Here is a 115343-nt window from a genome sequence, read left to right as displayed (position 1 = left end):
CCGTAGATGATATATTGCGGCGCAAGCCCGTGCCAAACCCCCATCAGCATAAACAGCAGGAAGTACCCGATGTTTGAGACGGCCATACGGTTTTTGATCCACTTTTTCTTTGTCATCCAAAATACGAATCTCATAAACACATAATCTCTGAACCAGAATGATAGAGACATATGCCAGCGATTCCAGAAATCTTTAATATTTTTACTGATAAACGGTTTATTAAAGTTTTCCGGAGATTTAATGCCCATAATGTAGCTGACCCCGACGGCAAACATCGTGTAGCCGGCGAAATCAAAGAATAAATACATGCTGTAGCCGTACATGTACAGCAGATTCCCAAGAATCTTATTGTGCGTGATCGCGGGAAGATTCATGATGAAGTACGTGTTGATTGCGTAGCCGATAATAAATTTGTACAGAAAACCGATAAAGATTTTATGAATCCCTGTATACAATAGGTCGGCGTATTCTTCTTTCGTCCAAGCCTTCTGTTCATCCTTGACGAACCGGCGGTATCTGTCGATCGGACCGGAGGAAATCGTCGGGAAAAACAGGATGAAATACAGCAGGCGGTGCAGCGGCAGCTGTTCTTTCAGCAGGCCGTCTCTTGCTTCCATAATCAGCTGAACGCCTTTAAAGGTTAAATACGAAATCCCTAAAAAGCTGATCAGGTTATGTGGCGGATGATGCGGCTGCGGGTGTGAAAGAAACGGCCATATTTTTGACAGAAATAAAGGCAGAATCGCCGCGATCACAGCTCCGCAAAAGACAAAGCCGCTGTTCGCTTTCTGCCGGTACGCCAGATAGCCGCTGATCAAAAGCACTTGCCATATCGTAAACAGACACAGTGCGATGACCCCGTGTAAGTCGTGCGAAAAAATTAAAGCCAATATGATGATAGATATGAACATGTTGTATGCTTGAAATCTTTTTCCGTTCAGGCCGAGAATGATCGTCGGCAGAAGAAGAATGCCAAGCAGTATAAAAAATAAAAACGAACTGTAAGGCGTCATACAAGAACCTCTTCGCCGATGCGTTTCCGGTCAATTTTGCCGTTGGCCGTCATTTGAATGTGATCCTGATAAATGAATTTTCTCGGGATCATATACGCCGGAAGGGAAGCGGCAAGCTCTTTTTTAATGGCGCTTGTGAGCTGGAATTCCTTCTGGAACTCATGCTCCTCAGGCACAATAGCGGCGATCAGGTACTCGACTGTTCCGTTTGGCTGATACGGGATCACGACAGCAGAGCGAACGTACTGAGACTGTCTGACATGGAATTCGATTTCCTCAAGCTCCATTCGGTAGCCGTGAAGTTTAATTTGGAAATCCAAACGCCCTTGGCAAAAAATCTGACCATCTTGGATATAGCCGGCATCGCCAGTCCGGTATGCCCACTGGCCTTCATAAGAGAAAAACGCTTTTTCCGTCAGCTCTGGCTCACCTAGGTAGCCTCGGCTTACGCTCGGCCCAGCGATGACGATTTCTCCTTTTTCTCCATCAGGAAGCGGCTGTCCCTGTTCATCCATAATGAAAATGTTCATATCAGGCTTGGCGAAGCCCACTGGAAGCGATTCGCTGCGGCTGATGACGTCATCCGTAATTTCAACGGATGTGACAGCCACTGTCGCTTCAGTCGGACCGTACGTATTAAAGATTCTTGCTTTCGGAAAACGCTCAAGCAGCGCTTTTGCAACAGAAACCGGAAGAACCTCTCCGCAAAACATAAATGTGTCCGCTTCAGGCAGCAGCTCCTGTGAAAAACCGGGGTCCATCAGGCACATCTGCACAAAGGAAGGTGTTGATGTCCATACATTCAGTCCGGACTTTTTCAGCTCTTCGAATAAGATTTTCGGCTTATTCACAGCATCCTTTGTCACGCAGTGCAAAGTCCCGCCTGATTGAAGGCACGGATAAAGATCCATGACAGATAAATCAAATGAAAACGGCGCTTGGTTTAAAAATGTTTTTCCTCCGTTGACTGGAAAGTCTGCACAAATCCAGTCTGTAAAGCTCTGAAGATTCGCAGCGGAAATCTGCACGCCTTTCGGATTTCCCGTGCTTCCGGAAGTGTAAATGATATAAAATGTCTCGTGATCCTTGACCCATTGTTCTTGGCTGACAGAGCCGCCTTCGTTTTCCAGCAGTTCTTCTGCTGAAACCGTCTGAATCTGGTAGCTGTCTGCATCAATTGAAAGCCCGGCAGTATGGATCAGCAATTCTGCTCCAGAGCTTTCGATAATTTTCGCAATCCGCTCGGACGGAATGGACAGATCAACCGGAATATAAGGATGTCCCGCTTTGACGCTTCCTAAGAAGGAAACGATCATGTGCGGCTCCATATGGCCGTACACAAGGATCGGAGATTTCTTTTCCCCGCCGGAAATCCGTTTTTGAATCGCGGCAGCCGCGCGGTCAGACTGCTCCCATAATTCCTGATAGGTGAGCGACTGGCCTTGAGAGCGGAAGGCATCGGTTTGCGGATAAGATTCCGCATGTGTTTGAATAGCATGTAAAAGTTTCATCATTATTCTCTCTCCAATTAGAAATCGTTATAAATATATGAACCGGTATTCGCGGTGTGAAAACCATACATAAAAAACAAAACAAGCAGTATCATCAAATAAAATCCTGTATGACATGTCCACTTGACAGCGGGCTTTTCATACAGCTGTTTCATTAATTGCAGCATATCAAAAATTCCCTTCCCGTTTTTTCGACAATCACATGAGTATTTGACGATCAGATGCTCAAAAAGTTTCATTTTTCCCCTAATCTCCCTCAGATTAATATATCGGCGGCTTCTTTTGAAAATGAATCTTTATACCTGCAAGAGCTTGGGCTGATTCATAATAGGGAAAGACCAATGGAGTCAAAAGATCTTTCTTAACTTTTAAAAAGCGTAATGCACTTAAAAAAATTTTTCTGTACCTGTTCGTTCAGACAAAAGCAGAAACCTAATGAAATCGGGGCAGAAAGCGTATAATAAGAAAGAAAACGCCTTCTTCCGGTATCTTGTGAAATGGGGGAGAAGTCATTATGATAGATAAGGAAGCAAAAAGGAGTTTTTATCAAGCTGCCGGCTGAAAAAAAGTAAGCCTTTTAATAGAAAGGAAGAGGAAGATGAACCAAACAAATAAGGGTGAGGGTCAGACAGCGCCGGAAAAAGAAAGCATGGGGCAGATCCTTTGGCAGTTAACCCGTCCTCATACGTTAACCGCATCGTTTGTGCCTGTGCTGCTGGGAACGGTTTTGGCGATGTTTTATGTGAAGGTTGATCTGCTGCTGTTTCTGGCTATGCTGTTTTCTTGCTTATGGATCCAGATCGCGACGAACTTATTTAATGAATACTACGATTTTAAACGAGGGTTAGATACAGCAGAATCAGTAGGAATCGGAGGAGCGATTGTACGCCACGGAATGAAGCCTATAACGATTTTGCAATTAGCCCTTGCATCATACGGCATTGCCATTTTGCTCGGTGTCTATATTTGCGCAAGCAGCAGCTGGTGGCTGGCTCTGATCGGCCTCGTCGGCATGGCGATCGGGTACCTGTATACAGGCGGGCCGCTGCCGATTGCGTACACGCCGTTCGGTGAGTTATTCTCAGGCATTTGCATGGGTTCGGTGTTTGTGCTGATTTCGTTTTTTATTCAGACAGATATGATCAACACGCAAAGCATTCTGATTTCGATCCCGATTGCGATTCTTGTCGGTGCGATTAACCTGTCGAACAACATTCGCGATATTGAAGAGGACAAAAAAGGCGGACGCAAAACATTGGCGATTTTGATGGGGCATAAAGGAGCTGTTACTCTCCTGGCTGCGTCGTTTGCTGTCGCTTATATTTGGGTTGTCGGCTTGGTCATTACCGGTGCCGCAAGCCCGTGGCTGTTTGTCGTCTTTTTGAGCGTGCCTAAGCCGGTTCAGGCAGTGAAGGGCTTCGTCCAAAAAGAATTGCCGATGAATATGATTGTCGCAATGAAGTCAACAGCCCAAACAAATACATTTTTCGGATTCCTGCTCTCGATCGGATTATTGATCAGCTACTTCCGGTAAAAAGAAAGACCGCTTGTTTCGTGCGGTCTTTTTTTGTTACATTCGACCGCATTTTGTAAAAAAATTCATAAAACCATGCTGCAAGCAGGCACGTCTAGTACATGGACAGCGGATAAAGATCCGTTAAAGGAGATGACGAAAATGGATTTATCTGTAACACATATGGACGATTTAAAAACAGTAATGGAAGATTGGAAAAATGAATTATTAGTTTATAAATTTGCGCTTGATGCCTTGGATACAAAGTTCTCAATTATCAGCCAGGAATATAACCTCATTCACGGACACAATCCGATTGAACATACGAAATCCCGTGTCAAAAGCTTTGAAAGCATCGTGAATAAGTTAATGAGAAAGGGCTGCGAGATTACGACGAAGGAAATGAAGGAGCACATCAACGATATCGCCGGTGTGCGTATCATTTGTTCCTTTATTTCTGATATTTACAATGTTGTTAACGTGTTAAAGCAGCATGAAGATTTGAGAATCGTAAAGGTGAAGGATTATATCCAGACGCCAAAACCGAACGGCTACCGAAGCCTGCATTTAATCATTGAGATGCCTGTGAATTTAACGAACCGTGTGGAATACGTCAAAGCAGAAATTCAAATCCGAACGATTGCGATGGATTTCTGGGCGAGCCTTGAACATAAAATTTACTATAAATTGAACAATGACGTTCCTAAGCAATTAACAGATGAGCTGAAGGAAGCTGCGGAGATCGCCCATTATTTAGATGAGAAAATGCTGGGTATTAAGAAAGAAGTGGATTAGAAAAGACGGCAGCAAAGTGCCGTCTTCTTTATTTGATATCTTCATAAATGTCGGAGGCTTTGGCCTTCATTTGTTTTTTAATGGCTTTTTGTTTCTTCTCTTTTTTCACAGCCTGATAGACAGCGGCTGTCACAAGATCGCCGGCTTGCTGAAGGCGTTCTTTGCTGATATGTTCAATCGAGTCTTCAGGGGTGTGGTACCACGGCTCAACTTCTTCGGTTTCAGGGTCTCCCCAAATAAAGTTGGCGGAATCAATGCCAGCTTCGTGGAACGGCACATGATCAGATGATCCTCCCTGTGTGAGAGACAAGCTGTCAAATCCAATTTTTTCAGCCGCCGTATGGCTGGATTCCCAAACAACGTTAGATTGGCCGTCCAATGTGTTGACATACAGCTCAGACGCTTTTTCCCAGCTTGTGCCTACCATGTCTAAGTTGAAGTTTACTTTGCTTCGTTTCAACTCTTTTTCCGATAGATGATCTACATAGTGGGAGGAGCCGAGCAGGCCAAGCTCTTCAGCGCCAAAAGCGATAAAGCGGATTTCTTTATCAGATGGAACGCTTTTTAAGACGCGCGCCATTTCCAGCATGACAGAGGTTCCTGAGCCGTTGTCATTTGCCCCGGGGGAAAAAGGAACACTGTCGTAATGGGCCGTCACGTAGACGATCTCTGGATCTTTGATGTTCTTTGGTTTTTTGATCCCGATGATGTTCTGGGAAGTTTGGTTTGTGAATGCTTTTAGTTTTAAGGTTGCTTCTTTTTGCTGGGTAAGGGTTTCACCGTCTTCTTGCTTAATTCCGACAACAGGAATGCTGACTTTATTTCCCGACAGGTTTGGCGTCACAGGTACTAGGCTTTCTTTGTTGTTATAAATGATGACAGCCTTGGCTCCGGCAGCTTCGGCGTTTTTAGCTTTCTCGTAAAATGTAAGGTCTCCTCTGGAAATCAAGACGATTTTGCCCTTGGCGTCAGCGGTAAAGTCCTCTGGATAGCCCAAGCCGGCATTGTAAAGCGGAGCCGTCAGCCCTTGTCCTTCAGTCGGAGCCGAGCCGGATGCCGCCCGGAGAAGAATATCGCGTCCTTCTGAAGACAGCGTTCCCTCAAGCCGGTCAGGGATTCCAAAACGTTGAACCTTCACATCAAGCTTTAATTTTCTCAAGGATGAAGCGATTAACAGGGCACTCTTTTTTTCAGCGGCAGTTCCGGCTATTCTGGGGCCAATTGTTTCACTAAGCTGAGAAATGGTTGAGTACGCACGCTTTGCGTGAAATGGGAGCTCCCGCTCGTTATCTAATATTTGAACAGCGCGGGCGGCAGGGGTGACACTCTGTGCCGGCATGAGAATCGTACCGGCAGTTAAAACGGCCATTGTCATGACAGTTAAAAGTTTTTTCATCAAAAAGAAACCTCCCCTAATGTATGGATGGGGAATATTTCGGGATGCTAAGGGAATTTCCTGCAAAAAGGAGAGCGTTTTTGAAAAGACAGTGCTTAATACCTGTAAAAAAACGCTTATGAATGAAGGGTCATAAGCGTTTTGGGATATCAATCTATTGGAGTTTTAAAAACTTGCGTTTGCCGACTTGGATGATCATATTCTCTTTTATCTCCGCATTGGCGTGAATATCTGTTATTTTCTCTCCGTCAATTCGGACACCGCCGTTTTGAAGCATGCGGCGTGCCTCGCTCTTCGAAGAGAGGAGCTCTAATGTGACGAGCAGATCGACAATCGATAATGTTTTCTCGCCTTCCCATTGGACAGCCGGAATATCATCAGGCAGGCTGTTTTCCTGAAAGACTGTTTTAAACGAGTGTTCGGCAGCTTCAGCCGCTTCGGCTCCGTGATACATTCGGACGATTGTTTTGGCTAAAAGCATTTTGGCATCCCGCGGATGAACAGCGCCGGTTTCTAGGTCTTTCACGAGCTGTTTTTTCTCCTCAAGCTCTAAGTCCGTTGCCAATTGGATGTACTTTTTCATCAGGCTGTCGGGCAGTGACATCGTTTTTCCGTACATGTCATTTGGATGTTCATCAATGCCGATGTAGTTATTTTTTGACTTCGACATTTTTTCAACCCCGTCTAAGCCTTCCAAGAGCGGCATAAGGATGACGACTTGTTTTTCTTTGTTGTATCGTTCTTGGAAATGCCGCCCCATCAGCACATTGAAATGCTGGTCTGTCCCGCCTAATTCAATATCGCTTTCGAGAACGACGGAATCGTATCCCTGCATCAACGGGTAAAAGAATTCATGAAGCGAGATCGGTTTTTGCATGGCTATTCGTTCTTCAAAATCGTCGCGTTCCATCAGGCGGGCTACCGTTATTTTGCCTGCCAATTCAATGACATCTTCCAGATTCAATGTTTTCAGCCATTTCGAGTTGTAGTGAAGCTCGATTTTTTCTGGATCCAGAACTTTCCCGAATTGCTCAAAGTATGTTTTGGCGTTGTGCTGAACTTCTTCATCAGTCAGCTGCTTTCTGGCTGCCGATTTTCCGGTCGGATCACCGATTTTTCCTGTGAAATCCCCTATTAACAGCTGGACAATGTGGCCGTTTTCTTGAAATTGGCGAAGCTTGTTTAACACAACTGTATGGCCCAAATGTACATCCGGTGCAGATGGATCTAATCCGAGCTTAATTTTAAGCGGTGTGCCTGTGAAAACGGATTTGACGAGCTTGGCCTTTAATTCCTCCGGCGGTATGACCTCATGGGCGCCAGTCATGTATAGCTGAAGCTGTCTTTCGACTTCTTTTTGCTGTGCTGCTGTGAGCTGCTCAAATGTTTTCATGATTCTTCCTCCTTTTTTAGAAACACAAAAAAGAGCCCATCCCGAAAAGGGACGTGGCTCAATGCACGCGGTACCACCCTGGTTGAAGACATCGTCTTCCGCTCATTCGAATAACGGTTTCCCGTTCTTTGCTACTAAGGTTCACAAAGAAAGCTCGGGGAGGTAATTCACGGTTGCCTGTGCGCCGGCTCGCACCTTCCGCCGGCTCTCTGAAACAGGGAGACAAAACGCTACTGGATTCCCGTCAAAGCTTATGTTGTATGAAGATTGTCAGCTACCTTTCTAAGCAGCTCTGTCAATGTTTTCTGTTCGTCCTTCGTCATACCCGCAATGAGCTCTGTTTCCCCTTTGTGAAACTCCGGGTAGAGCTCTTCGATCGCTTGTTTTCCGGAATCGGTGATGGAGACAAACACGAGCCGTCGATCTCTTGTGTCGATGCTTTTGCTGCAAAAATTCTTTCTTTCGAGCGTTTTGATCACGTTGCTTGCTGTAGCTGTTGAAATGCCTGACAGCTCAGCAATTTTTCTCGTTTCGAGCGCCCCCCATACCCATAGATCATAAAGGATGGAGAAAGCGGTCCAAGAAAGGCTATAGGAAGAAAGAACCTCAGTCTCCATTTTGACACGGAGCTTTTGCGCAGACCGATACAGGTTCGTCGCAATCGATATGGCTTCCAGGTTGAGTGACTCAACGGGCATTTGTTTAAGCTTAGAAAGTGTGTCATGTTCTTCTTTCCGAAGCTGCTGATGTTGATAGGAACGTTCCATTTTTTAGGCCTGCCTTAAATTATCAGAATCATTAGCTATGAAATGAATTGTAACAGAGACCTATTTGAACTTCAAGCCTATATATCGGTTGAATAAAAAAGGCCCCCACAACACCAAAATAAACAAAAACTCGCAAACGGGGTGCAATCTTGCAAAAATATGTTCAATCCGTCTATAAACATGATCCATTTCACCTTTTTTCAGCAGAGCATGTGGTAACGTTAACGATCATCGCTCTTTTGGCCATTCTGTTGTTTCTGTTCCGCGAGGCGGTCAAGCGGCCTAAGGTCAGCCGGTTTTTGCGTTATTTGTTTGTGTTTCTGTTGCTTGGTTCGCAAATCGGTTATCAAATATGGATGATCGCCACGGGCAGGTGGTCGGTGCGCACTTCATTGCCTCTCCAGCTTAGTGACCTGTCGGTGTATTTGTCGGCCATCCTGCTGTTGACCAACAGCAGGAAGCTGTTTGTATTTCTATACTTTGTCGGCATCGGCAGTTCGATTCAAGCGCTTGCTACTCCTGATCTCGGTATGTTTTCATTTCCGCATATCCGATATATCCTCTTTTTTATTTCGCACGGGTCCGTATTTTTGTCCTGTCTGCTGATGGCGATAATTGGGACATATAAACTGAGACAGCGTTCTTTATGGGGGACGGTCCTCATTGTCAATGTGTACGGCGTCTGCATTTATTTGCTAGATCGGTGGCTTGGCGCGAATTACATGTATTTAACGAAGAAGCCGGGCGGATCCTCTCTATTGGATGTTCTCGGGCCGTGGCCGTGGTATATCGCTTCGGCTGAAGCCATAACGATCGCCAGCTTTTACATTCTTTTTTGGCTTTATCGCATGTTCAAAAAATGACACCTTTTTTGTTGTATAGCACATTCTGATAAAAAAAATATCGAAGAATAGTGTTTAATTTTCTGAAATCGGGAATGTAACTTGTACAACACAAAGGGAGATGAATACCATTGAAGAAAGATGAAATTATGCATATCGTGTCATGCGCAGATGATAATTATGCTCGTCATTTAGGTGGGATGTTCGTTTCTTTATTGACAAATATGGATCAGGAGAGAGAAATAAAATTATATGTCATTGATGGCGGAATTAAGCCTGATAACAAAAAAAGACTGGAAGAAACCACGTTGAAATTCGGCGTTCCGATTGAGTACTTGGAAGTAGATACCAATATGTATGAACATGCGGTAGAGAGCAGCCATATTACAAAAGCGGCGTATTACCGCATTTCGATTCCTGACTTAATTAAGGATGAGAGCATCAAACGAATGATTTATATCGATTGTGATGCGATTATCCTTGAGGATATTTCGAAACTGTGGGACTTGGATATTGCTCCATATACGGTTGCTGCTGTTGAGGATGCGGGGCAGCATGAACGCCTGAAAGAAATGAACGTCACTGATACAGGTAAGTATTTTAATTCAGGTATCATGATTATTGATTTTGAATCTTGGAGAAAGCAAAACATCACAGAAAAAGTCATCAACTTTATCAATGAAAACCCGTCTGAAGACTTTCTTGTGCTGCACGACCAAGATGCACTGAATGCGATCTTGTATGATCAGTGGTATGAACTTCATCCGCGCTGGAACGCTCAAACCTATATCATCTTAAAACAAAAAACGCCTGCGACGCTGTTAGGCCAGAAGCTTTATAGAGAAACGAGAGAGAACCCGGCCATTGTCCACTTCTGCGGCGGAGAAAAGCCTTGGAATTCAAATACGAAACACCCGTATCGCGATCAGTATTTCCATTATATGTCGTACACGAAGTGGAATACGATCAGCAATCCGGCGATCAACCAATAAATTGAATATAAAAACGCTTTTGATCATCTCAAAAGCGTTTTTTGTTTGCCTCAGCGTGCGACTGACCGTTGGTAAAACCGCTGAATATGCATGGCGATATAGCACAATTCTTTTTCAGGAAACTCAAAGCCGTATTCCTTCTTCACAAATGTGCCGATGCTTAGGGCACACAGGAAGGCATCCTTAAACTTCTCTTTAATAATGTCGATCATTTCTGCATCCAGCTCGTAAATGGATTCACCCGCTTTGATATGCTGAATGGCGAAGCGGAGATGGGTCACAAGCCGTTCATAAGAGATGGTATCTTCAACAATGTTGATCGACAGCTGAATTTCAATAATCTCGATAATATCACGGATCATTGTTGTAATATCAAGCGTCTGTGTCATATCACCGGCATTGTTTCTTGCTGTGTGGATGTGCATGGCGATATTGCCGATTTCATCATCAGGAATGTGAATCCCCAGTTTATCTTTAATCAGCGCTCTGGCCCACAATCCGATCTGGAATTCCTTCGGATAAAGGACTTTGATCTCATTCAGCAGCGGATTTTTAATGACCATCCCATTGCTCAGGCGTTCAATCGCAAAAGAAAGATGATCTGAAAAAGCGACGTGAATGCGCTCGTTGATTTTAATGTTCAGCTCTTTTTCGGCATGGGAGATAATTTGCTCAGAAATCTGAATATGGTCTTCCGGCAATGTTTCTAAAATCTCTTCGAACTGCTTATAGTCAGCTGTATCTTTTCTGACAAAGGTTTTTTCAATTTTTGAAGGATCGACAATATCATTCTTCTTTTTGTCGAACGCAATTCCTGCACCTAAGAGAATCTTCTCTTCATTTTGATCCTTTACGACGATAGCATTATGATTTAAGATTCTTTTAATTTTCATAGCTTTTTTGTCCTTTCATCCCCCGTTTTATGAATGAAATCGAATAAAACCAGTTATTCTGTCTCTTCTTTAAACCCGAGAAACAATGTAGCTATAAAAGCAGAGACGGCTGCGATCAAAAAACCGATCATATAATGAACAAAATTGGCGGCGCCAAATGGCAGCACGATTGAAATCATCGGAATGCCTGTCAGCCCGTAGGAATTTGACACGACATGTACCGCAACCACATATGCTCCGCCAATAGCGCCGCCGATGGCAGCTCCGATAAAGGGACGGATCAGTTTGACATTAACCCCGAATACAATCGGCTCTACAATCCCTAAAAACGCGGTCAGGGAAGCAGGGAGCGCGATTTTCTTCAGGCTTGATTGTTTCGTTTTAAAGAAAACTGCAAGCCCCGCTCCGCCTTGAGCCACATTCGCCATCGACCATATCGGCACTAAAAAGTTCACGCCGACATGCGGATCAGCAAGCAGCGTTGCTTCAATTGCATAAAAGCTATGATGCAAGCCAGATAGAACGATGGTGGAGTAGATGCCGCCGAACAGGGCTCCGGCAGCAATGCCGGCGTGATCATAGATATAGACAATCGACTGTGTCATGATCTGGCCGATGATGGACGCGGCGGGATTCATCACAATCAGCGCAAGGCACCCTGTCATCATGACCGTAATAAAAGGAATGATGACGACATCGAGCGACTTCGGCACAATCGATTTTAACAGCTTCTCGATTTGGCTCATGACATAAACGGAGAGAAGAATTGGAATAATGGAGCCCTGATAGCCCATCATTGGAATATGCAGCCCCCAGATGTCTAAGGAAGCGGGGGTTTTGCTGCCGAGCATAGACGGGTCCAGCAAATCAGGATGCGTCAAAAGCCCTGCTATCACTGCCCCTAAATAGGGATTGCTGCCAAATTGCCGTGCGGCACTGAAGCCGACCAAAATCGGCAGCAAAATAAAGGCTGTGCTGGACACGAGGTCGAGCACTTTGATCCATGGGCTGTCGGCTGCGAACCAGTGAAACACCTTAATCATGCCGATCAGCCCCATGAGAAGGCCGCTTGCTGTAATTGCCGGGATAATCGGCACAAAAATATCAGACAGTGTTTTAGCAAATGCAGCGACAGGATTCAGCTTCCCTCTGGCCTTTTTCTGTTGAACAGGCTCTTCAGAAGGCGCGGCCTCCCACACGTGAACGACTTCTTTATATATTTTGTTGACGACGCCTGCTCCAAAGATAATCTGGAATAACCCATATCGGAAAAAGGTGCCCTGCACACCTTGCAGATTTTCAATGGCATGTATATTTATTTTCGTCTCGTCTTTTACCTCAAAACGAAGACGGGTTGTACAATGGCTGATGCTGATAATATTGCTTTTTCCTCCTGCGAGGAGCAATAATTCTTTTGCAATCTCTTTTTGCAAGCAATCAAAACCTCCTTTGCTGAAGAAAAGTCGGCTTGTTCATCGTATCAAATGAAAAGTTGACAATCAAAATGAAAAAAGTGAGAAATACCGGCTGAAAATGGGAAAAACGTGCAAGGACAACAAAAAATGCCCGCGTCGGTGACGGAGCATTAGAATAGGGATTGTCCATGGCGCCGTGATGAGCCCAACACGAAAAGAAGAGTTAAAATGCCCTGCTTTTTTAGGCACTAATACTCCCTTTGCATCATTGGGTCTTGCCTGCCTGCCAGTCACAATCCCTCCATATGTGGTGATAACTGTAATAACGTTCATTTTATGCTGTTCATGGCTGGATAGCAATAGTAGGAAAAGCCTGTGCGTTTAATGGGAAAAAGGTTGTGTTTGGTGTTTTTTGTAATGGAAAAAGCCTGTGGGACCTAGAATACAAGTCTTACAGGCTTTTTGGTTACTTTTTCGGTTTGACGGCATTCAGCCGTTTTTACAGCTTTGTTTTTTCATTGGATGCTTTTAATTGATTGACTGCAGACTGAGCGGATGTCTTTGATTTTTTTGTTTTGTCTTTTTCCGCTCTCTTCACTTTTGCTTTAGCAGTTTCGACTTTTTTTGCTTCGGCTGCCGCCACTTTTTTCTTCACTTTGTCTAACCGTTTTTGCAATGCCGTTTTGTCTTTGCCTGATTGAAGCTGATTGACTGCTGATTGTGCTTTTGCCGCATTTGCATCAGTTGTTTTCTTTTCAGCTGCAGATACGGATTGTTTAGCTGTTTTCAAATTGGCGCTTTTCACTTTATTAAGGCGTGTCTGCAGGGACGTTTTTTCTGAACCTGCCGACAGCTTGCTCACTGCTGATTGTGCACTGTCGACATCTGTTTTCTTTTTGCTTTTTTCCGCTTTCGCTACTTTCTCTTTCGCCTGCTTTGACGCGATGTAGCGTTTTACTTGGTCTAAGCGTTTTTGCAGGTTCTTTCTGTCTGTTCCATTCGGCAGCTTGTTAATGAAAGTTTGTGCTGTATCAACAGATTGATGTGTTTTATACTTTTCTGCCTTTGCGACTTTGTCTTTCGCATCTTTTACATTTCTGTAGGACTGTACTTTATCAATTCTTTTTTTCAGGGCCGTTTTGGCGTCAGAATCCGGCAGCTGGCTGACGAGTTTTCTCGCTATGTCAATATCGGTTTGTGTTTTTGTTTGTTCCGCTTTTTTCACCGCTTGCTCTGCCGCCGCGTACGCTGAATCTGTTGCCGGTGCTTTATACTGGATTAAGCCGTAGCCAAATTGCTGATCGCGGCCTGCGGTTCCAAGATCAACGATATGTTTTTGCATATCTGCGCGAAGCTGCACGTTTGTCTCGGCAGGATCACGCTGTTTTAACAAAGCAAACATGGCAGCGGCGTGCGGTGTCGCTTGGGATGTTCCGCTTCCAGTTGCATAATATTGGTGTAAATATGTGCTCGTGATGTTTGTTCCCGGCGCCGAAAATTCAACTTCATCTCCAGTAGTTGAGAAGGAGGCAAGCTGGTTCTTTTCGTTTGTCGCTGAAACCGCCACGACACTGCTGTATGCCGCCGGATAGTTTACAGGCTTGCCGTTCCCGTCGTTCCCGCTTGCAGCAACGAGCAGAACGCCTTGTTCATATGCTTTGTCCACGGCGTCATGAAGGATTTTGCTGTCTGACGTCGTGCCAAGGCTCATATTGATGATGTCCATCCCATGGGTGATTGACCAGTCGATTCCTTGGAGAAGGCCTTGAAGATCCCCCGAGCCGTTCTGATCAAGCGCTTTAACCGCGTAAACTTGTGCTTCCGGTGCGATGCCGTCAATTCCGTAGCCGTTATGCTTGGCTCCGATAATCCCTGCGACATGTGTTCCGTGGCCGTTATCATCTTTGTAAGAAGAGGTATAACTGACAGCTGAATACCCGCCGGCAATCGACAGGTCATCGTGGGGGGAGATTCCGCTGTCAATGACTGCAATTTTGACGTTTTTACCTGTCAGTCCTGCCTTCCAAGCCTGTTTCCCCTGAATGGGCTCAAGGTTCCATTGCTCGAAGTTGTCAGAGGTGTCAGTGCCGTCTGACAGCACTTTGAAATCTGTGTTGCCTGCTGCAGTGAATGAGACGTTGTTTTCAACGTACAAAATATCAGGATCCTGTTTTAATTCTTTTACTGTCTCCTGATCTGCTGTGACCGCTACCGCAGGAAGATGTTTATACTGCTGTTCAACCTCAGCATCGCTGTCCAGAACGGTTTCCTTTCCAGCCTTATTTTTATAAACCACAATAACCTCTTTCTCGCTGCTGTTTTGCGCATGCGCGAAAGGGCCTATGGCGAGAAAACTGAAAAACAGAGTGACTGATACAACAAGTTTGCAAGACATGTTTTTCATGATTTATCTCCTTTTTCTATGATGTTTGATATATATATCGGAGAAAAAAGAGAGTTTGACAGTAAGGAGGAAAAATATTTTCATGGACAGGATTGTTCAGTCCATGCAGATTTTTTCCGCAGGAAGAGGAAATTTTCTAAATGAATTTGTAAGCGTTTTCAAAATAAGATAAAGAAAACATTGCGAAGGTTGTTCACAAAGCAATGAGAAAAGGGGGCTTTTCAGATGAGCGCATTCACTCGGGTGATGGAAGAAAAAATTATGCCTGTCGCTGGGAAAATTGCCGGGCAGAGGCATCTCAGCGCTTTGCGTGACGGAATTATCCTGACCATGCCGCTGATTATTATCGGATCTGTCTTTTTGATTTTAACGAGCCTGCCGATTCCGGGTTATGCTGATTTCATGACGAGTGTGTTTGGGAAAGAGTGGGCGGATAAGCTCGGTTATCCCGTTAATGCTTCATTTGATATTATGGCGATGATCGCCGCTTTTGGAATCGCCTATCGTCTTGCGGAAAGCTATGGTGTCGATGCCCTTTCTGCCGGCGCGATATCAATTGCCGCATTTCTACTGGCAACGCCGTTTGAGGTGCCGTTTACGCCGGACGGCTCAACGGAATCCATCATTGTCGGGGGCGGAATCCCGATCACACTGCTTGGTAGCAAGGGTTTATTTGTCGCCATGCTGATCGCTTTGTTTTCAACTGAAATCTATCGGTACATTATTCAAAAAAATATCGTCTTTAAAATGCCAGACGGGGTGCCGCCTGCGGTAAGCAAATCATTTGTCGCGCTGATTCCCGGCTTTATCATTGTGTTTCTAGTGTGGCTGGCACGTCTTCTGATTGAAATGACCCCTTTTCAGAGCCTGCACAATGTCGTAGGAGACCTGCTTGGCACACCGCTTTCCATTCTTGGCGGCAGTCTGGGCGGCAGCCTGATCGCTGAATTTGTGCAGATGCTGCTTTGGTCGTGCGGGATTCACGGAGCTTCAATCATTGGCGGAATCATGGCGCCGATTTGGTACGGCGCGATGGATGCCAACCGTCTCGCGTTTCAGGCGGGCGAGGCGCTGCCTAGTATTTTTACGACTCAGTTTTTTCAAATTTGGATTAATGTCGGTGGAAGCGGTGCGACGCTGGCGCTTGTTCTGACAATGCTTGTGCGCTCCCGGAGCAAACAAATGAAGCAGCTTGGCCGACTAGGGATTGGCCCTGCGCTATTTAATATCAACGAGCCGATCATTTTCGGCATGCCGATTGTCATGAACCCGCTCCTCATTGTTCCTTTTATCATCGCACCACTCCTCACGATAACAGCGACTTATATCGGCATGAGCACCGGACTGGTGGCAAGGCCGGCCGGAATCGCCGTGCCATGGACGATGCCGCCGCTCATATCAGGCTACCTGGCCACAGGCGGAAAGGTATCGGGTGCCGTTATGCAGCTAGTGAATCTGCTGATCACCTGCGCCATCTATTATCCGTTTTTTAGAATATGGGATCATCAAAAATGGAAGGAAGAGAGTGCGGTTGAATCTGGGGGTAAGAATGTTTCGTGATGTAACGTAAAAGGGCTGATGGTCTTCTAACAACTATAAGTAAATGTTAGAATATGTAAAGGAGGTGCGCATGCTAGATTACATATGGTTAGAAGACGAATCACCAATCTTAAAACAAATACCAGTCGAATATACATCAGCTGCTATTTTATTTTCTCCTTTTATTCAAATGCCTGAAGGATGGGAAAAAGCAAAGAGAAAAAATGATTATGAGCATATCTATCCAAATGATGAGGAAATAAGGGAAAAAGGCAAAGCTATTTCATGGAAGAAGGTTATGTCCTCTTGCGGCTTTCAAACACATGCTGAGCTGGCGCTTGCTTTAATGACGTCGATAGGCGCCTTAAGGGACGAGTGCGCGAGAGAGGATTTGGCTGAGGTTTTACATGCAAACATAAATGGAGACCTCTATTATCCCAGTGAGGATCATATTTCGAATTTTCATATTCCGAGTTTGGTAAAAGTGTTTGGTGCGAATGGATCCAATCGGTTTTATTACTCAGAACCGATTGTGGATAACAGCGGCTTTTTGGACATAACTAAGGCTAACTTGCAGACGATACTTGATGAAGCCGCCGCAGAGCTCATTTTGACTGATGAGAAAATGGACTTTGTGTTTATGAGTGTATATGACTCATTCATTAATGTTTTTTTAGCGAAAGATGAAAACATCAATGACTTGGTTCAGCGTATGGGCTGGGAAGCCATGATTTGCGATGAGTCAACGTATATCAGATGGTATAGATAAAAAAAGAACGTACATCACAAAATGTACGTTCTTTATTTTTAACGCTGAAAGAACTCAATCCACTCGCCATCAGGACCTTCGATATAGAAGTAACGGTACCCGTTTGGTAGAGTTGTGATCTCTTCGTCGATAAATTTCGCGTTCATTCTTTCCGCTTTTGTATATTCAGCCGCGATGTCATCTGTCAGCAGGGCAATGTGGTGCACTTTTCCTTCGACGGGAAGCTCGCTGCTATAGCCTTGAATCAATTCGATTTCTGTTTCCGGGCCGTCTTCAAAGCCAAGAAAAGCAAGCTCGATTACACCGTTCGTGTGTGTGATGCGATCCTTCAATTTCATGCCGAGAACCTCTTCATAAAATGTGATGGACGCGTTGATATCCCTTACCATAATGCCTGTATGGTCAATTCGTTTTGCCATGCTGCTCCTCCTCGTAACTCTTTTTGTCTATCGTAGAAAAACCTTTCCTTTCTGTCAATGCAGACATCTTGGCGTTTTGTGGTACGATAAGAGAAAGCAAACAGAAAGAGGACGAAATATATGAAGCTACTCACCCTAAAGAAAGCACATGGTGCAAAAATCAAAAAAGGCTATCCGCTCATCGATAAGGAAGCTCTCGCAGGGAGTGCGGGGCACGTGAAAGAAGGAGACCTCGTTGATATCGTGTCAGAGAGCGGCGAGTATCTCGCGCGGGGCTATTTCGGCCTGCAAAACAAAGGGGTCGGCTGGACGCTTACCCGCAATAAACAAGAACAGATTGACCAAGCCTTTTTTCTCAGCAAATTATCAAAAGCGGTCCAAGCGCGCGCCAAACTATTCGCCGCCCAAGATACAACGGCATTCCGCCTGTTCAATGGTGAGGGCGACGGGGTCGGCGGCGTCACGATCGACTATTATGGCGGCTACCTGCTGATTCAATGGTACAGCAAAGGCATTTACACCTTTAAAGACATGCTGATTTCCGCTTTGGATGAACTGGATCTTGATTATAAAGCGATTTATGAGAAAAAACGCTTCGACACGGCTGGACAATACGTTGAAGATGATGACTTCGTGAAAGGGAAAAGAGGCGAGTTCCCGATTATCGTTCAGGAAAATGGCATTCAATACGCGGTGGACCTGAATGAAGGCGCCATGACGGGCATCTTTTTGGATCAGAGACATGTGCGCAAGGCGATCAGAGACCGATATGCAAAAGGAAAAACAGTGTTAAACACGTTTTCTTATACGGGTGCATTCTCCGTGGCAGCGGCGCTTGGCGGAGCGGAGAAAACAACAAGCGTGGACGTGGCAAACCGGAGCATGGCCAAAACGATCGAGCAATTCAGCGTGAACAAGCTTGATTACGAGGCACACGACATTAAAGTGATGGACGTGTTTAACTATTTTTCGTATGCGGCGAAAAAGGATCTGCGCTTTGATCTGATTATTCTCGATCCACCTTCCTTTGCACGTACAAAAAAACGCACCTTCAGCGCGGCCAAGGATTATAAAAATCTGCTGAAGGAAACGATCGCCATCACAGCTGACAAGGGTGTTATCGTTGCTTCCACAAACAGCAGCGCCTTCGGCATGAAGAAATTCAAAGGTTTTATCGATGCCGCCTTTAAAGAAACAAATGAACGCTACACCATTATTGAGGAATTTACGCTGCCGGAAGATTTCAAAACGATTTCGGCGTTTCCGGAAGGCAACTACCTAAAAGTAGTTTTTCTGCAGAAAAAATAAAGCAAAAAGCTGCCCTGTTCAGGAGCAGCTTTTTTTTATGTAGAAATGATTTGCTGGACGCGGCCGATGCGGCCATCTTCAAGCCGGACTTTAATGCCGTGAGGATGAAAGCTTGATTTCGTCAAAATATCCTTCACTGTCCCTCTCGTCAATTTTCCTGTTTTTTGATCTGCTTTCAATACAATATCCACCTGTAATCCTTTTGAAATGCTGCTTCGCTCTTGCCCGTTCATAGCGCACATCCTTCCTTTTTGTTCATTATAGTCATTATGGTTTAAAAGTAACAGCCGGCTGATGAACTGTATTTTTGTTTTTTTCAGCCTTCATTAAATATAATGTCAGCCCAAAGCCTGCTATGCTCAGAATGCCAAAAAGCAAGTAGACTGCGAAAATGGACACGTAGTCAAAAATGTACCCGCCCGCAAATGTACAGAACCAGTTGCCGAATCCATTGCCGATGGCCGCGTACATGGTTAACGCCGTCGCCTCAACATGGCTTGGAGTGATTTTTTTCACGTATTGAAGCGCCGCCGGGATAAATAAACCGATGGCCACTCCCTGAAGAAAGACCGTCGCATAAATGATCCATAGTGAAGGCGCTGTGAAATAGAGCGCCCACCTGAATAATGAGACCCCTCCTGACAACATAATGACGTTGAGCAACCCCATTTTATCTATAAATGTTTGGGCGAATCGCATAAATGGAATTTCCGAGATCACGCCGATGAAAAATAACATGCCAATAGCGGAAAGTGACGCGCCGCTTTTGTCCAGAAAAAGACTGAAATACGTATTGTTCGCTAAGTTTGGAGCAAATGTCGTAAAGGTGATGATCATAAAGATGAGGAACGATTTGTTGCTGATAAGCTCCCGGAATCCTTTGCGGATATTGACCTTTGTTTTGGTTTTCTGCTGGCCGGGCATTTGAGAGGCCAATATGGCGGCCATGCACAGAAAGCCACAGCCAAAGATAAAGATCACATGAATGGGGTAAAGCTGATTCGTCAACTGTCCCATGGCAAACACTGCGACCCCAAAGCCGAGTGAACCAAACAGGCGGATTCCGCCGTAGTTGCCGTTTGTTTCTTGTGTGTACCTTAGTGAAATGCTGTCCGATAATGGAATAATCGTGCTTTGAAATGCTGCAAAACAGGCTGCAATCAAAATAAACAGGGGAAAGCTGTCAAATGCAATATAGCCTAATCCAATGATACCTGTGATTGATGTGCAAACCGCCAGCAGACTTTTTGTTTTTTGCGTATAGTCACTCAGCATGCCCCAAAACGGCTGAAAGAAAATCATCACAATCGGGCCGAGTGACATGATCATTCCGACCTGTGATCCGCTTACATGTTGTTCTTTCGTTAAATACATACTGAGTAAGGGAATAATGCTGCCCGTGCCGAGAAAAGCAAACAAATAAAATCCTTTTAACGCGGCGTAATGCCGCCTCACCTGCAAGTTGTGCATGGGGTGCCTCCTTTGGTATCCACAAATTCCATTATATTGGAATTCGCCAGCTTTTCAATAAGGGATAGCACATAAAAAAAACTGCCCTTGAGAGGACAGTTTTTTCTTACATAAATGATAGTAACAACGGCGCTGCGCAAAGTGTCATAATCGCTGCTAAGATCATTGACACGCTGGATATCGTACCGGACACAGAGCTAAGTTCAAATGCTTTTGACGTTCCCGCTCCGTGTGCGCTTGTGCCGAGCAGCACGCCCCGCGCAATTTCATTATCAATGCGGAAATAGCGGATGACCATCGGGCCGATTACTGTGCCTAACAAAGCGGTCAAAATCACAAACACGGCTGTGACGGCAGGCATTCCGCCGATCATTTCCGATACGTTCATTGCGATCGGTGTTGTCACTGATCTCGGGACGAGGCTATCAATTAAGCCGGTGCCGAGGTGAAGCCATTTCGCAATCAGAGCGGTTGAAATAATCGCGATGCATGAACCGACGGCCACGTTCAAAATAATTTCCACTGCGTATTTCTTTAAAACAGGGAAATATTTATATAACGGGATCGCGAATGCCACGGTAGCCGGCTGAAGCATATCGGTCAGCCATTCGCCGCCGAGATTATATGACTCGTACGGGACATTCACCAGCAGCAGCAGACCGACTAACACAGCGGGCGTCACCAATAGCGGCGACGTATAGACACGCGGAAAACGTTGATATACTTTTTTTGCTCCTACATACACCAAAACCGTTAAAAACAAACTTACAATTCCGATGAACACGTATGCTTTTTCTCCTTTCTTTTTGCAATGATTTGTGTAAGCGTTCCTGTAGACACCATCACGACAAACGTGCTGATGATGACAACAAGAAGAATGCTGACACCAAATTTCGACATAATGTCTCCGTATTCAATCACTCCGACGGCAGACGGGATAAAAAATAAAAGCAGCTCCCCGAGAAGCCACGCTGCGCCAAGCTCTATCCATTCAAGCTTGATGATCTTAAAGTGTAATAATGTGAAAAGAATCACAATCCCAATTATACTGCCGGGAATATTTATATGAAGAAGGGCTGTCACCGAATTAATCAGCCGAGCAAATATAAATAACAGAGCGATTTGAATAACGGTTAGCAACAGTTTTTTCATATTGATGCCTCCCTTATATTCATATTGTACATAAGGTCTCGCTATAGGTAAAATATATATAAAGAATAATAAGTATTCCTTTTGTCTATAGAAAGGGTGAAGTACATGGATATCCGCCATTTAACATATTTTCTGGAAGTCGCCCGTTTAAAAAGTTTTACGAAGGCTTCCCAATCCCTATATGTTTCTCAGCCAACGATATCAAAAATGATCAAAAATTTAGAAGAAGAGCTCGGGATTGAACTGTTTTACCGCAACGGCAGGCAGGTGGAACTGACTGACGCCGGCCAGAGCATGTATGTACAGGCGCAAGAAATTATTAAATCATTTCAAAACCTGACGTCAGAATTAAATGATATTATGGAGGTCAAGAAAGGACACGTGCGGATTGGACTGCCGCCGATGATTGGATCGGGATTTTTCCCGAGAGTGCTCGGCGATTTTCGTGAAAACTATCCGAATATCACCTTTCAGCTAGTCGAAGACGGTTCTATAAAAGTCCAAGAAGGTGTCGGGGACGGTTCACTTGATATCGGCGTTGTCGTTCTTCCCGCAAACGAAAACATCTATCATTCGTTTACAATCGTAAAAGAAACCTTAATGCTTGTCGTTCACCCTTCCCACCGGCTGGCAGACGAAAAAGAGTGCAGGCTGCGTGAGCTGAAGGACGAGCCTTTTATTTTCTTCAGGGAGGATTTTGTCCTGCACAATCGAATTATGACGGAATGTATCAAGGCTGGATTCCGGCCCCATATCATTTATGAAACCTCACAATGGGATTTTATCAGTGAGATGGTGTCAGCCAACCTCGGAATCGGGCTTTTGCCGGAGCGAATCTGCCGTGGGCTTGACCCGGAAAAAGTGAAAGTCATTCCGCTTGTCGATCCGGTTATCCCTTGGCACCTCGCCATTATTTGGAGAAAAGACCGCTACTTGTCCTTTGCGGCCAGAGCTTGGCTCGAACATACGAAATCTTATTTATGGGACCCGAAAAAAGAGAGTAAAGGATGATGCAAACATGGATGCACAATCAGCAGCAAAATGCCTTACTGCTGTCCGCCAGCATAGCCCTCTGGTGCACAGCATAACCAATAATGTCGTAACGAATTTTACAGCAAACGGCCTGCTCGCCCTCGGTGCATCACCCGTTATGGCATATGCGAAAGAAGAGGTCGCCGACATGGCGAAGATTGCGGGTGCACTTGTATTAAATATCGGAACACTGAGCAAGGAATCAGTCGAAGCGATGATCATTGCGGGAAAATCAGCCAATGAACATGGCGTCCCTGTCATTCTTGATCCTGTCGGTGCCGGCTCAACACTGTTCCGCACTGAATCGGCGCGTGACATCATTCGTGAGGTGCGCCTCTCTGCGATCAGAGGAAATGCTGCGGAAATTGCCCATACCGTCGGCGTGAACGATTGGCTGATCAAAGGCGTTGATGCGGGAGAAGGCGGAGGCGACATCATCCGGCTGGCCCAGCAGGCGGCACAAAAACTAAACACGGTTATTGCGATTACTGGAGAAGTTGATGTCATAGCCGACACATCAAACGTATATACCCTTCATAACGGCCACAAGCTGCTGACGAAAGTGACAGGCGCCGGCTGCTTGCTGACATCTGTTGTCGGTGCGTTTTGTGCTGTGGAAAAAAATCCATTGTTTGCGGCTATTGCTGCCATTTCTTCGTATGGGGTCGCAGCTCAGCTTGCCGCGCAGCAAACAGCTGACAAAGGTCCGGGAAGCTTTCAGATTGAATTGTTGAACAAGCTTTCATCTGTTACTGAACAAGACGTCCAAGAACTGGCGACAATAGAAAGGGTGACTGTCTCATGACACGTATTTCTCGGGAAATGATGAAAGAGTTATTATCTGTTTACTTCATTATGGGGTCAAACAATACGACAGCCGACCCTGTCACAGTCGTACAAAAAGCGTTAAAAGGTGGCGCCACTCTGTACCAGTTTCGTGAAAAGGGCGGGGATGCGCTGACAGGAGAGGCACGGATTGAATTTGCTAAAAAAGTGCAAGAAGCCTGCCGTGAAGCCGGGGTTCCTTTCATTGTCAATGATGATGTGGAGCTGGCTCTGAAATTGAAGGCTGACGGTATCCATATCGGCCAGGAAGACGCGAACGCAAAAGAAGTAAGAGACGCTATAGGTAATATGATTCTTGGCGTTTCCACCCATACAATGTCTGAGGTGAAGCAAGCCGAAGAAGATGGCGCGGATTATGTCGGACTCGGGCCAATCTACCCGACAGAAACGAAAAAGGATACGAGAGCTGTGCAAGGTGTATCTCTTATCGAAGCGGTCCGCCGCCAAGGCATCGACATTCCAATTGTCGGCATCGGCGGCATCACAATCGAAAATGCCGCACCTGTTATCCAAGCGGGGGCCGATGGTGTCAGTATGATCAGCGCGATCAGTCAGGCGGAGGATCCAGAGGATGCCGCACGCAAGTTTCATGAAGAAATTCAAACGTATAAAACAGGAAGATAAACGTTCTTCTTCCTACAAAAGACTGTTCTATAAAGGACAGTCTTTTTGCGTTATATCAAGGTTTTTAGACCTTCAAATTTTAATTGACAAAGAACAGGAACTGGCTATGATTATGTTATACAATGATAATCATTTTCAGTTATAGGAGGAGCATGATGAATCGGGGGCTGGCACTTATTTTATTCAGCTTGTTGATGGTTTGCAGTTCTGCGGTACATGCGGAAGACGATCCGATTGCTGCGCTGATTCAATTAAACAAGCAAATGATCGAATCCATAAAAGACGGAGATATGGACTCGGCACAACAAACGTTTGAAACATTCAAGGCAAAGTGGAAAAAAGAAGAACCTTCTATTAAGAAGGAAAACCTTTCTTCCCACAGCAAAATGGACTCGAATATCGCGATGATTTCTCTTTCTTTCATCAATCAAGACACAGACAAGCTCAAAACACAGCTTGAAGAGCTTTCTTCTCATTTAGAAACCTATCAGCAGGGTGTCGTGCTGAAAAAGACATCCTCGGGTCAATCAAGGGCGTCCTTAACAGCCTATATACAAAGCTTGAAAGACACAAAACAGTTAATAGAAAAAAGCCAATTGGATGAAGCGTCATCAGCAATCGACAATTTAATTACATCCTGGCTCGCTGTTGAGGGAGACGTCGTTTCCCAATCGAAAGAAGCCTATACGAGATCAGAGGAAAATCTGGCGCTGATGAAGGCTGAGATTGGCAGCCATCCCGAAAAGGTATCAAAGCAAATTGACGAAATGATTCAATTGCTCGAGCCGATCGCTTCAAGCAGCTACAGCTGGTGGGATGCGGCGCTGATCCCGATTCGTGAAGGGATGGAGGCCCTGCTAGTCATCGGAGCGCTTTTAACCATGACAAAGAAAGCCCTTGTTACGCGTTCCTCGGCATGGATCTGGAGCGGGGCGTCCGCCGGCATGGCTGTGTCCTTGGCAGCCGGCATCGGTGTCACGCTACTGTTTTCCTCCAGTGTATTCGGAGAAAACAATTTCTTGCTTGGCGGGGTCACCGGCGTACTGTCCGCAGTCATGCTTTTGTATGTCGGAGTATGGCTGCATAGAAATGCCTCAATGGATAAATGGAGAGAAAAAATCAATATCCAGAAGTCACAGGCACTGAAAAAACAAAGCCTGCTTTCCTTTGCGCTCATTGCATTTCTGGCAGTTGTAAGAGAAGGGCTCGAAACGGTCATCTTTTTCATCGGGCTTGTTGGGAAGCTTCCGCTCACTGAACTGATCGGCGGAACTGCCGCGGGGCTTATCGTCCTCGTCATCGTCGGTGTTCTGATGATCAAGCTCGGAATGCGTATTCCATTGAAACCGTTTTTCCTTCTGTCCATGGCTGTCGTCCTGTATATGTGCGTGAAATTTCTCGGAACAGGCGTTCACAGCCTGCAGCTGGCGGGCATTCTCCCGTCTGATGCAGAAAGCTGGCTGCCGTCTGTATCGGTGCTTGGAATTTATCCGTCCGTGTACAGCACGATTCCACAATTGCTGATTTTACTCTTTTTACTGATTGCGCTTGTCTCAGAAGCGGCAAAACATTTTACAAACGGAAAGGAACTGACAAAATGAATTTTACAAAAATCGCTGTATCAGCCGGATGTATCCTTGCACTGTGCGCAGGCTGCGGAGCCAATGACACATCCTCAACCAAAGAAAAAGCTTCAGCTGAAAAAAGCGGGGTCAGCAAAAAGATCACTGCATCCGTAGATAAAATGGAAACCATCATTTCCAAGCTGAATGATTCAGCTGAAAAAGGCGACCAAAAAGAGATTGAAAAGAAGGGGGAAGAGTTAAACAGCTACTGGCTTTCCTTTGAAAATGATATTCGCAGCGATTATCCGTTCGAATATACAGAGATCGAAAAGCACCTTCAGCCCATCTACACAGAGGCTCAGAAAGACAAACCGGATACTGACAAAATCAAGACAGAATCCGAGTCACTGAAAGCATCCTTAGAAGACCTGACAGAAGCGAAGAAGAGCAGCAAAAAGGCAAGTGATCAGCTGGCAAAAGCAGCGGATGAGTATAAAGGCTATGTCAAAGAGCAGAGCGATCAGCTTGTAAAAGCAACTGAAGCATTTACAAGCGCTGTTAAATCCGGCGATATCGAAAAGTCTAAAACATTATATGGGAAAGCACGTGTTTATTACGAGCGAATCGAACCGATCGCTGAAAGCCTCGGAGATCTTGATCCGAAAATTGACGCCCGTGAAAACGATGTAGAAGAAGGGGACAAATGGACAGGTTTCCATAAACTTGAGAAAGCCATTTGGAAGGATCAAGATATTTCCGGGGAAAAGGCAACGGCTGACCAACTAATCAAGGATGTAAAAGAGCTTGACGGTTCAATTGAATCGCTGAAATTAACACCTGAACAAATTGTAGCAGGCGCGATGGAACTTCTAAACGAAGCCGGCATTTCGAAAATAACGGGAGAAGAAGAGCGCTACTCACGAATCGATTTAGTCGACCTCATGGCGAATGTGGAAGGCTCCGAGGCAGTTTATCAAACAGTAAAAAGCGCGCTTGTTAAAGATCACTCTGACCTGACGGAAAAACTGGATACGGAGTTCAGCGAATTTGAAGTTTTAATGGCAAAATATAAAACAAATGATCCGTCCTATACGTCTTATGATAAATTAAGTGAAGATCAAATCAGAGAGCTGAGCACAAAGCTGACGACTCTTTCTGAAACCATGTCGAAGATTGCGAATGTACTATAAAAGGAGTTTTGTAACAGCATGAGCGATGAACAAAAAAAGCCTGAACAAATTCATAGACGGGACATCCTAAAATGGGGAGCGATGGCAGGTGCGGCCGTTGCGATCGGTGCCAGCGGACTTGGCGGTCTCGCTCCGCTTGTTCAGACCGCGGCTAAGTCATCAAGTGAGGATGAAAAAGAGGATGAGCATGTCGTTCCGTTTTACGGAAAGCATCAGGCCGGAATCACAACTGCCCATCAAACGTATGTCTATTTTGCTGCGCTGGATGTAACAGCAAAAGAGAAGAGCGACATCATTACATTATTCAGAAACTGGACAAGCCTGACACAGATGCTGACGTCAGGAAAGAAAATGTCAGCTGAGCAGAAAAATCAATATTTGCCGCCGCAGGATACAGGTGAATCCGCTGATTTATCCCCTTCCAACTTAACGGTCACATTCGGATTCGGGCCTGGCTTTTTTGAAAAAGACGGAAAGGACCGCTTCGGCCTGAAAAACAAAAAACCGAAGTACCTTGCCGCTCTTCCAGCAATGCCGAATGACAATCTGGATGAAAAACAGGGAGGCGGAGACATCTGCATTCAAGTATGCGCAGACGATGAACAAGTGGCGTTTCACGCGCTGAGAAACCTGCTGAATCAAGCGATCGGCACCTGTGAGGTCCGCTTTGTGAACAAAGGCTTTTTAAGCGGGGGACAAAATGGTGAAACGCCGCGCAACCTCTTCGGGTTTAAAGATGGAACAGGCAACCAGAGCACGAAGGATGATACCTTGATGAACTCGATCGTGTGGATTCAGTCCGGTGAGCCTGACTGGATGACGGGCGGCACCTATATGGCTTTTCGAAAAATCAAAATGTTCCTTGAGATATGGGACCGGTCTTCCCTCAAGGACCAAGAGGATACCTTCGGCCGCAGAAAAAGCTCGGGGGCGCCTTTCGGTCAGAAAAAGGAAACAGATCCCGTGAAGCTGAATCAAATCCCGTCAAATTCACACGTCAGCCTTGCGAAATCTACGGGAAAACAAATTTTGCGAAGAGCTTTCTCTTACACGGAAGGACTTAATCCGAAAACAGGCTATATGGATGCGGGTCTCCTGTTTATCAGCTTTCAAAAAAATCCCGACAATCAGTTCATCCCCATGCTGAAGGCCCTTTCGGCAAAGGATGCGTTAAACGAATATACGCAAACAATCGGTTCTGCTTTATATGCATGCCCAGGCGGCTGCAAAAAAGGAGAATATATTGCCCAGCGTTTGCTGGAATCATAAAAGAAGCCTTTATCGGCTTCTTTTTTAAAAAACAGTTGTAACTTTTATTGTTACAGTTTAAAATCAATCTATACGAAAGGAGATTATCATGACAGTACACATTAAAGTTTATTCAGATTACGTCTGCCCATTTTGTTTCATAGGAAAAGCCGCTTTTGAAGAAGCGATAAAAGGAAAGGATGTTGACGTCGAGTGGATGCCTTTTGAACTGCGACCAAGCCCATCTCCACAGCTTGACCCGGTCAATGACCCTTCCAAGCAGTACATGTGGCAGACATCCATTCAGCCAATGGCGGACAAACTAGGAGTCGAGATCAATTTTCCAAACGTCTCGCCTCATCCATATACAGATCTGGCGTTTGAAGGCTTCCACTTTGCAAAGGAATACAATAAAGGACATGAATACAACACCCGTGTCTTTCAAGCGTTTTTCCAAGAGGGCCAAAATATCGGCGACATTGACATCTTGACGAAGCTTGCTGAGGAAGTGGGACTAGACGGAGCCTCATTCAAATCCGCACTGGAATCAAGAACATATCAGGACGTACAGCGCCAAGCCTTAAAGCACGCCTATGAAGAGGCTGACATCACAGCCGTTCCAACTTTTATCATTGGCGACACTGTCATTCCGGGAGCAGCCGGCAAGGACGTATTTGAAAAAGCAATTTCTGACGAACAGCAGAAAAAGTAAGAAAAAGCTCTCTATACAAGAGAGCTTTTTTACTCCTGCTCCATATGAATGCCAGTATGTGCCTTCACCTGTATTTCTGCAAACGTATCTTCATCGACCGTTTTATTTGACGACAGCACTGTTCCGAGCCATGCACCGAGGAAGCCGAGCGGGATGGAAATAATGCCCGGATTAGAAAGCGGAATAAGCGGATCGCCTGTAAAAATAGCACCTCCGGACGGATCCCACACACTAGGGCTTATCGACACTAGCACAAGCGCGCTGATCAGGCCTGTCAGGCTGCCCCACAAAGCGCCTGTAGCATTAAATCTCTTCCAGAATACCGTAAACACAATCAGAGGGAGGTTTGCGCTGGCCGCCACCGCAAACGCAAGTGCGACAAGGAACGCCACATTTAAGGACTGTGCAAAAATTGCGAGGAGAATCGAGAGCACCGACACGGCGACAGAAGCCCACCTGGCCGCTTTCATCTGTTCTTTTTCAGTTGCTTCTCCCTTTCTGATAATCTGGCTGTAAATATCATGGGCAAATGCTGAGGCGGCAGACAGCACCAATCCTGTCACGACAGCTAAAATGGTAGCAAAGGCGATGGCTGACACAAACGCGAACAGAAAATCTCCCCCGAGCGCTTTTGCTAAAAGCGGAGCCGCCATATTTCCCGCTGGATCAGCCGCCGTAATCGCGTCAAAACCGACAAACGCAGCAGCGCCAAAGCCGAGAAATACCGTCATAATGTAAAACACACCGATAATCCATGTCGCTGATACAACGGATGTCCGGGCCGTCTTGGCATCCTTAACGGTATAAAACCGGATCAAAATATGCGGAAGCCCGGCAGTTCCCAGCACGAGTGCCAAGTTTAACGACAAGGTCTCTAGCGGCACCTTGTACTTATTTCCGGGATTTAAGAAATCAGCGCCAAGCGGCGTCGCTGTTTTCATCTGCTCAAACATGGTATTGAGGTTAAAGCCGAATTTCGAAAACACGATGATCGAAATCACGAGTGTGCCGGCCATCAGTAAAACCGCTTTTATAATTTGTACCCAGCTTGTCGCGATCATGCCGCCAAACACGACATAAATGGTCATCAGCATCCCGACGATGAGAACCGCCATAGTATAATCCAGCCCTAGAAGCAGTTTGATCAGCGCGCCCGCCCCCACGAGCTGGGCAATCATATAAAAAGTAGAGATGGCAATGGTATTCAGAGCCGCGACGCCGCGGATTTTCTTTTCTTTAAAACGAGCCGCAATCATGTCCGCCATCGTATACTTCCCAAGATTCCGAAGCGGTTCCGCCACGATGTACAAGACAACGAGATAAGCCACCAGAAAACCGATGCTGTAAAAGAATCCATCAAATCCATATAAAGCAATCATTCCGGCAATCCCGAGAAACGAGGCCGCGGACATGTAGTCGCCGGCAATTGCCAGTCCATTCTGAACACCGGTGAGACCGCCGCCCGCTGTATAAAACTCACTCGTCGTTTTCGTCTTCTTCGCGGCAAAATACGTGATAATAAGCGTCAGGCCGACAATCGCTAAAAATAATAGAAAAGCAGTCATATTCATGTCTGTTCACCCTTCAGATCTGCCTTTAAAGCGCTTGCATAACGATCGAAATGTGCCGCCCTTCGGGAATACACGGTACTCAGGATCCAGGTCATGGCGAATTGGGCGATGGCAAACAGCCAAGCCCATGAAACAGCTCCAATGGCCGGCGCATTCAAAAAGGTGAAATAAGACGTCAAAACAGGAAGTGAAAAATAAAAGACAAAAAAGAAAATCGCAGAAGGAACAATAAAAGCGCGTTTCTGCTTTAAAAAAGCTTGAAAAGACGGCGTTGCAGCAATCTGTTTGTAATCAGCTTTGTACATGGATTTCCTCCTTTTGTTCGCTAAACGTAAGCAAAAAGGTACACCAATAGGTATGTACTGAAAGTCTGATTTATGCTGAATAACATCTGGAGGATGAAAAAAGAAGGAAGTCGTGAAGAGGTGAACATAACGGTATAAAGACAGGCGAAGGTTTTCCAGCTCGGCCGCGTTACGCGAGTTTGCTATCAAAACCTCACCGAATGCAGCTTGTTCTCTGCAAAAGCTGCTGTTTACCAGAGCCCGGTTAATAGATGTTCGCATCACCTCTTTATGACAATGCATGTGCCAAGAGGTGACCGCATCACCGGCTGTCTGTCGTATGTTAGCTGACACACCGTTTGTCCTCAAGCTCGGGCGCAGCAATCGCTTTCGAATAGAGGATATGGTGAAAACTCAGATCAGATGATAGAAAAGCCAGAGGTAATAGATCCGCCTGCTCGGATTAGTCTTGGCGGACGGTTTTTTTGTGGTTATTCTTTCTCAATGCTGTCTCAGAATCTAAAAACTGCCTCACATCACGAATGCCTAACCCAATGGATCTAGCTTCTTGTATTAACATATGCCAATCTTTGTCCAAATCTTTTTTAACATGAGTTTTCATAGTAACCTCCAATTGTATAAAATGTTTCCTGCAACATGCGGGCCATAAGGCGAGCCGGCGCGATGATGAGGCGAGTACAACAAATTTCACACATAGTTGCTCGGTGTTCACAAACTGAAGGAAAAACCACCTACCTATTCCCTAAAAAAATGACTAATATAACCAATGAATCTTATTTATAATAATAAACAATTAAATACTGACTGGATAGTATGCAAATGAAAATAAATCATTCAGCCTATTAAAAATGACCCCGGGGTAACCGAATAGCACAAGCTTTCAAAGAAATAAATACCGCTAAAGATTGATCCGTTGTAAGATAAGGGTAATCATATCGCCTGGAGAAAAATATGAAAAAAAACAAATTTCAAATGAAAAGAGAAGCAACATTTGAAAGTTTTATAGACGCTGGCTTAAATTTGTTGATTGACCGAGCGTATGATCCGGTTTCTGTAGAGGACATCAGCAGAGCGGCCGGATACAGCAAAGGAGCGTTTTATGTTCATTTTGTCAGCAAGGAGGATTTTCTGCAGCATCTTCTCGAAAAACGCCAGATGAAAAAAGCGATCATCGTAGGGTATCTTGATCAAATGGAGCAAATCTCAGTGAAACCGCTGACATTGGACGAGGCTTCAAAACATGCCGCAGAGCTGCTTTATTCCTATTACATAAATAAGCCGTCGTGGGAGATTACCTCATTTGCCATGAATATGCCGACGTATAAAGTCCTTCAGAAATGCAAGGCCTATGTTCGGCTGTACGAATTGTGGGTGGAAGAAAATGCATTATATATTAAGTGGCTGAAGGAGAGAAAGCTCATTGACGCCTGTATTGATCCGGAATATACGGCTAAAATAATATGTGCAGTGCTCGACGGAATCATCAAACAATCGTATGTATTGGACAAGCCTGCCACATTCCGCAGCTTTTTAGACGCACTATCGGTTTTCATTACTCCAGAAAGAGAGCATGTGAGGCCAAGAATTTTGAAAAGTTTTTCAGAAAGCGAGGAACATCAGTGAAGTATAGAGAAATGATTATGTATATCATTATGGGGGTTTTCACAACCATTGTGAACATCGCCAGCTTTTATATATTGGTAGAGATCATAAATATGGATTACAAAGCCGCTACTGTCGCCGCTTGGATTTTGTCCGTGCTGTTTGCTTACATAACAAATAAATTATATGTATTTCAGCAAAAAACACATGACCTGCAAAGCCTGATGAAAGAGATCACAGCCTTCTTCAGCGTTCGGGTCCTGTCTCTTGGCATAGATTTAGGCATGATGATCATTCTTGTCGGCCAGTTCAATACAAATGAAACATTGGCCAAAATACTAGACAACGCGGTCATTGTTGTCGTCAACTATGCCGCAAGCAAATGGCTTGTCTTTAAAAAGACAAAAGAAGAAGGGGTATGACAGGGAACAGCAGCATATGATCTATCGTTTTCGCTGAAGAAATAAGGGGAAGTAAAAAAATAAAAACCATGAAAGGTGATTGCACATGCGGGAAGAGCTAAAGGGGATATTTGCAAGTGTATTCGGAGAAAAAGAGGGATTACGGTTTTTTTTCGCACCTGGAAGAGTGAATCTGATTGGGGAGCATACAGACTATAACGGCGGGCATGTGTTTCCGTGCGCGCTGACAATGGGTACATATGCTGCTGTTGCAGAAAGAAACGACGGGCTTGTCCGGATGTATTCAGATAACTTTAAAGACGCAGGCATCAAGGAATGCAGCCTCGACGACATTTGCTATCAAAAGGAAGACGACTGGGCGAACTATCCGAAAGGCGTCATTTATGAATTTCAGCAAAGGGGCTATTCAGTTCCCCATGGCTTTGACATTATATTTTCAGGGAATATTCCAAACGGGGCGGGGCTGTCGTCCTCTGCTTCTATTGAATTGCTGATGGGAGTCGTGCTCCAAAGCTATTTTCATCCTGAAGTGGATGCGCTTGAGCTTGTAAAAATGGCGCAGCATGCAGAAAACACATTTATCGGTGTCAATTGCGGGATTATGGACCAATTTGCAATCGGAATGGGGAAAAAACATCATGCGATGCTGCTGAATTGCGACACGCTGGACTATGAATATAGCAAACTCGATGTCTCAGGACTCGCGCTGGTCATCGCGAATACGAACAAAAAAAGGGCATTAGCAGATTCGAGCTATAATACAAGACGCCAAGAGTGCAATGACGCATTGCTAGATCTGCAAAAAGCACTCGGTATTGCCTCGCTGGGCGATATCAAGCCCTCTGATTTCGACGCGCACTCCAGCCTGATCAAAAATGAAACGAACAGACGCCGGGCAAAGCACGCTGTATACGAAAATCACCGTGCTATCAAGACGGCCGATATGTTCAAGGAAAACAATATAGATGAAATCGGGCGGTTAATGAAGGAATCCCATCTTTCACTGAAGGATGATTATGAAGTGACATGCCCAGAACTTGATGAGCTTGTGTTTGCAGCGTGGGACCACGAAGGTGTGATTGGTTCAAGAATGACGGGAGCGGGCTTCGGCGGCTGCACGATCAGCATTGTAAAAGATGCGTTTGTTGATGATTTTATCCAAAAGGTTGGAGATAGATATCAAGAAAAAACAGGGCTCAAAGCGGATTTTTATGTCGCTGATATCGGAGAGGGAGCGAGAGAGCTAAAGGGGGAGTGACACATGAGTATTGTTGAACATCTGGAACATCTGCTGGAGTATGGCCTTGAACGAAAACTGATTTCGATCTGGGATCGGGAATATACGAGAAACCGCCTTTATGAAGCGTTGGACATCAAACATCCCGAGCCGGACTCCCACACTTGCACTAAGCAGGCCCAAAGCCTGCCGGACTTGCTTTCTCCCATTTACAAATGGGCTGTGGAAAACGGGCGAATGGAAGCGGATACAGACACATACCGCGACTTGCTCAGCGCAAAGCTGATGGGATGTTTCGTACCTGCTCCGTCTGAGGTCATTCGCAAGTTTGAAGAGACAAAAGCCTTATACGGCCCAAAACAGGCAACAAAGGAATTCTATCAATATTCAGAGGATGTCTATTATATCCGGTCAGACAGGATCGCAAAAAATGTTCATTGGACGGTGCCGACCGAATATGGCGAGCTGGAAATGACCATTAATCTATCAAAGCCCGAAAAGGACCCAAAAGCGATTGCAGCTGCAAAAGAGCAGGCGCAGACAAATTATCCGATGTGTTTGCTGTGTAAAGAAAATGTCGGGTTTGAGGGAAGCGTGAATCATCCGGCACGCCAAAATCACAGAATCATCCCGGTCATTCTTAAAGACGAACAATGGTACTTGCAGTTCTCGCCATACGTCTATTATCCAGAGCATTGCATCGTTTTAAAGGGTGAGCATGAACCGATGGAGATCAGCAGAAAAACATTTGAAAGGCTGCTGTCATTTCTCGGGCAATATCCGCATTATTTTATCGGTTCAAACGCGGATCTGCCAATTGTTGGCGGCAGCATCCTAAGCCATGATCATTTTCAAGGCGGGGCGCACGATTTTCCGATGGCACGTGCAGAAGCGGAAGATGTTTATGATTTAAATGGTTATCCCGGCGTGACGCTGGGCTTGGTGAAGTGGCCGATGTCCGTGCTCAGGCTCCAAGGAGACAAACCGGGCCATGTTGCCGAAGCTGCTGATCATATATTCCGCACATGGCAAACGTATTCCGATGAAAAAGCCGGCATAGCCGCCTATACAGGTGATACTCCCCATAATACGGTTACGCCGATTGCGCGGCGAAGGGGAGACTTGTATGAACTCGATATCGTGCTGAGAAACAATCGGACGGATGAGGAGCATCCATTAGGAATATTTCATCCTCATCAGGAAGTTCACCATATTAAAAAAGAAAATATCGGCCTGATTGAGGTCATGGGATTGGCGATATTGCCGGGCCGTTTACAGAAAGAAATGAAAGAAATGGCAGCGGCGCTATGCTCTGCTGATCCGAAAACAGCTTTAGAACAAAATCCGCTCACAGCAAAGCATCAGGAGTGGGCTCTTCGGATGATGGAAAAAAGAACGATAACAAAAGAGAATGCGGATCTAGTCATAAAGGAAGAGCTAGGACATGTATTCGCGCGCATTCTTGAACACGCTGGTGTATTTAAACAGACAACGGAAGGAAAACAGGCCTTCAGAAGATTTATCGACCATTTAGGCGTCAAACCAGTAAAAAGCCTCAACCTCTAGGGTTGAGGCTTTTTCGTTATCCTTCGCAAAACAAATGCCCAAAGCGCTGATGCTTTGGGCACTGTTGCTTTTATCCTCTTTTTCTGGCTAACAGGCTTACTAGAAATACAACAATGGCTGCGCCGATCACCGCTGGAATAATGGCAAATCCCGCTAGGTTTGGGCCCCATGTTCCCAGCAGCCCGTGCCCGATCCACGCACCGATAAGACCCGCGATCATAGACCCAATAATTCCGCCAGGCATATCTCCTTTAACAAACAGGCTGCCAAGCCATCCGATAATAATGGCGACGATAAGGGAAATAATAAAACTCATTATGCAACACATCCTATTTTATATTTATTTGCTTATATCATTCCTCTTTTTTGTATAGGATAAACAATTGGATGCTCTCTTAAAAAATGGGAACAGTTCAGAGCATATCGCCGCTTTATTAAGCCTTTTCATTCAAAATTGGTTGCGTTAAAATGGTAATCGCGTGAAAAGATGCTAGACAAGGAAAAATTAATTCCTTTCTAGAAAGTTTAACAAAATGAAATTTTTGATTGACCTAAGTTTTTTATTGTGGTAAACCTTTATTTGTCAGAATTAGTTCTTCATCATCTTTCTTTACTTATATGCGGAAATAACTAGAAACTTTTCATCTTAAGCGATAGATGTGAATAAAGTTGGAGCAATTTTTGTCGATTTTATGACATTTAAGCGAAAATGGGATGAAGTTTATAAAAAAATAAAGCTAATAAGTGAACTTTTTGATAGCATAACAAAGTAGAGAAAAGATTTTGAGGAAGTATGCACTTCAGATTTATTACATCAATAGGAAGGATGGTGATCTTCTTGTTCAGAGCATTAAAACCGTTGCTTGTATTAGCGCTGTTAACTGTGGTTTTCGTCCTTGGGGGATGCAGCAATGCTTCGGTACTAGATCCAAAAGGGCCGGTAGCTGAACAGCAAAGTGATTTAATCCTGTTATCTATCGGATTTATGCTGTTTATCGTCGGGGTTGTCTTTGTTCTATTTACCATTATTTTAGTAAAATACCGCGACCGTAAAGGCAAAGATAATGGATCTTATAACCCAAAAATTCACGGTAACACGTTTTTAGAAGTAGTCTGGACAGTGATCCCAATTTTAATCGTCATTGCACTTTCTGTGCCAACCGTACAGACGATATATTCGTTAGAAAAAGCTCCTGAAGCAACAAAGGACAAAGAACCTCTTGTTGTTTATGCTACTTCGGTAGACTGGAAATGGGTATTCAGCTACCCTGAACAGGATATTGAAACGGTCAACTACTTAAACATTCCTGTCGACCGCCCGATCTTGTTCAAAATTTCATCTGCAGATTCAATGGCTTCGCTTTGGATTCCTCAGCTTGGAGGACAAAAATATGCGATGGCAGGAATGCTGATGGATCAATACTTACAGGCTGATGAAGTGGGAACTTATGAAGGCCGCAACGCGAACTTCACTGGTGAACATTTTGCAGACCAAGAGTTTGATGTGAATGCAGTAACAGAAAAAGACTTTAACAGCTGGGTGAAAAAGACTCAAAACGAGGCTCCTAAGCTGACAAAAGAGAAGTATGATCAATTAATGCTTCCTGAAAATGTGGACGAATTAACGTTCTCTTCTACTCACTTAAAATACGTTGATCACGGACAAGACGCAGAATACGCGATGGAGGCCCGCAAACGCCTTGGCTACCAAGCCGTTTCACCGCACTCTAAAACAGATCCGTTTGAAAACGTAAAAGAAAATGAATTTAAAAAGTCTGATGATACAGAAGAATGATATTGATCAGGAAAGGAGGAAGCCTGCATGAAATTCAAATGGGACGAATTTTTCGTAACTGGTGACCCATTAATTCTGGGCGCACAAGTTTCCATTGCGCTTTCAACCATTGCCATTATTTTTGTACTGACTTACTTCAAAAAGTGGAAATGGCTGTGGTCTGAATGGATAACTACTGTTGACCATAAAAAACTCGGAATCATGTACATTATATCTGCTGTAATAATGTTATTCCGCGGCGGTGTCGACGGTCTGATGATGCGTGCCCAGCTAGCGCTTCCGAATAACAGTTTTTTAGACTCAAACCACTATAATGAAATTTTTACAACTCACGGTACAATCATGATCATCTTCATGGCGATGCCGTTCCTAATCGGTCTTATCAACGTTGTTGTACCTCTTCAAATCGGTGCTCGCGACGTTGCGTTCCCTTACTTGAACAACCTGAGCTTCTGGACGTTCTTCGTAGGGGCGATGCTTTTCAATATTTCTTTCGTTATCGGAGGTTCTCCGAACGCAGGCTGGACAAGTTATATGCCGCTTGCAAGTAACGATATGAGCCCTGGGCCGGGTGAGAACTACTACCTCCTCGGACTTCAGATTGCCGGTATCGGTACCCTGATGACAGGGATCAACTTTATGGTAACAATCTTAAAAATGAGAACAAAAGGCATGACATTAATGCGTATGCCAATGTTCACATGGACAACACTGATCACAATGGTTATTATCGTGTTTGCGTTCCCTGTACTTACAGTAGCTTTAGCACTTTTATCATTTGATCGTTTGTTCGGTGCTCACTTTTTCACATTGGAAGCAGGCGGTATGCCGATGCTTTGGGCGAACTTGTTCTGGATTTGGGGACATCCTGAAGTATATATCGTTATTCTTCCGGCATTCGGTATTTTCTCTGAGATTATCTCAAGCTTTGCAAGAAAACAATTGTTTGGTTACACAGCGATGGTTGGTTCTATTATCGCCATCTCCGTATTGAGTTTCCTAGTTTGGACCCACCACTTCTTCACAATGGGGAACAGTGCGTCCGTTAACTCTTTCTTCTCAATTACGACAATGGCTATCTCGATTCCGACCGGGGTTAAAATCTTTAACTGGCTCTTTACCATGTATAAAGGCCGAATCAGTTTTACAACGCCTATGCTGTGGGCGCTTGCGTTCATTCCTAACTTCGTAATCGGCGGGGTTACTGGGGTTATGCTTGCGATGGCAGCAGCGGATTATCAATACCATAATACGTACTTCCTTGTATCTCACTTCCACTATGTGCTGATCGCAGGTACTGTATTTGCTTGTTTCGCCGGATTTATTTTCTGGTATCCAAAAATGTTCGGCCACAAGCTGAACGAAAGAATCGGAAAATGGTTCTTCTGGATCTTTATGATCGGGTTCAATATTTGTTTCTTCCCGCAATATTTCTTGGGGCTTCAAGGCATGCCTCGCCGTATTTACACATACGGACCGAATGACGGCTGGACAACATTGAACTTTATTTCAACTGTCGGAGCTTTCATGATGGGTGTAGGATTCTTAATCCTTTGCTATAACATCTACTACAGCTTCCGCTACTCTACTCGTGAAATCAGCGGAGATTCATGGGGTGTGGGACGCAGCCTTGATTGGGCGACTTCATCTGCGATTCCGCCGCATTACAACTTTGCGGTGCTTCCTGAAGTCAAATCTAAAGATGCATTCCATCATATGAAAGAAGAAAAAACCGAGTTATACCCTGAAAGCAAATTCAAGAAAATCCATATGCCAAGCAACTCAGGCAGACCGTTCTTTATGTCTGTTGCCTTCGGTATCGCCGGCTTTGGACTTGTCTTTGAATGGTACTGGATGGGCGTAGTTGGATTGATCGGAGTCCTGCTCTGCATGGTTCTGCGTTCATTCGAATACGACAACGGCTACTACATTAGTGTTGATGAAATAAAAGAGACGGAAAGAAAGATTTCCGAATAAGGAGGCGTGAGTTATGGAACATGCAGAACACGGCAATTCTAACGCGCCTATGGAATATCAATCTGAAACCGGCAGACTTAATATTCTCGGGTTTTGGATCTTTTTAGGGGCAGAAATTGTGTTGTTCTCAACACTATTTGCAACCTTCTTCGTTCTTAAAAACAGAACAGCAGGAGGTGTCTTACCGGACGAACTGTTTGAAGTGAATCTGGTAATGATTATGACGTTCTTGCTGCTTATCAGCAGCTTTACCTGCGGGATCGCTGTTCATGAAATGCGCCGTGGAAGTTTAAAAGGCGTAGTCATTTGGACAATTATCACTCTTCTTCTCGGCGCTGGCTTTGTCGGTTTTGAGATTACAGAGTTTGTCCACTATGTACATGAAGGAGCTTCTCTCGGTACAAGTGCGTTCTGGTCTGGATTCTTTGTTTTACTAGGAACTCACGGAACTCACGTAACAATCGGTATTTTCTGGATCACAGGAATTCTGATTCAGTTGAAGAAACGCGGCCTAACTCCGCAAACTTCATCTAAAATCTTTATCTCAAGCTTGTACTGGCACTTCTTAGATGTTGTATGGATTTTCATCTTTACAGGTGTCTATCTCATGGGATTGGGGGGTCTGTAAAATGGCAAACAAATCTGCTGAACACAGTCACTTTCCATGGAAGCACATTGTAGGCTTTGCACTGTCTATCGTTTTGACCCTGCTGGCTCTATGGGTTGCAGTATATACTGACCTGAGCTCATCAGCAAAACTTTGGATCATTTTCGGCTTCGCCTTCATCCAGGCGGCGCTGCAGCTTCTCATGTTCATGCACATGACAGAGAGCGAAAACGGAACCATCCAAGTCGGAAACACGCTGTTCGGATTCTTCGGCGCGATCGTTATCGTACTTGGATCCATCTGGATTTTCGCAGCTCACTATCACCATGGTGACCATATGGACGGAAATCCTCCTGGAGGCGCTGAACACTCAGAGCATTCAGGCCACAACGAATAATACAAAAACCCTCTTCGTTAGAAGAGGGTTTTTTGCTGTCTTCAGCTGCTTCGCTTTCTGCGAAGATACGGAAGACCGTAAATGATAAACGCGGCGATATGAGCGACAATGACGTTGACGGCAAACAAGATAATCATGAGAGTGTGTCCTAGTGGAGAAAGGCTTTCAGTTGCGTAAAAGAAGAAGAATACCCACATTAAGATGATTGGCGGAATAGCTGAGAGTGCGACCTTTTTGTTATCTAGCCAAATAAAAAGAGGAGTTGCGCTGGCAACCAATAAATAAGCAAAAAACATGTCCATCATACCCGTCTCCTTTCATTTTGTGACAGCGTTTACAAAAATGAAATAGAGGAACTGAGTTGTGTCTGTTTTATGATTGTTTTGTGAACATTCTGTTACAATTATTATACCATGTTTTCCAAAAATTGATACACGTTTTTGCGGAAATGGTCTGGCCCTATCGTCTTATTTTTTAGATCAATTCGCTAGGAGAATATATAGACACGGAACTCTGATTCTATATGAGGAAACACCGATTTGAATAAACGATTTGGGATTGAAACACGTAAATTATATTAGGTTTTAACCAAACCCTTTGGAATGGGGGTTTTTTTCATTTGAAAAGTTTTGTGTCAATCGAAACATTTCGGTTTATGATACGTCATATTTCGTGTAGCAGAAAAAGCGCCGCAAATGCGCAAAAAACAGAAAAGGAAGCGAGCTTCACGTGTCATCTTGAACTTGGTTCATGTATAATAAACATTAGTGATTTTCCGATGAAAATGTAAGGCGGGATAGAATGAGTCGATATAAGAAGCAGCAAAGTCCCTTTTACCAGGGGGATTTGATTTTTATATTTGGTGTGTTTTTTATTATAAGCGTAGTATCAATTTATGCTGCTGGTCAGTTTGGGCAGTATGGGAACACGGATTGGATACAGCAAATTGTCTTTTATCTTTTAGGAGCTGTTGCGATTACAGTTCTGTTGTACTTTGATTTAGAGCAGCTTGAAAAGTTAAGTTTATATATTTTTATCATTGGTATATTATCTTTGATTATTCTTAAGATCAGTCCTGAGTCCATTGCACCGGTCATTAAAGGGGCAAAAAGTTGGTTTAGGTTTGGGAGAATAACTATACAGCCGTCAGAATTCATGAAGGTTGGTTTGATTATGATGCTAGCTTCAGTCATCGGAAAAGCCAATCCTAAAGGAGTGCGGACACTTAGAGATGATATTCACCTTTTATTAAAGATTGCGGGTGTCGCAGTTATCCCTGTTGGTCTTATCCTGATGCAAGATGCTGGGACTGCGGGAATATGTATGTTTATCGTCCTTGTAATGGTTTTCATGTCGGGCATCAATTGGAAACTGATAACAATCATTGCTGGTTCAGGTATCTTACTCATTTCATTAATTTTATTAGTAATGATAAACTTTCCCGACGTTGCTAAATCAGTCGGAATACAGGAATATCAAATTAAGAGGGTTACTTCTTGGGTTTCTGATTCAAATGAAACACAGAATGATGATAGCGGGTGGCAAGTTGATCAAGCTATCATGGCTATAGGATCTGGTGGCATTTTAGGAAACGGTATTTCTGATTTAAAGGTTTATGTTCCAGAAAGTACGACTGACTTCATTTTCTCTATAATAGGTGAATCCTTTGGGTTTTTAGGCTGTGCCTTTGTCGTCATCATGTTCTTCTTCTTAATCTACAGGCTTGTCGTTCTGATTGACAAAATACATCCGTTTAACCGTTTCGCTTCTTTCTTTTGCGTTGGCTATACGGCGTTAATTGTGATTCATACATTCCAGAATATCGGAATGAACATCGGCATTATGCCTGTTACCGGGATTCCGCTGCTGTTTGTCAGCTACGGAGGAAGCTCAACACTTTCCACGCTGATTGGTTTCGGGATTGTGTATAACGCAAGTGTGCAGCTGACGAAATACAGAAGTTATCTCTTTAATTCTTAATGTGCAGACAGCCTTGAAAAAGGCTGTCTTTTTTATTACAGAGCATTTCGCTTTTGAGTTCACTTTTTTTCGGATATGATAAAAACAGATAAGGAGGTTCTTGTGATGAATAACACAATCGAAACCATTTTAAATCATCGGTCGATCCGATCTTTTACTGATCAGCTTTTGACAGCTGAAGAAATTGATACTTTAGTGAAAAGTGCGCAGGCAGCGTCTACGTCCAGCTATGTGCAGGCATATTCGATTATCGGGGTTTCCGATCCTGAGAAAAAACGTGAGCTGTCTGTGCTTGCAGGAAATCAGCCTTACGTTGAGAACAACGGACACTTTTTTGTATTTTGTGCGGACTTACACCGCCACCAAAAACTGGCTGAGGAAAAAGGCGAAAATATCTCTGAGCTGCTCGAAAATACGGAAATGTTTATGGTCAGCTTAATTGATGCTGCGCTGGCAGCGCAAAATATGAGTATTGCCGCTGAATCTATGGGGCTTGGCATTTGCTATATCGGCGGCATTCGGAATGAACTGGACAAGGTGACAGAGGTGTTGCAAACGCCTGACCATGTGCTTCCGCTTTTCGGTCTGGCAGTAGGCCATCCTGCAAACCTATCCGGCAAAAAACCGAGATTGCCAAAGCAGGCTGTCTATCATGAGAATACGTATAATGTAAATGCAGACGATTTCCGTGAAACCATGAATGCGTATGATCAAACCATTTCTGATTATTATAGAGAAAGAACAAACGGACAGCGGGAAGAAACGTGGTCTGATCAGATTCTGAACTTTATGAAGCAGAAGCCGCGTACGTATTTAAATGACTATGTGAAAGAAAAAGGCTTTAATAAAAACTAAAGTAAACCTCTCCGCTTCGGAGGGGTTTTTATGTTTCACGTGTAACATATTCCGACAAATAGAGACATGCTGTCACAAATAAATGGCGAATGATTGGGAGACACTGATAAGCAGTGTGAGCGGCTTTGGAGAAAAAATATGGGATCAGTGATACGATGAGGATGAGGTGGTAGGGATGATTTCATTAAGTATATTAGATCAATCTCCAGTATCAGAGGGCAGCAGTTCAGAAACAGCCTTGCAGCAAACCGTTGCGCTTGCGCAAGCTGCTGAGGGCTTTGGATATAAGAGATTTTGGGTTTCTGAGCATCACTTTTCAAGGCGGCTGGCAGGGTCAAGCCCTGAGGTGCTGATCAGTCATATAGCGGCACAAACGAAGCGAATCCGTGTTGGATCAGGCGGAGTCATGCTGCCGCACTACAGTGCTTATAAAGTAGCTGAGAATTTCCGTGTGCTGGAGGGGCTGACACCGGGAAGAATTGATCTAGGGCTTGGCAGGGCACCGGGGGGAATGCCGATTGCATCATGGGCGCTGAATGACGGCGGGAAGCGCAATGCTGATCAGTATCCGCAGCAAATCAAGGAACTGACCATGTATTTGCATGATTTGGCGGATGACAAACACCGTTTTCCGAATTTGACGGCTGCGCCGCATATTTCCACCGCGCCGGATGTGTGGCTGCTTGGCTCATCTGGAGAAAGCGCGTTGCTCGCCGCTGAGTCAGGTGCTGGCTATATGTTTGCCCACTTTATCAATGGAGAGGGCGGAGAGGATACTGTCAGACAGTATAAGAGACGATTTAAGCCGTCTGTGTTAGGGGACACGCCCCGAGCGGCAGCTGCTGTTTTTGTTCTTTGTGCTGACACGGAGGAGAAGGCAGAGGAGCTTGCGGCAGTGCTTGATTTTACGCTTTTGGCAGGGGAGCAGGGCATTCCTTTAGAAGGAGTCCCTTCGTATGAAGCTGTTCGGGAAAATACGTACTCCCCCTATGAACAGAGACGAATTGCTGATAATCGAAATCGAATGATTGTTGGCACGAAAGAACAGGTGAAGGAGCAGTTGTTATCTTTGAGTAAGGCGTATGGAACAGAGGAAATCATGGCGGTGACCATTACGCATCATTTTGAAGATAAGCTCCATTCTTATCGTTTATTGCAGGAGGCATTTGCGAATTAATCTAAAAAGCCCTGCCGAATCGGCAGGCTTCTTATTATTCAACTGTAAAAGGCTCTTCAGTCAGAACCTGGCTTGATTTGCCTTTGTTTGCAGCATAGGCGAGCAAGTAATATTCTCCAGCAGGAAGCTTGGTTCCGCCATTGATCGTGCCGTCCCAGTCAAAGTACTGATAGCCCTTATCTTGATTTTTATAAATGCCGGCTTGGCCTGCAAAATCAAGGTTGCTGTCATAGACGAGGAACGCCAGCTCTTCTGCTCCCGCAGGAAGGTAGGTTTCAATTTGATAGGTGCCTTGTACAGATCCTTCGCTGACGGAGACAGATGTTACTCTCGGATAATCCGGCTCTTTAACGATCAGCAATGTAGGGACCTTGGCGACGGTTTTTCCGCCTTCTCTGACGATAACCGTTCCTTCATAGGTGCCGGCTTTTGTTTTCTTTGTATTGACTTTTACTTTTGCAGTGGCTTTTCCGGTCTTATGTGCCGGAATCACAACACGGCTTGTGCCGGATGTGGAGATGCCGCTGCCGTTAAATGAGTATTCAAGTGTGTATGACTTTCTAATGGAAGATTGGTTTTCAATCGTAAACGTTTCTTTTTTCGTTTCGTTTCCGTTTTCCTTCAAGAATGTACCGTATGAATAGCTTCCAGGTGAGACGAGTGAGTCAGCTTTGATCGCGTTCATGATTCTCGCGCTGCCTGCACCTTGGGCGTTATGCGGATACACTTCTCCGTCGCCATCCTTTAAGGTGACAGCGGTATTCATGATCGCGGCTTTGATCTGTTCTACGCTCCACTTTGGTTTGGCTTGTTTGATAACGGCAACCGCTCCGGCAATATGAGGTGATGCCATGCTTGTTCCTTGTTTTGATCCGTACCCGTATGGGTTGTTAGGATCATGTGTCGGGATGGTGCTGACGATATTGACGCCTGGTGCGGAAATATCCGGTTTAATCATCCACGTATCCATAACAGGGCCGCGTGATGAGAAATCAGCCACTTGTTCACCGAGCGCTTTCGAGACCGTCAACTTGAATGTTGTTTTTGACTCGCCGGCTTTCATGGCGCTGACGAGTTTTTCGCCGTCTTCTAATGAAAGCTTAATCGTTGGCACAGACATGCCTGGCACATTGGCTTCAATTTCTCCAGAGAGGTTGTTATACACAACCATGCCGATGGCGCCGGCTTTTTTAGCGTTATCCGCTTTATCCACAAATGCAATGCTGCCTCGTTTGACAACGGCGACTTTGCCTGTCAGGTCTTTTCCTTCAAAATCCTTGGCTTCGCCGATTCCCGCTTCAACAAGCTCAACCTCTTTGTTATTGAGCGCTTTGACGTCGTCCTCTATGTTATAGCCCATCACTTTTGCTGAAGAATAGTTGCCGAATGTGACGGCGTATTCATTGAGCGGCAGCTGGGTAGCACCGACGGAAATCGCTTCTCTTGATGTGCCAGGTGATCCGACTGTCCAGCCGTTCGGTCCGCTGTTGCCGTTTGACGTAACCGCAACGACGCCTTCTGACATGGCCCAATCAAGCGCTGTGCTCGTCGCCCAGTCCGGGTTGTTTAATGAGTTTCCAAGAGACAGGTTCATCACATCTGCTCCGTCCTGTACAGCACGTTCCACGCCGGCAATGACGTTTTCCGTTGTGCCGCTTCCGCCAGGGCCTAACACGCGGTAAGCGAGAAGCGTGGCATCAGGCGCTACGCCTTTGATCGTTCCATTTGCGGCCACAGTTCCGGCTACGTGTGTTCCGTGGTCAGTTGCTCCGCCCCTCGGATCGCCCGTTGGTGTTTCTTTTGGATCGTAATCATTGTCTACAAAATCGTATCCTTTATATTGTCCGAAGTTTTTCTTCAGATCTGGATGATTGTATTCAACTCCGGTATCAATAATGGCAACCTTGACGCCTTTTCCTGTGTAGCCTAAATCCCATGCATCGTTCGCTCCGATATACGGCGCGCTGTCATCCATTTGCGGAGATACAGCGTCTTTGGAGAGCGTAACGTCTTTATCCTTTATATTGTCTGTTTTATACGTGACGTTCGGGTATACTGCCTTTACGTCTTTTACTGCAAGAAGTTTTGGAATCTCATTAGCTGGGAGCTTCATAGAAAAGCCAGAGAATACCTGCTCATACTCCCGATTTACTTTTCCGTTTTTCACCGCTTTGAGGGCTTTGGTTTTTGCAGTGGTACGAGCGGTTTTCAGCTTGCTTTTCGTTTGCTTTTCTCCCGTTTCCTTCGCCTCTGCCAAGGATTTTTCTTTTAATTCCACGATAACGGTTGTTTTTTTGTTTGTTGTCATATCGATATCACCGAATACTTCAGCTTTTTCCAGGTCAGCTGATTTTATTGAAGAAGCCGGAGCTGCCTGTACTCCTGTCATACCTGTGGATAACGTAAAAAATACAACAAAACTTAAAAGCAGAAAGCGAATGATCCCATTTTTCAATGTATTTCCCCCTTTGTGTTTAGAAAAAATGTTATAGATCTAGTATATATTTCTTGAAAATTCAAAAAAATCCTTGTGTCATTTGGACCATTTATTGGATTTTGTTTGTGAATAAGGAAGGAGTTATACACAGAACCCTGTGTATAAGTGAATAAACCTGTGTATATATATAGTTGGGAATATATGTTCCTATACAAAATATAGATAGAGTTTGTGGACATGTGGATATCTATTGTGATTAAGTTGTTCTTATCTTTGGGATAACTTGTGTATAAAATTTTTAAAGCGGTTCTCCAATTTTCATTTCATTTCTTTCAGCTTTCAACAAAACTTCTAAAAACTAGTTGGTTTTTTCACTCATATTGTGACAAAGAATTCTCTTTCCACGGTCTATCATAGAGTCATGAGTTTTGCTAGAGCTGCTAGTTTGCGGGAAAAGAAATCGGCCGCTTTTCCCGCGGGCTGCGGCTGAAAAAACGGGCTGCTAAAAAGGCTGCCTGCCAAAAAGAAGCGGAGGGATGTTTTTCTATGAAACGTTTGCTTGTATCTTTACGGGTGTGGATGGTCTTTTTGATGAACTGGGTGACGCCGGACAGAAAAACTGCGGCTGCCGCGGTCTATTCGGCTCAGCGTACATACCAAAGAAAAGCGGCGGTGCAAGCCGCAGGGCTTGTTTCGTTTTATGAATGGCGGATGGCTGTGAATGATGAAGAAAAACAGAAAGCGAAAGCCGCCGCGCTTTATAAGAGAAGGTGTCTGCAAGCCTTCAAGGAATCGCCAAAGCAGGAGAGAGCTGGCCCGCATCTTTACATGGCGGTCAAAAGGAGGTAAAATCCCAGTCAAAAGCTAATTGGCGGGAGAGGTAGCCTCTTGAAAATCTATAAAGTATTAAACAACAATGCGGCTTTAATAAAAGAAGATGATCAGGAAAAAATCGTGATGGGACCGGGAATCGCTTTTCAAAAAAAGAAAAATGACCTCATCCCTATGAATAAAGTGGAAAAGATATTTGTCGTGCACGATGAGAATGAAAAGTTTAAACAAATCCTGCAAACGCTGCCGGAGGAGCATATTGAAATAGCTGAGGATATCATCAGCTATGCGGAAGGGGAGCTCGCGGCGCCACTGAGCGACCACATTCATATCGCGCTTTCTGACCATTTATCCTTTGCGATCGAAAGGATTCAAAATGGGCTGCTTGTGCAGAATAAATTGCTGCATGAGATCAAGGCGCTTTATAAAAAGGAATATGAGATTGGCCTGTGGGCGATCGGACATGTAAAAGAGACATTGGGTGTGTCTCTGCCTGAAGATGAAGCTGGTTATATTGCCCTTCACATCCATACGGCGAAGATGGATGCGGAGAGCATGTATTCAGCGCTGAAGCATACGACCATGATCAAAGAAATGATAGAGAAAATAGAACAATACTTTAATCGAAAGGTGGATGAAAACAGCATTTCCTATCAACGCCTTGTCACGCATTTGCGATACGCGGTCAGCCGGTTGGAATCAAATGAAGCGCTCCATCGTATGGACGAGGAGATGCTTTATTTCATCCAAAAAAAGTATTCATTTGCCTATCAATGTGCGCTGGAGCTGGCGGAGTTTTTGAAAAATGAATATCAATTACATTTGCCGGAGTCCGAGGCCGGCTATATCACGCTGCATGTCCAGCGTCTTCAAGATCTCTCGGAATAACCGCATTGACTTGCAGGGAGTGATCTCTGGAAGTTTTTTTTATTTATCGGGATTGAGCGTGTAGTACATCCAGCCCATCATTACCATTCCCGCGGTCAGATTGCCGAGCGTCACAGGAATTAAGTTTCTGACTGCCCCCATCAGTGTCAACGTATCAGGGTGCTCGATCAAAAGGGAGATGGCGAATGTGCACATATTGGCAATGCTGTGCTCAAAACCGGAAATAAAGAAACAGAAAACGAAAAGCATCATGGCAAACAGCTTTGCTCCTTCGTCTTTGAGAGACATCGGAATAAAAAAGGCGAGGCACACAAGCCAATTGCAAAGCATTCCTCTGAAAAACAGCTCAGAAGCGGGCGGCTCCATTTTGTGCTCTGCCAGATGAATCAAAAAGGAATGAATAGAAGCCTCCTCAAAAAGTCCTGTCGCGCTGATCAGAATGGCAAATAGAATGGCGCCGATCAAATTGCCGGCATAGCTAAACATCCACAGGTACAGGGTATCGCGCCAGCGGATTTTTTTTCGGAGCGCGGTATAAGTGAAATAAAAGGTGTTGCCGGTAAATAAATCCCCGCCCCCGTAAGCAATCAGCAGTATTGCGGCCCCGAATGTGACAGCGGCTGCCGGAAAGGCAAACGGAGAATCCGCCATGGAGAAATAGCTGCCTGTTTTACTTGCGGCTGTAATGCCGAAACCGATAAACATGCTGGCTAAAATGGATCTGAGCACATAACGGATTTTGCTAGAAACAAATATGTTTTGTTTTTTCAAAGCGTACTGTTCAACCTTTTGCAATGCTTGAGCTTCCATTGTCTTTTCCTGCTTTCTTTTATGGTTGAGCATAGTATAGCATGATATTGTGAAATAATTCACAATTAATTTTTACGAATTTATGTCTATATGTTTTATCAAACTATTTAACTAAAAAACAGTTGACGAAAACGCTATCATGATTTATGATGAAAGCGTATTCTCAATCTAAATAAGCGGGATTGTGACTGGTAAAGCAGGCAAGACCTAAAATTTGCGTAAATGAAAAAGGATCGCTGTGTCCTTTATTCGTTGGCGAATTTTAGGTCTTTTTTGTTTAAATAAAAGGGGGAGAAACAAATGGATTACAAAGAGACTGCAATACGCCTCATTGAGCTTCTCGGTGGGAAGGAAAATATTATCAGTGCGGCTCATTGTGCAACAAGACTGCGTTTAGTGATTAAAGATGAATCAAAGATAGATCAAGCACAAGTAGAAGAGCTTGATGGCGTCAAAGGCGCTTTCAGCAGCTCTGGCCAGTACCAGATCATTTTCGGAACGGGCCTTGTGAATAAAGTATTCGATGCTTTTTCTAAAGAAGCTGATATTGAGCGTGAGGAACACGTAAATCATCAGGATGCGGCAAAAGAAAAGCTGAATCCCGCTGCTAGATTTGCGAAAACGCTTTCTAATATTTTTGTCCCAATTATCCCGGCTATTGTAGCCAGCGGCCTATTAATGGGATTGCTGGGTATGATCAATGCGTTTCATTGGATGAGCAAGGATTCTGCAGTTTTTCAGCTGCTTGATATGTTTTCAAGTGCAGCATTCATTTTCTTGCCGATTCTAATCGGAGTAAGCGCTTCAAAAGAATTTGGCAGCAACCCGTACTTGGGAGCGGTCATCGGGGGAATCATGATTCATCCAAACCTTTTGAATCCATGGGGTTTGGCTGAAGCGACACCTGATTATATGCATCTTTTCGGATTTGATATTGCGCTTCTAGGCTATCAGGGAACTGTCATCCCTGTTCTGCTGGCGGTTTATGTAATGAGCAAGGTAGAGAAATGGACAAGAAAAGTGGTTCCGCATGCGGTAGATTTGCTTGTTACACCTTTTGTTACTGTAATTGTCACCGGGTTTGTTGCTTTTATTGCGATTGGCCCTCTGGGAAGAGCGCTTGGCTCCGGGATTACGGTTGCTTTAACTTATGTATATGACCATGCCGGTTTTGTTGCGGGTCTGATTTTCGGTGGCACGTATTCACTTATCGTGCTGACAGGCGTTCATCACAGCTTCCATGCGATTGAGGCAGGGCTTATTGCAGATATAGGCAAAAACTATTTGCTGCCGATCTGGTCAATGGCGAATGTCGCACAGGGCGGGGCAGGCCTTGCCGTCTTCTTTATGGCGAAAAAGGCAAAGACAAAAGAAATCGCGCTTCCGGCTGCATTTTCCGCTTTTCTCGGCATTACTGAGCCCGTCATATTCGGAGTTAACCTTCGCTACCGAAAACCGTTTATCGCCGCGATGATCGGAGGCGCATTGGGCGGTGCATATGTCGTCTTTACTCATGTTGCTGCAAACGCTTATGGGTTAACGGGTATTCCAATGATCGCCATTGCTGCGCCGTTTGGCATGGGCAACTTGATCAACTATCTGATTGGGATGGCCATTGCGGCAGTGTCAGCGTTCATTGCAGCGTTTATCATGAAGATTAATGAGGATGAGGGGAGAAAAAAATGACAGCATATGATCACGAGCTTCGCCGCCGGGCTTATGAAGAAGTGGAGAAAAAAGAGCCTATCGCTGACAGTGATCCGCATCGCCAGCATTTTCACATCATGCCGCCGGTTGGGCTGCTGAATGACCCGAATGGCGTGATATATTGGAAGGGCAGCTATCATGTATTCTTTCAGTGGCAGCCGTTTCAGACGGGGCACGGCGCGAAATTTTGGGGGCATTATACGACACAGGATGTTGTGAATTGGAAGCGGGAAGACATTGCGCTCGCTCCGAGTGATTGGTTCGATAAAAACGGCTGCTACTCGGGCAGCGCTGTCACGAAAGACGATCGGCTCTATCTGTTTTACACAGGAAATGTCAGGGATCAGGATGGGAATCGGGAAACATATCAGTGCCTTGCTGTATCTGACGACGGGCTTACCTTTGAGAAAAAGGGTGTCGTCGCCCGCCTCCCAGAAGGATACACGCCCCATTTTCGCGATCCGAAGGTATGGGAGCATGAAGGCACATGGTACATGGTAATCGGTGCACAAACGGAGAATATGCAAGGACACGCTGTTTTGTTTGCTTCTGATAACCTGATAGAGTGGAGATTTCTCGGCCCGATAACTGGCGCGGGCTTTAACGGGCTAACCGATTTCGGGTACATGTGGGAATGCCCTGACTTGTTTTCTCTTCAGGGATCCGATGTGCTGATTGTCTCGCCTCAGGGTCTTGAGGCTGAGGGTTTTCGTTATCAGAACGTGTATCAATCAGGTTATTTTGTCGGGCGTCTCGATTATAACAAGCCTGAACTGAGGCATGGCGCTTTTGCAGAGCTTGATCAAGGTTTTGATTTTTATGCGCCACAAACACTTGAAGACGATCAGGGAAGGCGGATTTTGTTTGCATGGATGGCTGTGCCTGATCAGGATGAAGGGTCTCATCCGACGATTGACTATCACTGGATTCACTGTATGACGCTGCCGAGACAGCTGACGCTATCAGGAGAGAAGCTGATTCAGCAGCCGCTGCCTGAGCTGAAAGCCATGCGCAGAAATGAGAAGAAAATACAAATCAACATGCATGAATCATCTGGTGCGCTTCCGGTTGAAAACCCTGAAAGAGCTGAGATCTTGATTGAAGATATTGATACAGAGTCTGGCTTTTCAATCAGTATCCGCGGTACGGCTGCGTTCTCCTTTGATAAGAACAAGGGGGTTGTTACGCTGGAGCGAATGAGCTTCGATGGAAAACGAACAGAAGCGAGACATTGCCGCATCAAGGATTTGCATACCGTGCACATGTTTATCGATGCGTCATCTATAGAAATCTTTATCAATAATGGAGAAGAGGTTTTCAGTGCGAGATATTTTCCTTTCCCGGGAAATCATGAAATAACGGCCAGATCGATCGGAAAATCTGAAATGAACGTCGGAATTTGGACACTTATGTAGGAAATCCTTCTTTTTTCTTATGTGAAATCTGTGCCATCTGTGCTATTCTTCAACGATAACCTACTATTTTTTTCAGTAAAAGGAGTTGTTTTCTTGAATATACATGAACAGAAGATAACACCGGAATGTTTGGAAAAGGCTGCGGACCAAGTTGAAGATAAGCGTGAAGAATATAAGGATGTGCTGCTGCAGCTGAAAAAAATGCTTGGCGGGACAACACCGCACAGTGAAACAGCGGAAATTCTTTCGCGAGCATATGAGCAAATGAAGGAATATGCACTTTTTGTCCAGTCGATAGAAGCATTTTTGAGGAAATCTGCGAACAATTTAAAAGTCAAATAAACAGGCTGCCGATGGGATCGGCAGTTTTTTCTGTGAAAAGTCTTCGGGTGTATAAAAAAGCTGCCTCTCTGTAAGGCAGCCTTTTTTGTTTATGATTGTTTAGTCAGGCGCAGCGCAGAATGCTTCGTAGGTCCGACATACTGGTTTAACGGGAAGGATTCTTTAATGGCAGCGGTAATGAATTCTTTCGCTGCGTAAATGGCTTCTTTGACTTCGGCACCTTTGGCGAGCTCCGCAGTCACGGCTGCTGAGAAGGTACAGCCTGCACCATGTGTATAAGGCGTATCGATCATTTCGCTTTCAAGGACTTCCGCTGTTTCTCCGTCATAGAGAACATCGACGGCTTTTTCGTGTTTGAGTTTGCCTCCGCCTGTAATGACAACGTATTGAGCGCCGAGTGCGTGAATTTTTTTCGCGGCTTCGATCATATCGTCAACTGTTTTTAATTCATCCATGCCGCTGAGCTGGCTGGCTTCAAACAGATTCGGTGTAATGACAGTGGCTAGCGGCGCTAATTGTTCACGGAGGGCTTGGGCGTGCTCTGGATAAAGGACTTCATTAGCCCCTTTGCAAACCATAACCGGGTCGATTACAATATTTTTTAATTGTTTTTCTTTGATCGTTTTTGCCGCAAGTTCGATAATGTCAACGGTTGGCAGCATCCCTGTTTTCATGGCGTCCACACCGATGCCATCCGTAATCGTTGCAAGCTGGGCGCGGATTGTATCAGTATCGATCGGGAACACTTGATGGTCCCAGCTGTTGTTTGGGTCCATCGCAACGATCACCGTTAAGGCGGTCATCCCGTATACATTTTTTTCTTGAAATGTTTTTAAATCGGCTTGAATCCCAGCACCGCCGCTGGAATCTGAGCCGGCAATGGTGAGTGCTTTATGCATAGACATGTCTTGAACCTCCATCGTGTTTTGTCTTTCATTATAGTTAGATTTTCTCTGTATCACAATATAGAAGAACGATAGGAATCATTTGACAATACCAAGAGGGGTTTGCATGTAACCAGAAAATGCGCCTTTTGATGTTCAATTGGGGTCCTTTGTGCTGCTGGCCTTCATGATATCTTTGTTTTTATTAGATGGATCTAGTATGACAGACATCTTGAGGAATTGGGACGATGAAGCCTTTGCTTTTTTGTGTCTTTCTTATGCGCTTGTGCTGCAGCCGGTCTATCAATCTAAGCTCTGGCACTGATCTTGATGCTTTTGATCGGTGCCGCATTACTGTTTCGGTAGGATATTCCCACTGATCTCCCGTCCAATATATGTTTTAATAGTACATGACTATGAAAATGAGAAGGAGAGCATCATGAAGATTTCTATCGTAATTGTGACCTATAATCGGATTCCGGCTTTGTGTGAGCTTCTGGAGTCGATTTCGCAGCAGACCATGAAGCCGTATGAAATTATTATTGTGAATGATGCCGGTGAATCGGTCGTGCCTGTCAAAGCACTGTATCCGGAACTGCCGATTGCCGTCATCAATTTAGAAAAGAACTCGGGGCATGTGGCTGCGAGAAATGCCGGTGTAAAAGAGGCGTCAGGCGATTGCATTATGCTTTGTGATGACGATGATTTCTTTACACCGGGGCATGTGGAAAGAATGGCGAAGGAAATAGAAACGGCAGATTTCGTTCATTCTGATGCAGAAATTGTCTCGTTTGAAGAGAAAAACGGAACAAGATATCCAGTTTCGCGGAAGCTGTTTGCTTATACCGCTGACTACGAGGATATGAGAGTGTTCTCTACATACGTGCCGTCGGGCAGCATGTATAGACGTTTTCTGCATGATGAAATCGGGTATTTCGATGCTGATGTGCATAATTATTGGGATTGGGATTTTTATTTGCGCGCTGCAAAGGAGTACCGAGTGAAGCGTGTCCCTATTGCCAGTGTAATTTATGCCTTCAGTGACGCGGGAGACAATCAGTCCGCGGACCTTGGCGCCAAGCGGAAACAATATTTGGATCGTTTAAGTGAAAAGCATGGACTCGGGGAACTGCCGACGAAAAACTTTGCCGTCCTGCTTGAAGAGCCTGAGATGAAAAGACGGGAAGTACAAAGTGAGATCGTTTGGGATGGCAAACCTGTCTATTCCAGACTACATCGTTCGTAAGGGAGGCCTGAATCTTGAAACAGCTTTTACAAGACAGCTGGTGGAATCAGCTGAAGGAAGAGTTTGAGAAACCGTATTATCAAGAGCTCAGAGAAATGCTGAAGCGGGAATACAAGGAGCAAACGGTATATCCGGACAGCCGGGATATTTTTAATGCGCTGCATTATACCCCATACGATGATGTGAAGGTCGTCATTCTCGGCCAAGATCCATATCACGGGCCAGGACAGGCTCAAGGCTTAAGCTTCTCCGTAAAGCCGGGTGTGAAGCAGCCGCCTTCATTAAGGAATATCTTTCTTGAGCTGCAGCAGGACATCGGGTGCAGCATCCCGAATCACGGGTCGCTTGTGAGTTGGTCAAAGCAAGGGGTTCTTTTGTTGAATACTGTGCTGACCGTAAGGCGCGGACAGGCGAATTCCCATAAGGGAAAAGGCTGGGAGCGTCTGACGGACCGGGTTATTGACGTTCTGAATGAAAGGGAGCGGCCGATTGTCTTTATTTTATGGGGCCGGCATGCTCAAATGAAAAAAGAACGGATCGACACGTCCAAGCATTTTATCATTGAATCCACGCATCCCAGCCCGTTTTCGGCAAGAAACGGATTTTTCGGGAGCAGACCGTTTTCCCGGGCGAATGCGTGCTTGGAGAAAATGGGAGAGGCACCGATTGATTGGTGTATAAAGGATTTGTAAAAAAGCGCAGATCATCTGCGCTTTTTTATTTAAGTATTTTCCGAATCAGTCGCAGCCCGTTTTTGGAGGAAGGATAACGAAAAGCGAAGTCGAAGCGGTTCGTTTGTTTGACGACGCTTTTTTTGTGCGTAAATGTGTTAAAGCTGTCAAATCCGTGATAGCTGCCGATGCCGCTTTCTCCGACGCCGCCGAATGGCAAATACGGTGTCGCGACGTGCATTAACGTATCATTGACACAGCCTCCGCCAAACGACAGGTTCTCTAAAACAGCCCGCTCGATTTCTTTATTTGTAGTGAAAACATACAGAGCAAGTGGCTTTGGGCGCGATTGGACTTTCTCAATGACTTCATCGATATTACCGTACGTAAATAACGGAAGAATCGGCCCGAAAATCTCCTCCTGCATCACTGGAGAGTCTTCCTTCACTTGCTCAAGAATTGTCGGCGCTATTTTGTGGTGATCATGATCAAACTGTCCGCCTATGAGGGGGACGCCATCGCTCAGAAAGCTGAGCAGCCGCTGGTAGTGGCGCTCACTGACGATTTTGCCGTACTGCGGATTACGTTCGGGCTGAGAGCCGTAAAATTCACTAATCGCACGCTTCATTTCTTCTGTGAGCTTTGTTTTGATGTCTTCGTGGACTAATAAATAATCCGGTGCGATGCAGGTTTGTCCCGCATTCGTGAATTTACCGAAGATAATGCGTTTGGCGGCAAGCTGTATGTCAGCATCTTTATGGACAATGCAGGGGCTTTTGCCGCCGAGCTCCAAGGTGACGGGAATTAATTGTTTAGCGGCAGCCTCCATGACGATTTTTCCCACGGCAACGCTGCCGGTGAAGAAAATATAGTCAAAGGGCTGCTGTAATAATGCTGTGCTGACGTCGGGCCCGCCTTCCGCCATAGCGACATAATCACTCGGAAAAACATTGCTGATGAGTTTGGAAAGAACAGCGGAAACAGCCGGCGTATATTCTGATGGTTTGAGAACGACCGTGTTCCCGGCGGCAATGGCTCCAATCAAGGGAGAAAGCGCCAGCTGCAGGGGATAGTTCCATGGCGCAACCACCAAAACGGTTCCATACGGCTCAGGTATGATGATGCTTTTGGAGCCTAGATGGGTCAGCGGCGTTTTGACTCGTTTCGGCTTGGCCCATTTTCCCAGTCTTTTCATCACAAAGCTGATTTCCTCCAACACGATTCCGATTTCCGTTGTGTATGCTTCTTGTTCGGATTTGTGGAGATCTTGATAGAGAGCAGCTGTGAGATCGGCTTCATGTGTTTTGATGGCTTGTTTCAGCTTCTGCAACATGTCCAGTCTCGATTCTAGCGGTCTCGTATGCCCCGCCGCAAAATATGCTTTATGCTTGCTGACGATAGAGGGTATGCTGTTCATTCCATCGCTCCTTTTTCGTAAGGTATGGCGATTTATTATGTGAAAAATCTCTTCTGCTTGTCAAATGCGAAAGGTTTGTTAGAAAAAATAACAAACTCATATCTGCGTTTGCAGCAGGAATTTGATAAAATGCAGGAAGACGACATTTATTTTTTGGAGGGTTCTTGATGAACATTCATATATCTGCTTTGATTCAAAAGATGGAAGAGGAGCTGAAAAAAGCAAAGACAGCTGAACGGGATGAGGAGCTGAAGCGTTACGTAGCGGTTGTCCGTTCTTTGTGTGACGTCGTGCTGGATCAGCCAGAGACGAGCGCGCCCCGCATACAGCCGAGCAGCACGCCAAGTCCTGCCGCACCGCCATCGACAGACCAGCTGATGATGGAAAAAATGATGGGAAGCGCGGGATTAAACAAATATCGAAAACAAGAAAAAGAGAAGCAGGAAGAGGACGGAAACGGAGAGTCTTTATTTGATTTTTAATGAGAAAGGTTGAGCTACGTGAAATTGGTTCTTGGTGCGCTGCAATGGACAGCGTTTATCATTGCTGCGGCGATTGTTGTTCCGGTGGCGGTTGCCCAGTCGTTTCATCTGGATCACTCTGATTCTGCGAGATTGATCCAAAGCACTTTTTTTGTACTGGGAATTGCCGCCGTCATTCAGTGTTTGAAAGGCCACAGACTGCCGATCAATGAAAGCCCCGCGGGCTTGTGGTGGGGAGTGTATACGATCTACGCCGGGCTGACGGGAACTGTGTTTGCGACATATGGGGACACACTGCGCGGTTTGCAGGGAGCTCTTCTTGTAAGCGCTGTATGTTTCTTTTTGTTAAGTGTCTTCAAGGTCATTGACCGGCTTGCCGCCTTGTTTACCCCAGTTGTAACGGGCGTCTATTTATTGCTTCTAGTGATGCAGCTGAGTCAGCCCATTATAAAAGGAATTCTTGGAATCGGCTATCGTAAGGACAGTGTGGACGGTCTTGTATTTGGCTTGGCACTTGTTGTGATCGCTGCCGCCTTTATGATGACAAATTCGAACATCATGTTTTTCAAGCAATATTCGATTCTATTGGCCCTGTTTGGCGGGTGGGTGCTGTTTGCGGCTGCCGGGGCTGCAAAGCCGATTGAAATGCCGGATCGGCTGTTTCAGCTGCCTTCCCTGTTTCCTTTTGGCACCCCGTTATTTAACAGCGGCCTGATCATCACCTCAATTTTTATTACCATCTTGCTGATCGTGAATATGCTGGCAAGCATGAAGGTTGTGGACATCGCTGTGAAGAAATTCGGCAAACAGCTGGATGAACAGCATCACGAACGACATGCAGGTTTTGCCGCCTCATTCAGCCATCTGCTTAGCGGTTTGACGGGAGCCATTGCTCCGGTTCCGATTTCGGGAGCCGCAGGTTTTATTGAGACGACTAAAATGTCTTCTAAAAAACCGTTTATGATCGGCAGTGTTTTGGTTGTCTTGATCAGCGTGATCCCGTTTTTTATGAATGCGTTTGCGAGCCTGCCGTCACCCGTTGGATTCGCGGTAAATTTCGTTGTGTTCTCCGCAATGGGAGGTCTGGCATTTGCAGAGTTTGATTCATATGAGAAAGCAGAACTGAAAAGGGTGCGGTCTGTGATCGGCATCTCGCTGCTGACAGGGGTCGGCATCATGTTTGTTCCTGAAACTGCATTAAAGGGATTGCATCCGGTATTTATTTCTTTGTTAAGTAACGGGCTAGTATTAGGGACGCTTGCTGCAATAGCTGCAGACCAGTTTCAGCTTTGGCGCAGGAGAAAATCCGACAATCTCGTGTCATCGGAGAACAAACGTTGAATTTTGGTACAGGTGCGATAAGATAAATGATATGAGTTTAACGAAAAGGCGGGAGAGATAAATGAAAGTTTTTATCATATTAGGGGCTATTAACGCCTTGCTTGCCGTGGGGCTCGGGGCATTTGGCGCTCACGGATTAGAAGGGAAAATTCCTGATAAATATCTTCAGGTTTGGCACACAGGCGTGCAGTATCATATGTATCACGCTCTTGGGCTTTTCGTTGTCGCGTTTCTCGCCGATAAATTATCCGGCATCGGAAGTGTCACGACGGCCGGCTGGCTGATGTTCGCGGGAATCGTGCTGTTTTCCGGAAGCTTATATATTCTCAGTCTGACGCAAGTCTCCATTCTTGGGGCTATTACTCCGCTCGGCGGTGTGGCGTTTATTATTTCTTGGATTATGATCGTTGTCGCAGCCGTCAAATATCTATAAACAAAAAAGCCAATCCTCATCATATGAGTGATTGGCTTTTTCTTTATCTTGGCGAATAGGACGACATGGTATATGGATACGTATACGCAATTTCTTCATCAAATGTAATGTAATCGAGGTAGATTGTCAGGAGCAGGTAGCGTGTTCCTGATTTCGGGTCGCTGAGGATAATGTGATCCCGTCCCGCTGCCTCGATGACGCCGCGAAAGATCTTCGAGCCCCATTCCTTGCTGTTTTCAAATGTCATATAAATGGTGGCCGTTTTTCCCCGGTTCAGGCGCAAAATATTCTCAATGTAAGATTCCTCAACAGGCAGCATGCCGGGAACGCTTTGGCCCGGCGCTGACGGTGTCGGCCCTGATGGAATTTGAAACCCGCCGCCTTGCTGCTGGCCCGGGAATCCGAAGCCCTGCTGTCCTTGCTGCCCCTGCTGCATTGTTGGCATCATTGGCTGCATCCCCATCATCTGCATTTGTCCGCCTTGGCCTTGCTGCGGGTACGGATTGGCGCCGTACTGAGGCTGATACCCCTGCATATTATCAAATCCCTGCATTTGCTGATATTGATTTTTTTTCGGTTTCATATCGTTCCTCCTTTTTATGAAAACCAATCAAAACATGTTCCGGATGTATAGATGAACGCTCCGCGATGACTCACCTCCGATGGAAAACGATCTTAGTCGCTGGTGCGATTTTTATCTCTTTCACCTTATGAGGCTGATGCTTGGAATATGCGGAAAAGAACAGCAGACGGCACAGATTTCGTTCTGGGCAGTTGCTGTTTTTCATAGACATACACAAACTTTTCGCATATTGGTTTGTATCCCTAGCGCAACTTGCGCATAAGCAACATAAGATAACGTTAGTTTCAGGTGTGAAGTTTCAAGAAGGAGGTGTAGGATTTGCCGAAAGTATCAGTTATTATGACGAGCTATAACAAAAGCGATTATGTGGCAAAGTCCATTTCTAGCATACTCTCACAAACGTTTTCAGATTTTGAATTGTTTATTATGGATGACAACTCCAATGATGAGACGCTGAATGTAATCCGTCCTTTTTTGAATGATAACCGAGTGCGTTTTTATCAAAGTGATGTATCTGGAGTAAAGGAAAGAACGGAAAAAACGAGGTACGCGGCGCTGATCAATCAGGCGATTGAGATGGCGGAAGGTGAATATATCACCTATGCAACGGATGACAACGTCTATATGCCGGACCGGCTCCTGAAAATGGTGCGGGAGCTCGATGCCCATCCTGAAAAGGCTGTGATTTACTCAGCCTCAAAAACCTATCATTTAAACGAAAATGGCGACATTGTAAAAGAAACTGCCAGGCCTGCCGCTCAAGTGACATGGAACGCGCCGTGCGCCATCGATCATTGCTCGGTGATGCACAGGTATTCTGTGCTTGAGAAGGTAAAGGAGAAGTTTGGCTCCTATTGGGATGAAAGCCCGGCGTTTTACCGGATTGGAGATGCCCGGTTCTTTTGGAGAGTCAACCATTTTTATCCGTTTTACCCGCTGGCTGAGGAGCTGGATCTGAACTATATTACCGACCAATCGATTCACTTTCAGCTGTTTGAATCAGAAAAAAATGAATTTGTCAGGAACCTTCCTACGCAGCGCAATTGCCGCGAGCTGCGTGAATCATTAAAAAAGCTTGGAATGGGGTGAGAGCTTGTCGGCCTATTTAAGCAATTATTGGGTGCTGTACCGGAAGTATGTGGAGCTTTTTGACAGACTTCGTTACAAGGGGATTCCGCTGGGACTTATCAGTAATTTTTATCAATACATCAGCCCTGAGCTGAGGGTGATGATGGAAGAAGAACCGGAGTTATTCGGATCGGTGGATCAGCATATCGATGAAGGGCAGATTCAGCCGTTTTTTGAAGAGAAAATACAAAATATAGTCAAAACAAACGACGGACCTGTTAAGGGGAAAGTCATTTTGCACTTTGATTACCTGCGTTTTTCAAACGAAAATTACTATCAATTTGATCCTGAAAAAACAGCTGTTTTGGCCAGATGGAGTTTGCCGCATTATTGTGATCTGCCTGTGATTAACAAGCGTGAGATTGCGGAATCATGCCAAAAAGGCGATCCGAAACCGTATCTCGAAACAGCCTGTTCGATTCTCGCCCCTTTTGATGACCACCCGGCATTCGGTGATCAAGCGTTTCGCGACCGGCTTTATAAAGATATTCCTTTATTTATGGAAGCCATTGATACGGTTGATTCGCTGTTTAAGCAGGAGAAGATTTCTGCCGTTATCGTCGGAACCGCAGAAGATATTTACAGCAGGGTGCTCGCTCTCATGTGTCAGAGGAGAGGGGCCGTCAGCATTTGTCTTCAGCATGGCGCATTGATGGGAGATGAAGCCTTCATTCCTGTTTTTACAACCTATCAAGCTGTTTTTGGTGCGTATGAAGCGGAATGGTTCATACGAAAAGGCTGTAAACCTGAGCAGATTCTCGTAACGGGGCACCCCCGCTTCGATCAAATCTTTAACAGAACCCCTATAGACATGTCCACATTCTATCGAAAACTTGCTTTTCATCCGTCTAAAAAAATTGTGCTCATTGCAACCCAGCCCTTTTCGGAAGACTTTTATTCCGGTGTGCTAGAAGGGCTTTCTGATCAGAAACAACTGCAAATTATCATTAAACCTCATCCTTGGGAAATCGGAAAAAACAAACTTGATCTGTATCACGCTGCGGCGAAAAAACATAATGCATGCAGAGTCATCAAAAAGGAGCTGGATCTGTATGATTTGCTGCCGTATGCTGACGCGGCAGTGACGCAAACCTCAACAGTAGGACTAGAAGCCATGTTGTTTCAAAAGCCTGCGCTGATCGGGAAATCATCCGGAAACCGCTCGTATCCGTATTATGAGTCTCTTGGCGATTTTATGTTTGATCAGCCGGATGAACTGGCGCGCACGCTTATTGAGGTTCTTCGAAGTCCCGCCGTGCATCAAAAAGCAGAAGAGGTGCGTCTGGCATTCACAGCAGCCAATTATCCGGTGGCAGAATCAACAAACGCTTTATTTGCGGTACTGAAGGCCAAAACAGGGGTTGATTACAGGCAGGATGATACTGAATAAAATGATAGGAGCGCAAAGAAATGGTGCAAAAGAGAAATCATTTTCTTCCTTACTCATTGCCATTAATCGGAAAGGAAGAAATTCAGGAGGTTACAGAAACGCTTGAATCGGGATGGCTCTCCAAAGGCCCGAAGGTTCAGCAGTTTGAGAAAGAATTTGCCGCGTTTGTCGGGGCGAAGCACGCCGTGGCGCTGAATTCATGTACCGCTGCTTTATTTTTGGCTTTGAAAGCAAAAGGGATCGGGCCGGGTGACGAGGTCATTACCTCTCCGCTTACGTTCAGCTCGACCGCCAATACGATTATTCATACAGGAGCGACGCCTGTGTTTGCGGACATTGACGAAAACACGCTTAATATTGACCCGGCAAAGCTTGAGGAGGCCATCACACCGCGTACGAAAGCAGTTGTACCCGTCCACTTCGGCGGGCAGTCCTGTGATATGGATGCGATATTGGCAATTGCCCAAAAGCATGGCTTATTCGTGCTGGAGGATGCGGCACATGCGGTGTATACGACTTATAAGCAAAGAATGATCGGTTCTATCGGAGACGCGACAGCATTCAGCTTTTATGCCACTAAAAACCTGGCGACAGGGGAAGGCGGCATGCTGACGACAGATGATGAGGAGCTTGCAGATAACATCCGGGTGCTGAGCCTTCACGGCATGAGCAAAGCCGCATGGAACCGTTATTCTTCAAATGGCAGCTGGTATTATGAAGTCGAATCGCCCGGCTATAAGATGAACATGTTTGATTTGCAGGCGGCTCTTGGTCTTCATCAGCTGAAACGGCTGGATGATATGCAGAAACGGAGAGAAGAGATTGCCGGCCGCTACCAAGCCGCTTTTCAGCAGATTCCGGGGCTGATCACGCCGTTTGTTCATGATGACGGCAGGCACGCCTGGCATTTATATGTTCTGCAAGTTGATGAAAAACAGGCCGGTGTCACGAGGAGCGAAATGATTACGGCTTTAAAGGATGAATACAATATCGGCACAAGCGTTCATTTTATTCCGGTACACATTCATCCGTACTATCAAAAGCAATTCGGGTTTAAGGAAGCGGACTTCCCGGTCGCGATAAATTACTATAAACGAACCCTGTCGCTCCCGCTCTATCCATCGATGTCTGACGAGGATGTAGATGATGTCATTGAAGCTGTGCGGGATATCGTAGAAGGGGCTGGTTAAGTGTATACGGTAAAAGAAGATGTCTCCAAAGAGGCGATTGAGGAATTTCTCCAAAGCAGGCAGCTTACACTGGACGTTCCGTATCAATTTTCTCTCGGCCTTTTTGAAAACAGCAGGCTCCAAGGCGTCTTGCTTTTTGAAAATTCTCTGTGGGAAAGCCAGGTGCTTCAGAAGAAAGTCATGAACGTCAAGCTTCTGGCGGCAAACAGCACCGGGCAGCTGAAGAGGCTGTTTCAAGCTTTTTATTCTGTACGCCAAATGGATGAAACGGATTTTATCTTTGTTCGTATTCCGGCTGAAGATATCGGAGCCGCGCATGTGATACAGCAGCAGCCATCCTCTTACTTTGTCGGCAGTTTGCTGAAGCTGGCGAAGCCCCCGTCTTTTTATGATAAAACACCGCCTTTTTTTGAACTGGGTCCGCCTGAGCCTGGAGACACAGAAGCAATATGTGAGCTGGCCCGAGACTCGTTTACAAAAAGCAGATATTTTCAAGATCCTCATCTCAGCCGCGAAGCAGCAAACAAAATTTTTCAGGAATGGACACGAAACAATCTGAATGGAAGGGCGGCTATAAACATTGCCGCTAAGCATAATGGCGAGGTCATCGGCTATCTTCAGGGCTTATCAAGAGACGATGAATGTATTCTCGATTTGATGGCTGTGAAGCCGGGGTTTGAAGGAAAACGTATCGCGTTTCATTTATTGGCGAATCTCCTAGAACAACCGGAGACCCAGAAGCATAAAACGGTAACAGCGGGGACGCAGCTTCACAATGTAAGGGCGATCCGTCTTTATGAAAGAATGGGCTTCACCGCTGAACAATCATATTATTATTATCATATTTGGCCGGGCAAGGAGGCGAAATAATGGCAGAGTTTCAGATCGCGAATAAAACTGTAGGCAAAGACGCGCCTGTATTTATTATCGCCGAGGCGGGAATTAATCATGACGGAAAGCTTGATCAGGCATTTGCGCTAATTGATGCAGCGGCGGAAGCTGGAGCGGATGCCGTGAAATTTCAAATGTTTGAGGCTGATAAGATGTATCAGAAAGATCCTGGTTTGTACAAAACAGCGGCGGGTAGGGACGTCTCTATTTTTTCTCTGATTCAATCTATGGAAATGCCAGCAGAGTGGATTTCTCCGCTATTGGATTACTGTCGAGAAAAGCAGGTGATCTTTTTAAGCACAGTATGTGACGAAGGGTCAGCCGACCTGCTTCAGTCCACCTCGCCGAGTGCTTTTAAAATTGCATCCTATGAAATTAACCATCTTCCGCTGCTCAAATATGTCGCCCGTATGAACAGGCCGATGATATTCTCGACAGCCGGAGCGGAAATTTCTGATGTTCATGAAGCTTGGAGCACTATCAGAGCAGAGGGCAACGATCAAGTTGCCATTATGCATTGTGTGGCGAAATATCCTGCGCCGCCGGAGTACAGCAACCTCAGCGTCATTCCGATGCTTGCCGCCGCTTTTCCTGATGCGGTAATCGGCTTCTCCGATCATAGCGAGCATCCGACAGAAGCACCGTGTGCCGCGGTTAGGCTCGGAGCAAGACTGATAGAAAAGCATTTTACAATCGATAAAAACCTGCCGGGCGCCGACCACTCGTTTGCGTTAAATCCGGACGAATTGAAAGAAATGGTCGAAGGCATCAGGAAAACCGAAGCCGAGCTGAAACAAGGGATCAGGAAGCCGGTCTCTGAAAAACTTCTTGGCAGTTCATACAAAACAACGACCGCCATCGAAGGAGAAATCCGAAATTTTGCATACAGAGGGATCTTTACAACAGCTCCGATTCAAAAAGGTGAAGCCTTTAGTGAAGACAATATCGCAGTGCTTCGCCCCGGACAAAAGCCGCAGGGGCTGCACCCGAGATTTTTTGAGCTTCTAACCGGCGGCATTCGGGCTGTGAGAGACATTCCGGCTGACACAGGCATTGTCTGGGATGACATTTTAATGAAGGACAGCCCGTTTCGTGAATGACATTCTCTTTATCATTCAAGCCAGAATGGGTTCAACACGGCTTCCTGGAAAAGTGCTGCGTCCGCTCGGGTCGAATCGTTTACTTGATGTTCTCGTCCACCGCGTCCGGCAAAGCGCGTTTTATCAAAAGGATCAGGATAATCTTGTCATTGCCACGTCTGACAGAGAAACTGACGACATATTAGAGGCGCACTGTATCAAACATGGCTTTCGCGTTTTCCGCGGCAGCGAGGAACGTGTTCTCGACAGGTTTGTAGAGCTCATTGAGGCTGTCAAACCAACAGTTGTTATCCGGTTAACGGGTGATAATCCGTTTGTCGATCCGGAGTTGCTCGATTTGGTGATTAAGGCGCATCTTGATCAAGGAGCAGATTATACGTATATCCTGAATACCCCGTTAGGGATTTGCGGTGAAGCGGTCAACGCCAAGCTGTTAATAGACATCAGCCGTATTCAGGCATTGGAGGATCTATATCAGGAGCATGTCACGTTATATGTAAGGGATCATCCCGCTCTTTATCGCGTTCAGTTTTTAGAGGCGCCGGAACGATATCGCGCCCCTCAATATCGGCTGACCATTGACACAAAGGAAGACTATGAATCGATAAAGGCCCTTTATCAAAAAGCAGGCGAGCGCCCCGATGTATCCGCCTCAGAGCTCATCAGCCTGATGAACCGTAACCCTGATGCGGCGATCGAACGAGAGGCTGAATAGCCATGCATATTGGGATCGTTGCAGACGGCGGTTTTGAAAAAGGAATGGGGCATGTTGTCCGGATGAAGAGACTTGCGGAAGAACTCAAACAGCGCTGCTTGATCACGTTTTACACGAATCAGGAGTCTGAACCATTTCTTCATGAAGAGCATTGGCATGTCATCGTAATGCCGGAGCTGCAGCAGCACGAATTTATTCTCCGGGAAATAAAAAACAAGAAACTTGATCTGCTTTTGTTTGATATTCTGGGTGCGCCTGCTGAGCTATTAAGAAAAATAAAGGCGGAAACATATGCAAAAATCGTACTCTTTGAAGAGAAAAATGAAAAAGCGATTCAGCTAAGCGACGCAGTCATCAACGGAATTTACGGCGATATCAGAAGCAGGGTGTATGATCAGGGAAACACCCGAATCTATGAAGGGCCGGATTATCTTATTCTTCACCCCGGCTTCCTGGCCGCAAGAAATGATTACACACTTAAGAAAAAATGCTGCAATATTGTTGTTGCATTAGGAGGAAGTGATCCGAAGCGGCTTATTTTTAAAGTGTTGGCTGCTGCCGATCAAGTCCCCGCCATGAATGACAAAAACATGATGTTTGTGATGGGGAGCGCTTCACCGCATCAAGAGGCGGTCCGGAGGCATATTCAAAAGAAGCCGCAGTACACGGTGATCGGGCAGACAAATGATATGGCGGGTATGATGAAACAAGCGGACGCCGCCATTGTCGCCGGCGGCATCTCTTTGTATGAAGCCATTTGCATCGGTGTGCCGTGCCTTGTTCTTTCTCAGGTGGAGCATCAAACGGCAACAGCCAAAACATTCGCTGAACAAGGGGCCGCTCTTGATCTCGGCTTGGGAGAGCTTGTATCAGATGAAACGCTTATCTATCAGATGTCACGAATCATCAGCAGCTATCCTCTTCGCCTTTCATTGCACAAGGGAGGAAGGCCGCTCGTGGATGGCAAAGGCATCAAACGGGTATCAGCTATTCTTCAAGATTTATATGATCAAAAGGTATAAAAATGCATGTAAGGAAGTGTTAATGTGAAAGGTGTTATTTTAGCCGGAGGAAACGGCTCACGCCTTATGCCCTTAACGAAAGCCGTCAACAAGCATTTGCTTCCTGTAGGCCCGTATCCGATGATTTACTGGTCGATTATGAAGCTGGAGGAAGCTGGAATAAAAGACATTTTACTCATCAGCCAAAAAGAGCATATGCCGCAATTTTTCAAACTGCTTGGGAACGGAGAAGAGCTTGGCGTCACAATCACTTATCAGGTCCAGCCAGCCGCATCGGGCATTTCGGATGGGCTGTCTTATGCAAAACGCTTTACGAAAAAAGAGCCTTTCATTTTATTATTAGGTGATAATATATTCGAAGATTCATTAAAGCCTTTTACGGAGCGTTTTGAACAGCAGGGAAAAGGAGCAAAGGTGCTGCTGAAAGAAGTTGATGATCCGGAACGCTTCGGAATTGCTGAGATTGATGAGAAAAACAAGCGGATTCGTTCCATTATCGAGAAGCCTGCACATCCGCCGACCAACCTTTGTGTAACCGGCATTTATATGTATGATGCGGAGGTATTTTCGTATATTGAACAAATATCACCGTCGAAACGCGGCGAGCTGGAAATCACCGATGTGAATAATCTATACATCGAAAACAGCCAGCTTACGTATGATGTGTTATCAGGCTGGTGGGTCGATGCCGGAACTCACGAATCGCTTCATCTCGCCTCCCAGCTTGTACACCAGGCTTTACAGAAAGGACAGGACGAAAAGTGATGGCAAAATCATATTTAATTACGGGCGGGGCCGGCTTCATCGGGCTCACGTTTACAAAGCTCATGCTGAAGGAAACGGATGCGCGCATTACCGTTTTAGATAAACTGACGTATGCCAGCCACCCGGAGGAAATGGAAAAATTAAAGGGAAACAGCCGATTTCGCTTTGTAAAAGGGGATATCAGCGTTCAGGAGGATATCGACCAGGCGTTTGATGAGACCTATGACGGCGTGATTCACTTCGCTGCGGAATCGCATGTGGACAGAAGCATTTCCCAAGCGGAGCCGTTTATCACCACGAATGTCATGGGGACATACCGTTTGGCAGAAGCGGTCTTGCAGGGAAAAGCCAAAAAGCTGATTCATATCTCAACAGATGAGGTGTATGGGGATTTAGAAGCGGATGATCCCGCGTTTACTGAAACGACACCGCTTTCCCCTAATAACCCATACTCAGCCAGCAAAGCGAGCTCTGATTTGCTCGTGTTATCGTATGTGAAAACCCACAAGCTTCCGGCCATTATTACAAGATGCAGCAACAATTACGGCCCCTACCAGCACAGCGAAAAAATGATTCCGACGATTATCCGCCATGCGAAGCAAGGTCTGCCGGTTCCGCTGTACGGCGATGGGCTCCAGATCCGAGATTGGCTGTTTGCGGAGGATCATTGCCGCGCCATCAAGCTGATTTTAGAAAAAGGAACCGACGGCGAGGTGTATAACATCGGAGGCGGAAATGAACGCACGAATAAGGAGCTGGCGAGCATTATCATGAAGCATCTGGGCTGTGAGGAATTGTTCGCCCACGTAGAAGATCGAAAAGGGCATGACCGGCGCTATGCGATCAATGCATCAAAGCTGAAAAATGAACTGGGCTGGCGGCAGGAAGTGCCATTTGAAGAAGGCATTGCGCGTACGATTCGCTGGTATACAGACAATGACCGATGAGAAGGTGATCCGATTGACAAAGGTATTGGTGACTGGTGCGGGAGGACAGCTTGGCCTGGAACTGTGCCGCCAGCTGAAGCAAGCCGGATATGAGGTCATTGCGTTAACAAAGAAGATGATGAACATTGCTGACCAGCGCTCAGTACAGCATTCGTTTGGACATTATCAGCCGGATATCGTGGTCAATACGGCAGCGTTTACGTCGGTTGATAAATGCGAAACAGAACTTGATAAAGCGTACTCGATTAACGGAATCGGCGCTTATTATACAGCGCTGGAGGCTACCCGCATCGGCGCTCAATATGTTCATATCAGCACGGACTATGTATTCGACGGGAAAGGAACCCAGCCATACAGGGAAGATGATCCCCTTGATCCGAACACCATCTACGGCAAAAGCAAAAAGCTCGGAGAAGAACTGATTCGATTAGCAACAAAAGACAGCACGATTATTAGGACGTCGTGGGTGTACGGACATGGAGGCAGCAATTTCGTTCATACCATGCTGAAGCTTGCTGAAACGAAACAAGAGCTGCGGGTTGTAAGCGATCAAATTGGTTCGCCGACCTATACGAAGGATTTGGCAGAAGCGGTCATCAAGCTGTTCTGCCATCCGCCGGGCATCTATCATGTCAGCAATTCAGGCATATGCAGCTGGTATGAATTCGCGAAGGCCATTATGGAAGAAAGCGGACTGGCCACAGTTATATTGCCTGTCACGACAGAAGAATACGGGAACAAAACGCCCCGTCCGGCTTACTCTGTGCTGAGCCATCAGGCCATTGAAGAAGCCGGCATTCGCCCTCGCCATTGGCGCGAAGCGTTACGGGAGTATTTGCAGGAGAGGAGCAGTGCGCGTGATTGATGGAGTCAAGGTGAAAAAATTGACGAAGCATAGTGACGACAGAGGTTTTTTTGCTGAGCTGGTTCGGGATGATGAGAACCTTCTTGAGCATTTCGGGCAGGCCTCTTGGTCGAAAAGCTATCCGGGTGTGATTAAAGCATTTCATTATCATGAGAAGCAGGACGATCTCTGGTTCTTCCCAACCGGCCACGCTCAGGTTGTCCTTTACGATTTGCGCGAGGACTCGAAGACTAAAGGAGAAACTGACGTCTATTATATGGGCGAAGACAACCCGATGCTATTATTGATCCCAAAAGGGGTCGCCCACGGATACAGAGTGCTGGGAGAAACACCGCTGACGATTATCTACTTCACCACCCTGTCGTATAACCCGGATCAGCCTGATGAAAAAAGAATTCCGTGGAATGATGAGACAATCGGTTTTAACTGGAATACTGAATTTAGATAAAGATAGGAACGTGATCAATTGAAGAGCGGAGGCATCTTCGCCTTTTTTTTGTCCTTTTTTCGAAATAGGATAAAAGGTAGAAATCAACAGGTGGATGTGACTAGAAAAAAAGAGAAAATCGTCCATTAGAACCTTGTATAAGCAGGATGAAATTCTCAAAGTATTCCAAGTGTTAATATTCCTAAAAAAGCATTTACTTCCATGGGAAATGATGATAGATTAACTTTTAAGAAAAAGTAAGATAATTCGCGAATTACGGCAAAACACTTTTTCTGCAGAGGACGCTCTGGCCAATTCCGACAACTAATTGAGGGGGAAATGTCATGTTAAAAAGAACTTCATTCGTATCTTCATTATTCATCAGTTCAGCTGTTTTACTATCAATCTTGCTTCCTTCAGGCCAAGCTCATGCGCAGTCTGCATCAATTGAGGCTAAAACGATCAACAGCACAAAAGAGTGGACCACTTCTGATATTGAAGTAACATATAAGCCAAATGCTGTGCTTTCTCTCGGAGCGGTAGAATTTCGTTTTCCTGACGGGTTTCATGCTACGACAAGAGATTCAGTGAATGGAAGAACGCTGAAAGAGACACAGATTTTAAATGATGGAAAAACAGTCAGACTCCCGCTTACGCTTGATTTGTTAGGCGCATCCGAATTTGACCTCGTCATGGTGCGTAAAACCCTTCCGCGCGCAGGCACTTATACAATTAAAGGCGACGTTGTAAACGGTTTGGGAATCGGCAGTTTTTATACTGAAACGCAGCTGGTGATTGACCCTCGTTAATAAATAGATTTGATCAGAGACTGAGTTATTCTCAGTCTCTTTTTTTTGTTGATTAAAAAATTGGTACGGATCTTGCATAATGATAAGGGTGAATCCAATGCAGAAGGAATTGACCGGCAGAAATTTTTAAAGCGCTTACAATTTTAGCTGGTCAAAAAAACAATGAGGTGAAAAAAAATGTCAGCAAAGCAAGTCAAGAAAGATGAGGAAAAAGAGGCTCTTAACTTATTTCTGTCTACCCAAACGATCATTAAGGAAGCCCTTCGGAAGCTGGGCTATCCGGGCGATATGTATGAACTCATGAAGGAGCCGCAAAGAATGCTCACCGTCCGCATCCCGGTAAAAATGGATAACGGCAGCGTTAAAGTGTTCACAGGCTACCGGTCGCAGCACAATGATGCGGTCGGTCCGACAAAGGGAGGCGTTCGCTTCCATCCTGAAGTCAATGAAGAGGAGGTCAAGGCATTATCGATTTGGATGACGCTCAAATGCGGGATTGCCAATCTTCCTTACGGCGGCGGAAAGGGCGGTATTATTTGCGATCCGCGCACAATGTCATTTGGAGAACTGGAAAGGCTGAGCAGGGGATATGTCCGTGCCATCAGCCAGATCGTCGGCCCGACAAAGGATATTCCGGCTCCCGATGTGTACACCAACTCGCAAATTATGGCGTGGATGATGGATGAGTACAGCCGGCTGCGGGAATTCGACTCTCCGGGCTTTATTACAGGAAAACCGCTCGTATTAGGCGGATCGCAAGGCCGGGAAACAGCAACGGCACAGGGCGTCACGATTTGTATTGAAGAGGCTGTTAAGAAAAAAGGGATCAAGCTGCAAGACGCGCGGATCATCATACAGGGCTTTGGAAACGCCGGAAGCTTTCTGGCCAAATTCATGCATGATGCAGGTGCGAAGGTGATCGGGATCTCGGATGCCCATGGCGGTCTCTACAACCCGGACGGACTTGATATCCCTTATTTGCTCGATAAGCGGGACAGCTTTGGCATGGTCACCAACTTATTTACAGACGTCATCACAAATGAGGAGCTGCTTGAAAAGGATTGCGATATTTTAGTGCCTGCGGCAATCGCCAATCAAATCACAGCCAAAAATGCACATAACATTCAGGCGTCAATCGTCGTCGAAGCGGCGAATGGACCGACAACCATTGATGCCACAAAGATCCTCAATGAAAGAGGCGTGCTCCTCGTGCCTGATATTCTAGCGAGTGCCGGCGGCGTCACGGTTTCTTATTTTGAATGGGTGCAAAACAACCAAGGATATTATTGGCCAGAAGAAGAGGTCGCAGAAAAACTGAGAAATGTCATGGTCAATTCGTTCGAAACAATTTATCAGATCGCTGCAACACATAAAGTCGATATGCGCTTGGCGGCTTACATGACGGGCATCAGAAAATCAGCAGAAGCCTCAAGATTCCGCGGGTGGGTTTAAATTCGGAAGGGGAGATATCCCCTCCTGGCGCAAAAAAATTTTGCATATATCCTTTGCGGGGAGAGTGGAACCTGCAAATAAAATTTGCATTTCATGGGCGGAGAAAGAGAATTTTGTCGGCTATTAGACAAATTTCCGTTAAATTCAACAAGTTTTTTCAGCAAAAGACAAAAAATGGCATGGTTCTTGCATTTTTATTCATGCGAAAACATTCATGACATGAGGGGGACTACATATGACAGTTTCATACGCGCACGAACCATTTACTGATTTTACGGAAGCAAAGAATAAAACAGCATTTCAAGAGTCATTGGCATTTGTAAACACTCAGCTTGGCAAGCATTATCCGCTTGTCATAAATGGAGAAAAAATCGAAACGGACCGTAAAATCGTATCCATTAACCCGGCAAATAAAGAAGAGATCATTGGGTACGCGTCCACAGCGGATCAAGAGCTTGCTGAAAAAGCGATGCAAGCCGCATTGCAGGCATTTGAATCTTGGAAAAAACAAAGACCGGAGCACCGCGCGAATATTCTCTTTAAAGCAGCAGCAATTTTGCGCAGAAGAAAGCATGAATTTTCAAGCTATCTTGTAAAGGAAGCGGGAAAACCGTGGAAGGAAGCAGATGCGGACACGGCTGAAGCGATAGACTTTTTGGAGTTCTACGCGCGCCAAATGTTAAATCTTAAGGAAGGGGCTCCGGTGAAGAGCCGTGCTGGCGAGTTCAATCAATACCATTACGAAGCGCTAGGCGTTGGCATCGTCATTTCTCCATTTAATTTCCCGCTTGCGATTATGGCAGGAACAGCGGCGGCTGCAATTGTGACAGGCAATACGATTCTCTTAAAACCGGCTGACGCGGCCCCGGTAGTAGCAGCAAAATTTGTCGAGGTTATGGAGGAAGCGGGCTTGCCAAACGGCGTTCTGAATTACATCCCGGGAGACGGAGCAGAAATCGGTGATTTCTTAGTAGAGCATCCGAAAACGCGGTTTGTCTCATTTACAGGTTCCCGTGCAGTCGGCTGCCGGATTTATGAGCGTGCTGCCAAAGTGCAGCCGGGCCAAAAATGGCTGAAACGGGTAATTGCAGAGATGGGCGGAAAAGACACGGTGCTTGTCGACAAGGACGCTGATCTTGACCTAGCTGCATCTTCTATTGTGTATTCAGCGTTTGGATATTCAGGACAGAAGTGTTCAGCAGGCTCCCGCGCTGTCATCCATCAGGATGTTTATGATGAAGTGGTGGAAAAAGCAGTGGCGCTGACGAAAACACTGGCTGTCGGCAATCCGGAAGATCCAGATACGTATATGGGTCCCGTGATCCATGAAGCGTCCTACAATAAAGTCATGTCATATATTGAAATCGGCAAATCTGAAGGCAAGCTGTTGGCCGGGGGCGAAGGCAATGATTCAAAAGGCTACTTTATTCAGCCGACGATCTTTGCAGATGTTGATGAAAATGCGCGCCTGATGCAGGAAGAAATTTTCGGCCCGGTTGTTGCGATCTGCAAAGCGCGTGATTTCGATCATATGCTGGAGATTGCAAATAACACGGAATACGGCTTAACAGGCGCTCTGCTGACGAAAAACCGTGCGCACATTGAACGGGCGCGCGAGGATTTCCATGTCGGAAACCTATACTTCAACAGAGGCTGTACCGGAGCGATTGTGGGCTATCAGCCGTTCGGCGGTTTTAATATGTCCGGAACAGACTCAAAAGCAGGCGGCCCGGATTATTTAATTCTTCATATGCAAGCCAAAACAACGTCCGAAACTTTTTGATTTGAGAGAAATAAAATCGTGCGATTCTTGAGCGGATCGCACGATTTCAACGAGCAGAGGCGCAATAGAAAAAGCTCTCCGGAAAACCGGAGAGCTTTTTACGTATTGTGCCTGATAAGAAATAGGTTTTTAAATTGAAATATAGAAACCTATATTGGTATTTAAATGAAAATAATAAAAATAATAAAGGTTTCGTTCGTATTGTGAATTGTGAAAAAACAATGCTAAACTATAATTCAACTTTACAATAAGAAGATTATGGAAGAGGTGTTTGAGGGAGAATGAACAGCAAACAAAACAATGACATCAAAACAAAACATCATTTTCCGCTATTGTTAGCACTGGCTCTAACGATGGGGGTATTTGCGGCCGGATCTGAAGAACTTGTGATCTCACCGCTGCTGCCGGATTTAGCAAAAGCCTTCAACTCAGATGTCAGTATCCTTGCGTTATCTATCAGTATTTACGGCGTTATGATTTTTATCGGTGCGCCGCTACTGGTTCCTTTAGGTGATAAATACTCCAGAGAACTAAGTTTAATGGCGGGACTTATGATCTTTATCATAGGCACAGTGATATGCGCTTTGGCTCAAAATATCTTTTTCTTCTTTTTAGGCCGTGCGCTGTCGGGTTTGGCTGCGGGAGCGTTTGTACCGACCGCTTACGCAGTTGTCGGGGATCGTGTTCCTTATACATACAGGGGCAAGGTGATGGGACTGATCGTTTCAAGCTGGTCGCTGGCACTGATCTTCGGTGTGCCGCTCGGATCATTTATCGGTGGCGTCCTGCATTGGAGATGGACATTTTGGATTTTTGCCTTGATGGGTGTTCTGGTTGTTCTGCTGATCCTGCTTGAAATGCGCCGTCATGCTGAACATAAAAACAGTGCCAAGGAAGAACAAGAAGAGCCGGCTGGAACATTCATGGATGCGCTGAAAGTCCCGCGCGTACCCGTTTATATCACGATAACCCTTTGTAATATGATTGGTTTTTACGGTATGTATTCATTTTTAGGCTCCTATCTTCAGGACGTTTTTACCGGAGGAAATACCGCTGCGGGCTTATTTATCATGATTTACGGCATCGGGTTTTCAATGAGTGTCATTACAGGCAAGATTGCCGACCGCATCGGAAAAATGCGCTCTCTGTTTATTGCACTGGGGGTCATCAGCGTGCTGCTGGCATGTTTAGCATATGCGCCGGCTTCAATGATTCTGTTAATTGTAAGCCTGTTTATTTGGGGATTAATGCAAAGCTTGACGGTGACGCTGCTCAGCACCATTTTGAGTGACTGTTCAGAGCGTCATCGCGGGAAAATCATGGTGTTTTACAGCCTCGCCTCGAATTTGGCTGTGACCCTAGGATCTGCTTTGATGGGACCTGTATATGTGGGGTACGGTTACGCAGCCGTTGGGTTGATATGTGCTGCTATCACAGTGTTCGGATTTGTGCTCAGTGTATTCGCATATAAAAAGTACGGCAAGCACGAGCAGAAAGCCGATCATTCCTTATTCCAATAAACAAAGTTTCTAAATTCCTATAATAAAAAGCCCTTTCTTAAGGGTTTTTTTGTTTGTATGGGAATAATTATCAATATTTTCAAAAAATGTTGACAGTTCAATCGTCGCTGGATAAAATTTACTTAAAATTTTAAAAGATTGGTTGGTGCTCATGATTATATTGGATAATAGCATTCAGACAAAAAAAAGAACTGATTCAATATCCAAACTCATTACAGTCAACACGCTCGGCCCTGAGGGGACAAGCAGTGAGTACGCAGCAAAACACTTCATCTCCAATTTTACTCTTCAACAAGGGCTGAACAGTAAATTGTCCTTGCATGATACGTTTGAATCATGCATCGAAAGGACGCTTCAAAGCCCGCTGGAATATACCATCGTCCCACACGCTTACGATGGCATTAAGCATTTCTACATGAGGCCGGATTTACAGCTATTGCAGATCTTCAGGTGCGATACACCGATGTACGGCCTGGCTGTTCGTCCTGACTTTGAATTCAGAGACGATATGCTTGATTCATCTGTTATCGTTTCACATCCTTCACCCATTAATTTAATCAAATATTTTATCCGCAAAGATGTACGTTTCAAACTGGTCAATTCGACTAGTCAAGCTGCAAGAAAAGTAAAAGAAGGCTTATATGACATTGCCTTAACCAATGAGCTTGCACGGCAAAAGTACGGGCTTACATTTGTAAAAACATTTAAAAGCATTCCTATGAGCTGGTCATTATTCGGAAAAGGAGACGTTGATTATGAAAACTAAAGAAGATATGCAGGAGCTTTATTTCCCGACACCGAAATTAATAGAATGGGAAAACGGAGTGAGGCAGTATTCAACCGTGCGCGGTGATACTGAGGTATTAATGTCTTACGTGCCGCCGCATACCAATGTTGAACCCCATCAGCATAAGGAAGTCCAAATCGGCATGGTCATTTCTGGCGAGCTGATGATGACTGTCGGAGATGTGACGAGAAAAATGACGGCCTTGGAATCTGCCTATATTGCGCCGCCACATGTGCCTCATGGGGCAAGAAACGATACAGACCAAGAAGTCATTGCGATTGATATCAAGCGGCTGAAAGCTGATGAAACATATACAAGTCCTGCGGATTATTTTTTGAATATTTTCAAAACAAGAGACCTATTGCCTGGCATGGAAGTCACGTTCTTTGTTGAGGACTGGGTGGAAATCATGCTGGCCAAAATTCCTGGAAACGGCGGAGAAATGCCTTTCCATAAACACCGGAATGAACAAATCGGCATCTGCATCGGCGGCGGTTACGACATGACGGTCGAAGGCTGCACGGTGGAAATGAAATTCGGCACAGCCTATTTCTGCGACCCTCGGGAGGATCACGGCGCCATCAACCGTTCCGAAAAAGAATCAAAATCAATTAACATTTTCTTCCCGCCGCGCTACAACAGAGCAAAAGCAAAAAAAATAAAGGCGGATGAGTGATCATGAACCTTACCGATAAAACCGTCCTCATAACAGGAGGCGCATCAGGAATTGGTTATGCGGCGGTTCAGGCTTTTTTGAACCAGCAGGCTAATGTGGTTGTGGCGGATATTGACGAGGCACAGGGAGAAGCATTGGTTCGGAAAGAAAATAATGACAGGCTGCACTTTGTGCAAACGGATATTACAGACGAAGATGCCTGTCAGCACGCTGTTCAATCAGCGGTCAATACATTTGGAAGGCTGGATGTATTGATTAATAATGCGGGCATCGAAATCGTGGCTCCCATTCACGAGATGGAGCTCAGCGATTGGAACAAGGTGCTGCAAGTCAATTTGACCGGCATGTTTTTAATGAGCAAGCACGCACTCAAGCATATGCTGGCTGCCGGCAAAGGCAACATCATTAATACGTGCTCAGTCGGCGGACTCGTGGCATGGCCTGATATCCCTGCTTATAACGCCAGCAAAGGAGGCGTTTTGCAGTTGACGCGGTCAATGGCCGTTGATTATGCGAAACATCAAATACGCGTCAACTGCGTATGCCCGGGAATTATCGACACACCGCTAAATGAAAAATCATTCCTTGAAAATAATGAAGGCACACTTGAAGAGATCAAAAAGGAAAAGGCTAAGGTGAATCCGCTGCTAAGGCTCGGGAAACCCGAAGAAATTGCAAACGTGATGCTGTTTTTAGCCTCAGATTTATCAAGCTATATGACCGGAAGCGCCATCACCGCAGACGGAGGATACACCGCACAATAGAGAAGGAGTGTTTTACATATGGAGAGAAAAACAGTATTGGTCATCGCTGATCTTGGAGGCTGCCCGCCGCACATGTTTTATAAAAGCGCTGCTGAAAAATATAACCTGGTTAGCTTTATTCCAAGACCTTTTGCAATTACAGCCTCTCATGCAGCACTGATTGAAAAATACTCGGTCGCGGTCATAAAAGATAAAGACTATTTTCAGAGCTTAGCTGATTTTGAGCATCCAGATTCAATTTATTGGGCGCATGAGGATCATGACAAGCCTGAAGAAGAGGTCGTCGAGCAAATCGTCAAGGTTGCCGAAATGTTTGAGGCGGACGCCATCACAACAAACAATGAGTTATTCATTGCCCCGATGGCAAAAGCCTGCGAACGCCTTGGCCTGAGGGGCGCCGGAGTGCAGGCAGCCGAAAATGCCAGAGATAAAAATAAAATGAGAGACGCTTTTAATAGAGCGGGAGTTAAATCGATCAAAAACAAACGAGTCACAACCCTTGAGGATTTTCGTGCCGCACTAGAAGAGATCGGCACACCTCTTATCTTAAAGCCTACATACTTAGCGAGTTCAATCGGCGTAACGCTGATTACCGACACTGAGACGGCAGAAGATGAATTTAACAGAGTTAATGACTACCTGAAATCGATTAACGTGCCGAAAGCTGTCACGTTTGAAGCGCCGTTTATTGCTGAAGAATTTTTACAGGGTGAGTACGGAGACTGGTATCAAACAGAAGGCTACTCCGACTATATCAGCATAGAAGGCATTATGGCTGATGGTGAGTATTTCCCGATCGCCATTCATGACAAAACGCCGCAAATCGGATTTACAGAAACATCACATATTACACCGTCCATTCTGGATGAAGAGGCGAAAAAGAAAATTGTCGAAGCCGCCAAAAAGGCAAATGAGGGGCTTGGACTGCAAAATTGCGCAACACATACAGAGATCAAGCTAATGAAAAACAGAGAACCGGGTTTAATAGAATCCGCAGCGAGATTCGCCGGCTGGAATATGATTCCTAATATTAAAAAGGTTTTCGGCCTTGATATGGCGCAATTATTATTAGATGTTCTCTGTTTCGGAAAAGACGCCGATCTGCCGGACGGATTATTAGATCAAGAGCCTTACTACGTCGCTGACTGCCATCTGTACCCTCAGCATTTCAAACAAAATGGCCAGATTCCTGAAACTGCAGAGGATTTGGTGATCGAAGCGATCGATCTGCCGGACGGGCTATTGAAGGGAGATACAGAAATTGTTTCTTTTTCGGCTGCGGCACCAGGGACGTCAGTTGATTTGACACTGTTTGAAGCCTTTAACTCCATTGCTGCATTTGAACTGAAAGGCAGCAATTCAAAGGATGTGGCTGACTCAATCAGACAAATTCAGCAGCATGCGAAGCTGACGGCAAAGTATGTGCTGCCAGTATGAAACAGTTAAAACCCAACTCTAAATACTTGCTTTATGGGCAGGCGCTATCGTTTATGGGAGACTATTGTGTTCTCCCTGCCCTGCTCATTTTGTCTACATATTATCACGATTATTGGGTGACGTCGGGGGTCATCGTGGTCAGAAGCATTCCGATGGTGTTCCAGCCGTTTTTGGGGGTTCTGGTCGACCGGTTAGACAGAATTAAGATCATGCTGTGGACGGATATTATCAGGGGTATCATCTTTTTGGGGCTCACATTTCTTCCAAAAGGCGAGTACTCGCTGATTTTTCTGGCCTTGCTGTTTATTTCTTATGGAAGCGGCGTGTTTTTTAATCCAGCCCGTCTCGCTGTCATGTCATCATTGGAATCAGATATTAAAAGCATCAATACGTTATTCGCAAAAGCGACGACCATCTCGATCATCGTCGGGGCGGCTGCCGGAGGGCTTTTTCTGTTAGGAGGGTCTGTAGAGCTGGCTGTTGCCTTTAACGGTGTGACATACCTGATTTCGGCATTATTTATCAGCCGCATCAAGCTCCAATTCGTGCCGATTCAATCTGAAAACATAAAAGAGGCCTTTCAGTCTTTTAAAGAAGGGCTCAAGGAAATCAAAACAAATTCTTTCGTATTAAACGCCATGTTTACGATGATTACGATGGCTATGCTGTGGGGAATTGTGTACAGCTATTTTCCGATTGTCAGCCGGTTTTTGGGTGACGGGGAAATCGGCAACTTTATTCTCACATTCTGCATCGGCTTCGGCGGGTTCATCGGAGCGGCGCTTGTCAGCAAATGGGGCTTTAACAACAATAGAGGACTGACGTACTTTACCGTTTTATCCATTGTCTCGCTGGCGCTGTTTTTATTCACGCCGATTTTCGCTGTCTCTGTCATCGCCGCAATCCTCTTTTTCATCGCGATGGAATACGGGGAAGTGCTTGCAAAGGTGAAGGTTCAGGAAAATGCGGCGAACCAGATTCAAGGGCGCATTTTTTCGGTGGCGGAAGCGTCTATCGGATTGTGCATTTCTGTTGGTTCGATGTTAATCAACGTCTTAAACGCCCCGGTCATTATGGGGCTGATTGTTGTGATCGTAAGCGGATTATTTCTGCATACGAAGCTCGTCAACAAATCGTTTTTGGAACGGGATAACAAAACGGAGCAAAAAGGAGTCTTTTAGATGGAAATAACACCGTCAGACGTCATCAAGACACTTCCAAGGCAAGAGTTTTCTCTCGTTTTTCAAAAGGTGAAGGAATTGGAAAAAACGGGAGCCCATATCATTAATCTCGGACAGGGAAACCCTGATCTACCGACTCCGCCGCATATTGTGGAGGCTTTACGGGAGGCGTCTCTGAATCCTTCGTTTCACGGATACGGCCCATTCAGAGGCTATCCTTTTTTGAAGGAAGCGATCGCTGCTTTCTATAAAAGAGAATATGGGGTGTCAGTCAATCCTGAAACGGAAGTTGCGCTCTTCGGCGGGGGGAAAGCCGGCTTGTATGTGCTGACGCAATGCCTGCTCAATCCGGGAGACATCGCTCTGGTCCCGAATCCAGGCTACCCTGAATACTTGTCAGGAATTACGATGGCGCGAGCTGAGCTGCACGAAATGCCGCTGTATGAAGAAAATGGCTATCTGCCGGATTTTGAAAAGATTGATCCCGCCGTGCTGGAAAAAGCAAAGCTCATGTTTTTGAACTATCCGAATAACCCGACAGGAGCTGTGGCCGATGCGGCTTTTTATGCAAAAGCGGCTGCTTTTGCGAAAGAGCACAACATCCATTTGATTCATGATTTTGCGTACGGCGCGTTTGAATTTGATAACAAGCCGGCCAGCTTTCTTGAGGCAGAGGATGCCAAAGCTGTCGGAGCAGAGCTTTATTCATTTTCAAAAACATTTAACATGGCCGGCTGGAGAATGGCGTTTGCCGTAGGGAATGAAAAGATCATTCAGGCCGTCAATGAATTTCAGGATCATGTATTTGTCGGCATGTTCGGCGGATTGCAGCAGGCGGCGAGTGCCGCGCTTTCAGGAGATCCGGAGCAAACAGAATCCTTGAAACGAATCTACGAGGAACGAATCGACTTTTTTACGGAGTTGTGTGAAAAGGAACTGGGCTGGAAGATGGAAAAGCCAAAAGGAACGTTTTACGTATGGGCTGAAATTCCGAAAGCCTTTGAGACATCTCACCAATTCTCCGATTACTTGCTGGAGCATGCCCATGTCGTTGTCACACCGGGCGAAATATTTGGAAGCAACGGAAAAAGGCATGTCAGAATATCGATGGTGTCGAAGCAGGAGGATCTGCGGGAATTTGTCATGCGGATTCAAAAGCTGAACCTGCCGTTTGCATCATTACAAGAAGTATCCCGCTAAAAAGCGGGATTTTTTATATGCTTTTCATGCTGCCGCCGTCCGCGGAAATTTGCTGTCCTGTGATATAGGAAGCTTCCTCAGATGCGAGAAACGCGGCGAGCGATGCGGTTTCTTCAGCTGATCCGACACGTTTCATCGGAATCCCGGAAGCAATCTGTTCTTCTGCTTCTTGTTTGGATATGCTGTTCTTTTTCATCACATTTTCCACAAATTGATGGTAACGGTCTGTAGCGATAAAACCAGGATTCAGGCAGTTGACAGTAATGTTGTGAGGAGCTAGCTGGATGGAAATATTCTTACTGGCGTTAATTAAAGCAGCATTCATCATACTGTTCGTGAACATATTGGCGCCGGGTTCTTTCCACAGATTTCCGACAATGTTGATGATTCTGCCAAACTCGTTTTGTTTCATCAGTGAGGCGGCGCGCTTGATAGCGTCAATATAGGCGACGGTTTTCTGTGTAAACGTAGCCGTCATATCCTCTATATTACAATTATCAAATGTGTCAGGTGAGCCACCCGGGATATTATTAATCAGAACATCAAGCCGTCCGCATTGAGATTGGATTTTTTGAAAAATGTCGGCTCTCGTATGCTGGTCAGACATATCACCCGCAAGGACAATGACACTCGCTTCAGGATGCTTGGCCAAAATGTCTTCTTTGACAGGTTCAATATTGTCCAAGTTTCGTGAATTAATGACGACGGAAAAATGCTGGTCTGCTAATTTCAGAGCGATTGCTTTTCCGATCCCTTGACTGGCTCCCATAATAAATGCGGTTCGTTTTGACAAATAACTGCACCCCTTTGAAAAAATTGGATTATTATCTACATCGTAAGAAAAAACGGAGAAAATAGCAAATTTTATTTAAATTCTGATAAAGGAGGGTCGAAAAACTCCCGCCGATTAGGGCGGGAGGAGATATTATACATATAGGAATTGAGGAAGCGTATCAAGCGAAAGGCGGTTGCCGACAAAGAATGAACCAAATTCGCCGTAGCGAGCGCTGACTTCGTCAAAACGCATTTCATATACAAGCTTTTTGAATTGAAGCACATCATCACTGAATAATGTAACGCCCCATTCGTAATCGTCAAAGCCGACTGAGCCTGTGATGATCTGTTTGACTTTGCCCGCATAGCTGCGGCCGATTAAGCCGTGGCTTCTCATCAAGTTTCTGCGTTCTTCCATTGAAAGCATATACCAGTTGTCGTTGCCGGATCTTCTTTTATCCATTGGATAGAAGCATACATATTTTGATTCAGGCAGTTCAGGGTAAAGGCGCGCACGCACATGCGGATTTTCGTAAGGGTCGCCGTCACCGCTTGCCAAGTAGTTGCTTAGCTCTACCACTGATACGTAGGAGTAAGCCGGAATGGTGAACTCAGCAAGTCTTGATTTGTTGAATTCGAGCTCAATTTGATTTAATTCTTCCATTGTAGGACGAAGAATCATCAGCATAAAATCTGCTTTTTGGCCGACGATGCTGTAAAGGGTCTGCGATCCTTTTCCTTCTTTTTGGGCTATACCCCATTTTTCAAGCAATCCTGTGAATTCATGTATGATAGATTGGCGCTCATCACTGGACAGCAGCTTCCAAGAAGTCCAGTCCATTGTGCGGAAATCATGAAGCGCATACCAGCCGTCAAGCGTTTTCGCCGCTTCATTGGTCATTTGCTGTTCACTCATTTATCTTCACTCCTATTATCTTTTCATGATTGCCTTCACTATATCATAGTTTATCCGATTCTACTGTGGAGAAACCTTGAACATCCCTTTCGTATAACTCCATAAAAAATAAGAGAAGCTATAAGGAAAGAATGAGTCACTTAAATTAGTTAGAAAAATAAGATTTTTTTATGAAAGCGCTATAATGAAAGTTGGCTGTTTGAATTTGATTGGAAGAAGAGTATGCTAGTAAAAGAAAGCGTTTTTGTAACATTTTGAGGAGGTTTTATTGTGGCAGATTTATTTTCAACAGTGCAAGAAAAAGTAGCTGGAAAAGACGTTAAAATTGTATTTCCTGAAGGCTTAGACGAGCGTATTTTAGAAGCGGTCAGCAAGCTTGCAGGAAACAAAGTGCTGAATCCGATTGTGATCGGCAATGAAAATGAGATCCAAACAAAAGCAAAAGAACTGAACCTGGCGCTAGATGGCGTTGAGATTTATGATCCTCATACATATGAAGGCATGGAAGACCTTGTACAAGCATTTGTAGAACGCCGTAAAGGCAAAGCAACAGAAGAACAGGCTCGAAAAGCATTATTAGATGAGAACTACTTCGGTACAATGCTGGTGTACAAAGGGCTTGCACACGGACTTGTTAGCGGAGCGGCTCATTCAACAGCCGACACTGTCCGTCCGGCTCTTCAAATCATCAAAACAAAAGAAGGCGTGAAAAAAACTTCCGGCGTGTTCATCATGGCTCGCGGAGAAGAGCAATACGTATTCGCGGATTGTGCGATCAATATTGCGCCTGACAGCCAAGATCTTGCCGAGATTGCGATCGAAAGTGCCAATACGGCAAAAATGTTCGACATTGAGCCTCGCGTGGCAATGCTCAGCTTCTCTACAAAAGGCTCAGCAAAGTCTGACGAAACAGAAAAAGTAGCGGATGCTGTGAAAATCGCGAAAGAAAAAGCGCCTGAACTGACACTTGACGGCGAATTCCAATTCGATGCTGCATTTGTTCCATCCGTAGCCGAGAAAAAAGCGCCGGATTCCGAGATCAAAGGGGACGCTAACGTATTCGTATTCCCAAGCCTTGAAGCAGGAAACATCGGCTATAAAATTGCTCAGCGTTTGGGCAACTTTGAAGCGGTAGGACCAATCCTGCAAGGTTTAAATATGCCTGTAAACGACCTTTCAAGAGGATGTAACGCTGAAGATGTTTACAATCTCGCATTAATCACAGCGGTGCAAGCTCTGTAAGAAAAATGAAGACGATGGCAGCTCTCTTCCGGAGGGCTGCCTTTTTTGCGTCTCCGTATAGCCTTCTTTACCAAGACAGATGATATGAGTACAATAAAGAAAACTGATCATAACCATATATTTTATTAATGACGGGGGTGGGGTTTTTGTATTACGACGTGCTGAAAACGTTTATAGCGGTAGTAGAAGAAAAAAACTTCACAAAAGCGGCGGAAAAGCTGATGATCTCCCAGCCCAGCGTCAGTCTGCATATCAAAAATCTTGAGAAAGAATTTCAAACCGCTCTTTTGAACCGGTCGCCAAAACACTTTACGACAACGCCGACAGGAGACATTTTGTATCAAAGAGCAAAGCAAATGGTATTTCTCTACGAGCAAGCCAAGGCCGAAATCTATGCGCATCATCACTATGTGAAGGGCGAATTGAAAATAGCTGCCAGCTTTACGATCGGAGAGTATATTCTTCCGCCGCTTCTGGCCCAGCTGCAAAAGCTGTATCCAGAGCTGAACCTCGATGTCATGATCGGAAATACAGAGGAGGTCAGCGAGCGTGTGCGGATGCTTCAGGCTGATATCGGACTGATTGAAGGACATACAAACGAGAATGAACTGGAAATTGAACCGTTCATGGAGGATGAAATGTGCATTGCCGCGCCGAACCAGCATCCGCTGGCCGGACTGAGAGATATTTCGATCAGCGACTTGCAAAACGAAGCATGGGTGACAAGGGAAAAAGGCTCCGGGACGAGAGAATATCTCGATCATGTGCTCAGCTCAAACGGACTGCGGCCGAAGTCGATGTTCACCATCAGCAGCAATCAAGGGGTTAAAGAAGCGGTCATCAGCGGCATGGGGCTGTCTGTTCTATCCAGAAGCGTGCTGCATAAGGATTTGATCCACCGTGAAATTTCAATTCTCCATATAAAAGATTTCTCGTTAAAGCGAAAGCTGTCTTACATTCATTCTCCTCTCATGGAGAATACAAAAAATAAAGAAATTTTTATTACGATGCTAAAAAGCAATTATCAATCACAGCGGCTGAAATGATATAATAGTTTTCGTTCATAAGCCTAACATGAAAGGGTTTTACATAGATGGCAAACCAACCGATTGATTTACTGATGCAGCCGACATGGAGAGTCATTGACCAATCCAGTCTCGGCCCTTTATTTGATGCGAAGCAATCCTTCGCAATGGATGATACGCTGTGCATGTCCGTCGGAAAAGGCGTGTCGCCGGCGACAGCGCGCTCATGGGTGCACCATAATACGATTGTCCTTGGAATACAGGATACGCGTCTCCCGTTTTTGCAGGATGGAATCTCCTTGCTGGAAAACGAAGGATACCGTGTGATTGTACGCAATTCCGGCGGTCTGGCAGTCGTTTTGGACGAGGGCGTTTTAAATATTTCTCTCATCTTCGAGGACGAAAAGAAAGGCATCGATATAGACAAAGGATATGAAGCGATGGTTGAGCTGATGAGACGGATGCTGAAACCGTACAATGCAAAGATCGAAGCCTATGAAATTGAAGGATCATATTGTCCCGGCAGCTATGACCTCAGCATAAATGGCAAAAAATTCGCCGGCATCTCTCAAAGACGCGTTCGCGGCGGAGTTGCTGTTCAAATTTATCTATGCGCGGATAAAAGCGGCAGTGAAAGAGCTGACTTGATCAGACGATTCTACCAGGAGGCGCTGAAGGACAAACGAAACGATAAAAAAGGCGTCTACCCGGAGATACGTCCGGAAACAATGGCGTCTTTAAGTGAGCTACTGCAAACAGACATCTCTGTACAAGACTTAATGTTCGCTTTACTGACAGAATTAAAAGCGTTAAGCACTCACCTTTACTCAGCAGGACTGTCCATTGATGAGGAATTGGAATTTGAGAAAAACCTTGTCCGGATGGCTGAGCGGAATGCAAAGGTGTTTGGGTGAACGTTCTCCGCATGCCAGCCGTATCCGGGCGGCATGCATTTTTTATTTCAAGCGGTATTTTATCCCCCAACAATCTTATTTTTAGATAAATCCTTCTTATATACAGATAACCATGACAAAAAGAAAAACGATAAAATGACATCAGCATCCATAATACAAAGGGGAGAGGCAGATGAAAGGGAATGTTTACAGCCTGTTTGTGCTGATTGCGGCTTTCTTCTGGGGAACCACGGGAACCGTTCAGGCGATGGCTCCGGAAGGCTCCACACCGCTGGCATTCGGAGCGTTCAGATTATTAATAGGAGGAAGCGCGATGCTGGTTGCGGTGTGGATCAGCCGGGAGCTTCACGTGAAAAATTGGTCATGGCCGCTCGTGTTATCGGCAGCGATTTGTATGGCGTGTTACCAGCCGCTGTTTTTCACAGCCGTTAAAGAAACCGGAATCGCTGTGGGGACTGTGATTGCGATCGGCAGTGCGCCTATCATTGCCGGAAGCATGGAGTGGGCCGTATTGAAAAAACGTCCGCGAAACTCTTGGTGGATCGCGACTGTGCTGGCTTTAGCCGGTTGCTGGCTCCTGTTTTCCGATGGTTCCAATGTTCGGATTGATGTTGCTGGCGTTCTTATGGCGCTCGGAGCGGGTGCTTCTTTTGCGGGCTACACGCTCATCAGTAAATCGATGATGAAAACTCAGCCTCCGCGAGCGACTTCCGCCGTTGTCTTTATGATAAGCGCCATCCTATTGACGCCGCTTTTATGGCAGTCAGATGTCTCGTGGATATTGACCCCGAGAGGATTGGGAACGAGCCTTTACATCGGTTTAATAGCAACATGCGCCGCATACTTCTTGTTTGCGAAAGGGCTTACTGGGGTTCCGGCCTCGGCGGCGGTCACGCTGTCTTTAGCTGAACCGCTGACGGCCTCATTGCTGGGCGTGTTTTTCATAGGTGAAATGCTTTCACTCTCCTCGTGGCTCGGCATTGCACTGATGATGCTTGGGCTTCTGGTCATTTCCGCTGTGCCTCGGAAACAAAAAGCGGCCGAGGCAGCTCACATGTCTTAATAGATTCACATAAGCTTGGCCTCATTTTACAAGAATAGCGAGGTTCGCTGCAAAAAGTTAAAATCCTCTTTTCTCTATAGAAAAGGGGATTTTGCACATGGCGAAAATCCCAAAACCGGCTGCTGTTTTGGGATTTTTCTAACTTACTCTGCCATTTTTTCTAAATTGCCGTTTCGGTCCATTTTGAAGGACGGAGAGGCATGTTCATCTTCTTCAAATAAAACTAGCTTTCTGGCTCTATTCATAATTTTCACCAAGGTTTCATAATCTTCTTGGATCGTTTTCTGGTCTTTTTCAAGCTTTTGTACTTCTGCCTCAAGCTGTTCCGTTTTGCTTTGCAATTCCTGATTTTCTTTCTTTAAACGTTCATTTTCCATTTTTAAAGCTGATGATTGCTCGTTATTGCCATCGTAATTCTGCAGGAAGCGGATCACATCATTCATTGTCATCTCAGGCGCAGCTGCAGGTGTTTGGGGAGACAATAAGTGTGATAGACTAGCTAACTCTTCCTTAAAGCTTTCATCTACAAAAGGCATGTGTTCGCCTGACATTAAAGGCTGCTGCTCATTCTCAGCTGATGGTGCGTCTGTTTTAACCGGCTCCTCTGCAGCGGAATCTTGAATGATTTCAGGATCAACCGCAGGAGGCTGATATAATAGCCTTTTTTTCGCAGACTGTCCGTTTCCGAGCGCTCTCATCCGCTGTTTTCGCTGTTTTTTCGCAAGCTGCAGCGCTTTTTCATATTGGTGGCGGACTACCGCGTTCCATCTGAATCCGCAGGCTGCAGATGTCCGGTTTAATTTATCGCCGACTTCTTCAAAGGCGTTCAGCTGAGTGCTGCCCTCCCTTACATGCCGAAGCACTGTTTCGGCTAAAAGCAGATCATTTTCTTCTGACCAAGCGTCTTGTCGCTGTTTTGTCATTTATCTCAACTCCCATTTTTCTTTTCATGGTATTAGAATGTCCAGGTTGGAAAATATTTATACAAATTGGCTGAAAGAATAGGAGATACGAAGGATGGAGCGGCTTGCAGGAACAGTCGAATCCTTGTAAAATGAAGAGTGATGTGATTTTTTTGAAAAGCATTTTAGGTTATTCACATAGATGAACATAGAAATGAAGGGAAGCGTACGTCATGGCTAATGAATTTCGAGTGTGTGATGATTGCCAAGCCACTAATATCAAAACCTTGCTGCCGCGTTTAAAAGAAGTGGACCCGGACGCAAAGGTTGAGGTAGGATGCCAATCTTATTGCGGGCCCGGACGGAAAAAATCATTTGCTTTTGTGAACAATCGCCCGCTGTCAGCTCCGACAGAGGATGAGCTGATTGACAAAGTAAAAAAGAAAATAAAAAAGTAAAAACATATTTTTTCTTAGCCTAGGCCTTCGGGTCAGGCTTTTTTGCTTCACATCATGTGTTTTTCGTGAAGATGGAACAAATCGCCGGGCAAATTCAAGGATGTTTTCAAAGAATAGAGTCGATATAATAGAAACACGGCTAAAAAAAAGAGGGAATGACGATGGCGTATCCAAATGGAAAATTATCAGAAGAAAAAGTGTTTAAAGATCCGGTGCACCGCTATGTTCATGTACGGGACAAGCTGATATGGGATTTGATCGGGACCCGTGAATTTCAGCGTCTCCGCAGAATCAAGCAGCTCGGCACGACGTATTTGACGTTCCATGGCGCTGAGCACAGCCGGTTCAACCATTCTCTCGGTGTCTATGAAATTGTCAGGAGAATGGTTGATGACGTCTTTAAAGGCCGCCCTGAATGGGATGACAGTGAGCGCGAACTCTGTTTGGCCGCGGCGCTGCTTCATGATCTCGGGCACGGGCCGTTCTCGCATTCATTTGAGAAAGTCTTTCACCTTGACCACGAAGATTTTACAAGAGATATCATTTTGGGGGATACAGAGGTCAATCAGGTGCTTAGAAAAGTGAGCCCTAGTTTCCCGCAGGATGTTGCTGAAGTCATTGCCAAAACATATAAAAACAAGCAAGTGGTCAGCCTGATTTCGAGTCAGATAGACGCAGACCGCATGGATTACCTGCAGCGCGACGCTTATTATACGGGCGTCAGCTACGGCCATTTTGATATGGAGCGGATTCTTCGGGTGATGCGCCCGCGCGAGGATCAGATCGTCATTAAAGAAAGCGGGATGCACGCTGTCGAAGACTATATCATGAGCCGCTATCAAATGTATTGGCAGGTGTATTTCCATCCTGTGACAAGAAGCGCAGAGGTTATTTTAACGAAGATTCTTCACAGGGCGAAGCAGCTGCACGATGAAGGCTATGTCTTCACTCACGCTCCGGTCCATTTCTATTCTATTTTTGAAGGGAAATTGACACTGGAGGATTATGTGAAGCTGGATGAATCTATTATTTTGTATTACTTCCAGGCCTGGGAGGATGAAGAAGATTCGATTCTATCCGATTTGTGCCGCAGATTCATTAACCGCCAGCTGTTCCAATACGTTGAATTCAATCCGAATGAAGAAATGTCGGCTTATTTTGAGCTGACCTCATTGTTCAAAGAGGCGGGAATCGATCCGAGCTATTATTTGGTCGTTGATTCTTCTTCAGATCTGCCATACGATTTTTACCGTCCTGGAGAGGAAGAGGAGCGTCTGCCGATCCATCTCTTGACGCAAAACGGCCAAATTAAAGAGCTGTCCAGACAATCGGCTATTGTGGAATCCATCTCCGGAAAACGGCGGACGGACCACAAGCTGTACTATCCGAAGGACCTGATTTGTGACGGCTCTGAACATCCGGAAGCGAAAATGAAAATCCGGCAGCTGCTGGGACTGACATAGAAATTGGAAAGAAGGAAAAAGGAGATGTCGGGAATTTGTTGAAAGAACATGCAAAACTGATGAAGGTGTTCTCGGATTCTGGAGAAATCATCGGGCGGAAGAAGCTGCAGAAAATGATTTATATCGCAAAGAAAATGCAGTTTCCTTTCTATGAGAAATATGATTTTCACTTTTACGGACCGTATTCAGAGGAACTGACGCTCCAGATTGAAGAGCTGTGCAACCTTGGATTTCTGCATGAGGTGAAGGAAAAAAAGGGCGGCTACTTTCAATACCGTTATTCCCTGACTGAGACAGGCTCTGAATTTTTAGACCATGCTGATTTAGATATGCCAGATATCAAAGGGTATATCGAAAGTGTAAACAACCGTTCATCACGATTTTTAGAGCTGGTTTCCACGATCCTTTACTTTGACGGGCTTGAGGATGAGGAAAAGAAAGAAAAAGTCTTTACAATCAAAAGCAAGCAAAAGTATACAAATGAAGAATATGACGAAGCGCTTCAATACATAGAGGAACTGAAGCAGATTTGTTAACCATACCAAGCAAAAGAAATGAACCGTTTCTTTTGCTTTTTTTAACAAAACAGATTGCTGTATCAGGAAATGTATTGTAAAATATATGAAATCACCAAACGATCAGTAATGTATACAGGCGCTGATAAGGACATGAGATGCTTTTTACGGTTTCCAGAGAGGGAAGGACAGCTGAGATCTTCCTAACGCAGGGAAAGCAGCTTACCGCCTTTGAGCCGTATCGGGGAAATCAAGTATCTGATACCGTCATGCTGCGTTACAGCACCTTAAAGCCGATACACCATGTGTGTTGATCGGGAATTTGGGTGGAACCACGGATAATAAACACATTCGTCCCTTTTAGAGGGATGGGTGTGTTTTTTTATATGAACTAAATACATGCGAAGAAAAGGACATGAATGATATTTACGGTTTTCAGAGAGGGAAGGAAAGGTGAGAGCTTCCCAGCTTAGGAATATCGTTTACCGCCTTGGAGCAGCATTGGTGAACTGAAGTATCCAATGCCGTCTATGCTGCGTTACAGCACCAAGCCGACAACATAGCGTTTGTCGGGAATTTGGGTGGAACCACGGGTTAATCACACACTCGTCCCTTACAGCGGGACGGGTGTGTTTTTTTATGAATTGAATACATGCAATGAAAAGGACATGAATGATTATTACGGTTTTCAGCGAGGGAAGGAAAGGTGAGAGCTTCCCAGCTTAGGATGATCATTTACCGCCTTGGAGCAGCATTGGGGAACTAAAGTATCCAATGCCGTCTATGCTGCGTTACAGCACCAAGCCGACAACATAGCGTTTGTCGGGAATTTGGGTGGAACCACGGGTTAATCACACACTCGTCCCTTACAGCGGGACGGGTGTGTTTTTTTATATAAACAATTATGAAGGAGTGTTTAAAAATGAGTAAACATGTACACATTCAGCTTCCGGACGGACAGATCAAGGAATATCCGAAAGGCATCACAATCAAAGAAGCAGCTGGTTCTATCAGTTCCAGTCTGCAAAAGAAGGCGGCAGCGGGTCAGGTTAACGGCAAGCTCGTCGATCTCAGTTTCAAGCTGGAGGAGGATGCTGAGCTTTCGATTATCACACTTGATTCCCAAGAAGGCTTGCAGGTGCTTCGCCACACATCAGCGCACGTACTGGCTCAAGCGGTGAAACGTCTGCACGGCGAAGTGTCATTGGGGATAGGTCCAGTGATTGAAGACGGCTTCTACTATGACATGAAGCTTGAGCAAAGCTTGACATCAGGAGACTTAGAAACCATCGAAAAAGAAATGAAAAACATTATAAATGAAAACTTGGAAATTAAACGAATTGAGGTTTCCTACGAAGAGGCTGAAGAGCTGTTTGCCAAAAAAGGTGAGCCGTTTAAGCTGGAGATTTTGAAGGATATTCCGCGCGGAGAGGATATCTCGCTGTATCAGCAGGGAGAATTCATTGATCTGTGTCGCGGGCCGCATCTTCCTTCTACAGGAATGATCAAGGCGTTCAAACTGACAAGATTATCGGGCGCTTATTGGCGCGGAGACAGCGAAAATGAAGTTCTGCAGCGGGTGTACGGGGTTGCGTTTCACAAGAAAAAAGATCTCGATGCGCATCTGCATATGCTGGAAGAAGCGGCAAAACGAGACCACCGCAAGCTGGGCAAACAACTAGGGCTGTTTATGTTTTCTGAAGAAGCGCCGGGGATGCCGTTTTACTTGCCGAAAGGGCAGATTGTCCGCAATGAACTGGAACGCTTCTCGCGTGAGCTGCAAACAAAGGCCGGCTACGATGAGGTGCGTACGCCGTTTATGATGAATCAGCGGTTATGGGAGCAGTCAGGACACTGGGACCATTATCGCGACAATATGTATTTTTCAGAAGTGGATGATACAAGTTTCGCAATGAAGCCGATGAATTGTCCCGGACATATGCTCATCTTTAAAAACAGCCTGTATTCGTATCGGGATCTGCCGATTCGCATGGCGGAATTTGGCCAGGTGCATCGCCATGAATACAGCGGCGCTCTAAACGGAATGCTTCGCGTCCGGACGTTCTGCCAGGATGACGCCCATATCTTTGTTCGGGAGGATCAGATTGAGAGTGAGATCAAAGAAGCGATTGGATTGATTGATGAGGTATATCGTACATTTAGCTTCGAGTATTCTGTCGAACTCTCGACTCGCCCGGAGGATTCGTTAGGCGATGACAGCCTTTGGGAAGCTTCGGAACGTGCCTTGGCAAACGTCCTTGAGGAGCTCGGTCTGCCTTATGAGATCAATGAAGGCGATGGAGCGTTTTACGGTCCGAAAATTGATTTTCACATAAGGGATGCCCTGAAACGAAGCCATCAATGTGCGACAATTCAGCTTGATTTTCAAATGCCGGAAAAATTTGATTTAACATATATTAATGAACACAATGAAAAGGTTCGTCCTGTTGTCATACACAGAGCGGTATTCGGCTCAATCGACCGTTTCTTCGGCATTTTAATCGAGCATTTCGGCGGGGCATTCCCAGCCTGGCTCGCACCGATTCAGGTTCAAATCATACCGGTTTCGCACGTTCATTTGGACTATTGCAGAAAGGTGCAGGCAGAGCTGAAGCAGCTGGGGATAAGAGCTGGCATTGATGAGCGCAATGAGAAGCTGGGCTACAAAATCAGAGAGTCACAGGTGCAGAAAATCCCGTACGTGCTGGTGCTAGGGGATCATGAAGAACAGGAAGGCGCAGTAAACGTCCGCCAATTCGGAGATCAGCAGAATGAACACGTTCCTTTTCAGACGTTTAAAGATAACCTTGTCAAACAGGTGAAAAATCGAAGGATCTAGGAGAAAAGCTGTGAATTCTCATTTTGCTTTTTTGACTTTCCCTATCCGGAATCAGTAAAATAATAAGTAAATCATATCGTTCGTATGTTATGAATGCATCTCGAAATGGGGAAATCTACATGGACCATGACAAACTGGAAGCAAATTTGCTGGATCACGCACTTACAAAATATTTGAAAAGCACGAAGCAATTAGATGAAGCCACCGTTCCGAAACACGTAAATAATGTAAGAGGATTTATTTTGCGGATCATATACAGACATGGGAGCTGCACCATAAAGGATATTCTGAAGGAAGTCACACTGTCTCCCTCTGCCACAACAACCGCTCTGAACCATTTAGAACAGGAGGGGTTTATTGAGAGATCCAGAAATAACAATGACCGCCGTACTGTATGGATTACGCTTTCTGAATCGGGCCGGGGAGCGGCTGAGCAAATGATCGAAAACCGCCAGCAGCTGATTGACGGCATGTTTGAACGTTTGACAGCCGAAGAGAAAAAGACATTCTTAGCGATTATTGAGAAGCTGACCCAATAGGGATAGAAAAAGCCGGTGCGCAAAGCCCCGGCTTTATAGAGACTATTCCATATCACTCAGGCGTTTGCCTGCGACTGCATAATGGTCTTTTCTCATTTCTTCTATAAATACAACAATTTTTTCTTCAGAAGCACCTGTAGTTTCCTTTACAGCTTCTGTTACTTTCTCGACAAGATTGCGTTTTTGCTCGTCTGTACGGCCTTCGAGCATTTTGACGGTTACGTATGGCATGGGTGCTGAATCCTCCTTTATCTCGTTTCCTCTCTTTAGAAAAAGAGGCTTCTTATAGTATACTGAATAAAGTAAATTCTTGCATTTTTAGAAAGAGGGATATCTCACTTGGACCGTTTTTTATATTATCCGTTATCTTTAATGCCATACCTCGTCATCACGTTAATTGTGTCGTTTACGATGCACGAGCTTGCCCACGCTTATGTCGCATACAAATTCGGTGACGATACGGCGAAAAGACAAGGAAGGCTGACGCTCAATCCCATTAAACACCTTGATCCGTTCGGAACCATTTTGATCTTGGTGGCCGGCTTCGGATGGGCGCGCCCTATTCCCGTTAATCGCCGCTTCTTTAAGAAACCGCGGCTTGCCGGTGTGCTCGTATCTATCGCCGGACCCGTCAGTAACCTGATTCTTGCGTTTATCGGTTTCTTTTTGTTAGTGTTGATGCATGCATACGGAATGGAGCTGTTTGCGGCGTTCAGCACGGGGCTGGATCAGTTTTTTTCCATTTGGATACAGCTGAACCTTGTCTTGTTTTTATTTAATCTGCTGCCGCTTCCTCCGCTCGATGGTTATCGGATTATTGAAGATCTAGTTCCGCCGGGGGTCCGTGCCAAGATGACGCAGGCGGAAAGCTACGGCTTTATCGTCTTTTTGGTTCTGTTTGTGACACCGCTCGGATCTTACGTGCTTTGGCCGATGCTCAATGCCGGAAGAGATTCGATTTTAAAGCTGTTTTCAGCAATATTTCAACCGCTTTTGTAGGAGGTAGAACTCATGGAAGAAAAAAAGAAAAAATCAATCGGGTTTAATATTATCAAAAGTGACCCGACAGACGGACACGGCGGCTTCGGTGTAGGGGCACTCAGCCTCGATAACATTTCTCCCGTATTCGTAGACGTAGAGGAAAAAGAAGCATTCGTTGATATTGGCGCCATGCACGCCCGCAGCACCGTTGAAAAAGGAATTAAATTTCTGCCGAATAAAGAAGAAGTTCCAAACGGCAAACCATACTGGCTTGTGTGGGTGACGATTGACAGAAGAGAAGAGGGGCCTTATTACGCAGGGGTGACAGCCTGTGAAATGACGGTCGACAGAAGCATCAGAAGAGGCTACAAATCGCTGCCTGAGCATGTGAATCTAATGGATAAATCAATGAAACGGAAAATTATCATTGATAAAATGGACGACAGCTCGAAGCGTGTGCTCGGCGAGTTTTTGAAAAATCATGATCAGGGCCTATGGGACCGGTCTTCAGATGAATTAAAAACAGGCCTGCTTCCGGAAAATAATTAATTTGTGAACTTTCTGTGAACTTTTAGAAAATTTGAACTATTTTTTGTAAACATTGAGTAAACTGGTGATACAGAAATAGGACATGGAAAATCCCGAGCCGAAACAAGACTCGGGGTTTTTCATTTTTAGGGAGATATGATGTCGAAACCGGTGACTGGATTTGATTGCGTAACATGGCTTCCATGGATGATGAAGGAACCATACGAATAACCCGGCCTCTGAGGAGCCGGGTTATTTCAATGATTCCGCCCCAGCCATTTGTCCCACCATTTTTTTGGGGAAGCGGGCTTCTCTTTGACTGGATGCAGCTCTTTTGTTTGTTTTGCTGGTTCTGCCCCATAGCATACGTTTGATGGCTCAGTGCCTTTCACAAAATACGTGTAATGTTTGGCTGCACAGCCGGGGCCGGATGTGTAGCCTGTTGCCGGATCAATATACACGCCGGTTACGCCTTTTGGCGGTTTGAATGCAGTTTCCGGTTCTCCTTTGAGCGCATCTTCCATGAAGTCAGCCCAAATCGTTTTGGCGTAGCTTTTTTCTTCGACCGAGTCGATGGTGCTGTTTTTGTCATAGCCGGTCCATACACCTGCGGCCAGCCTAGGATTGAAGCCGATCATCCAGCTGTCTGCGCTGGTGGTTCCTGATTTTCCCGCGTACGTTCTTGTCAGGCGGTTGGCGATCGTTCGTCCGGTTACCGACGTATAGCCGTTTAAATCCGTATCAAACATGCCTGTCATCATACTCGCCGTGACAAAGGCGGCTTTTTCATCAAGCACCTGTTTATGTTGATTCGGGTTTTCGTACAGCACATGTCCTGCCGCGTCCGTAACTCTTGAAATAAAAGTCGGTTCGATTTTCTTCCCGCCATTTGCGAGCATGGCATAAGCGTTAACCATCTCAATCGGGCGAACGGGTTCGGTGCCGAGCGCCAGGGACGGCAGTGCTTGAAGATGCGCAGTGATGCCGAATTCCTTTGCTGCCTGTACGAGCTTATTCGTGCCTAGAAAGAGATGTGTTTTCACAGCGTAAATGTTGTCGGAAAGCGCCAGCGCCTGCAGAAGCGTAATCGGCTTGTTAGCGTAGTATCCGTTATAGTTGCTTGGAGAATAGGTTTCTCCCTTTGCATCAATTTGAAACTCAGTTTCTTCGCTCTTCATCAAGGTGACTGGCGTAAATCCGCTCTGAATCGCTTTATAGTACAGCAGTGGCTTGATCGTCGAAGCAGGCTGTCGCTTCGCCTGTGTCGTCCGGTCAAACGGGCTTTTTTGATAATCCCTGCCGCCAACAAGAGCGAGAACGTTTCCTGTGCGCGGATCAATGGCTGAAAATCCGACTTGAATGTCAGAGCCGGCGTTGACGGTTTCGGTAATGGTCTCCTCGGCGATGCGCTGCATCCGTTTATCTACTGTTGTATAAACGTTTAACCCGCTCGTTTCAATTTGTTCCCGCGTCATGCCGAGCTTTTTCTCCAGCTCTCTCATCGCATTGTCATAGAAATAAGGGGCCTTTCTCTTGGAAACTTGTTTATTCAAAGGCTGATAGGAAAGAGGTTCCTTGATCAGTTCATCCGCTTTCCTATGGCTGATCATTCGCTGTTTTTCCATCATCCGCACAATCGTTTTCTGGCGCTCCTTGGCCTTTGTTTCATTGACATACGGCGAATAGCCGGAAGGGCCTTTCGGGATCCCCGCCAATAACGCGGCTTCCGCATCCGTCAGGTTTTTCGCATGCTTGCCGAAATACAGGCGGGAGGCGGCTTCAATGCCGTAGGCGCCGTGGCCGTAGTAAATCGTATTTAAATAGCCTTCTAATATCTCGTCCTTAGAATAGTTCTGTTCCAGACGGATTGTGTAGAACGCCTCATTCCATTTCCGTTTCCACGTTTTATCGTGTTCAAGGTATAAGTTTCTCGCATATTGCTGGGTGATGGTGCTTGCGCCCTGAACCTTGGCAAATGCTTTCAGGTCAGCAAGCGCCGCACCCGCCATACGTTTATAATCAAAGCCGTGATGATCGTAGAAATTCTGGTCTTCAACCGCCACTGTCGCTTTTACAATCGTCGGATTCATGTCCTTTAAGGGGACCCAATAGCGCTTTTCGCCGTAATTCGTTTCCCCGAGCTTTGAGCCGTCACTCGCATACAAAATCGTGGATTGCGGCACTTGCACCGAGGGAGCGCCCTGGTATTTGGCTATCAAAATGACAGTCATAAACACAGCAGCTGCCGCAAAGGCCGCCAAAGCCCCTAAAAAGATAAAGGCGCGAACGGTTTTCAGCGTCAGTCTCAGCCGTTTATTTGTCATTGCATCCACAACGGGTTCCCCCTTTTTTTATGTTTCTACTATTATGAGAAAAAAAGACCGTTTTTAAACATCGCAGAACAAGGACGTATCTTTACTTTTTCCCCGTCATCCTCTATACTTTTTCCTTAGGTGAAAATGAGATTTCAACCGAGAATAAAAGCTGATAAGACGCTTACAATAAATGAATACAGCCTTGAAAGGGAGATGACAATTGAGCGAACTTTGGTACACAGAGAAGCAGACAAAAAACTTTGGCATTACATTGAAGGTTAATAAAACGTTACATACAGAACAAACGGAGTTTCAGCATTTAGAAATGGTGGAAACAGAAGAGTTCGGCAACATGCTGTTTTTGGACGGCATGGTGATGACATCTGAAAAAGACGAATTCGTTTACCACGAAATGGTGGCGCATATCCCATTATTTACGCATCCAAATCCGGAGCACGTTCTTGTTGTCGGCGGCGGTGACGGCGGCGTCATCAGAGAAATCCTGAAGCATCCGAGCGTGAAAAAAGCGACACTTGTTGATATTGACGGCAAGGTCATCGAATACTCTAAAAAATTCCTTCCTTCTATTGCAGGTAAACTGGATGACCCGCGCGTTGAGGTGCAGGTGGATGACGGATTTATGCACATTGCGAAATCTGAAAATCAATATGACGTGATCATGGTTGATTCAACTGAACCTGTCGGACCTGCTGTAAACCTGTTTACAAAAGGATTCTACGCGGGAATCGCGAAGGCGCTGAAAGAAGACGGCATTTTCGTCGCTCAGACGGACAACCCATGGTTTACACCGGAATTAATCACAAATGTACAGCGCGACGTGAAGGAAATCTTCCCGATTACGAAACTGTATACGGCGAACATTCCAACATATCCAAGCGGTTTGTGGACATTTACAATCGGCTCGAAAAAATATGATCCGCTTGCAGTGGAAGACAGCCGTTTCTTCGATATTGATACGAAATATTACACAAAAGATATTCATAAAGCGGCGTTTGTTCTGCCGAAATTTGTGAGTGACCTGATTAAATAATGAAGGTATGGCGCAGGAGCGAATCTTGCGCTTTTTTACAGGAAAGCGAGGGTATTATAGATGAGATTTGATGAAGCTTATTCAGGAAAAGTATTTATCGCGAGCCGTCCCGAGTGGGAAGGGGCGGACGCCATCCTATACGGCATGCCGATGGACTGGACGGTCAGCTATCGTCCAGGCTCACGCTTTGGTCCAAGCAGAATTCGCGAGGTGTCAATCGGCCTTGAAGAATACAGCCCGTATTTAGATCGTGATCTGGCCGACCTGAACTTCTTTGACGCCGGCGACATTCCGCTGCCGTTCGGAAATCCGCAGAGAAGTCTTGATATGATTGAAGAATATGTGGACAGCATTTTAGAAAAAGGGAAATTCCCAATGGGCATGGGTGGGGAGCACCTCGTGTCATGGCCTGTCATTAAAGCGATGTACAAGAAATACCCAGACCTGGCGATTATCCATTTTGACGCACATACAGATCTTCGCGTTGATTATGAGGGAGAACCGCTTTCTCACTCCACGCCGATCCGCAAAGCGGCAGAATTGATCGGACCGCAAAATGTGTATTCATTCGGAATTCGTTCCGGCATGAAAGAAGAGTTCGAATGGGCAAAGGAAAACGGCATGCACATCTCTAAGTTTGAAGTGCTTGAACCGCTGAAAGAGGTACTTCCGAAGCTGGCAGGCCGTCCAGTATATGTCACAATCGACATTGACGTATTAGACCCTGCGCACGCACCGGGAACAGGAACGGTTGACGCCGGGGGGATCACGTCTAAAGAACTGCTTGCATCCGTCCATGAAATCGCGCGTTCAGAAGTAAACGTGAAGGGCGCTGATTTAGTGGAAGTCGCACCGGTATATGACCACTCAGAACAAACGGCAAACACAGCCAGCAAAATCATCCGTGAGATGCTGCTTGGGTTTGTGAAATAAGTAAACATCCAGACTATGTCTGGATGTTTTTTTATTCCCAGTCTTTGCAAACATCAATCCACTCTTTTGAGAAAGAAATTCGAATAATTCTTCCAGTGTTAATTCAATAGCGGAGTTTGACGCATGCGGGGAAAACAGTCTCAAACCGTTTCAGCGATACAACAAGATAAACCTCAAGATCATGAGCCAATTCAAACGGGCAAACTCCTCCAATTTCATGGCCTGTCTGCTCCAGTACCTCATTAGGAGAGAGCATTCTTGCTTTAAAGCCAAATGTTTGCCTGAACTTTTTGTTGTCGATCTTGGCGATCCTTGCCGGAATCACGCCGATCGTCTCAGCCGCTTGTTCAACTGTCGCGCTTGACGTTTCGAACTCCATGACATCATTTTCTCGATGCCACTGTTTAAAGTGGGTTTTCACACTTTCCAGAGATATAATACCTTGCATCCTCTCCAATGATGTATTGAAAAAATGATAGCGTGGAATGGAAGGCTGAGCAAAGAGGGGACAAAAAAACCGCCGATGGACGGCGGGTTTAGATCATGGCGCGTTGTGCAACATCAAAATGTTCTGTTGATGAATTTGATACTTCGACTGTGATAAATAGAGCACTCACAGCTAAACAAGCGAGTAATAATTTATACTTCCATTTCATATAAATTCACCCCCCCTTGAATGTGCTGTCTTGCCTCTTCAACCTTTAAAAAGTAATTAGATGCTTTTTTGTAATCTTCCTGCTGATGATAATATTTAGCAACATCAAGTGCGAAATCTTCAATATCAGCATACATCATTTTACTTTCAAGAAATACAAAACATTTTTCTATCCGATCCTCATCTGGTCCAGACAAGTATAAAGATTCCAAAAATTCAAACTCCGTTAAGTACACAGTGTCTCCCGCTGCTGTTGAATATTCTTTTCCTTTTATATGATATTCACAAGCGTTATCCATCTTACCTAATTTAAAATAAATTTGTGTAATGAGGAAAAAGGCTTGTGGCAGAGAAGGGAGCATTTTAGATCTTTCAAATACTTGAATAGATTTTTTTACATACTCGATCGCTGATTCAAAACTGTTTTGATTTTGCTTGCAGAGCGCTATGTTATAAAGCGTTCTTCCCATTAATTGGGGCTGCTGCTCTGCTTCAGCAAGTGAGTAAGCTTTTTGAAAATGGGCAATTGCTTTCTCATATTGTTTTAAATCCAAAAAGTTAGCTCCGAATAAGGACTGGCATTGAATCATTCTAATATCATACGTAGTCTGTTCACTGTATATTTCGAATGCTTGACGTGCATAGTCCATGGAGACATAAGTTTGTTTCATATAGTAATAGACTTCTGACATTTTGAAAAAGAATTCAGCTTTATCAATTTTGTCTTTTACAAAAATCAGTTTGCTCTCTGCTTTTTTAAAAAACTGAATGGCTAATACATATTCACGGCGTTCCAGTTCATACATGCCTCTGAAGAAATTAAAGTAGTACTCAAGCAGCCCAGTTAAACGAGCCTGTTTTTTATCAATCTCAAGCAGCAAATCAGACAGTCTCGGCTGTTCCTCAATCCTCATTTTTTCTAATGGTTCAAGGTACTCAAGCATCAGGTTGTGCCGAAACTCCATCAGTGAATAGTACAAATGAAGATCTTGATCTTCTCCCATTTGATCCAGCTCTTGTTTGATTTCTCTTCGCAAATATTCTGCATCGGGTATGCTGAATCGGCGTATGTACATATACCATTCGTTAATCTTTTCTCCGACGGAAGAAGAAGATATGACACTTGTCACGTTTGCAAATCCCTCCCTTCATTATTCTATATATGTCATATTTTATCATCATCATTCTTATGAGAAGCGCAAAAAAACCGCAATCTTTTCTTTCGTTACACCGCATGTTGAGGATATATTTCAAAAAGAAGCTTTTACCCTCGGCAATTTGTACAAGCAAACACAACAACCTTCCATATTCTGTTATATCTGCGCGAGCAGTGTATGTCTAAAAAGGAAGTGAAGGTATGAGAAAAAACAAGCTTTCCTTTAAAGAAAAAGCAGAAGCCGCACAGGAAGAATGTTTATGTTTTTGTGAGGGAGAAACAAGCCGCGAAGCCATGTTTCAAGCACCGATTGAATTGCCTGAGGGGTTTGTCGTTGATCCGGCTGAAGCTGTTGCAAATGTCACGTGGAATGCAGACAGCCTTTCTTGTGTCAGTGAACGTTGCTTAATTCAGACAGAACCCGAGCCTGATGAGGTCGGTGTCCAATTTGCAGTGCGCCTGCAGGGAACCGTTACGCTTCTCGTCAGTGTCTCACCTGTGCGAAATCAATATGGACAAGGGAACGGGGCTGTTTCCGTTATTCACAATGCAGAGATCAACCAAATCGTCTATTACTCTGATGAACCGGAGGATTGCCCGGATTTCAGTGACATCACGATCGAGAACCTTGTTGTTGTTCCGCCCTTTTACGGCAGTCCTTTATCTGTGACGGGAACGATTGTGCTTGTACCAGAAACGGAACCCGAACCCGTTTATGCGTTTACAGCGAATCCAAGTGATCAATCAGTTTCTGTGATTAATACAAACACTCATACTGTTGTGACGAAGATTGCTCTTCCGTACCGGCCGACAGGTATTGAAATAACTCCAGATAAAAGCTCTGTGTTTACTTTACATCCCAACAATAATGTGATTTCTGTCATCGATTATGACACATTAACAGTGACAGCATCTATTTTGCTGGATCAGCCGCCTCGATCGATTAGATTTATCCCTAATCATGAATTTGCTTATGTTTTCGCCGGTACTGTGATTTATGTGATTGGAATTGATACGTTAGCTGTGGATAGGTCGATTCCTGTGGAGGGGTATGATATTGCAATTGATCCCAATGGGTTATTCGCCTATGTTCTTAATTTTGGTATAGTGCAAAAAGTGGACCTATCCACCGGTGAAGTCATAGGAACGATTGAAAGAGACCTTATCGTATCATCCATAGAAACAGATTCTCCGGAGCGGTATGCGTATGTATTAGAACAAGAATTCTTATTCAATTATCTGACGGTTATTGATTTAAATTCGTTTACGCTCAGCAATACCCAAGAGCTGGAGCCTGACGGCCAATATGTAATGTTTACGAGTGGATCAGAGGTGTATTTACATGACAGCTTCACTGGCAATTTATATTCTGTCAGTCCGAATGGAGCAGGCGTTATAGGAAATGTTCCACAATCAGCAAGAGACTATGCGTTTACCCCGAATGGCGAATTTCTGTATGCAACTCATGTTCTGGAGCAGAGCATCACTGTTTACAACACGGATGATTACTCTGTGGAGACTGTCATATCTCTTGGGGTTTCACCGGGAGCTATCGCGATTTAATCAACTGCATGCTGTGTATTTCAAAAGGACGTGAAATCATGAAAAAGAATGATCTTTCTGCTTTACAGGAAAATTGTTTCTGTTTTTGTGATAAGGAAATCAGCCGAGAAGCACCGTTTCAAGTGCCGATTGACATTCCGGAGGGGTTCACTGTTGATTCTGCCGAAGCAGCTGCGGCGGTTACATGGAGTACAGATCATTTATCATGTATCAGTGAGCCTTGCTTAATCCAGACTGGACCGGAAACAGAAGATATCGGTGTTCGATATGCTGTGAGAGTACAAGGGACCGTTACGCTTCTTGTCAGTGTGTCGCCTGTACGAAATCAATATGGACAAGGGAATGGGTCGGTTTCTGTGATTCATACTGAAGAGATTGATCAAGTCGTTTATTATGCAGCAAAGTTTGACCGCTGTCCTGATTTCAGTCAAATGACAGTGGAAGATCTTCTCATTGTGCCGCCTTTCTACGGCAGTCCGCTCACGGTGACCGGGACACTTGTTTTACCGCCATCGCCAGACCCTCAATCGTATGTCTTTACAGCTAATTCAGGGGACAGCACAGTTTCGGTCATTGATGCGGCAGCTAGCATTGTTGTTGCAACTATTCCTTTTACGTCTGTGCCAACTGATCTGGGGGTCACGCTAGATAAAGCTTATACGTATGTCCTCCATGGAAATACTAATCTAGTTTCTGTGGTTGATCATCAAACATTAACCGTGGCAAATACAATAACCGTCGGCACTGGGCCGAGAAAGATTCAATTTGATCCTGCAGGAGAATTGGCATATGTGATGACTGCCGGCTCTATTTATACGATTGATCTTGCGATTCAGGCAGTCAGTGATGTTTTTTCAGTACCCGACGCCGCAGACTTTGCCCTAGATCCAAATGGGCAATTTGTCTATACTGCTAATACGAGTAGTTGGTCGGTTGATAAATTTGATGTGAATACCGGCCAGTTGGTAGCAAGTATCATCAATACGTTTGAATATCCTAGTTTAATTCAAACCCCTTACGCTGGTAATTTTGCTTACGTGATGAATGGTGAACTATGGCCGAAGGGTGTAACGGAAATCAGTTTGTCACCGTTATTCAGAGGAGAAGACTTTGACCGTCAATTTGAAACTCTGAGGACGATTGTATTTTCTCCGGATAGCACTAGAGCTTATTTTTTAGAGCCTTATAGTGTACCGTTTCTCATTGATAATTTATATGTCGTTGATACCGCTACACAAAACATCATTGCAAACGTATCATTTCCTAATGCCTTTGATTTAACCGTAACACCCGACAATCAGTACATTTATGCGGCACAGCCCAACGACAATACTGTGACTGTGTACCGCACGAGTGATTATGCAGCCGTGACGGTGATTCCGGTTGGTACGGGTCCGTCGGCGATTGCGATGTAGCTATTTTATAGATCAAGAGAAGCGGTGTTGCGATAAGAGAATCGGTTATAAATAAATGATCCGATCTGCTGGATCGCAGCCAGAATGATCAGAAACAGCAGTTCACTTATGGTAAAACTGAGCATCCACCAAATCCCGGCTCCTGTCAGCGCCCCCGCAAGAATTTTTTTGAATAGGGTGCCATGCTGGAAAAGCTGCAGCAAGTACGTTCGCATGTAAAACAATAAATACAAAATCAGTAACACCGCAAGTCCCATTGAAACGGCAGAGGGCGCATGAAGGCGGAAAGGGATGGCTTTGACGATTTCGAACATGCAGCCGAATATGAGGACTTGGCATAATAAAGCAGCCATCACGTATGTTTGGCGGATGTTTTTATAGCTGTTACGCAGCGATTTGACATCTTCTGCATAGCGGCTGCACAATCTGTGATGCTGGAAGTCACAGCAGCTTTGATGAGACTGTGTGAGTTTCTGAAAAGCTGCTGTCATGTTTTTCACAGATTTGGTGACATAGTGAAGGTAGAGAAAAGCGGGCAGCATCAAAACGGAAGCAATACAAGCCAGCAGTCCGAGCCGCAAAGCATCATTATTAATTATCTGTACATATTGCGCTGCGGCTTCGGCAACGGCCTGAACCCAGCCGAAGGAATAAGCCGCCATACCCACGAGCAGTAACAATACGGTAAAGAAAGCGCTTTTTGTCATTGTCCGATCGCCTCTTTCTGAGAAACGTGAATGACCGCTTTTTTAGAAGATGCCAATACATCAATGAGAGACAAGAAATCCTGACTATTCATATCATGAATGATTCTGTACATGTCGAGAAATGTGCAATCGCACCTGTCACACTCGGCCGCCCATTCGAAACATTTACGAACATAATCGCTGTCATAAATGATCGCGTCCGTCAAAGAATCCTTGCCGTATTGGAGCCAGGCCGCAATCTGTTGTTTTTGCTGTGTGACAAAGTAGGAAGCGACATCGATATAAGCCGAAGAATGCGCCCCTTGACTGTGAAGGATCAAAAAACCGCCATCCTCATATATGTGAGCCTCAGCTGATAAGCAGTCGATTTCCATTCGGTACGTTTGCTGAATCTCTTGAAAAAAAGGTGAATCTAATTGAAATAGAATACGAGATGCGATGTCCCAATAAAGCCTTAATGTCAACAGATCGTTTTGCTCGGGAATTGCGCCGACCTGTAATCCGGTCCATGTGTCTTCCATCCGCTCCTCATCACCCAGCACCATTTTTTGTGAGAGGGATGGTGGAGGGCATGCGGAGATGATTCTTCTTTCTGCTTTATGATCTGGGCGCTTTTCCAGCCGGAGGTGAGGAGGTAAAAGGGTTTCTGTGTCTTCTGAGCCTCCAATCAAAAACAGCGTCATCCGCCGGGGCTGATAGGCGGCCTTGTAGGCTTTTTGTAAATCACGAATGTCCAGCGCCTCAATATCCTCGATTCTGCCTGCGGGGAAGACGGCAGCAGGTGAGGCGGGAGAAAGCATGCTGATCAGCTGATAACGGTAAGAGAGCTGATGATTGAGGTGTGCTGTTTGAATTTCGTTTATAATCACAGCTTTTTCCTGAGTGATCATCTTCTTGTCAAATGAGTGGTTCCATAGCGCATCAAGCAGGATGGGGATCGTCTGTCTGAGCCGATCCGGCAATGCGGTAAACATGAAATTGGTATCAGTGTAGGTGGTAAACGCGTTTAAAAGCGCGCCATGCGCAAAAAAATCACTGTACAGATTGCGGCCATTGTGCCAGAAAAGAAGATGCTCTAAAAAATGCGCTGTGCCATACGGAAGAAGCGTGTCGTCTGATTCTGCCTGTAAGCAGACATCCCGGCTTCCAAAATCGATTTTCACATTGCACAGCCGCAGATGGGCGGGGGGGAATTTTAATCTGAATATTCTCAGCCCGCTGTCTGTGTATCTGATATCGGTTCGTTCATCCAGCTGTTGAAAAAAGGCCTTCTTTTCCATCTCTTCATCCCCTTACTACATGAGCTCCGATATAATTGATAATCGCTATGAATTGCAATACATCGCGGCACGTAACCGCTGAGATGCCATTCAGCAAGTCTTCTTTTGTGCAGGAGAAGCGGCGCAGGATTCCCATATAGGCTAAAAGCCCTTCGGGAGAATCGAATTGCAGCAGCATTTCATTGCGTAAAAATTGCTTTGCCTGTTCTAGTTCCCGTTCATCGGCTGAAAAATGTGAGACAGCTTCCAAAACGCGCGGGGGAATCTCTTTCTCATGAAGCTGATCCGTACATATTGAAACAAGCAGCAAATTGTTCATGATGTCATATCGGGTGATGACGTGATAGACTGCCAAATCCTTCTCGCGAAAATGCTTGAATAAAGCGGAATGACCGTATTTTCCGAGTAATCCGTCTATCAGCTGGATTTTGATATAATCGCTGGCACTTTTCATTTCTCCGCAGTCAAATCCGAGTGTCAAAACGGAAGGACCTGCTGCGCTGCGTGTCTCTGTTTCAAAAACATGTCGGTTCACGAGGATTCTTCCGGCCGTCACGGTGGACGTTTGCGAGGCATGTCCAGGAATATCACATGCTTGTACATGTCCCAATATGTTCAGCTGTTTTTGCTGGGACAATAAATCAACGATGAAATCCGTTGCGTCGAGAAACCGTTTAGGATGGATCGCCTGTATCCTGTCTTTCCGGCCAAACATGGCTGTGCCGTACATCGGGTTTCCAAAGGCCTCCTCTGCCAAGCGGGCTGCCGAGTAGGAGAAGGGATCAGCAAATTTCCTTTCGATTTTGAGCAGCAGTTCATCCTTTGCCTTTTCAACAGCTTCGGCTGAGAGAGAGGAAGGGAAGGCCATGTCTGCAAATGTCTTCATCAGGGCATCAACATGAAAATACTTGTTACATGATGGGTGAATTAAACGGGTTCCGCAGGTTTTCAGCTGCTGGTCAAAAAAGAGATTCGCTGAATACATAAAGCGGCTGCCGGCGGCATAACCGAAAGCGTCAATGATTTGCTGCTTCAGATGTGCAGCCGCGCCGTAAAAATAGATTGTTTCTTCTTCAGGATCCGCCGTGCTTTCGATCGGCTTCAGAAAGCTCGCGGCGATTGAGACTGTTGAAAATTGATGTGTCTTCAGCAGGTTAACTTCCAAGCCATTCTCTTTTGCTTGTATCAAAGAAACCACCATCCTGTTTTTGCAGGTAATAGACTATGATCAGCCCGGCAATCGGAATAACCGCTAAGGAGACAGCGGTGCCGGCTAATGTGGCTAAGAAAAGGGGAAGACAAAATAGATAAGACCGGTATTTTGAGAATCCGCTCCAGAGCTGCTGCTCCGTCTGCCAGCCAAAGGACGGCCTTTTTTCATCAGCGGTTAAACGGATAAATGCTCCCGCAAGCAGCAATTCCATACACTGCACAAAAGTAAGGGCTGAAATCGGGCGGCCGCTGATGAAGCCCACAATGATAACGACAAGGAGAAATCCGCCTGCCAATAGGCCTGAATAAAAGCGATATTTCGCCCAAAACATCGTTCTTCGCTTAATTGGAAGCGTGATGAGCAGCATCCGATCGTTTTTTTCAATAGAGTACAAAAGGGCGATCGGCGAGCATACCAGCAAAAGGGCGGAAATCACAATATAAATCACTTGCTGATTGAAGATGCCAGTGTTCATCATCTGGAACGAAAAGAAGCCGCTGAATGCCGCCATCACCACATAATTTAACAGCATCGCTTTAGAAGAAATAAATCGGTTCCATTCTCTTTTGTAAAACGAATATTCAGATCGCCGCATAAAAGAATGCATCTTGCTTTGCTGCGGAGGCGCCTGCAGAAAGACCGGAAAGTCAATGATCACCGCCCAGAGCATGTGAATTACGCATAGCGGAGTAGTGAAGGCCGGCATAAAAGCGGCGCTGAGGCATACGCAGGCGAATACCGCCGCATGCAGCAGAAACATTGAGTTCTTCTTTTTGACGAACTGGTTGCTTAGAACAACTCCGAATATAATCGAGTAAACGGTAAAAAACGAAAATCTGCCAACCCAAAACAAGGTTTGCGCCCCTGACAGCGTTCCGTTTCCAAATAAGAACAGCGGTAAAATAAAAAAGAATAACGTTCTTCTCAAACACGTGTCGACAAACAGAACGACACTCTGGGCGAGCCAAAAGCTTCGTGAGGAAATCGGCAGCAGACAGCTCAGCTTCATATAAGATTCCTTCCATTGTGATGTCACGGAAAGAAACACCATATAAGCGTTCATCAAGAGAAGCGCGAGTATGATATACGTTTTTCCCAACACCGATTCGTCAATGCCGGCCTGGCGGATCAGCCCGATTTCAAACACGGCCAGAATCACAAGACCTGCGGCAATGCGGATGGCGTCCTTTTTTCCTTGCCGGCTGTAAAGCTGTTTGAACAGCAAAGACATGATGGGGACTATGTTATTCATGGCCAATCACCTCAAAAAATTCCCGCCGCAGATCGGTCTCCTCTCCAATCGGAATGACCTTTTGGATCTGTTTGTTGTGCAGAATGGCCGCATAATCACAAAATCTCTGCACGACATCGAGCAGATGGGAAGAAAACAAAATGGTTCCGCCTTCTTCACAGTACTCCCGCATTTTCTGATAAAAGACCTCTATTGATTCCACATCTAAACCGACGAGTGGCTCATCCAAAATAAACAGGGGAGCTCGCAGCAATAGCCCTGTCATCAACACAACCTTTTGCCTGTTCCCAAGGGACAGCTCTGAGATTCTCCTGTTGATGTATTTTGAAAAATGAAAGGCCTCAGCCAAACTGGCAAACTGATGCTCTGAAAAGTCCTTTTGATAAAGTGAATGGACGAAAGACACATAGTCCTTCGCCGTAATTTCTGTAAACAGCAGCGGATAATCGGCAGCGAAGTAACGGTGAGTCTTCAGTTGATCTGATGTTTTCTGCGGCATGCCGGCCTCCGCTTCAATGCCGCACAGCGTAAAGCTCCCGCTGTAATTACGGTTCACTCCTGTCAGCGTATTGATCAGTGTCGTTTTTCCGGCGCCGTTTACCCCAAGCAATCCGTAAACAGCGCCTTTTTCTAAGTGTAAGTCCACGTGCTCTAAGATGACGTTGTCCCGTTCATACCAAACGGATACATCGTGTATATCCAAAATGCTCATCGCGAGTCAGCCTTCCGCGCGCGCATCCCGAAAAGAATGGCAATGGCAATGAAAATCAGCGTAAATAAATAATCGCTTTTGATAAAATAGACGACCGCGCCGATGACAAAGATAAATGAAAGGATATACAGTAAAATTCTTCTTTGTGCTGGTGACAAATCGTTTCCCTCCTAAATAAGCTGGACCACGTCTTCTAATTGTTCATTTTTCGCCCAAGAGCAAATGTTTTTCCGGTGATATTTGTTAGAGTTCAGCCCTTTTAAATAACAGCCTCCGCAATAGCCGCTGAACGGGCATTTGTCTTTCATGCAATGCTCGCTGAACCGGGGTGCCTGCGCTTGCCACAGTTTATGGACGAGAGGGGAGTTAAAGATGCTTTCATACGAATCATGAAAAATATTTCCCAATGAAAATTCCTTCGGAAAGAGTGCGCACGGACGTACTTCTCCGAACGGGCTGATCACGATTGACTTCCAGCCAGCACCGCAATTTGCCGCGCGTTTTCTCTCATAAGGAATAATCGGAATCAGATCTTTAAACTCATCAATGATATTTTGCTCGTATTCCATAAATTTGCGATGCTGCTCGGCATTTTTTGTGGGGTGGACGATATCTCTGCCTCTTCCGAAGTCATCAACCCAATTGTAAGAGAACGCCTTCGCCCCGAGATCCCGAACCTTTTGGGCCATATCGTGGATTTCCCACATGTTTTTTTCGAAAACGGACATGGCGACTCTGACAAATATCCCGTGGTCACTCAACAATTTTATCGTTTTACAAGTTTGGGCAAAAGAGCCTTTTCTCCCTCTAAAGGAGTCATGGACCTCGGAATTGACGCTATCGAGAGAGATGCCGACGATGATTTTTTGCTTGTAAGTCTTCAGCAGCTCAAGGCTCTCTTTTCGCATGAGTGTTCCGTTTGTTAAAACAGCGACCTTTTTGAACTTTTTACACACATAGTCAAGAATCTCATTGGCGTTCGGATGGACAAAAATTTCTCCGCCCGTGATTTCACATGTCAATACTCCGTTGTCAAACAGCATATCAGCCGTTTTCTTGAATTGCTCAATCGACACGGTGCCGAGTGCTTCCGGTGAGCTTTCCAAATAACAGTGGGCGCATTTCAAATTACAGCGGTGCGTCAGCTCAAAGGTGGCGTGCAGCGGCATCGGAAATTCATTGCTTCCGCTCGTGGTGATCGTGTGGCGGCTGGACTGATTCCCGAGCTGGATGACCTGCTTCTTCAGGAGCATGTTGAGCATGTCGTAATACCAGTCCTTATGGTCTTCCGGTGATTCATCGTACACTGCGCATTGTTCCGCTAATATCTGTGCAGCCGTTTTTTGCCCATCCATTCGCATGCAAAGCTCGTAAGCTGTTTTGTTGAGATCCAAATACTCAAAGTCAGAAATGGAGACATTATCGCGCAAGTAGTCGATTTCTAACACGCCACCCTCAGGAAGCTGGTGAACTCTTACACTTTCATTAATAAATGGAAACATCTGCTCTATAAACAAAATACCATCCCCTATACATATGATTCAAATGTAAAACGGTTGTGTATGTATAACCAAGAGGTAGATTTTAGTTAAAAATTGTAATTTACTAAAAAGGGCATAGTAGAATGACTATGCCCTTTTGGAGAATCTTATCCCCATAGACCGAATAGACCTGTAGCACCGGCAATTTCAAAATCAGGGATAGGACCGTCCACTAGACAAGCGGCTCCGATCGAGCAAGTTGCACAACCTTTGTTTTCTACAATGACAGCTTTTTTCATAATTGAATCCTCCCTTTTTTTGTTTTTTCTAGCAGATCTATGCTGTGCTTTTATGATAAAACTAATAAATTACCAATTCAATACATATATTTTGAAGAAAATGTGAAATAGAAATGATAGATTTCGGAAAAATGTAACATTTCCTAAAGGCAATTAGTGATATCATTTTCTCTTCTATTAAGGAAATGCTTTTTATGAGGTTTATCTTCAAATCTGATGAGCAATGATGGTAAGATAGAAGCAGTTGAAGTTTACAAACTGAATGATTATACTATTCAAGTCAAAGTGGAATGATGAAAAGGACGTGTCAAAATGAAGCAAGAGACACCGATAGCACTCCATGTGAAGTCTGTGATCGGCGATGACGGAAACCAGGAAGTCATCGAATTCCGCACCACCGGATTTTACTATGTAAAACAAAATAAAGTGTATCTATCTTATTATGAAGAACACGACTTAGGTAAAGTAAAAACGATTGTGAAAGTAAGCGAAGGCGAAGTGCTGGTCATGAGGTCAGGCGCTGTCAAAATGAATCAGCGCTTCATAACGGGAGCTTCCACAATTGCTAAATATAAAATGTCATTTGGTGAGCTTGAGCTGGAAACAAGCACAAAATCGATTCAATCTGATCTCGGTGAAGAAAAAGGCCGTATCAGCATCGCATATGACATGCATGTCGGAGACGAACAGCAGCATTTACATCATATGACGATCACGTATGAGGGAGGAACTCACGCATGAACATTGCGGAACAAATGAAGGACGTGCTGAAAGAAGAAATCAAAGCGGCCGTTCTGAAAGCGGGGCTGGCTGAAGAAAGCCAGATTCCTAATGTCGTTTTAGAAACACCGAAAGATAAAACACACGGCGATTATTCAACAAATATGGCGATGCAGCTGGCAAGAATCGCAAAAAAAGCGCCGCGCCAAATTGCTGAAGAGATTGTCGCTCATTTTGATAAAGGAAAGGCTTCAATTGAAAAACTAGATATCGCTGGCCCGGGTTTTATCAATTTCTATATGAACAATCAATATTTAACAAAGCTGATTCCGTCTGTATTAGAAGCAGGGGAAGCATACGGAGAAACGAACATCGGAAACGGTGAACGTGTCCAGGTAGAATTCGTATCAGCGAATCCGACGGGAGACCTTCATCTCGGCCATGCCCGCGGTGCGGCTGTCGGTGATTCTTTGTGCAATGTGCTTTCAAAAGCGGGCTACGATGTGAGCCGCGAATACTACATTAACGATGCCGGAAACCAAATCAACAATTTGGCGCTTTCTGTGGAAGTCCGTTACTTTGAGGCGCTCGGCTTGGAAAAACCGATGCCGGAGGATGGCTACCGCGGCGAGGATATCATTGCGATCGGAAAGCATCTCGCTGAGGAATACGGCGACCGTTTCGTCAATGAAGAGGAAAGCGAGCGCCTCGCATTTTTCCGTGAATATGGTCTGAAATACGAGCTGGAAAAGCTGCGCAAGGACCTGGAAAACTTCCGTGTGCCGTTTGATGTGTGGTATTCCGAAACTTCACTGTACCAAAACGGAAAAATCGATACGGCACTTGAAGCGCTCCGCGAAAAAGGCCATGTTTATGAAGAAGACGGCGCGACTTGGTTCCGCTCCACGACATTCGGCGATGATAAAGACCGCGTATTGATTAAGAAGGACGGCACGTACACGTATCTGCTGCCTGATATCGCGTATCATAAGGACAAGCTTGACCGCGGCTTTGATAAGCTGATCAACGTTTGGGGCGCCGATCACCACGGCTACATCCCGCGTATGAAAGCGGCAATCGAAGCGCTGGGCTATGAAAAAGGAACGCTTGAAGTAGAAATCATTCAGCTCGTTCATCTTTACAAAAACGGCGAGAAAATGAAAATGAGCAAACGGACGGGTAAAGCGGTAACGATGCGCGACCTGATTGAAGAAGTCGGCTTGGATGCCGTGCGTTACTTCTTCGCGATGCGCAGTGCTGATACGCATATGGATTTTGACTTAGATCTTGCTGTATCAACATCTAACGAAAACCCTGTGTATTATGCACAATACGCACATGCCCGTATTTGCAGCATGCTTCGCCAAGGGGAAGAGCAGGGACTTAAGCCGGCGGCGGATCTTGATTTCAGCCATATTCAATCAGAAAAAGAATATGACCTGCTAAAAACGATCGGCGCCTTCCCAGAGGCAGTGGCGGAAGCGGCGGAAAAACGAATTCCGCACCGTGTCACAAACTATATTTATGATCTGGCTTCTGCTCTGCACAGCTTCTACAATGCAGAGAAAGTCATCGATCCTGAAAATGAAGCGAAAAGCCGCGCGCGCCTGGCTTTAATGAAGGCAACGCAAATTACGCTGAACAATGCGCTTCAGCTGATTGGCGTATCGGCTCCGGAAAAAATGTAAATGTTGATCAAAGGACAAAGCCTTCGGGCTTTGTCCTTTTTTTATGAAGAAAACGTGTGATGTAATTCACAATCCTGTTTGCTGAGTTTTTGTATGATAAGACTGATTATTGAATCATTGAAAGGGGCAAGCCAAATGATCAACCGTCAACACATTCAATTATCGTTACAGTCATTAAGCTTGGTGGCAGGGTTTATGGTATGGGTGCTGATTTCATCACTCATTTCCCAAATTACATTAGATATTCATTTAAGCAAAGGTGAGATTTCTCTGGTGACGGCGATTCCCGTGATCCTCGGGTCGCTTCTACGCATTCCTTTAGGGTATTTAACGAACAGGTTTGGCGCAAGGCTGATGTTCATGATCAGCTTCATCTTGCTTTTACTTCCTGTGTTTTGGATCAGTATCGCGGATTCTCTGTTTGATTTAATCGCGGGCGGTTTTTTCTTAGGGATCGGGGGAGCGGTATTCTCCATTGGGGTGACATCCCTTCCGAAATATTATCCGAAAGAAAAGCACGGTGTCGTCAATGGGATTTACGGGGCCGGAAACATCGGAACCGCTATTACCACATTTGCGGCGCCGGTTATCGCTCAAGCGGCGGGATGGAAAGCAACCGTGCAGATGTATCTGGTCCTGCTGGCCGTTTTCGCATTGCTGCAGGTATTATTCGGCGACCGGCATGAGAAGAAAGTGAATGTTTCCGTAAAAACTCAAATCAAAGCCGTTTACCGAAATCATATCCTATGGTTTTTGAGCCTGTTTTATTTTATTACGTTTGGCGCCTTTGTCGCTTTCACCATCTATCTGCCGAACTTTCTGGTTGAGCAATTTGGGCTGAATCCTGCGGACGCCGGTTTGCGGACGGCTGGCTTTATTGCCGTCTCCACGCTGCTCAGGCCTGTAGGC

The 115343-nt window shown here is 45.3% G+C and carries 113 protein-coding genes, 3 pseudogenes and 4 other annotated features (2 of these 120 only partly in view); of the genes and pseudogenes, 76 read left to right on the top strand and 40 right to left on the bottom strand.

Annotated features, from left to right (window positions below; genetic code table 11):
- The 3 genes in view from dltB to M0696_RS19550 are tightly spaced (at most 17 nt apart) and all read right to left on the bottom strand, a layout consistent with a single transcriptional unit that may run on beyond the window.
- On the bottom strand, positions 1 to 1013 hold the 5' portion of the coding sequence (dltB, locus tag M0696_RS19560; protein ID WP_166846831.1) for a D-alanyl-lipoteichoic acid biosynthesis protein DltB. 175 nt of this gene lie to the left of the window's left edge; the window shows 1013 of its 1188 coding nt (coding positions 1-1013); it begins with the start codon at positions 1011 to 1013; the stop codon falls past the left edge of the window.
- On the bottom strand, positions 1010 to 2524 hold the full coding sequence (dltA, locus tag M0696_RS19555) for a D-alanine--poly(phosphoribitol) ligase subunit DltA (RefSeq protein WP_166854567.1): 1515 nt from the start codon (positions 2522 to 2524) through the stop codon (positions 1010 to 1012). Before dltA ends, dltB begins: the two co-directional genes overlap by 4 nt.
- 17 nt (positions 2525 to 2541) lie before the next feature.
- Complete coding sequence (locus tag M0696_RS19550; protein ID WP_003227330.1) at positions 2542 to 2691, bottom strand: teichoic acid D-Ala incorporation-associated protein DltX; 150 nt, start codon at positions 2689 to 2691, stop codon at positions 2542 to 2544.
- A 135-nt stretch (positions 2692 to 2826) separates the two neighbouring features.
- Here M0696_RS19550 and M0696_RS19545 point away from each other — a divergent pair.
- The 3 genes and pseudogenes from M0696_RS19545 (at position 2827) to ywaC (ending at position 4832) form a co-directional block, all read left to right on the top strand.
- Positions 2827 to 2960, top strand: a pseudogene (locus M0696_RS19545) (hypothetical protein).
- 162 nt (positions 2961 to 3122) lie between these two features.
- Positions 3123 to 4058 (top strand): 1,4-dihydroxy-2-naphthoate polyprenyltransferase, encoded by a 936-nt coding sequence (locus tag M0696_RS19540; RefSeq protein ID WP_166846836.1) that lies wholly within the window; start codon positions 3123 to 3125, stop codon positions 4056 to 4058.
- Positions 4059 to 4199: 141 nt separating this feature from the next.
- Positions 4200 to 4832 (top strand): GTP pyrophosphokinase YwaC, encoded by a 633-nt coding sequence (gene ywaC, locus M0696_RS19535; protein ID WP_003222250.1) that lies wholly within the window; start codon positions 4200 to 4202, stop codon positions 4830 to 4832.
- Positions 4833 to 4860: 28 nt separating this feature from the next.
- Here ywaC and M0696_RS19530 read toward each other — a convergent pair whose 3' ends face one another.
- From M0696_RS19530 to ywaE, 3 genes are all read right to left on the bottom strand, one after another.
- Positions 4861 to 6228 carry a M28 family metallopeptidase gene (locus tag M0696_RS19530; protein ID WP_248602308.1) on the bottom strand — a complete coding sequence of 456 codons (1368 nt, stop codon included), beginning with the start codon at positions 6226 to 6228 and terminating at the stop codon, positions 4861 to 4863.
- Positions 6229 to 6382: 154 nt separating this feature from the next.
- Positions 6383 to 7624 carry a tyrosine--tRNA ligase gene (gene tyrS, locus M0696_RS19525; protein WP_248602790.1) on the bottom strand — a complete coding sequence of 414 codons (1242 nt, stop codon included), beginning with the start codon at positions 7622 to 7624 and terminating at the stop codon, positions 6383 to 6385.
- 41 nt (positions 7625 to 7665) lie between these two features.
- Positions 7666 to 7878: a binding site (T-box leader), on the bottom strand.
- Positions 7873 to 8388: a tyrZ transcriptional regulator YwaE gene (ywaE, locus tag M0696_RS19520; RefSeq protein ID WP_063093892.1), complete on the bottom strand. Its 516-nt coding sequence runs from the start codon at positions 8386 to 8388 to the stop codon at positions 7873 to 7875. (Overlaps the previous feature by 6 nt.)
- A gap of 149 nt (positions 8389 to 8537) precedes the next feature.
- Between ywaE and M0696_RS19515 the strand changes: the two genes are divergently transcribed.
- Together M0696_RS19515 and M0696_RS19510 are read left to right on the top strand one after the other, a co-directional pair.
- The gene (locus tag M0696_RS19515; RefSeq protein ID WP_166846842.1) at positions 8538 to 9251 is read left to right on the top strand and encodes a YwaF family protein; all 714 of its coding nucleotides are present in this window, start codon (positions 8538 to 8540) and stop codon (positions 9249 to 9251) included.
- A gap of 110 nt (positions 9252 to 9361) precedes the next feature.
- Complete coding sequence (locus M0696_RS19510) at positions 9362 to 10222, top strand: glycosyltransferase family 8 protein (RefSeq protein WP_166846845.1); 861 nt, start codon at positions 9362 to 9364, stop codon at positions 10220 to 10222.
- Positions 10223 to 10272: 50 nt separating this feature from the next.
- Here M0696_RS19510 and sacY read toward each other — a convergent pair whose 3' ends face one another.
- The 3 genes from sacY to epr form a co-directional block, all read right to left on the bottom strand.
- Positions 10273 to 11115 carry a transcription antiterminator SacY gene (sacY, locus tag M0696_RS19505; protein WP_166846848.1) on the bottom strand — a complete coding sequence of 281 codons (843 nt, stop codon included), beginning with the start codon at positions 11113 to 11115 and terminating at the stop codon, positions 10273 to 10275.
- A 53-nt stretch (positions 11116 to 11168) separates the two neighbouring features.
- Complete coding sequence (gene sacX / locus M0696_RS19500; RefSeq protein ID WP_222142272.1) at positions 11169 to 12548, bottom strand: SacY negative regulator SacX; 1380 nt, start codon at positions 12546 to 12548, stop codon at positions 11169 to 11171.
- Between the two features lie 481 nt (positions 12549 to 13029).
- Positions 13030 to 14934, bottom strand: coding sequence for a minor protease Epr (gene epr, locus M0696_RS19495; protein ID WP_248602307.1), 1905 nt, complete (start codon positions 14932 to 14934; stop codon positions 13030 to 13032).
- A gap of 225 nt (positions 14935 to 15159) precedes the next feature.
- Here epr and celB point away from each other — a divergent pair, with 225 nt between their 5' ends.
- A complete protein-coding gene (gene celB, locus M0696_RS19490) occupies positions 15160 to 16494 on the top strand; it encodes a PTS cellobiose transporter subunit IIC (protein WP_248602306.1) in 1335 nt (444 codons plus the stop codon).
- 70 nt (positions 16495 to 16564) lie between these two features.
- Positions 16565 to 17242 (top strand): DUF2711 domain-containing protein, encoded by a 678-nt coding sequence (locus M0696_RS19485; protein WP_248602305.1) that lies wholly within the window; start codon positions 16565 to 16567, stop codon positions 17240 to 17242.
- A 38-nt stretch (positions 17243 to 17280) separates the two neighbouring features.
- Here the strand turns inward: M0696_RS19485 and glxA are convergent, their stop codons facing one another.
- Positions 17281 to 17661, bottom strand: a complete 381-nt coding sequence (gene glxA / locus M0696_RS19480; RefSeq protein ID WP_003236077.1) for a glyoxalase GlxA — start codon at positions 17659 to 17661, stop codon at positions 17281 to 17283.
- A gap of 120 nt (positions 17662 to 17781) precedes the next feature.
- Here glxA and M0696_RS19475 point away from each other — a divergent pair, with 120 nt between their 5' ends.
- Entirely contained in the window at positions 17782 to 18969 is a 1188-nt protein-coding gene (locus tag M0696_RS19475) for a class I SAM-dependent rRNA methyltransferase (RefSeq protein WP_248602304.1), read from the top strand.
- A gap of 35 nt (positions 18970 to 19004) precedes the next feature.
- Here the strand turns inward: M0696_RS19475 and M0696_RS19470 are convergent, their stop codons facing one another.
- The 4 genes from M0696_RS19470 to M0696_RS19455 form a co-directional block, all read right to left on the bottom strand.
- Positions 19005 to 19202 carry a YwbE family protein gene (locus M0696_RS19470; protein ID WP_003236073.1) on the bottom strand — a complete coding sequence of 66 codons (198 nt, stop codon included), beginning with the start codon at positions 19200 to 19202 and terminating at the stop codon, positions 19005 to 19007.
- Positions 19203 to 19236: 34 nt separating this feature from the next.
- Positions 19237 to 20439, bottom strand: coding sequence for an MFS transporter (locus M0696_RS19465; protein ID WP_222142268.1), 1203 nt, complete (start codon positions 20437 to 20439; stop codon positions 19237 to 19239).
- Between the two features lie 106 nt (positions 20440 to 20545).
- Positions 20546 to 21223, bottom strand: a complete 678-nt coding sequence (locus M0696_RS19460; protein WP_222142267.1) for a CidB/LrgB family autolysis modulator — start codon at positions 21221 to 21223, stop codon at positions 20546 to 20548.
- Positions 21205 to 21591, bottom strand: coding sequence for a CidA/LrgA family holin-like protein (locus M0696_RS19455; RefSeq protein WP_222142266.1), 387 nt, complete (start codon positions 21589 to 21591; stop codon positions 21205 to 21207). The genes M0696_RS19460 and M0696_RS19455 overlap by 19 nt, the downstream gene beginning before the upstream one ends.
- 105 nt (positions 21592 to 21696) lie before the next feature.
- Between M0696_RS19455 and cidR the strand changes: the two genes are divergently transcribed.
- From cidR to M0696_RS19420, 7 genes are all read left to right on the top strand, one after another.
- Complete coding sequence (gene cidR, locus M0696_RS19450) at positions 21697 to 22602, top strand: cidABC operon transcriptional activator CidR (RefSeq protein ID WP_166846870.1); 906 nt, start codon at positions 21697 to 21699, stop codon at positions 22600 to 22602.
- Between the two features lie 7 nt (positions 22603 to 22609).
- The gene (thiM, locus tag M0696_RS19445) at positions 22610 to 23428 is read left to right on the top strand and encodes a hydroxyethylthiazole kinase (protein WP_166846873.1); all 819 of its coding nucleotides are present in this window, start codon (positions 22610 to 22612) and stop codon (positions 23426 to 23428) included.
- Complete coding sequence (gene thiE, locus M0696_RS19440; protein WP_166846877.1) at positions 23425 to 24093, top strand: thiamine phosphate synthase; 669 nt, start codon at positions 23425 to 23427, stop codon at positions 24091 to 24093. Before thiM ends, thiE begins: the two co-directional genes overlap by 4 nt.
- A gap of 155 nt (positions 24094 to 24248) precedes the next feature.
- Positions 24249 to 25694, top strand: a complete 1446-nt coding sequence (gene efeU, locus M0696_RS19435) for a ferrous ion permease EfeU (protein ID WP_248602303.1) — start codon at positions 24249 to 24251, stop codon at positions 25692 to 25694.
- Entirely contained in the window at positions 25691 to 26848 is a 1158-nt protein-coding gene (efeO, locus tag M0696_RS19430; RefSeq protein WP_248602302.1) for an iron uptake system protein EfeO, read from the top strand. Before efeU ends, efeO begins: the two co-directional genes overlap by 4 nt.
- An 18-nt stretch (positions 26849 to 26866) precedes the next feature.
- A complete protein-coding gene (gene efeB, locus M0696_RS19425; protein WP_248602301.1) occupies positions 26867 to 28117 on the top strand; it encodes an iron uptake transporter deferrochelatase/peroxidase subunit in 1251 nt (416 codons plus the stop codon).
- A gap of 88 nt (positions 28118 to 28205) precedes the next feature.
- On the top strand, positions 28206 to 28808 hold the full coding sequence (locus M0696_RS19420; RefSeq protein ID WP_003236051.1) for a DsbA family oxidoreductase: 603 nt from the start codon (positions 28206 to 28208) through the stop codon (positions 28806 to 28808).
- 29 nt (positions 28809 to 28837) lie between these two features.
- Here the strand turns inward: M0696_RS19420 and M0696_RS19415 are convergent, their stop codons facing one another.
- From M0696_RS19415 to slrA, 3 genes are all read right to left on the bottom strand, one after another.
- Positions 28838 to 30379 carry a solute symporter family protein gene (locus M0696_RS19415; RefSeq protein ID WP_248602300.1) on the bottom strand — a complete coding sequence of 514 codons (1542 nt, stop codon included), beginning with the start codon at positions 30377 to 30379 and terminating at the stop codon, positions 28838 to 28840.
- On the bottom strand, positions 30376 to 30684 hold the full coding sequence (locus M0696_RS19410) for a DUF485 domain-containing protein (RefSeq protein WP_166846890.1): 309 nt from the start codon (positions 30682 to 30684) through the stop codon (positions 30376 to 30378). The genes M0696_RS19415 and M0696_RS19410 overlap by 4 nt, the downstream gene beginning before the upstream one ends.
- A gap of 442 nt (positions 30685 to 31126) precedes the next feature.
- Positions 31127 to 31285 (bottom strand): transcriptional regulator SlrA, encoded by a 159-nt coding sequence (gene slrA / locus M0696_RS19405; protein ID WP_248602299.1) that lies wholly within the window; start codon positions 31283 to 31285, stop codon positions 31127 to 31129.
- A 350-nt stretch (positions 31286 to 31635) separates the two neighbouring features.
- Between slrA and M0696_RS19400 the strand changes: the two genes are divergently transcribed.
- From M0696_RS19400 to galT, 4 genes are all read left to right on the top strand, one after another.
- Positions 31636 to 32307 carry a TetR/AcrR family transcriptional regulator gene (locus tag M0696_RS19400; protein ID WP_166846893.1) on the top strand — a complete coding sequence of 224 codons (672 nt, stop codon included), beginning with the start codon at positions 31636 to 31638 and terminating at the stop codon, positions 32305 to 32307.
- Between the two features lie 17 nt (positions 32308 to 32324).
- On the top strand, positions 32325 to 32708 hold the full coding sequence (locus M0696_RS19395; protein ID WP_166854570.1) for a GtrA family protein: 384 nt from the start codon (positions 32325 to 32327) through the stop codon (positions 32706 to 32708).
- An 85-nt stretch (positions 32709 to 32793) separates the two neighbouring features.
- Positions 32794 to 33966 carry a galactokinase gene (locus tag M0696_RS19390; protein WP_222142260.1) on the top strand — a complete coding sequence of 391 codons (1173 nt, stop codon included), beginning with the start codon at positions 32794 to 32796 and terminating at the stop codon, positions 33964 to 33966.
- A 3-nt stretch (positions 33967 to 33969) separates the two neighbouring features.
- The gene (galT, locus tag M0696_RS19385; RefSeq protein ID WP_222142259.1) at positions 33970 to 35511 is read left to right on the top strand and encodes a UDP-glucose--hexose-1-phosphate uridylyltransferase; all 1542 of its coding nucleotides are present in this window, start codon (positions 33970 to 33972) and stop codon (positions 35509 to 35511) included.
- 70 nt (positions 35512 to 35581) lie between these two features.
- On the opposite strand, the gene M0696_RS19380 is transcribed toward galT, so the two are convergent.
- On the bottom strand, positions 35582 to 35827 hold the full coding sequence (locus M0696_RS19380) for a GlsB/YeaQ/YmgE family stress response membrane protein (RefSeq protein ID WP_003222176.1): 246 nt from the start codon (positions 35825 to 35827) through the stop codon (positions 35582 to 35584).
- A gap of 513 nt (positions 35828 to 36340) precedes the next feature.
- On the opposite strand from M0696_RS19380, the gene qoxA reads away from it, so the two are divergent.
- Genes qoxA through qoxD form a run of 4 tightly spaced genes read left to right on the top strand, consistent with a single transcriptional unit; the run spans position 36341 to position 40287 of the window.
- Complete coding sequence (gene qoxA / locus M0696_RS19375) at positions 36341 to 37306, top strand: cytochrome aa3 quinol oxidase subunit II (protein WP_079287695.1); 966 nt, start codon at positions 36341 to 36343, stop codon at positions 37304 to 37306.
- Positions 37307 to 37333: 27 nt separating this feature from the next.
- The gene (gene qoxB / locus M0696_RS19370; RefSeq protein ID WP_003222173.1) at positions 37334 to 39283 is read left to right on the top strand and encodes a cytochrome aa3 quinol oxidase subunit I; all 1950 of its coding nucleotides are present in this window, start codon (positions 37334 to 37336) and stop codon (positions 39281 to 39283) included.
- Between the two features lie 13 nt (positions 39284 to 39296).
- Complete coding sequence (gene qoxC, locus M0696_RS19365; RefSeq protein WP_166846902.1) at positions 39297 to 39911, top strand: cytochrome aa3 quinol oxidase subunit III; 615 nt, start codon at positions 39297 to 39299, stop codon at positions 39909 to 39911.
- 1 nt (position 39912) lies between these two features.
- Entirely contained in the window at positions 39913 to 40287 is a 375-nt protein-coding gene (gene qoxD / locus M0696_RS19360; RefSeq protein WP_015384989.1) for a cytochrome aa3 quinol oxidase subunit IV, read from the top strand.
- Positions 40288 to 40328: 41 nt separating this feature from the next.
- Here the strand turns inward: qoxD and ywcE are convergent, their stop codons facing one another.
- On the bottom strand, positions 40329 to 40592 hold the full coding sequence (ywcE, locus tag M0696_RS19355) for a spore morphogenesis/germination protein YwcE (RefSeq protein WP_003227411.1): 264 nt from the start codon (positions 40590 to 40592) through the stop codon (positions 40329 to 40331).
- 496 nt (positions 40593 to 41088) lie between these two features.
- Here ywcE and rodA point away from each other — a divergent pair, with 496 nt between their 5' ends.
- The 3 genes from rodA (at position 41089) to M0696_RS19340 (ending at position 44299) form a co-directional block, all read left to right on the top strand.
- Positions 41089 to 42267 carry a cell shape-determining peptidoglycan glycosyltransferase RodA gene (gene rodA / locus M0696_RS19350; protein WP_166846904.1) on the top strand — a complete coding sequence of 393 codons (1179 nt, stop codon included), beginning with the start codon at positions 41089 to 41091 and terminating at the stop codon, positions 42265 to 42267.
- 105 nt (positions 42268 to 42372) lie between these two features.
- On the top strand, positions 42373 to 43122 hold the full coding sequence (nfsA, locus tag M0696_RS19345) for an oxygen-insensitive NADPH nitroreductase (RefSeq protein WP_222142258.1): 750 nt from the start codon (positions 42373 to 42375) through the stop codon (positions 43120 to 43122).
- 175 nt (positions 43123 to 43297) lie between these two features.
- On the top strand, positions 43298 to 44299 hold the full coding sequence (locus tag M0696_RS19340; protein ID WP_248602298.1) for an LLM class flavin-dependent oxidoreductase: 1002 nt from the start codon (positions 43298 to 43300) through the stop codon (positions 44297 to 44299).
- 34 nt (positions 44300 to 44333) lie between these two features.
- On the opposite strand, the gene vpr is transcribed toward M0696_RS19340, so the two are convergent.
- Positions 44334 to 46754 carry a serine protease Vpr gene (gene vpr / locus M0696_RS19335; protein ID WP_248602297.1) on the bottom strand — a complete coding sequence of 807 codons (2421 nt, stop codon included), beginning with the start codon at positions 46752 to 46754 and terminating at the stop codon, positions 44334 to 44336.
- 528 nt (positions 46755 to 47282) lie between these two features.
- Here vpr and M0696_RS19330 point away from each other — a divergent pair.
- Both M0696_RS19330 and sacT read left to right on the top strand, forming a co-directional pair.
- A complete protein-coding gene (locus M0696_RS19330) occupies positions 47283 to 47585 on the top strand; it encodes a hypothetical protein (RefSeq protein ID WP_087992814.1) in 303 nt (100 codons plus the stop codon).
- A 39-nt stretch (positions 47586 to 47624) separates the two neighbouring features.
- Positions 47625 to 48455, top strand: coding sequence for a sac operon transcriptional antiterminator SacT (gene sacT / locus M0696_RS19325; RefSeq protein WP_166846933.1), 831 nt, complete (start codon positions 47625 to 47627; stop codon positions 48453 to 48455).
- A 39-nt stretch (positions 48456 to 48494) separates the two neighbouring features.
- On the opposite strand, the gene M0696_RS19320 is transcribed toward sacT, so the two are convergent.
- Complete coding sequence (locus M0696_RS19320; RefSeq protein ID WP_166846936.1) at positions 48495 to 49265, bottom strand: formate/nitrite transporter family protein; 771 nt, start codon at positions 49263 to 49265, stop codon at positions 48495 to 48497.
- A 300-nt stretch (positions 49266 to 49565) separates the two neighbouring features.
- Here M0696_RS19320 and scrA point away from each other — a divergent pair, with 300 nt between their 5' ends.
- From scrA to M0696_RS19305, 3 genes are all read left to right on the top strand, one after another.
- On the top strand, positions 49566 to 50951 hold the full coding sequence (gene scrA, locus M0696_RS19315) for a PTS system sucrose transporter subunit IIBC (protein ID WP_166846939.1): 1386 nt from the start codon (positions 49566 to 49568) through the stop codon (positions 50949 to 50951).
- The gene (sacA, locus tag M0696_RS19310) at positions 50948 to 52387 is read left to right on the top strand and encodes a sucrose-6-phosphate hydrolase (RefSeq protein WP_166846942.1); all 1440 of its coding nucleotides are present in this window, start codon (positions 50948 to 50950) and stop codon (positions 52385 to 52387) included. Before scrA ends, sacA begins: the two co-directional genes overlap by 4 nt.
- 93 nt (positions 52388 to 52480) lie before the next feature.
- Positions 52481 to 52729, top strand: a complete 249-nt coding sequence (locus tag M0696_RS19305) for a hypothetical protein (protein ID WP_014115608.1) — start codon at positions 52481 to 52483, stop codon at positions 52727 to 52729.
- Positions 52730 to 52818: 89 nt separating this feature from the next.
- On the opposite strand, the gene M0696_RS19300 is transcribed toward M0696_RS19305, so the two are convergent.
- Positions 52819 to 53634 (bottom strand): bifunctional hydroxymethylpyrimidine kinase/phosphomethylpyrimidine kinase, encoded by an 816-nt coding sequence (locus tag M0696_RS19300; RefSeq protein ID WP_166846944.1) that lies wholly within the window; start codon positions 53632 to 53634, stop codon positions 52819 to 52821.
- A 101-nt stretch (positions 53635 to 53735) separates the two neighbouring features.
- Between M0696_RS19300 and M0696_RS19295 the strand changes: the two are divergent.
- The 3 genes and pseudogenes from M0696_RS19295 to M0696_RS19285 all read left to right on the top strand — a co-directional run.
- Positions 53736 to 53932: pseudogene (locus M0696_RS19295) on the top strand (hypothetical protein); the annotation flags it as partial.
- A gap of 120 nt (positions 53933 to 54052) precedes the next feature.
- Positions 54053 to 54859: a glycosyltransferase family 2 protein gene (locus tag M0696_RS19290; protein ID WP_222142255.1), complete on the top strand. Its 807-nt coding sequence runs from the start codon at positions 54053 to 54055 to the stop codon at positions 54857 to 54859.
- A 14-nt stretch (positions 54860 to 54873) separates the two neighbouring features.
- Positions 54874 to 55551 (top strand): uracil-DNA glycosylase, encoded by a 678-nt coding sequence (locus tag M0696_RS19285; protein WP_222142254.1) that lies wholly within the window; start codon positions 54874 to 54876, stop codon positions 55549 to 55551.
- Between the two features lie 25 nt (positions 55552 to 55576).
- Here the strand turns inward: M0696_RS19285 and M0696_RS19280 are convergent, their stop codons facing one another.
- On the bottom strand, positions 55577 to 56947 hold the full coding sequence (locus tag M0696_RS19280) for an aldehyde dehydrogenase (protein WP_222142253.1): 1371 nt from the start codon (positions 56945 to 56947) through the stop codon (positions 55577 to 55579).
- Between the two features lie 167 nt (positions 56948 to 57114).
- Between M0696_RS19280 and M0696_RS19275 the strand changes: the two genes are divergently transcribed.
- The 3 genes from M0696_RS19275 to M0696_RS19265 all read left to right on the top strand — a co-directional run bounded on the left by M0696_RS19275 (position 57115) and on the right by M0696_RS19265 (position 59203).
- Positions 57115 to 57429 carry a YwdI family protein gene (locus M0696_RS19275; protein ID WP_166846956.1) on the top strand — a complete coding sequence of 105 codons (315 nt, stop codon included), beginning with the start codon at positions 57115 to 57117 and terminating at the stop codon, positions 57427 to 57429.
- An 18-nt stretch (positions 57430 to 57447) separates the two neighbouring features.
- The gene (locus M0696_RS19270; protein ID WP_248602296.1) at positions 57448 to 58770 is read left to right on the top strand and encodes a purine/pyrimidine permease; all 1323 of its coding nucleotides are present in this window, start codon (positions 57448 to 57450) and stop codon (positions 58768 to 58770) included.
- Positions 58771 to 58831: 61 nt separating this feature from the next.
- Positions 58832 to 59203, top strand: coding sequence for a DUF423 domain-containing protein (locus M0696_RS19265; RefSeq protein ID WP_166846962.1), 372 nt, complete (start codon positions 58832 to 58834; stop codon positions 59201 to 59203).
- A gap of 43 nt (positions 59204 to 59246) precedes the next feature.
- Here the strand turns inward: M0696_RS19265 and gerQ are convergent, their stop codons facing one another.
- Entirely contained in the window at positions 59247 to 59786 is a 540-nt protein-coding gene (gerQ, locus tag M0696_RS19260; protein WP_166846965.1) for a spore coat protein GerQ, read from the bottom strand.
- A 318-nt stretch (positions 59787 to 60104) separates the two neighbouring features.
- Here gerQ and spsA point away from each other — a divergent pair, with 318 nt between their 5' ends.
- The 21 genes from spsA to bacF all read left to right on the top strand — a co-directional run bounded on the left by spsA (position 60105) and on the right by bacF (position 81835).
- On the top strand, positions 60105 to 60875 hold the full coding sequence (gene spsA, locus M0696_RS19255) for a spore coat dTDP-glycosyltransferase SpsA (RefSeq protein ID WP_248602295.1): 771 nt from the start codon (positions 60105 to 60107) through the stop codon (positions 60873 to 60875).
- Between the two features lie 4 nt (positions 60876 to 60879).
- Positions 60880 to 62304 carry a CDP-glycerol glycerophosphotransferase family protein gene (locus M0696_RS19250; RefSeq protein WP_248602294.1) on the top strand — a complete coding sequence of 475 codons (1425 nt, stop codon included), beginning with the start codon at positions 60880 to 60882 and terminating at the stop codon, positions 62302 to 62304.
- Between the two features lie 20 nt (positions 62305 to 62324).
- The gene (locus tag M0696_RS19245; protein ID WP_222142250.1) at positions 62325 to 63494 is read left to right on the top strand and encodes a DegT/DnrJ/EryC1/StrS family aminotransferase; all 1170 of its coding nucleotides are present in this window, start codon (positions 62325 to 62327) and stop codon (positions 63492 to 63494) included.
- Complete coding sequence (locus M0696_RS19240) at positions 63495 to 64364, top strand: GNAT family N-acetyltransferase (RefSeq protein WP_166846977.1); 870 nt, start codon at positions 63495 to 63497, stop codon at positions 64362 to 64364.
- A complete protein-coding gene (locus tag M0696_RS19235) occupies positions 64364 to 65485 on the top strand; it encodes an N-acetylneuraminate synthase family protein (protein ID WP_222142248.1) in 1122 nt (373 codons plus the stop codon). Before M0696_RS19240 ends, M0696_RS19235 begins: the two co-directional genes overlap by 1 nt.
- A complete protein-coding gene (locus M0696_RS19230) occupies positions 65478 to 66200 on the top strand; it encodes a glycosyltransferase family protein (protein WP_248602293.1) in 723 nt (240 codons plus the stop codon). Before M0696_RS19235 ends, M0696_RS19230 begins: the two co-directional genes overlap by 8 nt.
- A gap of 2 nt (positions 66201 to 66202) precedes the next feature.
- Entirely contained in the window at positions 66203 to 67222 is a 1020-nt protein-coding gene (locus M0696_RS19225; RefSeq protein WP_222142246.1) for a PseG/SpsG family protein, read from the top strand.
- A 24-nt stretch (positions 67223 to 67246) separates the two neighbouring features.
- Positions 67247 to 67987, top strand: coding sequence for a sugar phosphate nucleotidyltransferase (locus tag M0696_RS19220; protein WP_014115590.1), 741 nt, complete (start codon positions 67247 to 67249; stop codon positions 67985 to 67987).
- Positions 67987 to 68934: a dTDP-glucose 4,6-dehydratase gene (gene rfbB, locus M0696_RS19215; protein ID WP_222142245.1), complete on the top strand. Its 948-nt coding sequence runs from the start codon at positions 67987 to 67989 to the stop codon at positions 68932 to 68934. The genes M0696_RS19220 and rfbB overlap by 1 nt, the downstream gene beginning before the upstream one ends.
- A gap of 13 nt (positions 68935 to 68947) precedes the next feature.
- Entirely contained in the window at positions 68948 to 69799 is an 852-nt protein-coding gene (gene rfbD, locus M0696_RS19210; protein ID WP_166846992.1) for a dTDP-4-dehydrorhamnose reductase, read from the top strand.
- On the top strand, positions 69792 to 70247 hold the full coding sequence (locus M0696_RS19205) for a dTDP-4-dehydrorhamnose 3,5-epimerase family protein (RefSeq protein WP_166846995.1): 456 nt from the start codon (positions 69792 to 69794) through the stop codon (positions 70245 to 70247). The genes rfbD and M0696_RS19205 overlap by 8 nt, the downstream gene beginning before the upstream one ends.
- Positions 70248 to 70570: 323 nt before the next feature.
- Entirely contained in the window at positions 70571 to 71035 is a 465-nt protein-coding gene (bslB, locus tag M0696_RS19200; RefSeq protein ID WP_248602292.1) for a biofilm surface layer hydrophobin BslB, read from the top strand.
- Positions 71036 to 71212: 177 nt separating this feature from the next.
- Positions 71213 to 72487: a Glu/Leu/Phe/Val family dehydrogenase gene (gene rocG, locus M0696_RS19195; protein ID WP_222142244.1), complete on the top strand. Its 1275-nt coding sequence runs from the start codon at positions 71213 to 71215 to the stop codon at positions 72485 to 72487.
- 235 nt (positions 72488 to 72722) lie between these two features.
- The gene (gene pruA, locus M0696_RS19190) at positions 72723 to 74270 is read left to right on the top strand and encodes an L-glutamate gamma-semialdehyde dehydrogenase (protein ID WP_222142243.1); all 1548 of its coding nucleotides are present in this window, start codon (positions 72723 to 72725) and stop codon (positions 74268 to 74270) included.
- Between the two features lie 281 nt (positions 74271 to 74551).
- Entirely contained in the window at positions 74552 to 75790 is a 1239-nt protein-coding gene (locus M0696_RS19185; RefSeq protein ID WP_248602291.1) for an MFS transporter, read from the top strand.
- Between the two features lie 151 nt (positions 75791 to 75941).
- Complete coding sequence (bacA, locus tag M0696_RS19180) at positions 75942 to 76556, top strand: prephenate decarboxylase (RefSeq protein ID WP_222142242.1); 615 nt, start codon at positions 75942 to 75944, stop codon at positions 76554 to 76556.
- Positions 76546 to 77253, top strand: coding sequence for a 3-((4R)-4-hydroxycyclohexa-1,5-dien-1-yl)-2-oxopropanoate isomerase (gene bacB, locus M0696_RS19175; protein WP_222142241.1), 708 nt, complete (start codon positions 76546 to 76548; stop codon positions 77251 to 77253). Before bacA ends, bacB begins: the two co-directional genes overlap by 11 nt.
- A gap of 2 nt (positions 77254 to 77255) precedes the next feature.
- Positions 77256 to 78017: a dihydroanticapsin 7-dehydrogenase gene (bacC, locus tag M0696_RS19170; protein WP_166847045.1), complete on the top strand. Its 762-nt coding sequence runs from the start codon at positions 77256 to 77258 to the stop codon at positions 78015 to 78017.
- An 18-nt stretch (positions 78018 to 78035) separates the two neighbouring features.
- Entirely contained in the window at positions 78036 to 79454 is a 1419-nt protein-coding gene (gene bacD / locus M0696_RS19165; RefSeq protein WP_248602290.1) for an alanine--anticapsin ligase, read from the top strand.
- Entirely contained in the window at positions 79451 to 80635 is a 1185-nt protein-coding gene (gene bacE / locus M0696_RS19160; protein ID WP_248602289.1) for a bacilysin exporter BacE, read from the top strand. Before bacD ends, bacE begins: the two co-directional genes overlap by 4 nt.
- Positions 80636 to 81835 (top strand): transaminase BacF, encoded by a 1200-nt coding sequence (bacF, locus tag M0696_RS19155; RefSeq protein WP_166847083.1) that lies wholly within the window; start codon positions 80636 to 80638, stop codon positions 81833 to 81835.
- 13 nt (positions 81836 to 81848) lie between these two features.
- Here the strand turns inward: bacF and bacG are convergent, their stop codons facing one another.
- Positions 81849 to 82628 carry an NADPH-dependent reductase BacG gene (bacG, locus tag M0696_RS19150; RefSeq protein ID WP_248602288.1) on the bottom strand — a complete coding sequence of 260 codons (780 nt, stop codon included), beginning with the start codon at positions 82626 to 82628 and terminating at the stop codon, positions 81849 to 81851.
- A 132-nt stretch (positions 82629 to 82760) separates the two neighbouring features.
- On the bottom strand, positions 82761 to 83525 hold the full coding sequence (gene hemQ / locus M0696_RS19145) for a hydrogen peroxide-dependent heme synthase (RefSeq protein WP_041906304.1): 765 nt from the start codon (positions 83523 to 83525) through the stop codon (positions 82761 to 82763).
- Between the two features lie 270 nt (positions 83526 to 83795).
- Here hemQ and pta point away from each other — a divergent pair, with 270 nt between their 5' ends.
- The 4 genes from pta to M0696_RS19125 all read left to right on the top strand — a co-directional run bounded on the left by pta (position 83796) and on the right by M0696_RS19125 (position 87769).
- The gene (gene pta / locus M0696_RS19140) at positions 83796 to 84767 is read left to right on the top strand and encodes a phosphate acetyltransferase (protein WP_166847091.1); all 972 of its coding nucleotides are present in this window, start codon (positions 83796 to 83798) and stop codon (positions 84765 to 84767) included.
- 146 nt (positions 84768 to 84913) lie between these two features.
- Positions 84914 to 85813: a cysJI operon transcriptional regulator CysL gene (gene cysL, locus M0696_RS19135; protein ID WP_166847094.1), complete on the top strand. Its 900-nt coding sequence runs from the start codon at positions 84914 to 84916 to the stop codon at positions 85811 to 85813.
- 47 nt (positions 85814 to 85860) lie between these two features.
- Positions 85861 to 86706, top strand: a complete 846-nt coding sequence (gene lipL / locus M0696_RS19130) for an octanoyl-[GcvH]:protein N-octanoyltransferase (protein WP_222142237.1) — start codon at positions 85861 to 85863, stop codon at positions 86704 to 86706.
- A gap of 172 nt (positions 86707 to 86878) precedes the next feature.
- A complete protein-coding gene (locus M0696_RS19125) occupies positions 86879 to 87769 on the top strand; it encodes a carboxylate/amino acid/amine transporter (RefSeq protein ID WP_222142236.1) in 891 nt (296 codons plus the stop codon).
- A gap of 143 nt (positions 87770 to 87912) precedes the next feature.
- Here M0696_RS19125 and rsfA read toward each other — a convergent pair whose 3' ends face one another.
- A complete protein-coding gene (gene rsfA, locus M0696_RS19120) occupies positions 87913 to 88692 on the bottom strand; it encodes a prespore-specific transcription regulator RsfA (RefSeq protein ID WP_248602287.1) in 780 nt (259 codons plus the stop codon).
- Between the two features lie 212 nt (positions 88693 to 88904).
- Here rsfA and M0696_RS19115 point away from each other — a divergent pair, with 212 nt between their 5' ends.
- The 5 genes from M0696_RS19115 (at position 88905) to M0696_RS19090 (ending at position 94485) form a co-directional block, all read left to right on the top strand.
- Positions 88905 to 89129, top strand: a complete 225-nt coding sequence (locus M0696_RS19115; protein ID WP_003222050.1) for a YuzB family protein — start codon at positions 88905 to 88907, stop codon at positions 89127 to 89129.
- Between the two features lie 161 nt (positions 89130 to 89290).
- A complete protein-coding gene (locus M0696_RS19110) occupies positions 89291 to 90592 on the top strand; it encodes an HD domain-containing protein (protein ID WP_166847106.1) in 1302 nt (433 codons plus the stop codon).
- Between the two features lie 35 nt (positions 90593 to 90627).
- The gene (locus M0696_RS19105; RefSeq protein ID WP_166847109.1) at positions 90628 to 91128 is read left to right on the top strand and encodes a YwgA family protein; all 501 of its coding nucleotides are present in this window, start codon (positions 90628 to 90630) and stop codon (positions 91126 to 91128) included.
- A gap of 112 nt (positions 91129 to 91240) precedes the next feature.
- Positions 91241 to 91469, top strand: a binding site (T-box leader).
- Between the two features lie 33 nt (positions 91470 to 91502).
- Positions 91503 to 91724 (top strand) — a binding site (T-box leader).
- 31 nt (positions 91725 to 91755) lie between these two features.
- Positions 91756 to 91977 (top strand) — a binding site (T-box leader).
- A gap of 52 nt (positions 91978 to 92029) precedes the next feature.
- On the top strand, positions 92030 to 93946 hold the full coding sequence (thrS, locus tag M0696_RS19095) for a threonine--tRNA ligase (protein WP_222142235.1): 1917 nt from the start codon (positions 92030 to 92032) through the stop codon (positions 93944 to 93946).
- A gap of 119 nt (positions 93947 to 94065) precedes the next feature.
- Positions 94066 to 94485 carry a MarR family transcriptional regulator gene (locus M0696_RS19090; protein WP_222142234.1) on the top strand — a complete coding sequence of 140 codons (420 nt, stop codon included), beginning with the start codon at positions 94066 to 94068 and terminating at the stop codon, positions 94483 to 94485.
- A gap of 42 nt (positions 94486 to 94527) precedes the next feature.
- On the opposite strand, the gene M0696_RS19085 is transcribed toward M0696_RS19090, so the two are convergent.
- Positions 94528 to 94716: a 2-hydroxymuconate tautomerase gene (locus tag M0696_RS19085; protein WP_003222038.1), complete on the bottom strand. Its 189-nt coding sequence runs from the start codon at positions 94714 to 94716 to the stop codon at positions 94528 to 94530.
- A 108-nt stretch (positions 94717 to 94824) separates the two neighbouring features.
- On the opposite strand from M0696_RS19085, the gene M0696_RS19080 reads away from it, so the two are divergent.
- Together M0696_RS19080 and M0696_RS19075 are read left to right on the top strand one after the other, a co-directional pair.
- Complete coding sequence (locus M0696_RS19080; protein ID WP_166847118.1) at positions 94825 to 95484, top strand: site-2 protease family protein; 660 nt, start codon at positions 94825 to 94827, stop codon at positions 95482 to 95484.
- Positions 95485 to 95496: 12 nt separating this feature from the next.
- A complete protein-coding gene (locus M0696_RS19075) occupies positions 95497 to 96015 on the top strand; it encodes a YwhD family protein (protein ID WP_166847121.1) in 519 nt (172 codons plus the stop codon).
- Between the two features lie 236 nt (positions 96016 to 96251).
- Here M0696_RS19075 and M0696_RS19070 read toward each other — a convergent pair whose 3' ends face one another.
- The gene (locus M0696_RS19070; RefSeq protein ID WP_248602286.1) at positions 96252 to 98327 is read right to left on the bottom strand and encodes a transglycosylase domain-containing protein; all 2076 of its coding nucleotides are present in this window, start codon (positions 98325 to 98327) and stop codon (positions 96252 to 96254) included.
- Positions 98328 to 98529: 202 nt separating this feature from the next.
- On the opposite strand from M0696_RS19070, the gene speE reads away from it, so the two are divergent.
- Together speE and speB are read left to right on the top strand one after the other, a co-directional pair.
- Positions 98530 to 99360, top strand: coding sequence for a spermidine synthase (gene speE / locus M0696_RS19065; protein WP_248602285.1), 831 nt, complete (start codon positions 98530 to 98532; stop codon positions 99358 to 99360).
- A gap of 60 nt (positions 99361 to 99420) precedes the next feature.
- Positions 99421 to 100293: an agmatinase gene (gene speB / locus M0696_RS19060; protein ID WP_248602284.1), complete on the top strand. Its 873-nt coding sequence runs from the start codon at positions 99421 to 99423 to the stop codon at positions 100291 to 100293.
- 31 nt (positions 100294 to 100324) lie between these two features.
- On the opposite strand, the pseudogene M0696_RS19055 reads toward speB, so the two are convergent.
- The 3 genes and pseudogenes from M0696_RS19055 to M0696_RS19045 form a co-directional block, all read right to left on the bottom strand.
- Positions 100325 to 100729: pseudogene (locus tag M0696_RS19055) on the bottom strand (YbaK/EbsC family protein).
- A 100-nt stretch (positions 100730 to 100829) separates the two neighbouring features.
- Positions 100830 to 100949, bottom strand: a complete 120-nt coding sequence (locus M0696_RS19050; protein WP_166847133.1) for a PhrC/PhrF family phosphatase-inhibitory pheromone — start codon at positions 100947 to 100949, stop codon at positions 100830 to 100832.
- Complete coding sequence (locus M0696_RS19045) at positions 100933 to 102078, bottom strand: response regulator aspartate phosphatase (protein ID WP_166847136.1); 1146 nt, start codon at positions 102076 to 102078, stop codon at positions 100933 to 100935. The genes M0696_RS19050 and M0696_RS19045 overlap by 17 nt, the downstream gene beginning before the upstream one ends.
- Before the next feature lie 227 nt (positions 102079 to 102305).
- On the opposite strand from M0696_RS19045, the gene M0696_RS19040 reads away from it, so the two are divergent.
- Together M0696_RS19040 and M0696_RS19035 are read left to right on the top strand one after the other, a co-directional pair.
- A complete protein-coding gene (locus tag M0696_RS19040; RefSeq protein WP_222142230.1) occupies positions 102306 to 103667 on the top strand; it encodes a YncE family protein in 1362 nt (453 codons plus the stop codon).
- A 38-nt stretch (positions 103668 to 103705) separates the two neighbouring features.
- The gene (locus tag M0696_RS19035; RefSeq protein ID WP_222142229.1) at positions 103706 to 105082 is read left to right on the top strand and encodes a YncE family protein; all 1377 of its coding nucleotides are present in this window, start codon (positions 103706 to 103708) and stop codon (positions 105080 to 105082) included.
- 5 nt (positions 105083 to 105087) lie between these two features.
- Here M0696_RS19035 and M0696_RS19030 read toward each other — a convergent pair whose 3' ends face one another.
- From M0696_RS19030 to sboA, 8 genes are all read right to left on the bottom strand, one after another.
- Positions 105088 to 105789, bottom strand: a complete 702-nt coding sequence (locus M0696_RS19030) for a bacteriocin biosynthesis protein AlbG (RefSeq protein ID WP_248602283.1) — start codon at positions 105787 to 105789, stop codon at positions 105088 to 105090.
- A complete protein-coding gene (locus M0696_RS19025; RefSeq protein WP_222142227.1) occupies positions 105786 to 107069 on the bottom strand; it encodes a M16 family metallopeptidase in 1284 nt (427 codons plus the stop codon). Before M0696_RS19025 ends, M0696_RS19030 begins: the two co-directional genes overlap by 4 nt.
- A 4-nt stretch (positions 107070 to 107073) precedes the next feature.
- Entirely contained in the window at positions 107074 to 108234 is a 1161-nt protein-coding gene (locus tag M0696_RS19020; protein WP_222142464.1) for an insulinase family protein, read from the bottom strand.
- Positions 108224 to 109534, bottom strand: a complete 1311-nt coding sequence (gene albD / locus M0696_RS19015; RefSeq protein WP_248602282.1) for an antilisterial bacteriocin subtilosin biosynthesis protein AlbD — start codon at positions 109532 to 109534, stop codon at positions 108224 to 108226. Before albD ends, M0696_RS19020 begins: the two co-directional genes overlap by 11 nt.
- Entirely contained in the window at positions 109527 to 110246 is a 720-nt protein-coding gene (locus M0696_RS19010; protein WP_222142225.1) for an ABC transporter ATP-binding protein, read from the bottom strand. The genes albD and M0696_RS19010 overlap by 8 nt, the downstream gene beginning before the upstream one ends.
- Complete coding sequence (albB, locus tag M0696_RS19005; protein WP_166847156.1) at positions 110243 to 110404, bottom strand: antilisterial bacteriocin subtilosin biosynthesis protein AlbB; 162 nt, start codon at positions 110402 to 110404, stop codon at positions 110243 to 110245. The genes M0696_RS19010 and albB overlap by 4 nt, the downstream gene beginning before the upstream one ends.
- A 12-nt stretch (positions 110405 to 110416) precedes the next feature.
- Entirely contained in the window at positions 110417 to 111763 is a 1347-nt protein-coding gene (gene albA, locus M0696_RS19000; RefSeq protein WP_166847158.1) for a subtilosin maturase AlbA, read from the bottom strand.
- Positions 111764 to 111894: 131 nt separating this feature from the next.
- Positions 111895 to 112026, bottom strand: a complete 132-nt coding sequence (gene sboA, locus M0696_RS18995) for a subtilosin A (RefSeq protein WP_003222002.1) — start codon at positions 112024 to 112026, stop codon at positions 111895 to 111897.
- Positions 112027 to 112338: 312 nt separating this feature from the next.
- Here sboA and M0696_RS18990 point away from each other — a divergent pair, with 312 nt between their 5' ends.
- The 3 genes from M0696_RS18990 to narK all read left to right on the top strand — a co-directional run.
- Positions 112339 to 112767 carry a YwiB family protein gene (locus tag M0696_RS18990; RefSeq protein ID WP_166847161.1) on the top strand — a complete coding sequence of 143 codons (429 nt, stop codon included), beginning with the start codon at positions 112339 to 112341 and terminating at the stop codon, positions 112765 to 112767.
- Entirely contained in the window at positions 112764 to 114434 is a 1671-nt protein-coding gene (gene argS / locus M0696_RS18985; protein ID WP_222142224.1) for an arginine--tRNA ligase, read from the top strand. Before M0696_RS18990 ends, argS begins: the two co-directional genes overlap by 4 nt.
- A 135-nt stretch (positions 114435 to 114569) precedes the next feature.
- A protein-coding gene (gene narK, locus M0696_RS18980; RefSeq protein ID WP_166847167.1) for a nitrate transporter NarK crosses the window boundary here: on the top strand, positions 114570 to 115343 show its 5' portion. 414 nt of this gene lie beyond the right edge of the window; the window shows 774 of its 1188 coding nt (coding positions 1-774); it begins with the start codon at positions 114570 to 114572; the stop codon falls past the right edge of the window.

This window comes from Bacillus rugosus, assembly GCF_023238245.1.
GTDB classification, from domain to species: Bacteria; Bacillota; Bacilli; order Bacillales; family Bacillaceae; genus Bacillus; species Bacillus rugosus.
Note: the sequence above shows the minus strand (reverse complement) of the source record. Positions and strands in the feature narration are given on the sequence as shown.

Excerpts from the sequence above, each read along its gene's own strand:
- dltA (WP_166854567.1), bottom strand. The coding sequence starts at position 2,524 with ATGAAACTTTTACATGCTATTCAAACACATGCGGAATCTTATCCGCAA.
- M0696_RS19550 (WP_003227330.1), bottom strand. The coding sequence starts at position 2,691 with ATGCTGCAATTAATGAAACAGCTGTATGAAAAGCCCGCTGTCAAGTGG.
- M0696_RS19540 (WP_166846836.1), top strand. The coding sequence starts at position 3,123 with ATGAACCAAACAAATAAGGGTGAGGGTCAGACAGCGCCGGAAAAAGAA.
- ywaC (WP_003222250.1), top strand. The coding sequence starts at position 4,200 with ATGGATTTATCTGTAACACATATGGACGATTTAAAAACAGTAATGGAA.
- M0696_RS19530 (WP_248602308.1), bottom strand. The coding sequence starts at position 6,228 with ATGAAAAAACTTTTAACTGTCATGACAATGGCCGTTTTAACTGCCGGT.
- ywaE (WP_063093892.1), bottom strand. The coding sequence starts at position 8,388 with ATGGAACGTTCCTATCAACATCAGCAGCTTCGGAAAGAAGAACATGAC.
- sacY (WP_166846848.1), bottom strand. The coding sequence starts at position 11,115 with ATGAAAATTAAAAGAATCTTAAATCATAATGCTATCGTCGTAAAGGAT.
- epr (WP_248602307.1), bottom strand. The coding sequence starts at position 14,934 with ATGAAAAACATGTCTTGCAAACTTGTTGTATCAGTCACTCTGTTTTTC.
- celB (WP_248602306.1), top strand. The coding sequence starts at position 15,160 with ATGAGCGCATTCACTCGGGTGATGGAAGAAAAAATTATGCCTGTCGCT.
- M0696_RS19485 (WP_248602305.1), top strand. The coding sequence starts at position 16,565 with ATGCTAGATTACATATGGTTAGAAGACGAATCACCAATCTTAAAACAA.
- glxA (WP_003236077.1), bottom strand. The coding sequence starts at position 17,661 with ATGGCAAAACGAATTGACCATACAGGCATTATGGTAAGGGATATCAAC.
- M0696_RS19475 (WP_248602304.1), top strand. The coding sequence starts at position 17,782 with ATGAAGCTACTCACCCTAAAGAAAGCACATGGTGCAAAAATCAAAAAA.
- M0696_RS19470 (WP_003236073.1), bottom strand. The coding sequence starts at position 19,202 with ATGAACGGGCAAGAGCGAAGCAGCATTTCAAAAGGATTACAGGTGGAT.
- M0696_RS19465 (WP_222142268.1), bottom strand. The coding sequence starts at position 20,439 with ATGCACAACTTGCAGGTGAGGCGGCATTACGCCGCGTTAAAAGGATTT.
- M0696_RS19455 (WP_222142266.1), bottom strand. The coding sequence starts at position 21,591 with ATGAAAAAACTGTTGCTAACCGTTATTCAAATCGCTCTGTTATTTATA.
- cidR (WP_166846870.1), top strand. The coding sequence starts at position 21,697 with ATGGATATCCGCCATTTAACATATTTTCTGGAAGTCGCCCGTTTAAAA.
- thiM (WP_166846873.1), top strand. The coding sequence starts at position 22,610 with ATGGATGCACAATCAGCAGCAAAATGCCTTACTGCTGTCCGCCAGCAT.
- thiE (WP_166846877.1), top strand. The coding sequence starts at position 23,425 with ATGACACGTATTTCTCGGGAAATGATGAAAGAGTTATTATCTGTTTAC.
- efeU (WP_248602303.1), top strand. The coding sequence starts at position 24,249 with ATGAATCGGGGGCTGGCACTTATTTTATTCAGCTTGTTGATGGTTTGC.
- efeO (WP_248602302.1), top strand. The coding sequence starts at position 25,691 with ATGAATTTTACAAAAATCGCTGTATCAGCCGGATGTATCCTTGCACTG.
- efeB (WP_248602301.1), top strand. The coding sequence starts at position 26,867 with ATGAGCGATGAACAAAAAAAGCCTGAACAAATTCATAGACGGGACATC.
- M0696_RS19420 (WP_003236051.1), top strand. The coding sequence starts at position 28,206 with ATGACAGTACACATTAAAGTTTATTCAGATTACGTCTGCCCATTTTGT.
- M0696_RS19415 (WP_248602300.1), bottom strand. The coding sequence starts at position 30,379 with ATGAATATGACTGCTTTTCTATTATTTTTAGCGATTGTCGGCCTGACG.
- M0696_RS19410 (WP_166846890.1), bottom strand. The coding sequence starts at position 30,684 with ATGTACAAAGCTGATTACAAACAGATTGCTGCAACGCCGTCTTTTCAA.
- slrA (WP_248602299.1), bottom strand. The coding sequence starts at position 31,285 with ATGAAAACTCATGTTAAAAAAGATTTGGACAAAGATTGGCATATGTTA.
- M0696_RS19400 (WP_166846893.1), top strand. The coding sequence starts at position 31,636 with ATGAAAAAAAACAAATTTCAAATGAAAAGAGAAGCAACATTTGAAAGT.
- M0696_RS19395 (WP_166854570.1), top strand. The coding sequence starts at position 32,325 with ATGTATATCATTATGGGGGTTTTCACAACCATTGTGAACATCGCCAGC.
- M0696_RS19390 (WP_222142260.1), top strand. The coding sequence starts at position 32,794 with ATGCGGGAAGAGCTAAAGGGGATATTTGCAAGTGTATTCGGAGAAAAA.
- galT (WP_222142259.1), top strand. The coding sequence starts at position 33,970 with ATGAGTATTGTTGAACATCTGGAACATCTGCTGGAGTATGGCCTTGAA.
- M0696_RS19380 (WP_003222176.1), bottom strand. The coding sequence starts at position 35,827 with ATGAGTTTTATTATTTCCCTTATCGTCGCCATTATTATCGGATGGCTT.
- qoxB (WP_003222173.1), top strand. The coding sequence starts at position 37,334 with ATGAAATTCAAATGGGACGAATTTTTCGTAACTGGTGACCCATTAATT.
- qoxC (WP_166846902.1), top strand. The coding sequence starts at position 39,297 with ATGGAACATGCAGAACACGGCAATTCTAACGCGCCTATGGAATATCAA.
- qoxD (WP_015384989.1), top strand. The coding sequence starts at position 39,913 with ATGGCAAACAAATCTGCTGAACACAGTCACTTTCCATGGAAGCACATT.
- ywcE (WP_003227411.1), bottom strand. The coding sequence starts at position 40,592 with ATGATGGACATGTTTTTTGCTTATTTATTGGTTGCCAGCGCAACTCCT.
- rodA (WP_166846904.1), top strand. The coding sequence starts at position 41,089 with ATGAGTCGATATAAGAAGCAGCAAAGTCCCTTTTACCAGGGGGATTTG.
- nfsA (WP_222142258.1), top strand. The coding sequence starts at position 42,373 with ATGAATAACACAATCGAAACCATTTTAAATCATCGGTCGATCCGATCT.
- M0696_RS19340 (WP_248602298.1), top strand. The coding sequence starts at position 43,298 with ATGATTTCATTAAGTATATTAGATCAATCTCCAGTATCAGAGGGCAGC.
- M0696_RS19330 (WP_087992814.1), top strand. The coding sequence starts at position 47,283 with ATGAAACGTTTGCTTGTATCTTTACGGGTGTGGATGGTCTTTTTGATG.
- M0696_RS19320 (WP_166846936.1), bottom strand. The coding sequence starts at position 49,265 with ATGGAAGCTCAAGCATTGCAAAAGGTTGAACAGTACGCTTTGAAAAAA.
- scrA (WP_166846939.1), top strand. The coding sequence starts at position 49,566 with ATGGATTACAAAGAGACTGCAATACGCCTCATTGAGCTTCTCGGTGGG.
- sacA (WP_166846942.1), top strand. The coding sequence starts at position 50,948 with ATGACAGCATATGATCACGAGCTTCGCCGCCGGGCTTATGAAGAAGTG.
- M0696_RS19300 (WP_166846944.1), bottom strand. The coding sequence starts at position 53,634 with ATGTCTATGCATAAAGCACTCACCATTGCCGGCTCAGATTCCAGCGGC.
- M0696_RS19290 (WP_222142255.1), top strand. The coding sequence starts at position 54,053 with ATGAAGATTTCTATCGTAATTGTGACCTATAATCGGATTCCGGCTTTG.
- M0696_RS19280 (WP_222142253.1), bottom strand. The coding sequence starts at position 56,947 with ATGAACAGCATACCCTCTATCGTCAGCAAGCATAAAGCATATTTTGCG.
- M0696_RS19275 (WP_166846956.1), top strand. The coding sequence starts at position 57,115 with ATGAACATTCATATATCTGCTTTGATTCAAAAGATGGAAGAGGAGCTG.
- M0696_RS19265 (WP_166846962.1), top strand. The coding sequence starts at position 58,832 with ATGAAAGTTTTTATCATATTAGGGGCTATTAACGCCTTGCTTGCCGTG.
- gerQ (WP_166846965.1), bottom strand. The coding sequence starts at position 59,786 with ATGAAACCGAAAAAAAATCAATATCAGCAAATGCAGGGATTTGATAAT.
- M0696_RS19245 (WP_222142250.1), top strand. The coding sequence starts at position 62,325 with ATGGTGCAAAAGAGAAATCATTTTCTTCCTTACTCATTGCCATTAATC.
- M0696_RS19235 (WP_222142248.1), top strand. The coding sequence starts at position 64,364 with ATGGCAGAGTTTCAGATCGCGAATAAAACTGTAGGCAAAGACGCGCCT.
- M0696_RS19225 (WP_222142246.1), top strand. The coding sequence starts at position 66,203 with ATGCATATTGGGATCGTTGCAGACGGCGGTTTTGAAAAAGGAATGGGG.
- rfbB (WP_222142245.1), top strand. The coding sequence starts at position 67,987 with ATGGCAAAATCATATTTAATTACGGGCGGGGCCGGCTTCATCGGGCTC.
- bslB (WP_248602292.1), top strand. The coding sequence starts at position 70,571 with ATGTTAAAAAGAACTTCATTCGTATCTTCATTATTCATCAGTTCAGCT.
- rocG (WP_222142244.1), top strand. The coding sequence starts at position 71,213 with ATGTCAGCAAAGCAAGTCAAGAAAGATGAGGAAAAAGAGGCTCTTAAC.
- pruA (WP_222142243.1), top strand. The coding sequence starts at position 72,723 with ATGACAGTTTCATACGCGCACGAACCATTTACTGATTTTACGGAAGCA.
- M0696_RS19185 (WP_248602291.1), top strand. The coding sequence starts at position 74,552 with ATGAACAGCAAACAAAACAATGACATCAAAACAAAACATCATTTTCCG.
- bacA (WP_222142242.1), top strand. The coding sequence starts at position 75,942 with ATGATTATATTGGATAATAGCATTCAGACAAAAAAAAGAACTGATTCA.
- bacB (WP_222142241.1), top strand. The coding sequence starts at position 76,546 with ATGAAAACTAAAGAAGATATGCAGGAGCTTTATTTCCCGACACCGAAA.
- bacC (WP_166847045.1), top strand. The coding sequence starts at position 77,256 with ATGAACCTTACCGATAAAACCGTCCTCATAACAGGAGGCGCATCAGGA.
- bacD (WP_248602290.1), top strand. The coding sequence starts at position 78,036 with ATGGAGAGAAAAACAGTATTGGTCATCGCTGATCTTGGAGGCTGCCCG.
- bacE (WP_248602289.1), top strand. The coding sequence starts at position 79,451 with ATGAAACAGTTAAAACCCAACTCTAAATACTTGCTTTATGGGCAGGCG.
- bacF (WP_166847083.1), top strand. The coding sequence starts at position 80,636 with ATGGAAATAACACCGTCAGACGTCATCAAGACACTTCCAAGGCAAGAG.
- hemQ (WP_041906304.1), bottom strand. The coding sequence starts at position 83,525 with ATGAGTGAACAGCAAATGACCAATGAAGCGGCGAAAACGCTTGACGGC.
- lipL (WP_222142237.1), top strand. The coding sequence starts at position 85,861 with ATGGCAAACCAACCGATTGATTTACTGATGCAGCCGACATGGAGAGTC.
- M0696_RS19125 (WP_222142236.1), top strand. The coding sequence starts at position 86,879 with ATGAAAGGGAATGTTTACAGCCTGTTTGTGCTGATTGCGGCTTTCTTC.
- rsfA (WP_248602287.1), bottom strand. The coding sequence starts at position 88,692 with ATGACAAAACAGCGACAAGACGCTTGGTCAGAAGAAAATGATCTGCTT.
- M0696_RS19115 (WP_003222050.1), top strand. The coding sequence starts at position 88,905 with ATGGCTAATGAATTTCGAGTGTGTGATGATTGCCAAGCCACTAATATC.
- M0696_RS19110 (WP_166847106.1), top strand. The coding sequence starts at position 89,291 with ATGGCGTATCCAAATGGAAAATTATCAGAAGAAAAAGTGTTTAAAGAT.
- thrS (WP_222142235.1), top strand. The coding sequence starts at position 92,030 with ATGAGTAAACATGTACACATTCAGCTTCCGGACGGACAGATCAAGGAA.
- M0696_RS19090 (WP_222142234.1), top strand. The coding sequence starts at position 94,066 with ATGGACCATGACAAACTGGAAGCAAATTTGCTGGATCACGCACTTACA.
- M0696_RS19085 (WP_003222038.1), bottom strand. The coding sequence starts at position 94,716 with ATGCCATACGTAACCGTCAAAATGCTCGAAGGCCGTACAGACGAGCAA.
- M0696_RS19075 (WP_166847121.1), top strand. The coding sequence starts at position 95,497 with ATGGAAGAAAAAAAGAAAAAATCAATCGGGTTTAATATTATCAAAAGT.
- speB (WP_248602284.1), top strand. The coding sequence starts at position 99,421 with ATGAGATTTGATGAAGCTTATTCAGGAAAAGTATTTATCGCGAGCCGT.
- M0696_RS19050 (WP_166847133.1), bottom strand. The coding sequence starts at position 100,949 with ATGAAATGGAAGTATAAATTATTACTCGCTTGTTTAGCTGTGAGTGCT.
- M0696_RS19040 (WP_222142230.1), top strand. The coding sequence starts at position 102,306 with ATGAGAAAAAACAAGCTTTCCTTTAAAGAAAAAGCAGAAGCCGCACAG.
- M0696_RS19035 (WP_222142229.1), top strand. The coding sequence starts at position 103,706 with ATGAAAAAGAATGATCTTTCTGCTTTACAGGAAAATTGTTTCTGTTTT.
- M0696_RS19030 (WP_248602283.1), bottom strand. The coding sequence starts at position 105,789 with ATGACAAAAAGCGCTTTCTTTACCGTATTGTTACTGCTCGTGGGTATG.
- M0696_RS19025 (WP_222142227.1), bottom strand. The coding sequence starts at position 107,069 with ATGGAAAAGAAGGCCTTTTTTCAACAGCTGGATGAACGAACCGATATC.
- albD (WP_248602282.1), bottom strand. The coding sequence starts at position 109,534 with ATGAATAACATAGTCCCCATCATGTCTTTGCTGTTCAAACAGCTTTAC.
- M0696_RS19010 (WP_222142225.1), bottom strand. The coding sequence starts at position 110,246 with ATGAGCATTTTGGATATACACGATGTATCCGTTTGGTATGAACGGGAC.
- sboA (WP_003222002.1), bottom strand. The coding sequence starts at position 112,026 with ATGAAAAAAGCTGTCATTGTAGAAAACAAAGGTTGTGCAACTTGCTCG.
- M0696_RS18990 (WP_166847161.1), top strand. The coding sequence starts at position 112,339 with ATGAAGCAAGAGACACCGATAGCACTCCATGTGAAGTCTGTGATCGGC.
- argS (WP_222142224.1), top strand. The coding sequence starts at position 112,764 with ATGAACATTGCGGAACAAATGAAGGACGTGCTGAAAGAAGAAATCAAA.